Raw genomic sequence first — 108,571 nt, forward strand, 5'->3', positions numbered from 1 at the left:
GCCCTGGATTTCCCCGCCCAGCCGCCGCGGGAGGCGGGCAGCACGGTGGAGCTGGAACAGGCGCTGGGCCTGCCGGTGGTGGATGCCCTGAATACCCAGGCACACCTGCTGGTCCTGCTGGAGTCGGAGTACGCGGTACGCAGTTGCTCGCCCGACTTCGCGGCGCTGGCGCGCATGCCGTATCTGGGTGTGATCGTCACCGCGCGTGGCGAAGACCATGACTTCGTCTCGCGCTTCTTCGCCCCGGCCATCGGCCTCAACGAAGACCCGGTGACCGGCGCCGCCCATTGCAGCCTGATTCCCTACTGGTCGCAGCGTCTGAACAAGCGGCAGATGCACGCCTACCAGTGTTCGGCGCGTGGCGGCGAGCTGTGGTGCAGTCTTGAGGGGGATCGGGTGCGCATCGCCGGCCACTCGCGGCTTATTGCCAGCGGCCGGATCGTCATCTGATTATCAGCGTTGGCGGCTGAGGACCTGCTGCGCTTCCACGCTGCCCAGGGCAGGGAACAGCACCAGGTGCTCGGCGGCGACGCTGATGCCTACCTCGTCACCGGGCCGGTGATCGGCATGGCTGGGGAAGATCGATTCCAGCTGGGTGCCGGTGGGCAGCTGCAGGCGGTAGAGGGTAGCGGCGCCGAGGAATGACTTGCCGACGATCCGCGCCTTGAGCGCGCCGTCGGCGGCCGGCACCAGGTCGTCCGGGCGCAGCAGGACATCCACCGCGCTGCCATCGGGCAGGCTGTAGGCGCGGTTGCCGCGCAGCACGCCCAGTTCGGTCTGCACCGCGTCGGCCCCGTGCATCTGGCCGCGAATGAAGTAACCCTGGCCGATGAAGCTGGCCACGAAGGGCGTCTGCGGTTCGTGATAGAGATTGAACGGGGTATCCCACTGCTCCAGCCGGCCTTGGCGGAACACGCCCACATGGTCGCTGACGGCGAAGGCTTCCTCCTGGTCGTGGGTGACCAGGATGGCGCTGGTGCCGCGTGCCTTGAGGATGTCGCGCACCTCATGGCTGAGCTGGCGGCGCAGCTCCACGTCGAGGTTGGAGAAGGGTTCGTCGAGCAGCAGCAGTTGCGGTTGCGGAGCCAGCGCGCGGGCCAGGGCCACGCGTTGCTGCTGGCCGCCGGAGAGCTCGTGGGGGAAGCGCTGGCCGAGGCCGCCGAGTTTCACCAACTCCAACAGCTCGTCGACGATGCGCTCGCGCTCGGGGTGCTTGCGGATGCCAAAGGCGATGTTGTCCACCACTGACAGGTGCGGGAACAGCGCGTAGTCCTGGAACACCATGCCGATCCGGCGCTTCTCCGGCGACAGGGTGAAGCCGGGGCGGGAGATGACTTCGCCGGCCAGTTCGATGTGCCCGCCCTGCACCGGTTCGAAGCCGGCAATGGCGCGCAGCGTGGTGGTCTTGCCGCAGCCCGAGGGGCCGAGCAGGCAGCCGATGTCGCCGGCGTTCAGGTGCAGGCTGACCCCTTGCACCACGCGTTGCTGTTCATAGCCGCAGGAAAGGTTATCGAGGGTGAGCAGCAGCGGTTGGGACATCGGGCTTGGAACCTGTTCGGCATTTCGCCGAGCACAGTTCAGGCCGGGCGGAAGCAGGAAAAGTAGCGCAGTCTACGCCGGCTCCTGCTTCCAACGCTGCCCGGGCAAGCACGGGCAGAGGATGGACAGGTTCTCAGGCGTAGTGGGCGTGCTCGACCAGCAGTTCGAGCAGCGCTTTCTGGGCGTGGAGACGGTTTTCCGCCTGATCCCAGGCCACGGAGCGCGCGTCGTCCAGCAGGTCTTCGCTGATCTCTTCGCCACGGTGGGCCGGCAGGCAGTGCATGAATAGTACATCCGCCGCCGCGCCATCGAGCAGCGCACGTGTTACCTGATATGGCTGGAACAGGCGCAGGCGCGCGGCTGCTTCGTCTTCCTGGCCCATGGAGGCCCAGACGTCGGTGCTTACCAGGTGCGCGCCGGCCACCGCTTCGCGCGGGTCGCGGGTGATGGTCACGCGCTCGCCCGCCAGCTCCAGCAGGGCGGCGTTGGGCTCATAGCCTTCCGGGCAGGCCACGCGCAGCTGGAAGTCGAAGCGGATGGCCGCCTCGATGTAGCTGTTGCACATGTTGTTGCCGTCGCCGATCCAGGCCACGGTCTTGCCGGCGATGCTGCCGCGGTGCTCGTGGAAGGTCTGCATGTCGGCCAGCAGCTGGCAGGGGTGCAGGTCGTCCGACAGGCCGTTGATCACCGGTACGCGGGAGTTTTCCGAGAATTCGATCAGGTTGCTGTGGGCGAAGGTGCGGATCATCACCGCATCGACCATCCGCGACATCACCCGCGCGGCGTCGGCGATCGGCTCGCCACGGCCCAGCTGGGTATCACGCGGGGAGAGGAAGATGGCCTGGCCGCCGAGCTGGATCATGCCGGCTTCGAAGGAAATCCGCGTACGGGTCGAGGCTTTCTCGAAGATCATGCCCAGCACGCGGTTCTTCAGCGGTTCGTAGAGCACGCCTCGGTTACGCAGGTCCTTCAGCTCGGTGGCGCGGCGGATCAGACCGAGCAGTTCTTCGGTCGTGTAATCCAGCATCGAGAGGAAGTGACGTGCGCTCATGGTTCGTACCTACTACTTATTCTCAGAATCGGGCCGAGGAACCGACCGGATTTCGTGAGAAAAAACGGGCTGAACCTGCGGCGGGACCGCATGGAGCGGGAAATGGGGGAAGGCGCGATCCTATAAGGAAATGACGGATATACGCAAGTTTCGCCCGGAGGCCCCGGCGGCCGGGGCTTCTCCATGGTCGTTCCTGATGCCGGGGGATTCACCCGACAGAAGCTGGTGGTGCTTATCGGGAGCACGTTCCATAGTGCTCTGCGACCCCACGACCGGCGCCACGAGCGGCCGGCGACAACAACAATGAGGCGAGCCATGAGCAAGACCCTCCACCACCGTGCGTGCCACCTCTGCGAGGCCATCTGCGGCCTGACCATCGAGACCGAGGACGAGCGCATCCTCTCGATCAAGGGCGATGCGCAGGACAGCTTCAGCCGTGGCCATGTCTGCCCCAAGGCCGTGGCGCTGCAGGACATCCAGAATGATCCCGACCGCCTGCGCCAGCCGGTTCGGCGGGTCGGCAGCGAATGGCAGCCGATCGGCTGGGACGAGGCTTTCGAACTCGTCGCCTCACGGCTGGCGGATATCCGGGAGCGCCACGGCAACGACGCCGTCGCCGTGTACCAGGGCAATCCCAGCGTGCACAACTATGGGCTGATGACCCACAGCAACTACTTCCTCGGCCAGCTGAAAACCCGCAACCGCTACTCGGCCACGTCGGTGGACCAGCTGCCGCACCACCTGGTCAGCCAGCAGATGTTCGGCCACGGCCTGCTGATCCCGATTCCGGACATTGACCATACCGACTTCATGCTGATCCTCGGCGGCAACCCGCTGGCCTCCAACGGCAGCATCATGACCGTACCGGATGTGGAAAAACGCCTGAAAGCGCTGAAAGCGCGCGGCGGCAAGCTGGTGGTGGTTGACCCGCGCCGTACTGAAACGGCGGCTCTGGCGGACCAGCACCTGTTCGTCCGCCCCGGCGAGGACGCGGCGCTGCTGCTGGGCATCCTCGACACGCTGTTCAGCGAAGGGCTGACCCGTGAGACTCATCTGCCGGCGAACGGCCTGGATGCGGTGCGTGAAGCGCTGGCGCCGTTCAAGGTCGAAGCCATGGCCGCCCGTTGCGGAGTGCCGGCCGATGACATTCGCCAGCTGGCGCGGGACTTCGCCGCCGCCGACAAGGCTGTCTGCTACGGCCGTATGGGCGTTTCCACCCAGGTATTCGGCAGCCTCTGCCAGTGGCTGGTGCAACTGATCAACCTGCTCACCGGCAACCTCGACCGGGTCGGTGGCACGCTGTGCACCACGCCGGCGGTGGACCTGGTGGCGAGCACCTCCGGCGGCGCCTTCAACCGTTGGCAAAGCCGCGTGTCCGGCCTGCCGGAGTATGGCGGCGAGCTGCCGGTGGCGGCGCTGGCCGAGGAGATGCTCACCGAAGGCGACGGGCAGGTCCGCGCGCTGGTGACGGTGGCCGGCAACCCGGTGCTGTCCACGCCCAACGGCCGGCGCCTGGAGCAGGCGCTGGACGGCCTGGAGTTCATGCTCAGCATCGATCTCTACATCAACGAGACCACCCGCTACGCTGACCTGATCCTGCCACCCACCGCGCCGCTGGAGCACGATCACTACGACACCACCTTCAATATCTTCGCGGTGCGCAACGTCACGCGCTTCAACGAAGCGGTACTGCCCAGGCCGCAGGGTGCGCTGCACGACTGGGAGATCTTCGTCGGCCTCGCCAAGGCCTACGCCGCGCGCACGGGCAGCGAACTCAAACCGACCGTGGCGCCCGAGCAGATGATCGAGATGGGCCTACGCTTCGGCCCCTATGGCGATGCCTCCGAGCACAAGCTCAACCTCGCCCGGCTGCGCGAGCATCGCCACGGACTGGACCTCGGCCCACTGCGGCCCAACCTCGCGGCGCGCCTGAAGACCGCCAGCCGCCAGGTCGAAGCCGCGCCGGAGATCCTGCTGAACGACCTGCGCCGCTTCGCCGACACCCAGGCGCCGGCGGCGGACCAGTTGCTGCTGATTGGCCGCCGCCACGTGCGCAGCAACAACTCCTGGATGCACAACTACCACCGCCTGGTGAAGGGCAAGCCGCGCCACCAGTTGCTCATGCACCCTCAGGATCTGGCGTCGCGCGGGCTGGTGGACGGGCAGAAGGTGCGGGTGCGCTCGCGGGTCGGCAGCATCGAGATCGAGGTGGCGGCCAGCGACGAGGTGATGGCCGGCGTGGTCAGCCTGCCCCACGGCTGGGGGCATGGGCGCCCGGGCGTGCACCTGTCCATTGCCCGCGAGCAGGGCGGGGCCAGCGCCAATGACCTGACCGACGAGCGCCATCTGGATGCGCTCTCCGGCAACACCGCGCTGAACGGTGTGCCGGTCGAGGTCGAGGCGGCCTGACAGGCTGTCGCAGTGCCCCTGCAAAGCCGAGCGTAGTGCTCGGCTTTGCAGTACAATGCGCCCAACCGTGCCGGCCAAACGCCGCCTGTGGCGCTGCCGGGTCAGTATCAGATAGTTCAGCCGAGGAAGTTCATGGATATCATCGATACCATCAAAGAACAGATCGCCAACAACCCCGTCCTGCTGTACATGAAGGGCTCGCCGAACGCTCCGCAGTGCGGTTTCTCGGCCCGCGCCGCGCAGGTGCTGATGGCGTGTGGTGAGAAGTTTGCCTACGTCGACATCCTGCAGAACCCGGAAATCCGCGCCAACCTGCCCAAGTACGCCAACTGGCCGACCTTCCCGCAGCTGTGGGTCGGCGGTGAGCTGGTCGGCGGCAGCGACATCCTGGCCGAGATGTTCGAGAAGGGCGAGCTGCAACCGCTGATCAAGGACGCTGTAGACAAGGCCAACGCCTGAGTCTTTCGCGCTGTTGCACAAAGCCCCGCCTCGGCGGGGCTTTGTTTTTGGGAAGGAATAAATGACCGAACAAGCAAGGACGAACGCCGCACGCTGGGCCTGCGGCTACTGTTTCGCCATGGGCGGGATGGTGCACGGCAGCGTGATGGGACGCGTGCCGGCGCTCAAGAGCATGACCGGGGTGGACGAGCAGGAGCTCGGCCAGGCGCTGCTGGGCGCGGGCTTCGGCGCGCTGCTGGCGTTCGTCTTCGCCGGCGCCCTGGTGCGCCGCTACGGCAGCCGGGCGATCACTGTTGTCTCCGGCCTGGCGCTGATGGCGACGTTCCCGCTGCTGGGGCTTGCGCAGAATGTCTGGGAGCTGGCGGCGGGCTTCCTGATTGTCGGCCTGACCTTCGCCACCATGGATGTGGCGATGAACACCCAGGCGGTGGAGGTGGAGCGGCGCCTCGGTCGGCCGTGCATCGCCGGCCTGCATGGCATGTACAGCCTGGGCGGGCTGGTCGGCGCAGTGGGTGCGGCGGCCTTCGCTGATCTTGCGCCGATCTGGCACTTCACCCTGCTGGCGGGGATTGCGCTGGCAATCCTGCCGTTCTTCGCCCGCAACCTGTTCGAGGGGCGCCCGCAGCCCACGGAGGAGGAGGCGCCGGCCCAACGTGGCTGGCGCCTGCCGCCACCGGCCTTGATCGGTCTTGGATTGCTGACGGTGTGCGCGTTCGTTTCCGAAGGGGCGGTCGCGGACTGGGGCGCCTTGCTGCTGCATCAGGTGATGGGTGCGTCCGAGCGTCTGGCTGCCCTGGGATTCGCGGCGTTCTCCGCGACCATGGTGCTGGGACGGCTGTTCGGCGACCGCCTGCGCGTGCGTTTCGCCGACGAGGCGCTGGTGCGCAATCTGGCGCTGCTGGCCATCGCGGGGATGCTGCTGGCGCTGTTCACCCCCTGGGTGGCGGGTGCCATCGCCGGTTTCGCCCTGGTGGGCGTGGGGCTGTCGGTGGTGGTACCGATCCTGATCGGTGCGGCGGGCAATCGGCCGGGCGTCGAGCCGTCCAGAGGTGTGGCGGCAGTGGCATCGTTCGGCTATGGGGGCTTGCTGCTGGGGCCGCCGCTGATCGGCTTCCTCGCCGAGCACGTGGGGCTGCGTCTGGCGTTGCTGGTGGTGGTGGGGCTCTGCGCCGGGCTGGTGCTCAAGGCCTCACTGGTGCGCCGTCCGCCGAAGGCGAGCGCTTAGAAGGGAAGGGCACCGGCGTCCACAACCGCGCCGGTGCCTTTTGCCTGATCAGTCGTCTTCGTGCATGTGCGACTGCAGGTAGTTCTCCAGGCCGACCTTCTGGATCAGGCCCAGCTGGGTTTCCAGGTAGTCGATGTGCTCTTCCTCGGACTCGAGGATGTTCTTGAGCAGGTCGCGGCTCACGTAGTCATGCACGCTTTCGCAATGCACGATGGCGTCGCGCAGGTCCTTGCAGGCCTTGAGTTCCAGGTTCAGGTCGCATTGCAGCATTTCCTGGGTGTTCTCGCCGATCAGCAGCTTGCCCAGGTCCTGCAGGTTGGGCAGGCCTTCGAGGAACAGGATGCGTTCGATGAGCTTGTCAGCGTGCTTCATCTCATCGATGGACTCGTGGTACTCGTGCGCGCCGAGGCGCTTCAGGCCCCAGTCGTTCCACATGCGCGAGTGCAGGAAATACTGGTTGATGGCGATCAGCTCGTTACCGAGGACCTTGTTCAAGTGCTGGATGACTTTCTTGTCGCCTTTCATGCCGGTGTCCTGCCGTGTGGAGTGGGAGAGTCTGAAAGTGTGGTCCTCTTATAACTGAGTGTCAAACATAAGTGCTTGAATTTGCTATAAAAAGGAATATGAATGCGAATGTTTTCATTCCGCAATTCGGCGTTAAAACGCTGAATTTCAGGCATAAAAAAACCGGGCAAGGCCCGGTTTTCTTCGGAATCTCTGCTGAGTTGACCGTCAGTCGCGTCGATCAGTTGGCCGCATAGGCGAGGGAGTAGTTCATCGACTGGGCGCTCTGCAGTTCGCTCAGGGTCTCGCGGACGACCTGCTTGGCGAGGCAGGCGCACTTGCCGCACTGGGTGCCGACACCGGTGCTTTCACGCACTTCGCGGTAATTGCAGCAGCCTTCGTAGATCGCTTCGCGGATGTGGGTATCGGTGACACCTTGGCAGAGGCAGACGTACATGGTTGCACTACGCATCGCTGTGGGGTTGTTGGAGGCGATACTAATCTTAATGAGAATGATTGTCAAAGTTTGCTGGACGGGCTTTTCCGTGACCAGATAAATGGTCATTTCAGTCAATGGCTTAGCCTGTCGGGCGACCGGGGAAAGCGCTGGGCGCGTCGGAAATCGGCGGTGTATCATGGCCGCCCCACTGGAGTGGATGACCCGCCGATCCGGCTTTTCGAGCCGAGCAGGGCATCGTGCACTCCCTCACGTCCTCACCCCCGAAGGAGATATGGAATGGGCGTACTCGTAGGTAAGAAAGCTCCCGACTTCAACGTAGCCGCCGTCCTCGGCAGCGGCGAGATCGTCGACAGCTTCGTGCTGTCCGAAGCCATCAAGGGCAAGTACGGCCTGGTGTTCTTCTACCCGCTGGACTTCACCTTCGTCTGCCCGTCCGAGCTGATCGCCCTGGACCGCCGCATCCCCGAGTTCCAGGCGCGCAACGTCGAAGTGATCGGCGTGTCCATCGACTCCCACTTCACCCACAACGCCTGGCGTAACACCCCGGTGGACAAGGGCGGCATCGGCCCGGTCAAGTACACCCTGGCCGCCGACATCACCCACGAGATCGCCAAGGCCTATGACGTCGAGTCCGCCGACGGTGTCGCGTTCCGTGGCGCCTTCCTGATCGACCAGAACGGCGTGGTGCGTTCGCAGATCGTCAACGACCTGCCGCTGGGCCGTAACATGGACGAGCTGCTGCGTCTGGTCGACGCCCTGCAATTCACCGAAGAGCACGGCGAAGTCTGCCCGGCCAACTGGAAGAAAGGCGACAGCGGCATGACCGCATCGCCGGAAGGCGTTGCCGCCTACTTGGCCCAGCATGCCGGCAATCTGTAAGGCTGCCTGGTCATGAAAGAGCCCCGCTTCGGCGGGGCTTTTTTATGGGCGCGCGAGGGCCTGCTTTTCGTAGGAGCGAGCTTCCTCGTGAATAACGGAGCAGGTGGGCATAGCCGCCAGGATCAACCTCCGCGAGGACGGTGGTTCGCGAGCAAGCTCGCTCCTACAGAAAGCTCGCAAGCGCTGTGGGAGGGGAAAAGAAAAAGCCCCGCAGGTGCAGGGCTTTTTCATAGGGAGCGGAAGAGTATCAGTCCTCGTCTTCCATCCAGCCGCCGAACTCCTTCCAGCGGTTGACGATGCCGCAGAACAGCTCGGCAGTCTTCTCGGTGTCATAGCGCGCCGAGTGCGCCTCGCGGTTGTCGAACTCGATGCCCGCGGTCTGGCAGGCCTTGGCCAGTACGGTCTGACCGTAGGCGAGGCCGGCGAGGGTGGCGGTGTCGAAGCTGGAGAAGGGGTGGAACGGGTTGCGCTTCACGCCGCTGCGGTTCACCGCGGCATTGAGGAAGCCGAGGTCGAAGCTGCTGTTGTGGCCGACCAGGATCGCCCGCTTGCAGCCATTGGACTTCAGCGACTTGCGCACGCCACGGAAGATATCGGTCAGCGCCTGCTCTTCCGGCACGGCCATGCGCAGCGGGTGGTCCAGCTTGATGCCGGTGAACTCCAGCGCGGCCTGCTCGATGTTGGCGCCTTCGAAGGGCTCCACACGGAAGAAGTAGGTGTGCTCCGGGAACAGGTAGCCGCTCTCGTCCATGCCGATGGTGACGGCGGCGATTTCCAGCAGTGCGTCGGTACCGGCGTTGAAGCCGCCGGTCTCCACGTCCACGACCACCGGCAGGTAGCCGCGGAAGCGGCGCGCCATCGGGTGGCGCGGGCCGGGCGGGAAGGAACCGTCGAGTTCTTCTTCGAAGACTTCGTTCTCGTCACTCATGCCTCGGTCTCCAGCAGGCGCCAGCGCAGTTTCTCGCCGGCACGCAGCGGGACCACTTCGTAATCGCCGAACGGCAGCGTTGCCGGGGCATTCCAGTCTTCACGCACCAGGGTGATGCGGTCGCTGTTGCGCGGCAGGCCGTAGAAGTCCGGGCCATGGAAGCTGGCGAAGGCTTCCAGCTTGTCCAGCGCGTTGCGTTGCTCGAAGGCTTCGGCATACATCTCGATGGCGGCATAGGCGGTGTAGCAGCCGGCGCAACCGCAGGCGGCTTCCTTGGCGTGGCGAGCGTGGGGCGCGGAATCGGTGCCGAGGAAGAACTTCGGGCTGCCGCTGGTCGCCGCATCCAGCAGGGCTTCCTGGTGGGTGTTGCGCTTGAGGATCGGCAGGCAATAGAAGTGCGGGCGGATACCGCCGACCAGCATGTGGTTGCGGTTGTACAGCAGGTGATGCGCGGTGATGGTGGCGCCGACGTTGGCCGGGGCGGCGCTGACGAACTGCACGGCATCGCCGGTGGTGATGTGCTCCATGACCACCTTCAGGGTCGGGAAGCGCTCGACCACGCGGGTCAGGTGTTCGTCGATGAAGCGCTTCTCACGGTCGAACACGTCGACCTCGGCGCGGGTCACCTCGCCATGCACCAGCAGCGGCAGGCCGACTTCGGCCATGGCTTCCAGTACGTGGAAGATGTTGTCGATGCTGGTCACGCCGGAGTCGGAGTTGGTGGTGGCGCCGGCCGGGTACAGCTTGGCGGCATGCACAAAGCCCGAGGCCTTGGCGGCACGCACGTCTTCGGCGCTGGTGCGGTCGGTGAGGTAGAGCACCATCAGCGGCTCGAAACGGCTGCCGGCCGGGCGGGCGGCCAGGATGCGCTGGCGGTAGGCGTCGGCTTCGACGGCGTTGCGCACCGGCGGAACCAGGTTCGGCATGATGATGGCGCGGCCGAAGGTACGGGCGGCGTCGCCGACGGTTTGCGCGAGTGCGGCGCCGTCGCGCAGGTGGATGTGCCAGTCGTCGGGGCGCAGGAGTGTCAGGCGGTCGGACATGCGGATTCCAGGAAGGCGGTTGCAGCGGAAAGAGTAGGGAAATGCTACCGGAAAAGGCCGCCGCCGGCACTCGCTATCAAGTTTCGCCGCAGTCTACCGATAGATTCTGGGACGCCTTTTTATCTGTGTGGATGCCGCCGTGCGCCAGCCCTATCTTCTCCTGCTCACTCTTTGCGCGAGCCTTCCGGCCTGGGGGCTGACTTTCCAGCCGCGCCTGGAAAGCGCCGAATGGACGGTGGCGGGCGATCAGTTCGAGTGCCGGCTGTCGCAGAACGTGGCGGGCTTCGGCCTGGGCGAGTTCGTCTGGCGCGCCGGCGAGCAGCCGACTTTCCGTCTCAAGTCGCAGCAGGACTGGTTCGGTCGCGGTTCGGCGACGCTCCTTGCAGCGGCTCCACCGTGGCGGCCGGGGCAGGGCGACGTGAACCTGGGGGCGGTGCAGGTCGGTGGCGGCGAGGTACCGTTCAACAGCAGCCAGCAGCAGGCCGGGCGCTTGCTCAGTGGTCTGCTGGAGGGGCGCACGCCGGAAGTGCGGCACCGCACCCGGGACGGCGATCGTTTGCTGGTGCGTCTGCTGCCGACGCATTTTGCCGCCGGCTACGCGCAGTTCCAGGATTGTTCGGCGAAGATGCTGCCGGTCAATTTCGACCAGGTGCGGCAGAGCCAGATCGGCTTCCCCGGCGGCACCGAACTCGATGCGCTGGGCCGAGCCAAGCTGGACATCATCCTGCAATACCTGAAGGCCGACCCGAGCGTGAACCGCATCGAGATCGATGGTCATTCGGACAACAGCGGGAATCGCCTGGTCAATCGCGATACGTCGCGTCGTCGCGCCGTCGCGGTGATGGAATACCTCAAGGCCAATGGTGTGCCGGAATCGCAGATCATCGTGCGCTTCTATGGCGAGCGTTATCCGTTGGTGAAGAACAGCTCCGAAGCCAACCGGGCACGCAATCGCCGGGTAACGGTGAACCTGTCTCGCGGGCCGGCCCTCGACGAAGCCCCGGCCGAAGCTCCGGCGGCGCCTGCCGAGCCAGCGCCCAGCGCCAGTGCACCGGCCCACGCAGCTCCCGTGGCTCCCGCCGCCAACGCTGCCACACCGCCTGCGGCAACCCCGGCGGCGCCCAAGGGCTGAGCCTGCGGCAGCGAGTCGCACCGACGATAGAATTTGTCGCTTTGTCATCTAAAGCTGTCGCGCCTCTGTAAATTATGCTGGGCGGGCAGTAGAATCGATCCCTTTCGTGACAACCCCCGTGGAGTTGAGTGGCATGGCGGACGTGAAGAAGGTAGTCCTGGCGTATTCCGGTGGCCTGGATACCTCCGTAATTCTGAAGTGGCTGCAGGATACCTATAACTGTGAAGTGGTGACCTTCACCGCCGACCTGGGGCAGGGCGAGGAGGTCGAGCCGGCCCGCGCCAAGGCCAAGCAGCTGGGCGTGAAAGAGGTCTTCATCGAGGACCTGCGCGAAGAGTTCGTCCGCGACTTCGTCTACCCGATGTTCCGTGCCAACACCATCTATGAAGGCGAGTACCTGCTGGGTACTTCCATCGCCCGTCCGCTGATCGCCAAGCGCCTGATCGAGATCGCCAACGCCACCGGCGCCGACGCCATCTCCCACGGCGCCACCGGCAAGGGCAACGACCAGGTTCGCTTCGAGCTGGGCGCCTACGCGCTGAAGCCGGGCGTGAAGGTGATCGCTCCCTGGCGCGAGTGGGACCTGCTGTCCCGCGAGAAGCTGATGGACTACGCCGAAGCCCACAACATCCCGATCGAGCGCCACGGCAAGAAAAAATCGCCGTACTCCATGGATGCCAACCTGCTGCACATCTCCTATGAAGGCGGCGTGCTGGAAGACACCTGGACCGAGCACGAAGAAGACATGTGGAAGTGGACCGTCTCCCCGGAGAAGGCCCCGGACGCCCCGACCTACATCGAGCTGACCTACCGCAAGGGCGACATCGTCGCCATCGACGGCAAGGACATGACTCCGGCCCAGGTGCTGACCGAGCTGAACCGCATCGGCGGTGCCAACGGTATCGGCCGTCTCGACATCGTCGAGAACCGCTACGTCGGCATGAAGTCCCGCGGCTGCTACGAGACCCCCGGCGGCACCATCATGCTCAAGGCACACCGCGCCATCGAGTCGATCACCCTGGACCGCGAAGTCGCTCACCTGAAGGATGAGCTGATGCCGCGCTACGCCAAGCTGATCTACACCGGCTACTGGTGGAGCCCGGAGCGCGAGATGCTGCAGCAGATGATCGACGCCTCCCAGGAGTACGTGAACGGCGTCGTGCGCCTGAAGCTGTACAAGGGCAACGTCATCGTGGTCGGCCGCAAGTCCGACGACTCGCTGTTCGATGCCAACATCGCGACCTTCGAGGAAGACGGCGGCGCCTACAACCAGGCCGATGCTGCAGGCTTCATCAAGCTCAACGCGCTGCGCATGCGCATCGCTGCGAACAAGGGCCGCAAGCTGTTCTGATAAGCTTGTGATCCCGTGACAAGCGAACCCCGGCCACGAGCCGGGGTTTGCGTTTATAGGCCCCGCATCCGGGGCGCCTGATGAGGAAGAATCGATGAGACTGCTGCATACCATGCTGCGCGTCGGCGACCTGGACAAATCCATCGCCTTCTATACCGAAGTCCTGGGCATGACCCTGCTGCGCCGCAAGGATTATCCGGACGGCCAGTTCACCCTGGCCTTCGTCGGCTACGGCAGCGAAGACGAGAACAGCGTGATCGAGCTGACCTACAACTGGGGCGTGGACCAGTACGAGCTGGGCACCGGCTACGGCCACATCGCCCTGGAAGTGGCGGACGTCTACAAGGCCTGCGAGGACATCCGCTCCCGTGGCGGCAAGATCACCCGCGAGCCGGGGCCGATGAAGCACGGCACCAGCATCCTGGCCTTCGTCGAGGACCCGGACGGCTACAAGATCGAGCTGCTCTCGCCGCAGCGCAAGGACTGATCGCTCGCTCCTTGCCACGCGTCTCTGGAGAAACCCCGCCACCTAGGCGGGGTTTTTCTTTTGAAGCTGTCATCAGAACGACACCGGAGCGGTCATACTCAATCCTGCATCGACGTCGGATGCGTCGATTGCGGAAGCAGTTTTCGCCATTTGCTTGTCAGAGACAGAGGAGCATCGCGCGGGCCGGACAATCCCCGTCGCGCCGCTTTCGATAATGACGACCGATGGACGGCCGCACCGATTTTTCCGGGTGCCCGGCGCTCTGCGCCCGGCAGCCTAAGTCAAGGAATACAGCATGTCCCCAAGACCGGTAAACAACGCCTCGGTCAGCCCCAAGGGCAGCCTCGAAACCCTCTCCCAACGTGAAGTGCACCAGCTCAGCGAAGCGGGCTCGGGCAGTAGCTACAAACTCTTCCGCCAGTGTGCCCTGGCCATCCTCAATACCGGCACGCAGATCGACAACGCCAAGCACATCCTCGACGCCTACCGCGACTTCGAACTGGAAATCCACCAGCAGGACCGTGGCGTGCGCCTGGAGCTGTTCAACGCCCCCGCCGACGCCTTCGTCGATGGCGAGATGATCGCCAGTACCCGCGAGATGCTGTTCAGCGCCCTGCGCGACATCGTCTACACCCAGAACGAACTCAACAGCCGGCGCTTCGACCTGGAGAGCTCGGCCGGCATCACCGACTACGTCTTCCACCTGCTGCGCAACGCCCGCGCGCTGCGCCCCGGGGTGGAGCCGAAGATCGTCGTGTGCTGGGGCGGCCACTCCATCAGCACCAACGAGTACAAGTACACCAAGAAGGTCGGCCACGAGCTGGGCCTGCGCAGCCTCGATGTCTGCACCGGCTGCGGCCCGGGCGTGATGAAGGGGCCGATGAAGGGCGCCACCATCGGCCATGCCAAGCAGCGCAATATCGAAGGCCGCTACCTGGGCCTGACCGAGCCGGGGATCATCGCCGCCGAGGCGCCGAACCCCATCGTCAACGAACTGGTGATCCTGCCGGACATCGAGAAGCGCCTGGAGGCCTTCGTCCGCGTCGGCCACGGCATCATCGTGTTCCCCGGCGGCGTCGGCACGGCGGAGGAGTTCCTCTACCTGCTGGGGATCCTCATGCACCCGGACAACCAGGACATGCCGTTCCCCCTGGTGCTCACCGGGCCGCGCAGCGCGTCGGCCTACATCGAGCAGTTGCATGCCTTCGTCGGCGCGACCCTGGGCGAGGCGGCGCAGAAGCGCTACCGCATCATCATCGACGACCCGGCGGAAGTGGCGCGGGAGATGAGCGACGGCCTGAAGCGGGTCAAGAAATTCCGCCGCGAGCGCAACGACGCCTACCACTTCAACTGGCTGCTGAAGATCGACGAGGGTTTCCAGCGCCCGTTCGAACCGACCCACGAGAACATGGCGGGCCTGGATCTGGGTTGCGACGTGCCGGCCCATGAGCTGGCGGCGAACCTGCGCCGGGCGTTCTCCGGCATAGTCGCCGGCAACGTGAAGGACCGTGGCATCCGCATGATCGAGGAGTTCGGCCCGTACGAGATCAACGGCGATGCGGCCATCATGGAACCGCTGGATGCGCTGCTGCAGGCCTTCGTCGAGCAGCATCGGATGAAGCTGCCGGGTGGCGCGGCGTATGAGCCGTGCTATCGGGTGGTGCAGCGCAGTCCGGCCATGGCCGGCTGACTGAAAGCGGACGCTTGGCAGAGGACAGTCCCCTCTCCCTCTGGGAGAGGGAGCAGTTCGAGCGAACTGAGGCCGCGATTCAACCTGGCAGCACAAACAAAAAGCCCCGCGACGATGCGGGGCTTTTTCATACAGGCTTTACGTTCAGGGAGAGGGCTTACAGATCGAAATCGTAGTCGGACAGTTGGCGCTGCAGGCGACGCTCTTCCAGATAGTTGTCGATGATGCGGCGCTTGGTCAGGTTGGTCTTGGCGACCTCTGCCGAGGCCTCGGCGCCGTCGTCGCTGTCTTCTGTGCTGACATCGTCCTCGAGTTCGAGGTCTTCTTTGTCGTTAGCCATTCGGTGCACTCCACAACACGGGGTGTGTTGGCGCCCCTTATATCGACAAAGGACCGGGTGGTAAAAAAGATTTTTTCAATGGGTCCGACGGATTTTTCCGATAACGCTCAATCGTCCGAGGTCTTGTGCTTGTACTCGCACAGGTCCTCGATCCGGCAACTACCGCACTGCGGCTTGCGTGCCTTGCAAACGTAGCGACCGTGCAGGATCAGCCAGTGGTGCGCGTCCAGCAGGTATTCCTTGGGCACGAACTTCAGCAGCTTCTTCTCGACTTCCAGCACGTTCTTGCCCGGGGCTATCCCCGTGCGGTTGGCGACGCGGAAGATGTGGGTGTCCACGGCCATCGCCGGCTGTCGGAAGGCGGTGTTGAGCACCACGTTGGCGGTCTTGCGGCCGACGCCGGGCAGGGCTTCGAGGTCTTCGCGGTTGTCCGGCACCTGGCTGCCGTGCTTCTCGATGAGGATGCGGCAGGCCTCGATGACGTTCTTCGCCTTGCTGTTGTACAGGCCGATGGTCTTGATGTACTCCGACAGTCCCTCCACGCCCAGGGCGTAGATGGCTTCGGGGGTATTGGCCACCGGGTACAGCCTGGCCGTGGCCTTGTTCACCCCGACGTCGGTGGCCTGGGCGGAGAGCACCACCGCGATCAGCAGCTCGAAGGGCGTGCTGTAGGCCAGTTCGGTCTCGGGGTTGGGGTTGTCTTCTCGCAGTCGGCGGAAAATCTCCGCACGCTTGGCGGCGTTCATTCAATCACTCCGGTCACGCGGACGCGCTGGCGCTCGGTCGCGGGTACGTCGCCCGCCTGCGCCCTGGCGCGTTCCGCCAGGCTTTCATCGATTCGGTTCTTCAGTGCGATCAGCAGGCCCAGCACCAGGAAGGCGCCGGGCGGCAGGATGGCCAGCAGGAAGCCCTGGTAGTTCGTGAACAGTTGGACTTTCCAGGCGGCCGCCGCCGGGCCGAACAGCAGGTTCATGCCGGCCAGCAGTGTGCCGTGGCCGAGCAGTTCACGCACCGTGCCGACCACCAGCAGCACCAGGGCGAAACCGCTGCCCATCATCAGGCCGTCGAAGGCCGAGCGGGCCACGCTGTGGCGCGAGGCGAAGGCTTCGGCGCGACCGAGGATCACGCAGTTGGTGGTGATCAGCGGGATGAAGATGCCGAGGATCTGGTACAGCTCATAGGTCCAGGCCTGCATCAGCAGTTCGATGCAGGTGGTCAGCGCGGCGATGATCAGGACGAAGGCGGGCAGGCGCACGGCTTCGGTCACCGACCCACGGATCAGTGCCACCGCCGCGTTGGAGCACGCCAGCACGAAGATGGTCGCCAGGCCCAGGCCGAGGGCGTTGACCATGGAGTTGCTGGTGCCCAGCAGCGGGCACAGGCCGAGCAACTGCACCAGCCCTGGATTGTTCTTCCACAGCCCCTGCAGGGCCAGTTCGCGGTAGCCGGGATCACTCATGGCGGTCTCCTGCGGCCGGTTGCGCGTCGGGCGCGAGCAGCTCGGTCTTGTGCGCGTCGAAGTACTGCAGCGCCTTGTGCGTGGCCTTCACCACCGCGCGCGGGGTGACGGTGGCGCCGGCGAACTGGTCGAACTGGCCGCCGTCCTTCTTCACCCGCCAGCCGGCATCGCCCGGATCGGTCAGGGAGCGGCCGTCGAAGCCGTGCAGCCAGTTGCTCTTGCCCAGCTCGATCTTGTCGCCCAGCCCCGGGGTTTCCTTGTGCGCCACCACCCGCACGCCGAGCAGCCGGCCTTCGGCGGTGACACCCACCAGCAGCTGGATGGAGCCGCTGTAGCCGTCCGGCGCAATGGGCTGGAGGATCACCGCGGTGGCCTGGCCCTGGCGACGGGCGACGAAAGCCGGCACCGGCTCGTTGCGGCCGAGCAGCTTCGGATCGAAGGCTTCCACCTGGCTGTCCAGCGGATGGTTGTCATAGCTGCCCGCTGGCAGCAGCTCCAGCAGGGCGCGGCCGCGCGCCTCGCGCTGGGCGTTGTCGATGCGCTGCGCGGTGAACTGGTGGACCAGCGCCACCACGCCCACCGTGACCACGGCGAACAGGCCGAGCACCAGGGCGTTCTTGAGCATCGAGCGGTTGGCGTCGGACATGTCAGTCCCCCACCTTGAAGCCGCGCTCCGGCTTCTTGTGCCCGTAGGTGCGCGGGCGCGTGTAGTAGTCGATGGTCGGCGCGGCGAGGTTCATCAGCAGCACGGCGAAGGCCACGCCGTCCGGGTAGCCGCCCCAGGCGCGGATCACGTAGGTGAGCACGCCGACACCGATGCCGAACACCAGGCGCCCACGGTTGCTGGTGGCGCCGGAAACCGGGTCGGTGACGATGAAGAAGGCGCCGAGCATGGTTGCCCCGCTGAACAGATGCAGCAGCGGCGAGCCGTGGGAATCCGAGCCGGAGCCGTTCCAGAACAGCAGGCTCATGACGAACAGCGCGCCGAGCATGCCCACCGGCGCGTGCCAGGTGAACAGCTTGCGCCAGAGCAGGAACAGCCCACCGGCGAGGAAGGCCAGGTTGACCAGCTCCACGCCGCGCCCGCCGAAGTGGCCGAAGGCGCTGGACTGGGTCGCCATTTCGTCCATGGTCAGGCTGTGGTTGTTGCGCAGCACATCCAGCACGGTGGCGCCGACCCAGGCGTCCGGCGCCTGGCCAGCGAAGCCGAAGATCTGCCGCAGCCCGTCGCCGAAGCCCAGCGCGCTGTCCGGCGACGGCCATTGGCTCATCTGCAGCGGGAAGGACACCAGCACCACCACGTAGCCGACCATGGCCGGGTTGAACGGGTTCTGCCCCAGGCCGCCATACAGGTGCTTGCCGAACACCAGGGCAAATGCCGTGGCGATCAGGCTCAGCCACCAGGGCGCATAGGGCGGCAGGGCGAGGGCGAGCAGCACGGCAGTGACCAGCGCGCTGCCGTCGCTGAGGAAGAAGGCCAGTGGGCGGTTGCGCAGCCTGAGCATCGCCGCCTCGGTGGCCAGCGCAATCAGGCTGCACCAGAGCAGGTTGAACAGGGTTCCGACGCCGTACAGGCCGAGCAGCACCAGGGCGCCCGGCGCACAGGCGGCCAGCAGGGTCAGCATGACCTTCTGCGAGCGGTTGCTGCCGGTGGTGTGGGGCGAGGTTATTCGGGGCAGCTTCATCAGGAGTCCTCACCGCTGGCATCGGCCACGGCGCGTTCGGCGGCTTGCAGGCGGGCGCGGGCGCTGGCCCGGGCGTCGTCGCCGGCGTCTTCGCGTTCGAGTTTCTTCAGGTCGGCGCGGGCGTAGGCCAGTTCTGTCTTGGCGGCGCGCAGGGCAGGGCTGACCGGGCGTTTGTCGGTACGCACCAGCTCCGGAGGCGGCTTGCCGCTGGCGTCTTCGGCGGCGTGCAGGGCCTGTTCGGCATCGGCCAGCGTCTGGCGCACCGAGGTCAGCTCCTCGTCGGAGGCGCCGTCGCGCTCGGCCTGGCGCAGGGCGTCGCGCTGGGTCACGTAGTGTTGCTTGGCCTGGCGCAGGGCGAGTACGCCCTCAGTGGGTTCGCTGGCTTGCGGGGCCGGTGTGGCGGCGGATTGCAGCTCGTTCAGGCGCTGCTCGATGCGTGCCACATCCTCACGCAGGGCGGCGAGGGTGGTGCGCTGTTCGTCCGTGGGCGTCTCGCCGAAGGCCTTCTCGGATTTCTTCAGCTGGGCGCGGGCCATGGCGGCATCGATCTTGGCTTTTTTCAGTGCGGCGTCGTTGTCGGCCAGAGGCGCCGCGGGAGCTGGTGCGGTGTTTGCCTCCGACGCTTCGGCGGCGGCCAGCGCGGCCTTGGACTGCTCGGCAGCGCTGCGCAGTTCGGCGACCTGGGCGCGCAGTTGTTCGGTGTCGTGGGTGGCGAGCTGTTTCTCGGCTTTCTTCAGCGCGACCTGGGCCATGCTCGCCTCGATCTTCAGTCGCTTGAGCTGGTCCGGCGCATTGCCCACGGCCTTCTCGGCCTTCACCCGCTCGATCACCGATTGGGCCGCCGGAGCGGTCGGTTCCACTTCGGCCTCATTTACCTGTACCTGCGCGGCACGTTCCTGGCGGGCCAGGCGCTCGGCGGCGCGCTGTTCTTCCTCGCGGCGCAGGCGCTCCTGGCGCTGTTCGAAGCGCAGGCGCGACTGTTCGGCCTTCAGTTGGCGCTGCTGCAGCTCGCGGATATCGGCCTTGGCCACGCGGTAGTACTGCACCAGCGGAATGCTCGACGGGCAGACGTAGGCGCAGGCGCCGCACTCGATGCAGTCGAACAGGTTGTGCGCCTGCAATTGCTCGTGTTCCGCGCCGAGGGCGAAGTAGTGCAACTGCTGCGGCAACAGGCTGGCGGGGCAGACCTGGGCGCAGTCGCCGCAACGGATGCAGGGCATGGCCGGCGGCGCTGGCGGCAGTTCCGCGCGGCTGGCGGCCAGCAGGCAGTTGCTGGTCTTGATCAGTGGCACGTCCAGCGAGGGCAGGCTGACGCCCATCAGCGGGCCGCCGAGGATCAGGCGGTCCAGCTTCGAGCGGTCGAGGCCGGCGAAGTCCAGCAGCTCGCCCACTGGCGTGCCGAGCAGCGCCTCGACGTTGCAGGGGCGCTCCAGCGCCGCGCCGGTCAGGGTGGTGATGCGCGAGAACAGCGGCCGTCCGTGCAGCACGGCGTCGGCCACGGCCACGGCGGTGCCGACGTTCACGCAGAGCATGCCGATGTCCGCCGGCAGCCCGCCTGCGGGAACTTCGCGGCCGGTGAGAATCTGGATCAGCTGGCGTTCGCCACCCGAGGGATACTTGGTCGGGATCGCCCGCAGCGCGATGTTCCGCTCGCCGATGGCGGCCTGCACGGCGGCCAGCGCCTCGGGCTTGTTGTCCTCGATGCCGATCAGCACCTGTTCCGGCTGCAGGATGTGAACGAGGATGTCGATGCCTTGCACCAGCTCCACCGCGCGCTCGCGCATCAGCAGGTCGTCGGCGCTGATGTAGGGCTCGCACTCGGCGCCGTTGATGACCAGGGTGTGCAGGTCGTCCTGAGGGCGCGTGGCCAGCTTGGCGGCGGTGGGGAAGCCGGCGCCACCCAGCCCGGCGATGCCGGCGTAGCGGATGCGCTCCAGCAGCTCGATGGCCGAGAGAGACGCGTACTCGGAACAGGGTTCGAGCGCCGTCCATTCATCCTGGCCGTCGCTGTCGATGACGATGGCTGGCGCCGTCAGCCCGGAGGCGTGCGGGTAAGGCTGTTCGCCCAGCGCGACCACGGTGCCGGATGTCGGCGCATGCAGCGCGGCGCTGATGGCGCTGCCCGGCCTGGCAATCACCTGCCCCTTGAGCACGCGCTGGCCGATCTCCACGCAGGGCTGCGCTGGTTCGCCGATGTGCTGCTGCAACGGCAGCACCAGGCGGCGCGGCAGCGGCGGCCGTTGGATTGGCGTGGCCGTGGACTGCTGCTTGTTTTCCGGCGGATGGATGCCGCCGGGGAAGCTCCACACCTGCGCATTCATGCTGCCTGCTCCCGATCGCTGGCGATCAGCTGGGTATCCGGCAGCGGCCATTTCCAGTCGGCGACGCGCACCGGCAGCTCGCGCATCTCGATGCAGTCCACCGGGCAGGGCTCCAGGCACAGGTCGCAGCCGGTGCATTCGTCGATGATCACCGTGTGCATCAGCTTGGCCGCGCCGACGATGGCGTCCACCGGGCAGGCGCGGATGCACTTGGTACAGCCGATGCACTCGGCTTCGCGGATGTAGGCCACGCGCGGCGGGGTTTCCGCGGCAGCGTCCAGCGGTTGCGGCTCGACGTCCAGCAGGTCGGCGAGGGCGGCGATGGTGGCGGCGCCGCCGGGCGGGCACTTGTTGATCGCGTCGCCCGCGGCGATGGCCTGGGCGTAGGGCTTGCACCCGGCGTAGCCGCACTGGCCGCACTGGGTCTGCGGCAGCAGGGCGTTGATCTGTTCGGCCACCGGGTCGCCTTCTACCTTCAGGCGCACCGCCGCATAACCCAGCAGCGCACCGCTGGCGAGGCAGAGCAGGGCGACGATGGCGACGGCGAGCAGCACCGCGCTCATGGCTTGAGCAACCCGGTGAAGCCCATGAAGGCCAGGGACATCAGGCCGGCGGTGATCATGCCGATGGCGGCGCCCTGGAACGGCTTGGGCACGTCGGCGATGGCGATGCGCTCACGCATGGCGGCGAACAGCACCAGCACCAGGGAGAAGCCCAGCCCCGCGCCGAAGCCCTGGAAAGTGGACTGCAGGAAACCGTATTCGGGCTTGTTGGCATTGAGCAGCGCCACGCCGAGGACGATGCAGTTGGTGGTGATCAGCGGCAGGAAGATGCCCAGCACGCGGTACAGCAGCGGGCTGCTCTTCTTCACCAGCAGCTCGGTGAACTGCACCACTACGGCGATCACCAGGATGAAGCCGATGGTGCGCAGGAACTCCAGGTCCAGCGGCTGCAGCACGTAGCGCTGCAGGATGTAGCTGCACACCGAGGCGAGGGTGAGGACGAAGGTGGTGGCCAGGGACAGGCCGATGGCGGTCTCGATCTTGCGCGACACGCCCATGAATGGGCACAGGCCGAGGAACTGCACCAGCACGAAGTTATTGACCAGGATGGCGCTGACCAGGATCAGGGCGAGTTCGGTCATTGTCGGGCCCTCGTGGCTGGGCGCGAAGGGAGGCGATTCATGCTCGGATACCGGCGGTAAGCAGGTTTATGGCAGCGAGGGCGCATAGGTTATGTACAAGAAGCGAGGTGGACAATTGTAACTCCCGGAAAACGGTTGCGGGGCCGAGGCCGGCCGGAGGAGTATCTTTGCCCTTGGAATCAATCAGTTCCCTTCACGGAAGTTGCCATGCCTAGAAGCCTGCCCAGGAGTTTCATCGTCCTCGGTCTGCTGCTCGTCAGCGATCTGGCCGCCGCTACGCCCTTCACCACCTCCGACCTGGTCACCTGGCCACGCATGGGCGTGGCCGATTTCGCCTGCCTGCTGGAACAGCGCACCGGACAGGCCGATCCGCAGTTCAGCTGTGCCGCCAGCAAGCAGATGAGCAACTGGGGCGATGCCTGCCACGGCACGGACCTCAGCTATGCCGGCCCGCAGTTGCCGGCTGCGGTGGTTAGCCAACTGAATCCGCGAATTTCTGAAGTGCAGCTGGACTGGGAATACGGCCGCCTGCAATCGGTGACCGTCACCTTCGACAAGCTCATGACAGCGGAGGAGGTGGCGGACATCTTCCCGGAGGTGAACCTGGACGACGCCACCTCGCTGCCGAACCTGACCAATGCCTCGCTGCAGGACTGTGCCGCGGACAGCTCGTGCCTCTACCTGGAAGGCTTCGAGCACATGGGCGGCGGCGACGTGGACTGCGAAGTCGCTCAGTAAGTCATGCAGGCCGCGTTGAGCAGCCCCACGCAGAGCGACGCGCCGCCGAGCAGCACGCCGTGGGCGAGGGTGTTGTCAGCGATACCGCCTTTGAGTTCCGGCACCAGGCGCGACAGGCCGAGGAACACCAGCACCTGCACCAGCATGGCAATCACGCCCCAGACCAGCATGTCGATCAGGCTGACGCTGTGGGCGATGGTGCTGGACAGCGGCAGGGCGAAGCCGAGCAGGGTGCCGACCAGGGCCACGGCGGCGCTGATGTTGCCCTGGCGGATCAGCTGGATTTCCGCGTAGGGCGTCAGGCGCAGGTAGAGGCTGGTGAACAGGCCGAACAGTCCGACGGCCGAGGCGAAGTAGGCGAGGAAATTGGGCAGGGTCTGCAGCAGGTTCATGGCGGATCCTTAGACGAAATAGTGGGGAACGAAGCGGCTGCTGTCGCGGGTGATGGGGCTGGAGTCCTCGCGGATGCCCAGGCCTGCGGCCTGGCCGTCGATTACCCAGCAGCCGAGCACGGCATGGTTGCCGTCGTATTCGGCCAGCGGCGCGTAGCCCTGGTAGATGCAGGGCGCGTCGGCGTGGGGGCCGTCGCTTTCCAGTTGCAGGTCGCCGGCGACGATGCGGATGTTCTCGCCCTCGCGGGAATACAGCGGCTTGCGCACGTAGGCGCCGGGGATGTCCTGGCGATAGCTGGCCGGCAGCAGGTTGGGGTGCTTGGGGTTGAGCTTCCAGAGGATTGGCAGCATGGCCTTGCTCGACATCAGCAGCTTCCAGGCCGGTTCCAGGAAGCGGATGCCGCTGCGCTCCAGATGCTCGGCGAAGCTGTCCTGCAGCAGCCATTCCCAGGGGTAGAGCTTGAAGCAGTGGCGGATGTCCTGCTCGTACTGGTCAATGAAGGTGCCGCGCGCCGCGTGGTGGCCGATGAAATCCACCGGCAGGTAGCGTGTCGCCAACCCGGCCTGGTGCGCGGTGTCGAGCAGGTAGAGGACGTTACCGGTGTCTTCCTCGTGGCCGTCGATGGCGGTGAAGTGCAGCGTGTCGCCGGGGGCGATGGCCTTCCAGCGCTCGATCAGCTTCTCGTGCAGCGAGTTGAACTGGTCGGCGGCCGGGTTCACGTCGTGCAGCCACTGCCACTGCACCACGCTGGCTTCCAGCAGGCCGGTGGGGGTGTCGGCGTTGTATTCCAGCATCTTTGGCTGGCCCTGGCCGTTCCAGGCAAAGTCGAAGCGCCCGTACAGGCTCGGGTCCTGGCGCTGCCAGGAGCGGATGATTTCCTCGCGGGCGCCCGGTGGCAGGTGGAAGGGCTCGAAATGGCCGGTGCGGATCACCCATTCGACGCATTCCAGGTAGCGCTGGTGCAGGTCTTCGCTGGCGGCCTCCAGCGTCTCGATCTGTTCGAGGCTGAATTCGTAGGCCACCGACTCGTCCCAATACAGCCCGTCGATGCTGTGGAAGGTGAAACCCACCGCTTCGCAGCGCTCGCGCCAGTTGGCGCGGGGTTCGACTCGCAGACGGCGCATCAGCCGCCTCCGGAGAAGCGGGCGCCGGAATGGCCGAAGCCGCCGCGGGTGACCAGTTGGCGTGATTGTACCTGGTAGGACTGGGCGGTTTTCGGCCGCGAGCCTTCCTCGTAGCTCGGCCCCCGGTAGTGGCCAGAGCTGAAGCTGGAGCCACCGGAGCCGCCGCTGCTGCTGGACTCGGGCTCGCAGGCGTTGGGCGTGGCGCCCCAGTCCTTCAGGCAGTCCTCGCGGTTGGCGTAGAGGTCGCGGTACACCGGGTTGTGGTGCAGCACGCTGTACAGCACCCCGCCGGTGAGCAGGGTGGTGAAGACGAGATTGGATTTCTTCATGGTCGGGCGCCCAGGGCGCTGCGGGGAAGCAGCGTCGGCAGTTCCTTGCGCGTGCGTTGAGTCCTTGAGGGGGCGAGTCTAGCGATTATCCAGCGCAGGCCAGTGTGATGCCTGTCGCACACGAAAACGCCGGCGAATGGCCGGCGTTCTCGGGGCGGGTCGCGGAGTTACTTGACGCGCTGGCCGGGCTTGGCGCCGCTGTCCGGGCTCAGCAGGTAGATCTCTTCACCGCCGGGGCCGGCGGCCAGGACCATGCCTTCGGAGACGCCGAACTTCATCTTGCGCGGGGCCAGGTTGGCCACGTACAGGGTCAGGCGGCCTTCGAGCTGGCTCGGGTCCGGGTAGGCGCTCTTGATGCCGGAGAACACGTTGCGCTTCTCGTCGCCGATGTCCAGGGACAGGCGCAGCAGCTTGTCGGCGCCCTCGACGAACTCGCACTTCTCGATCAGCGCGATGCGCAGGTCGACGGCGGCGAAGGCGTCGAAGTTGATCTCCGCGGCCAGCGGGTCCTTGGTCAGTTCGCCATTGCCCTTGGGCTGGTTGGCGGCGGCGAGGTCTTCCTTGGATGCTTCGATCATGGCTTCGATTTTCGCGGGTTCGATACGGGTCATCAGCGGGTTGAACGGATTCAGTTGGTGGTTGGCCAGCAGCTGCTCGTGGTCGGCCCACTTGAGCGGGGCGACGTTGAGGAAGGCTTCGGCGGCTTCTGCCAGCTTCGGCAGTACGGGCTTGAGGAAGATCACCAGCTGGCGGAACAGGTTCACGCCCAGGGCGCAGATGGCCTGGACTTCATCCTGCTTGCCTTCCTGCTTGTTCAGCGACCAGGGCGCCTTGTCGGCGATCCAGGCGTTGGCCTGGTCGGCCAGAGCCATGATTTCGCGCATGGCACGGCCGAAGTCACGGGCTTCATAAGCGGCGGCGATGCTCGGCGCGGCGCTGCGGAAGGACTCGACCAGTTCCGGCGCAGGGCTTGCGTCCACCAGCAGGCCGTTGTTGCCCTTGTGGATGAAGCCGGCGCAACGGCTGGCGATGTTCACGACCTTGCCGACCAGGTCGGAGTTGACCTTCTGCACGAAGTCCTCGAGGTTCAGGTCGAGGTCGTCCACGCCACGGCCCAGCTTGGACGCGTAGTAGTAGCGCAGGTATTCCGGGTCCAGGTGGTCCAGGTAGGTACGGGCCTTGACGAAGGTACCGCGCGACTTGGACATCTTCTGGCCGTTGACGGTCAGGTAGCCGTGCACGTTCACCGCGGTCGGCTTGCGGTAGCCGGCGCCTTCGAGCATGGCCGGCCAGAACAGTGCGTGGAAGTTGACGATGTCCTTGCCGATGAAGTGGTACAGCTCGGCGTCGGAGCCCTGCTGCCAGTAGGCGTCGAAGTCCAGCTCCGGACGGCGTGCGCAGAGGTTCTTGAAGCTGGCCATGTAGCCGATCGGCGCGTCCAGCCAGACGTAGAAGTACTTGCCCGGCGCATCGGGGATCTCGAAGCCGAAGTAGGGTGCGTCACGGCTGATGTCCCATTCCTGCAGACCGGCGTCCAGCCATTCGGCGATCTTGTTGGCTACCGACTCCTGCAGGGTGCCGCTGCGGGTCCACTGCTGCAGCATGGCCTGGAAGTCAGGCAGCTTGAAGAAGTAGTGCAGCGATTCCTTGAGCACCGGGGTAGCGCCGGAGATCGCGGACTTCGGGTCCTTCAGCTCGGTGGGCGAATAGGTCGCGCCGCAGGCTTCGCAGTTGTCACCGTACTGGTCGGCGGTGCCGCACTTGGGGCAGGTACCCTTGATGAAGCGGTCGGCCAGGAACATCTGCTTTTCCGGGTCGAAGTACTGGGTCACCGGGCGGGTGGCGATGTGGCCGGCTTCGCGCAGCTTGACGTAGATGGCCGAGGACAGCTCGCGGTTCTCTTCCGAGTGGGTCGAGTGGTAGTTGTCGAAGTTCACCTGGAAGTCGGCGAAGTCGGCCATGTGCTCGGCGCGCACGCCGTCGATCAACTGTTCGGAGGTAATGCCTTCGCGCTCGGCGCGCAGCATGATGGCCGAACCGTGGGCGTCGTCCGCGCACACGTACACCGCCTGGTTGCCACGCATCTTCTGGAAACGCACCCAGATGTCGGTCTGGATGTACTCCAGCATGTGACCCAGGTGGATCGAACCGTTGGCGTAGGGCAGGGCGCTGGTGACGAGGATCTTGCGGGCTTCGGACATGATGATCGGCCGTGACGGAAAAACGAGGGAAGTCGGCAACTATATAGGGGCCTGATTAATTTTTCACCCGTGCGCCGCCTGGGAGTAAGCCTTGGCCGCTCCTGCGACCGATGATCACGAGCACGGGCGCCACGAGAGGCGTAATATGCCCGCCTATTCTGCTCAGTCTTTCATCGGGAGTACCCATGGGCGCCGCCAACCGAGCCACGGTGGAAAACCTTCTCCGCCAGATCAACGACCCTCACACCGGCCAGAACCTGATGGACGCCGGCTACCTGCGCGAGCTGGATATCCAGGGCGGGCGCATCTCGCTGACCCTTGAGCTGGGTTACGCGGCGGGCCTGTTCAAGAATGGCCTGGCGCAGACCGTGCAGATGGCCCTGGAAGCGCTGGACGGCGTCGACTCGGCCCAGGTGAAGGTGGAAATCCACATCGCCGCGCACAAGGCCCAGGCCCAGGTGCCGGGCATGAGCAACGTGAAGAACATCATCGCCGTGGCCTCTGGCAAGGGCGGCGTGGGCAAGTCCACCACCGCCGCGAACCTCGCGCTGGCGCTGGCCCGCGAAGGCGCCAAGGTCGGCATTCTCGACGCCGACATCTACGGCCCCAGCCAGGGCATCATGTTCGGTATCGCCGAAGGCACCCGGCCGAAGATCCGCGACCAGAAGTGGTTCATCCCGCTGGAAGCCCACGGCGTGGAGGTCATGTCCATGGCCTTCCTCACCGACGACAACACCCCGGTGGTCTGGCGCGGCCCGATGGTTTCCGGCGCGCTGATCCAGCTGATCACCCAGACCGCCTGGAACGACCTGGATTACCTGGTCATCGACATGCCGCCGGGTACCGGCGACATCCAGCTGACCCTGGCGCAGAAAGTGCCGGTGGCCGGCTCGGTGATCGTCACCACCCCGCAGGACCTGGCCCTGCTCGACGCCAAAAAGGGCGTGGAGATGTTCCGCAAGGTCAACATCCCGGTGCTGGGCGTGGTGGAGAACATGGCGGTGCACATCTGCTCCAACTGCGGCCATGCTGAGCACCTGTTCGGCGAAGGCGGCGGCGAGAAGCTGGCGGCGCAGTACGGCGTGGAGCTGCTGGCCTCGCTGCCGCTGTCCATGGCCATCCGCATGCAGGCCGACGGTGGCAAGCCCACGGTGGTCGCCGATCCGGAAAGCCAGCTGGCGATGATCTACCAGGAGATGGCCCGCTGCGTTGGCGCCCGCATCGCCCTGAGCGAGAAGGCAGCCCCGGCGATGCCGAACATTTCCATCAGCGACGACTGACGGTTCTAGGCTCCCGCCTTGCCGGGAGCGACAACCCACCGCCCGGCGCGCCCCTTTGCCGGGCGGCGCGCCTGTCGGTAAGATTCGCGCTTCTTTTTCCATCCGCCTTACAGGACGCTCGCCATGACCATCAAATCGGACAAGTGGATTCGCCGCATGGCTCTGGAGCACGGCATGATCGAGCCGTTCGTCGAGCGCCAGATCCGTGGTGCCGATGACAGCCGGGTGATCTCCTACGGTGTCTCCAGCTACGGCTACGACGTGCGTTGCGCCGCCGAATTCAAGGTGTTCACCAACATCCACTCGGCCGTGGTCGACCCGAAGAACTTCGACGAGAAGAGCTTCGTGGACATCAACAGCGACGTCTGCATCATCCCGCCGAACTCCTTCGCCCTGGCCCGCACCGTCGAGTACTTCCGCATCCCGCGCGACGTGCTGACCATCTGCCTGGGCAAGAGCACCTACGCGCGCTGCGGCATCATCGTCAACGTGACCCCGCTGGAGCCGGAGTGGGAAGGCCACGTGACCCTGGAGTTCTCCAACACCACCAACCTGCCGGCGAAGATCTACGCCCACGAAGGCGTGGCGCAGATGCTGTTCCTGCAGTCGGACGAAGCCTGCGAGGTTTCGTACAAGGATCGTGGTGGCAAGTACCAGGGCCAGATGGGTGTGACCCTGCCGAAGGCCTGATCCTTTCGCTACGAATGAAGAACCGGGCCTTGGCCCGGTTTTTTGTTGCCTGGGATTCGCTCCGCGTAAGCCAGATGGCTTCGTCTGTGAAGCGTATGCGCCAGGCCCAATAGGGTGATGCCCGTAGGGGCAACTGTCTTCTTCTGGGGGAGTCCGTGCCGATGCATCCCCCTCACCCCAGCCCTCTCCCTCAGGGAGAGGGAGCAGTCCGAGCCGACTGACGTCAAGGTTTCATCCTGCGCCGAACGGCCCCCTCTCCCTCTGGGAGAGGGTTAGGGTGAGGGCCAACCCGAGCGCAGATATATCTCGTAGGAGCCTATTTCAGGTTGCCGCTGAGGAACTGCCGCAGCCGTTCGCTCTTCGGCTTGCCCAGCACTTCCTGTGGCGGGCCCTGTTCCTCGACGCGGCCCTGGTGGAGGAACAGCACCTGGCTGGACACCTCGCGGGCGAAGGCCATTTCGTGGGTCACCAGGATCATGGTGCGGCCTTCCTCGGCCAGCGCCTTGATGACCTTGAGCACTTCGCCGACCAGCTCCGGGTCGAGCGCCGAGGTGGGTTCGTCGAACAGCATGATCTCCGGCTCCATCGCCAGCGCGCGGGCGATGGCCACGCGCTGCTGCTGGCCGCCGGAGAGGAAGGCCGGGTACTTGTCGACCACCTGTGCCGGCAGGCCGACCTTGCTCAGGTAGCTGCGCGCGCGGTCCTCGGCTTCCTTGCGTTCCACGCCCAGCACCCGGCGCGGCGCCAGGGTGACGTTCTCCAGAACGGTCAGGTGGCTCCACAGGTTGAAGTGTTGGAACACCATCGCCAGGCGCGTGCGGATGCGCTGCAACTGCGCCGGGTCCGCGACGCGCATGCCGCCGGGGCTGGGCAGCATCCGTATTTCTTCCCCGTCGAGGATCATTCGGCCCTGGTCGGGCTGTTCGAGGAAGTTGATGCAGCGCAGGAAGGTGCTTTTGCCCGAGCCGCTGGCGCCGATCATGCTCACCACGTCGCCGGTCTGGGTTTCCAGGGACACGCCCTTGAGCACTTCGTTGTCGCCGTAGCGCTTGTGCAGCGAGTCGATCTTCAGTGTGGTCATGCGGGCCTCGGGAATGCAGTACAGGGGCGGCGTTGGGCTTGATGTGGGGCGTCAGCCATGGCTGGGACCGAGGAAGGCCAGCCAGCGCCGTTCGGCGAGGCGGAACAGCCCGACCAGGGTGAAGGAGGTCACCAGGTAGAGCATCGCGGCGATGCCGAAGGACTGGAAGGACAGGAAGGTCGCGGCGTTGGCGTCGCGGGCGATCTTCATCAGGTCCGGCACGGTGGCGGTGAAGGCCACGGTGGTGGAGTGCAGCATGAGGATCACTTCGTTGCTGTAGTACGGCAGCGCGCGGCGCAGCGCCGAGGGCATGATCACGTAGCGGTACAGCCGCCAGCCGCTCAGGCCATAGGCATGCGCGGCCTCGACTTCGCCGTGGGCGATGTTGCGGATGGCGCCAGCGAAGATTTCCGTGGTGTAGGCGCAGGTGTTCAGGGCGAAGGCCAGCAGGGTGCAGTTGAGGCCGTTGCGGAAGAAGGCGTCGAGCACCGGCTGCTCGCGCACCGCCGCCAGGCTGTAGATGCCGGTGTAGCAGACCAGCAGCTGGATATACAGCGGCGTGCCGCGGAACACGTAGGTGTAGAACTGCACCGGCCAGCGCACCAGCGGGTTGCGCGAGACGCGGGCGATGGACAGGGGAATGGCGAAGGTGAAGCCAAAGGCGATGGACACCACCAGCAGCCAGAGCGTCATGGCCAGGCCGGTGATGTGGTAGCCGTCGGTCCACAGGAAGGCTTTGCCGTACTGCTGCAGCAATTCGATCATCGCAGGGCCTCGCGCACGCCGATGGCATAACGGCGCTCAAGGGCGTTGAGCACGAAATTGGACAGGGTGGTGAAGGCCAGGTAGATCAGCGCCGCCACCATCAGGAAGAAGAACAGTCGGTAGCTGCTCTTGCCGGCGTCCTGCGCGGCGCGGACCACGTCGGACAGGCCGATGATGGAGACCAGCGCGGTGGACTTGATCAGCACCATCCAGTTGTTGCCCAGCCCCGGCAGGGCGAAGCGCATCAGTTGCGGGAAGAGCACGAAGCGGAAGCGCTGCGCACGGCTCAGGCCGTAGGCGCTGGCCGCTTCCAGCTGGCCGCGCGGCACCGCGAGGATGGCGCCGCGGAAGGTTTCGGTGAAGTAGGCGCCGTAGATGAACCCCAGGGTGATCACGCCGGCGCTGAAGGGATCGATCTCGATGTACTCCCATTCCATGTAGTCGGTGAAATCGGCCAGCCAGGTCTGCAGGCTGTAGAAGATCAGCAGCATCAGCACCAGGTCCGGGACGCCGCGGATGAGCGTGGTGTAAAGGGTTGCCGGGAAACGCAGCAGTTTCGAACCGGAGAGCTTGGCGCTGGCGCCGATCAGGCCGAGCAGGACCGACAGCAGCAGTGAGCAGATCGACAGCTTGATGGTCATCCAGGTGCCGTCCAGCAGGATCGACCCGTAACCCTTGAGACTGATGCTTTCGAGAAATGCCTGGAGCATGCGCTGAGCGCTCCCGTGATGCGGCCGTTGCCGTAGCGGGCCCGCCCCGACCGCTGGGGCGGGCGCGCTCGGGGGTCAGTCGTTGTAGATGTCGAGGTCGCCGAAGTATTTCTTCTGCAACTTGTCGTAGGTGCCGTCGGCGTGGATGGCCTTGATGCCCTTGTTCAGCATGTCGCGCAGTTCGTCGTTACCCTTGCGGATGCCGATGGCGATGTCCGCCGGCATCAGCGGGTCGTGCACCGGCTTGCTGATTTCGTAGCCCTTGCCCTGGTCGGTGGTGAGGAAGCCCTGCTCGGCCTGCAGCATGTCCTGCAGAGAGGCGTCCAGGCGGCCGGACACCAGGTCGGAGTAGACCTGATCCTGGTTCTGGTAGCTCTTCACGTTGACCCCGGCCGGCTCCAGCTTGGTCTTGGCGAAAGTCTCCTGAATGGTGCCTTGCTCCACGCCCACGGTCTTGCCCTTGAGCGACTCGGCGGTGGCTTCCAGGCCCGAGCCTTTCTTGCTGATCATCGCCGACGGGCCGGTGAAGAGTTTCTCGGTGAAGTCGATTTCCTTCTTGCGCGCTTCAGTGACGGTCATCGAGGAAATCACGCCGTCGAACTTGCGCGCTTTCAGGCCGGGGATCATGCCGTCGAAGTCGTTGGGCATCCACACGCACTTGACCTTCAGGTGTTCGCAGATGGCGTTGCCCAGGTCGATGTCGAAGCCGACCAGGCTACCGTCCGGGGCCTTGGATTCGAAGGGCGCGTAGGAAGGGTCGGTGGCGAAGCGGATTTCTTTCCACTCCTTGGCTTGCAGGGCGCCGGCGCTGGCCATCAGGACCAGGGCGGAGAGGGTCAACCAGGCTTTTTTCATCGAATGGAATCCTTAGAGGTTGGTCAAGCAGGTGGAAATAACGGGAACACCTGTGCAACAGCGCAAGGAGAGCAATTTTCGAACCAGGCACGGAGCGGCGGACGCCAGCGATAGGAGAAGGCTGACGGACGCGTCCTGCAAAAAGGTATAGCAGCGGCAACCCAGGCGTGCGCACCTGGTTGGGGCGAGGGAGTGAGGCGTCGGGTAACGAGGTGGTGCGCGGCAGAAAAAAGAAAGGCACCCGAAGGTGCCTGAAAATGATCATGGAGTAAGTCGACTGTTTTGATTCCGGAGCGGGACACAAGTTCCCGGCCCCGGAGCATTTTTCAGTCGGTCATTTGCCTGGCACCAGTGTCAGACGCTTCGTGCCATAGACCCTGTCCAGGTTCTGCGACTGGAAGGGGAAGCTCATGTAGTTGCCTTTCAGCCAGGCATCGATGCCGTCGGCGTAGTGCGGGCTGGCCGGGTTGCCGGACTGGCCGCTGCTGTTGAGGCCCATCATCGGCTCGCTCTGGCCGAAGTCGACGACGATGCGCATGGCCGGGATCAGCCAGGTGTCGAAGTCCTGTCCCCAGTGGTAGGCCGAGACGTTCAGAGTGGTGTGGTCGCCGCCGGCCGGGTAGGGGCCGCGGTCCAGGTAGCCCTTGATCGCGCTCAGGCTGGCGCGCTCGCCGGCACTGAGGTTCGGCGCCATCTTGGTGCTGTCGCTGACCCACTCGTAGGTGTGCAGCTTGCCCCACTGCCAGGCGCGGCGGTCGCTGCCCAGCTTCTGTTCGCAGAAGGCGGTGGCGGCGGCCAGGCTGCGGGCGAGGATCGCCGGTTTGTCTTCCTTCTGCGGGGTGCGGGTGTCGTCCCAGAACGGGCTGTCGTCGCGTCCCAGCAGGTGGTCGGCCTGGGCCGAGTAGGACAGGTTGGCGTTCTCCACGAAGGCTTTCCAGGCCGGGCTGTCTTCGGGGCCCAGTTCATCGAGGAAGATCTGTTTGGTGCTTTCCTGCAGGAAGGCTTCGTACAGGGCCGCGTCGGAGGAGGTCGCAGCAAGCTTGCCGTCGAACGCCATGATCCGGTCCAGCGCCTCGCGGGCGCGGTCACGCTGGTCGGCGGGCAGCGCGTCGATGGCCTTCTTCAGCGGCTGCGCCATGCCCGGCGCGTCCAGCATCGACTGCAGCTTGCCGGCGAAGGGCGTGGTCTGGTCATACTGCATGGCGATCATGCTGCGGTAGTCGTGGCTCTTGCTGGCGCCGGCCAGCTGGGCGATGCGCTCGTAGCGCTCCGGGTAGTACCAGGAGCTGGACAGCTGGGCGCCATAGCCGGGCTGCACGCTGCGGTGGTTGGCGGTGCCGAGCCAGCCCTGTGCCGGGTCCTGGTCGGACGGGTGCAGGATCGGATCGGCATAGCCGTCCCAGTCGTAGCGGCCGTCCCAGCCGGGGGAGGGCAGCAGGCCGCGACCTTCCTTGCGGTTGGGGAAGCGCCCGGTGACCTGCCAGCCGATGTGCTTCTCATCGGCGAACAGGATGTTCAGCGCCATCGCGCGGACGTCGCGGGTGGCGTCGAAGGCCTGCTCGACGCTCTTGGCGCGGGACAGGTCGAAGAAGGCGTCGAGGGTACGGTCGGACTCGCCCTGGATGCTCTGGTAGGCGATGCCGTAGCCGCTGGACAGCGGCAGCGGTTGCAGGTCGTGCTTGCGCTCGCCCAGGGCGCTGTTGAGCAGCGGGCCGTGGCGGGTTTCGTAGATGACCTCGCGGACCGGGCTCTGGCCCTTGATGAAGAAGGTCTCGTTGCGCTCGATGGCGGGTTTCCACTGGCCGTCGGCGAGGTAGTAGAGCTTGCCGCCCTGGCGCTTCACCTGTTCGAGGAAGAGGTCCTGGTTGTCGCCCATGACCATGGTCATGCCCCAGGCCAGCTTGCCGTTGAAGCCGGCCACCACGCCCGGTACGCCGGCGATGGAGACGCCGGCGGCGTTGTACTTGGGTGAGCGAATCTGCACGTAGTTCCAAACCGAGGGCATGGACAGCGGCAGGTGGGTGTCGTTGGCCAGGATGCTCTTGCCGCTGCGGCTGCGCTGCGGGGCGATGGCCCAGTTGTTGGACGCGGCGACGCCCATCATCTGTAGGGCGGCGACCTGGCCGGCGGCGCGGTCCAGCGCGTCGAGGCCGGCGATCCTGCCGTCCAGGCGCAGGCCCTTGAGCTTCTCGGCTTCTTCGAACGGCAGCGGCTCGTCCGGGTAGATCGGCGTCAGCCAGGGCAATTTGTCGGCGCCGACTTTCTGCGCCAGTACCAGCGAGGCGATCTCTTCCTGCAGGTTCACCGCCAGGCCGAAGTTCAGCAGGCTGAAGACCAGCGCGGAGTCTTCCGGCTTCCAGTACTCGGGACGGTAGCCGGATTCGGCCAGGTCCATCGGCAGCTTGTCGCGGTAGCGGAACAGGTAGGCGTTGACGCCGCGCGCGTAGGTCTCGAAGAAGCGCTTGAGGCGCGGCGAGGCGCCGGCATAGAGGGCGTCCGCGGCCTTCTTCAGGTTCACCGTACGCATGAAACGGTCAGTTTCCAGTGCGCCGGGGCCGACCATTTCCGACAGGCGTCCCTGGGCCATCAGGCGCAGGCCGACCATCTGGCTGATGCGGTCGCTGGCGTGCACGTAGCCCAGGGTGAACAGCGCGTCGTGGAAGGTGCTGCTCTCGATCAGCGGCATCCCCAGGCTGTTGCGGCGAATCGATACGTTGTCCGCCAGGCCCTTGATCGGCTGCACACCGGTGGTCGGCGTCACGCTGTCGGCGTAGTGGTCGTTCAGCCAGTTCTGGCAGCCAGCGAGGCTGACGGCGGCGCTGAGGGTGGCGGCAAGGCCGAAGCTGGGAAGCCGGCGGAAGGCTCGCGGGGCCATGGGGGTGTGCTCCTGCACAAAAGGGTCGCGTGGAAAGGCGCTACGTTAGTGAGCCGACGATGGGCACGCAAGCCGCGCACGGCGGGATTTGCAGCGGCTGGCAATTAGTTGGGGCGGACAGCAGAAGGCCCGCGCTGGGCGGGCCTTCTACGGGAGCGTCAGGACCTGCTTCAGGCGCCGTGACACTTCTTGAATTTGCTACCGCTGCCGCACGGGCAAGGGTCGTTGCGACCTACGTCCTTGAGCGGGTTACGCACCGGCTCGTGGCTGTGGTTGCAGTGCGGGCCGTGCACGTGGCCATGGTCATGGTGGTGGTCATGATCATGGTCGTGATTGCAGTTCGGACCGTGTACGTGGGGTTCCTGGCTCATGGTGACGCTCACTCGGGGATGAAATCGGCGGGAATTATCTCGCCATTGCGCGCAATGTGCACGCTCCGTCCGAACAGCAGGCCGGTCTTCACTTCGCCGGTGAGGCTGTAGTGGATCGGCTTGTCGGGGTTCTCCAGCAGCTTGACGATGTACTTCATGTGCCGCCAGAGGTTGGTGGTCACCGGCACTTCGAAGGTTTCATAGCCATTGGCGGGGACTGTGAACCAGTTATTCGACTCGCCCTCGGCCAGGTCGACATCATTCAGTTTGACCTTGTAGGCCAGGCCGCGCACGGGGAGGCTGAAGTCATTGGGGTTGTCGATGCGGAAATGCAGGATGAACTCCTGCTCCAGCAAGCGAGCCTTCACGACGTCCACCTTTTGCAGCTTCACGTCGGGTTGCTCGAAATCACCTGCAATCCAGCTGCAACCTGACACGAGGCTGAACAACCAGAACAGGCTGAGAATTCTTATCATTTGCGCCTGATAATTCATGTCTGACCCCCAGGATGCCCCAGTGTACCAAGCACCTGCTCGGCTGCAAGTTGTTGTTACGTTAAAAGAAGCTGCACCATACTGGCGGAATGTAACCGGCGGGTTAACACAGGAGAGTGATGATGAGCCGCTATGAGATCGCCTTCTCGGGCCGGATCGTGCCCGGTGTCCAGCTCGACAGTGTGAAGGCCAACCTGGCCAGGCTGTTCCAGGCCGATGCGCAGCGTATCGAATTGCTGTTCTCCGGCCGGCGCATGGTGATCAAGAACAATCTGGATGCCGAGGCGGCGGAGAAGTACCGCAGTGTGATCGAGCGCGCCGGCGCCATCGTCGAGGTGGTGGACATGGATGCGCCGATCGAGGAGATCGAGCTGGCGCCGCCGCCGTCCGCCGATCCCCAGCAGCCTGCTGCGACGGCGCCGCCGGGGCGCCTGCAAGTCGCGCCGCGCGACGGATACATGGCGGCGTTCGCCGAGGTCGAGGCGCTGGATTTCGGCCTCGCACCGGTGGGCGCCGACCTGCAGGACGACAAGCCCGAAGCCCAGGCTCCGCGCGTGGACCTCAGCCAGTTCAGCCTGGCGCCGGTCGGCAGCGACATGGGCCAGGCCAAGGCGGCGCCGGCAGGCCCCGCACCGGACACCAGTCATCTCAAGCTGGCGGACTGATCAGTCGCCCTGCTGGGGATCGTCCTTGTAGACGAACTTGGGCATTTCCCAGCGGAAGCGGATCGCCAGCATGCGGAACAGGAAGCCGGCGAACAGGGTGATCAGCATGGCCTGTTCCTTGGGCAGGTCGATCTGCAGGCAGATCAGGTAGCACCAGGCGCTGGCGAAGGAGACGCTGGCGTACAGCTCGCGGCGGAAGATCAGCGGCACGTCGTTGCAGAAGATGTCCCGCAGGATGCCGCCGAAGACCCCGGTGATCACGCCACTGACCGCGGCGATCAGCAGGCTGTGGCCCATCTCCAGGCTGACCTGGCAGCCGATCAGGGTGAAGGCCACCAGGCCCACGGCGTCCAGCGCGAGGAACAGCGAGCGCAGGTGACGCATCAGTGGGGCGATGAACACGGTGACCAGGGCGGCGGCCGCGGTGAGTGCCAGGTACTCCGGATGGCGCACCCAGGTCAGCGGATAGTGCCCCAGCAGCATGTCGCGCACCGAACCGCCACCCAGGGCGGTGACGCAGGCCACCAGCACCACGCCGAACAGGTCCATGCTGCGGCGGCCGGCGGAGAGCGCGCCGGTCATGGCTTCGGCGGTGATGGCGATGATGTAGAGAACGGTCAGCAGCATGGCGAGGTCCGGCAGGGGTTATCGGTGCGGCGAACGGCCGCCGCCCCGAAAAAGGCGCGGATTCTAGCCGAGACGTCTGCCGGCCCCAAGTGGGGCGCCTTCACACCTTAGTCGGGGCCGAGGCATTGGACGCACGACCGCCAACGGCTCTACCCCCTGCACTCCATCATTCGATCCAGGGGCCGCAGCATTTCTTCAGCTTGCCGCCGGCGCCGCAGGGGCAGGGATCGTTGCGCCCCAGCTTCATCGGCACGGTCGGGTCGAGGAAGTACCAGCGGCCATCGCGCTGGACGAAGCCCGAGCATTCGCGGTGGCTGTGCTCGCCCTGGCTGTCGTGCCAGCGGGCGACGAAGGTGACCCGCGCATGTTCCGGCTGGCCGCCAAGCACCTCGTGGCTCTCCACCTCCAGGCCCAGCCAGGTGCTGCCCAGGCTCCAGGCGCGGATGGCGTCCAGGTCCAGGCCCTGCTGCTGGGCGGGCAGGGTGGTGTCCTTCAGATAGTCCACCAGGCCCAGGGCATAGGCGCTGTAGCGCGAGCGCATCAGGGCTTCGGCGGTGGGCGCCGCATCGCCTGCATGGAAGCGTCTGCAGCACTCGGTCAGTGGACGACCGCTGCCGCAGGGGCAGGTCGGTTCGGTCATGGTCACCGCCAGTACTTTCCGAAGTTTTCCGATTTGGCCCAGAGCTGGGACGTAGGTGGCTGCAGGCCAAGCGTAGCGGGCTTCATGGCGGTCCTCAAAGTGTTCTGGTGACACGAAGGTTACACCATTGGTGACGGTTCGCGAGGAGCTCAAGGGACCCGTAGGGCCGTCCGAGGGAGCTCAGCCCGTGTGAGCTTTCGAAATCGCTTTGGCGATCTTCGCGATGGGAGCGCTGTAACCAGAAGCGTCGATGGAACTAGTCCGGGAGGCATGACCGGAAGAATATGGTCAGAAGCAGTTGTATTGGTAAGGAGGCGGTTTTGTAAAGCTATTTACAATTCCGAAGAAACAGATCAAAGAGGATGCCCGCGATCAATTTTACTGCTGAGGATAATGGAGGTGGTGGTCTTTGCAACGCCTTCTAGACTTCCAATTTGATCTAAAATCTTATCAAGGCACTCAGGCGAGTTTGAACGTAACCAGGCGACATAGTCGAACTCGCCGCTAACAGCACACAGTTGTTCTACCTCTGACATTGCACTTAGTCGCTTTACGACATCCTTCCCTGACCGCGAGTGGACGGTGATTCCAACGTAAGCTTGCAAACCACCATCAAGCAGCTGCTGTCCTAGGCGAACTCCATATCCAGTGATGATTTTGGTACTTTCAAGTTTGGATAGTCGCGAGTTAACAGTTGTGCGGGCGATGCCTAAAGTTCGGGCAAGGACAGCCACGGTTTCACGGGCGTTTATCTTCAGGGCTGCAATGAGTTGAAGGTCAATCTCATCAAGGGTGGCCGGACGCAATTCGGACATAGGTGGTCAGTCTCATGTTTGAAAATACACAGGTATGTATTGTTTTTGCCGGTTACGTTTGATTATTGAATATATGAGAATATTTGTGGGCTGCGCCGCGGATGTTGAATTACTGTCTGGGCGCTGCTGTGATCACGTAACACAGCGCCCAGGTTTTCGTCAGTATTAGCGCTTGGCAGTCTAGCGATGGCTTAGTTGTAGATGTGCTTGTAAGGGTAGGGGTTCGTCTACCCGATTTCCCTCTACATCCATTTCATTATAATTTACCAGTCGAGTGCCGTGCTTGATTCGATAACCAATCCAGACTGCAAGGAATAGTGGTAGGCTAATATAGGTGGCTACGAGGCCGCTCCAGTCGATATGCTCGCCGATGAGTGCGCTATAGTTCTGGCCAAGAACAATTATCATGCAGAGGCTAAAGGCAAACAGCGGGCCAAATGGGAAGAGAGTGGCTCGATAAGGCAGTTCTTCCAAGCGTCCTCCTTGAGCAAGGAAGCCTTTTCGAAAGCGATAATGAGAGACGGCAATCCCCAGCCATGCAATGAATCCGCACATGCCCGAAGTGTTGAGTAGTGCATTGTATATGAATTTATCGCCAAATACGGACGTCAGGAAGCAAAGTGCGCCGATCAACGTGGTTGCATAAAGTGCATTGCGTGGCACCCCATTGCGCGAGATTTTAGAGAAAATCTTAGGCGCTTTACCCTGTTCGGCAAGACTATGGAGCATGCGGGTAGATGCATACATTCCTGAGTTACCTGCCGAGAGAATGGCGGTTAGGATGACGGCGTTCATTAGCGCAGCTGCTGATGCAAAACCGGCACGTTCGAAAAGCAAGGTGAATGGGGAAACGCTAATGTCCGTCGTTTCGTTGCGTAATAGACTTGGATCAGTGTATGGGATCAGTGCTCCAATCACGAAGATTGCAAGAATATAGAATAACGTGATGCGCCAGAATACTTGGCGGACAGCAATAGGTACGTTTTTACTGGGATTTTTGGATTCTGCTGCAGCAACGCCTACGATTTCCGTGCCTTGAAACGAGAAGCCGGCAATCATTACAACTCCAACCAGGGCTTGGAAGCCGCCTGCGAACGGTGCGTCGCCAGTTGTGAAGTTTTTAAATCCAGGTGATTCTATTCCGTGCATCAATCCAAAAATAGTGGCTAATCCTATAATGATGAATACGATTACCACTAAGACTTTAATCAGTGCGAACCAGAACTCGCTTTCACCAAAGCAGCGTACTGATACGAAATTTAGCAAGAATATTATTGCTAGGAAAGCGCCGCTCCAATAAATTCCAGGAGTGTCTGGGAACCAGAACTTCATAACTAGCTGAGCGGCTACAAGTTCGGCGGCGATAGTCACGGCCCAGTTAAACCAATAGTTCCAGCCTAGTGCAAATCCGAAGCCGCTCTCAACAAATTTGCTTCCGTAAGTGCTGAATGAGCCGGCGACAGGCATGTACGCGGCCATTTCGCCAAGACTGGTCATCAGGAAGTAAACCATTACCCCGATCAATGCGTACGCTAGGAGGGTTCCCCCGGGACCCGAACTGGCAATAGAAGCACCTGTTGCTACAAATAGCCCTGTGCCAATTGAGCCACCTATGGCGATCATATTTAGGTGGCGTGTTGATAGTGTTCGTTTCAGGGTGTTTTTTGGTTTGGTCATTTTCCCGTCTCCTGCTTCAGGTAGTCAGGATCGGGTTTTGGTTGGATACTTGAATTTGGTTTGGTCATTATTAAAAGTCATTATTGGATTTATTATAATTCCGCCTGCGCCGGGAGGGCGGCGGGTGCATGTAAGGCAGTGAGCTATTAGGCGGCCGCTGGCATGGAGTACGCCATCAAATTGGGCTCACCTAATGAATTCTAAAATTGGTAGGGTTCATAAAGAAGACGCAATATGCAGCGTTTTGATGCGATTTTCGTCATTTTGATGATGGTGTTGATCATAATGACGAGGTTTCCTTGGTCGCATAGCCATCTCTAAGCCCCATAATGAGGCCCATCACGAGGTGCCATGAGCAGTCAGTGTTACTCCGAAGATGACCTTGGAGAACGGCGCTGCGGTCGGCGTATCGGTGGAGCGGAGGGAGAGCGTGAAGCTACGCGAGGAGCAGCCCGAGGGCGGCCCTCAGGTAGTAGATTCCTGAGCGGCGGTAGTGCCAGACCGACAGTCTTTGCCGGGGCTGGTGACAGTGTTGGCTACAGGCAGGTGACGCTTGGCCCTGCTCGGGCATGGCGTTGAGGTCGGTCAATGTGAGGTAAGCCCTTGATGTTCATGGGTTTACCACCAGTACTTCCCGAAATTCTCTGGGTTGGCCCAGAACTTGGCGTTGAGCCAGTCCGGGACCTGCTTGTATTCGTGCAGATCGTAGGTGAACAGGGTGAGCACCTGCGAATCGCGCTGGAAGCGTTCGCTGGCCTGCATGGCCAGTGCATAGAAGTCGGTGTCCTGCGCCTGCGCGGCGTCGAGGTCGACTAGCACGGCAACCTTGCTGCTGTTGAGGTTGCGGATACCCCCCACCAGTTGCTGCGCCTCGCGCCGTGGCAGATGTTCCAGGCAGTCGGCGAGCAGTGCCAGGTCGTAGCGGTGCGCGGCGATGTCCGCCGGCAGCGTGCCGGCGGGGGCGTGGAACAGCTCGCAATCCGGATGCGCCGCGCAGAAGGCCTCCACCGCGGGAATCTGGCTGGCGCCCACCAGCAGCAGGCGCTGCGGTGCATAGCGGTCGAGCAGGGCGGCGAGAGCTTGTTGCGGTGTGCGTGATGAAATCATGGGGTTTCGTCGAAGGCGATGATGAATGGACGAAGACTAGCGTGTGACACCCCCGTGGCCTAGTGCTGGCGCATTCTTCCAGTGCCGTCTTTACTGCGTAAGTGTCGGTCAAGACCCGATCATTAGAGGAGAGATGAATTTATGAGTATCACAAGGACCGCTTTACCCCTGCTGCTGGTCAGCACGTTGCTCACCGGCTGCGCAGGGTTGCAGAAGTCCGATTGGCCGACGTGCGCCGTGGTTGGCGGTGTCGGCGGTGCTGGCCTGGGTTCCATCGAGAACAGCACCTGGGCCGGCTGGGGTGCCTTGATTGGTGGTGTGCTGGGGGCATCCTACTGCTGGGTGCATGGCGCAGGGGAACAAGTGGCTGAGGTTCCGCCGCCCGCTCCGGCTCCGGAACCCGCTCCGGCGCCGTTGCCCAAGGAAGAGACCATCGTCGTGCGCGATCTGCACTTCGCCTTCGACTCGTCGAAGGTCGATGCGCAGGACAAGGACAAGCTCAACGAAATCGCCTCCCGCCTGAAAGGCGAAGCGGCGACCACCGAGCTGAACATTGCGGGTCACACCGACAGCGTCGGCAAAGATGCCTACAACCAGAAACTGTCCGAGCGCCGCGCCCACGCGGTGGCGAACTATCTGGTGGATGCGGGCGTTCCGGCCAGCAGCATCAAGTCGGTGGAAGGCTACGGCGAGAGCCAGCCGGTCGCCGACAACAAGACCAAGGAAGGCCGCGCCGAGAACCGTCGCGTGGAAATCAAGATCAAGCGCCAATGATCCAGGCGTGACGAAGTACGCAAAGGGGGCCATCTGGCCCCCTTTGTCATAGTGGCCTGCCACTGGCATCGCTTTGGGCGGCAGGGTATGTTCCCGGCAAAGAAGAAACGGGGGCATTTCATGAAAGCGTTGTTGGGCCTGGGCAAGTTGATTGCCCTGTTGTTCTGGCTGGCGGTGCTGGCCAATCTGTTCCTGTCCTTTGCTCATCCCTTCGGCACCTTGCTCAATGTGGCGGGCGTGCTGATCCTGCTGGTCCACATCATTGAAGTCGTGGCGCTGCGCAAGCGCCTGAGCGGCCGTCCTCATCCGCGGATGGACCGTCTGCAGATACTGCTGTTCGGCGTGTTCCATTTCGCCACTTTGCCGCAGCCGGCATCCGCGAAAGTAGAAGGAGATACCCATGCGTAAGTCGTTGCTGGGCCTGGCGCTGTTCGCGCCGCTGGTGTGTTCGGCCGCCGGAAACGTCTCGGTCCAGCCCAATACCGTGCTGCGCCTGCCGGTGAAGGGCGACAGCCTGAGCCTGGATCGCATCAGCGTCGGCGCGGAGGGCGCGCTGTTGATTCCGTCGCAGGTGAAGGTGCTGAAGATCGGCGAACTGGACCTGGCGAAGAATGCGCGCCTGGGTGTGTTCCCCGGCGGCGATGCGCTGCAGATCGAAGTGCGGCACGGCAACCTGGCCGATGGCAGTGTTATCGCAGCGCAGGGCAGCTCCGGTAGCTTCGATAAGCCGGCCAGCGGCGGTCGTAACCTGGTACTGCGTCTGCAGGACGTGCAGGTGGAAAACCTGCTGATCGATGTTCGCGGCGGCGTTGGTGCGCCGGGCTATGACGGCCTGGATGGCGGCAGTGCACAGACTTCCGGTTGCCTGTGGGGCAGCGGCAAGCCCGCCGGTGACGGTCAGAATGGCGCCGATGGCCGTTCCGGTGCGGCCGGCGGCACGGTGCGCCTGGAGGTGCCGGAGCAGTTCGACGTCAAACGGGTGAAAGTGCGCCTGGAAGGCGGTGCCGGTGGGGCAGGTGGCAAGCCCGGCAAGGCTGGCCCGCGCAGTAGCGAGAAGGGTTGCTGGTTCTATTCGGTATCCGGCGAAGGGCCGGGCGCGGATGGCAAAGGCGGCGCTGAAGGCCCGAAGGGAAGCGAAGGCCGCCTGGAAGTGCAGCGCTTCTGAGCTGTCGTTCTTGAGTAAAGGCCCGCCCGGCAACCGGGCGGGCTCGTCGATTTACCAGTGCGGGCGCGCGGCCACGAAAGCCACCAGCGCCATGCCGATCAGCAGGTTCAGGCCCACGGTCTTGCGGATCTTGCCCAGCGCGGCACCGCCGGCCGGCCAGTCCTGCGCTTCCACCGCGCGGCGCAGCTCCGGCAGCTGCAAGGCCTGGATGCGCAGGAACAGCGCGAGCATCGCCACATACAGCCCCATCATCACCTGCACGTAGCGCGGCGCGCCGGCCATGCCGTTGAAGCTCAGGTGCAGCATGCCCACACCGGTCACCGGCAGCAGGATCACCGCCGCCCACACCCAGCGGAAGAAGCGCGGAAATACTTCCAGCCAAAGCTTCAGTCGGGCCGGTGGCTCCAGCGCGGCGACGGCGGCCGGGCGCAGCACCATCCAGGCGAAGAACATGCCGCCGACCCAGACCAGGGCGGCCAGGACGTGCAGGGCATAGACGGGGGCAAAGGGTGTCATTCGGACGATCTCCGCTGGCGGTTGTGGTCAGTCGCGCTATCATAGCCGCCCCATCGAACTACTGAAAATTTATCCAGCATCCGGATGTGTCCGCAAGGCGCGCTCCGGGGCCCGGGAAGTCCATGCTCAGCACCGAACTCAAGGCCACGATCCAGGGCGCCTACTCGCGCTTCCTCGAGGCCAAGGAACTCAAGCCGCGCTACGGCCAGCGCCTGATGATCGCCGAAGTGGCCAAGGTCCTGGGGACCATCGCCAGCGACGAGGAAGGCCATCGCCTGGGCGATGCCGCCGTGGTCGCCGTGGAAGCCGGCACCGGCACCGGCAAGACAGTCGCCTACAGCCTCGCCGCCATCGCCTGCGCCAAGGCCGCCGGCAAGCGCCTGGTGGTCGCCACCGCCACCGTCGCCCTGCAGGAGCAGATCGTCCACAAGGACCTGCCCGACCTGCTGCGCAACAGCGGCCTTTCCTTCAGCTTCGCCCTGGCCAAGGGACGCGGGCGCTACATGTGCCTGTCCAAGCTCGACCACCTGCTGCAGGAGGGCCAGGCGCAGAGCGCCACCGCCCAGCTGTTCGAGGAGGAAGGCTTCCGTCTCGACGTGGACGAGACATCGAGCAAGCTGTTCAACCAGATGATCGAGCGCCTGGCAGGCAACCGCTGGGACGGCGACCGCGACTCCTGGCCCGAGGCCATCGAGGACGCGCACTGGTCGCAGGTCACCACCGACCACAGCCAGTGCACCAACCGCCATTGCCCGAACTTCCAGCAGTGCGCGTTCTACAAGGCGCGCGAAGGCATGACCAAGGTCGACGTGATCGTCACCAACCATGACCTGGTGCTGGCGGACCTGGCCCTGGGCGGCGGCGCGATCCTGCCGGACCCGCGCGACACCATCTATGTGTTCGACGAGGGCCACCACCTGCCGGACAAGGCCATCGGCCACTTCGCCCACTTCACCCGCCTGCGCGCCACTGCAGACTGGTTGGCGCAGGTGGACAAGAACCTGACCAAGCTGCTGGCGCAGAATCCGTTGCCCGGCGACCTCGGCCGCCTGATCGAGCAGGTGCCGGAGTTGGCCCGCGAGCTGCGCACGCACCAGCAGTTCATGTTCACCGCCTGCGAGGAGATCGGCGATTTCCGCGCCGGCGAAGACATGGAAGGCCGCGAGCGGCCGCGCCATCGCTTCGAGGGCGGGGTGATCCCCGAGCACATCCGCGAGATGGGCATCGAACTGAAGAAGGGCTTCTCCAAGCTCACCGACCTCTTCACCCGCCTCACCGAATTGCTGAAGGAAGCGATGGACGGGGAGGGCAGCGTCGGCGTCGCCAGCTACCAGGCCGAAGAGTGGTACCCGCTGTTCGGCAGCCTGCTGTCCCGTGCCCAGGGCAACTGGGAACTGTGGACCGCCTTCACCTGCGAGGACCCGGAAGACAGCCCGCCCATGGCGCGCTGGCTGACCCTGGCCGAGAGCGGCACCTTCTACGACATCGAGGCCAACGCCAGCCCGATCCTCGCCGCCGAGACCCTGCGCCGAAATCTTTGGAACGTGGCCTACGGCGTGCTGGTGACCTCGGCAACCCTCACCGCGCTGGGCACCTTCGACCGCTATCGCATGCGCGCCGGCCTGCCGCGCTCGGCGGTCACCGCCGTGGTGCCAAGCCCCTTCCATCACGCCGATGCCGGTGTGCTGCGGGTGCCCGATCTCAAGGCCGACCCGCGTGACGCGGCCGCCCACACCGCCGCCATCATTCGCGAGCTGCCGGCGATGGTCGAGGGCTCGCGCGGCTCGCTGGTGCTGTTCGCCTCGCGCAAACAGATGCAGGAAGTGTTCGATGGCCTGGAGCGCGACTGGCGCAAGCGCGTGCTGATCCAGGGCAACCTGTCCAAGCAGGAGACCCTGAACAAGCACCGCTCCCGCGTCGACGACGGCGAGCCGAGCGTGCTGTTCGGCCTCGCCAGCTTCGCCGAGGGCGTGGACCTGCCGGGCGCTTACTGCGAACACGTGGTGATCGCCAAGATTCCCTTCGCCGTGCCGGACGATCCGGTGGAAGCGGCGTTGTCGGAATGGATCGAGGCGCGCGGCGGCAATCCCTTCATGGAGATCGCCGTGCCCGACGCCTCGCTGCGCCTGGTCCAGGCCTGCGGCCGCCTGCTGCGCACCGAGCAGGATCGCGGCACCATCACGCTGCTCGACCGCCGCGTGGTGACGCAGCGCTATGGCAAGGCCATTCTTAATGCGCTGCCGCCGTTCCGCCGCGAAATCGCTTGAGTCGTGTGCGGGATCGTAATCCCGCACTTGCTGTCAAACGAGCGCCCGCCGGCCGGCGGGCGAGTTTCAAGGACAAGTACACATGACATCGATGCGTTGGCACCTGCCATTGCTGCTCAGTCTGGCGATCGCCAGCGCCCCGGCCTGGGCGGCCGGCGGCAATGAAACCCTGTTCAACTTCGTCAAGCCCATGGCCGTCGTCACGGTCACCACGCAGAACACCGACCTGCCCAGCGCCACCGCCGAAGCCACGCCCGAGGGCGAGATCCTGCGCCGGGTGAACTTCAACCCGGCGCCGCAGCCGACCCTGAGCCTGGCGCCGTCCAGCGGCAGCTGGGACTGGTCACAGGCTGACAGCGTGAGCCTGCGCATCCAGAACGCCATGGACTGGGCCATCACCCTGGAAGTGGCGATCGAAGGTGTCGCCGGTGCGCCGGGCCTGCACGCCAGCATCGCGCTGCCGCCCGGTCCGGCGCAGACGCTGCTGATCCCGCTGCGCGCCACCTCGCCGGAAGACTTCGGCATGCGCGCCGGCGTACCCATGCCCGTCACCCAGGACGGCCAGCGCCTGCTGCTGGCCAGCAAGGTGACTGGCGAGTTGAACCGCAGCCAGGTCGGCGCGGTGAAGCTCTATCTGAACTCACCCAAGGCCGCGCAGGACATCCTGTTGGGCCGTTTCGGTACCTACGCCGACGGTGACCAGTGGCGCAAGGCCTATACGGGCATCGTCGATGGCTTCGGCCAGGCCAGCCGTGGCGACTGGCCGGAGAAGGTGAAAAGCGCCGAGCAGCTCGCCAGTGCCTGGAAGGCTGAAGGCGAGCAACTGAAGAAATGGCAGCCGGCGGCGGGGCGCGATGCCTTTGGTGGCCTGCTGGACGGCCCGGCCTTCGAAGGCACCGGGTTCTTCCGCACCGAAAAGCGCAACGGCCGCTGGTGGCTGGTGACGCCCGAGGGGCATTCCTTCTGGTCCCTGGGCGTCAACGCGGTGAACGCCGACAGCAGCCAGACCTACGTCGAAGGCCGTGAGTACATGTTCTCCAGCCTGCCCAAGGACGGTGACCCGCTGGCGGCCTTCTTCGGCCAGAGCGACGATCGCAGCGGTGTCGGCGCCCAGCAGGGCCGCGCCTTCGGCAATGGCCGCTGGTATGACTTCTATGCCGCCAACCGCTTCCGCGCCGACGGCGGGCTGACCGGCGATGCCGCCGCGGCCGCCTGGCGTGAACGCACCCTGCAGCGCCTCGGCGCCTGGGGCTTCAACTCCCTGGGCGACTGGAGCGATCCGGCCTTCGCCGCGGAACCGCGCATGCCGTACAGCGTGCCGCTGTCGGTCAGTGGCGATTACGCCACCGTCAGCACCGGCTACGACTGGTGGGGCGCCATGCCCGATCCCTTCGATCCGCGTTTTGCCATGGCCGCCGAGCGCGCCATCGCCATCGCCGCCCGCGACCATCGTGAAGATGCCTGGCTGCTCGGCTACTACGCCGACAACGAGCTGGCCTGGGCCGGTCGCGGCGACGATGCGCAGTCGCACTACGCGCTGGCCTTCGGCGCGCTGAAACTGTCCACCGACAGTCCGGCCAAGCGCGCCTTCATCAAGCAGTTGAAGGACAAGTACAAGGATCACGAAGCGCTCGCCGAAGCCTGGGGCGTTCCCATTGCCGCCTGGGAGGACCTCGACGCCCCCGGCTTCCAGGCGCCGCAGCCGAGCGAGGCGCACCTGGCCATCGCCCAGGACTACAGCGCCTTCCTGCGCCTGTATGCCGACCAGTACTTCAAGACCCTCAAGGATGCGCTTCAGTGGCACGCGCCGAACCACCTGCTGCTCGGTCCGCGTTTCGCCGTCAGCACCCCGGAAGCGCTGGCGTCCTGCGCGCAGTACTGCGACCTGCTCAGCTTCAACCTCTACGTGCCGCTGCCGCACCAGGGCTACGACGCGGCCTACCTGAACAGCCTGGACAAGCCGGTGCTGATCACCGAGTTCCACTTCGGCTCCCGCGATCGCGGGCCGTTCTGGGGCGGCGTGGCCGAGGTGTACAACGAGCAGCAGCGCGGCGAGGCGTACCAGCGCTTCCTCGCCGAAGCGGTGAAGGCGCCGAATGTGGTCGGCGCACACTGGTTCCAGTACCTGGACCAGCCGGTGGCTGGCCGCCTGCTCGACGGCGAAAACGGCCACATCGGTCTGGTCGGCATCACCGACCTGCCGTTCACCGGCTTCGTCGACGCGGTGCGCAAGGCCAACCAGCAGGCGCTCAAGGCCATCGACGAGCAGGCCCGTGCGGCGGCCAAAACCGCGCCGGAGCCCAAGCCCCTGCCGGTGAACGACAGCGGCGCCGAAGAGGAACAGGCCGACAGCCAATGACTCGGCATTCGTAGGACCGATACCCGCCTTTAGCGGGGTTCACAGGGGCGGAGGGCACTGGAAGAATGGTGTCTCCGCCCCTTCGTTCCTGCCCCGTCCACTGGAGATTCCGATGACCCTGCACGGCCATTGCGACCACCGTTTCACCCCCGTTGCCGATGCCTTCAGCGCCCTGTTCGAAGACCCGCAGGAGCGCGGTGCGGCGTTGTGCATTCAGGTTGGCGGCGAGACGCTGGTCGACCTGTGGGCTGGCAGCGCGGGCAAGGAGCCGGGGCAGGACTGGCAGTCCGACACCCTCCTGAACCTGTTTTCCTGTACCAAGACCTTCGCCGCCGTCGCCGCGTTGCAACTGGTTGGGGAGGGCAAGCTGGAACTCGACGCCCCGGTGTCGCGCTACTGGCCGGAGTTCGCCCAGGCCGGCAAACAGGCCATCACCGTACGCCAATTGCTTTGCCACCGTGCCGGCCTGCCGGCGATCCGCGAGCCGCTGTCGCCGGAGGCGCTCTATGACTGGTCGACCATGACCGCCGCGCTGGCTGCCGAGACGCCCTGGTGGACGCCGGGCGCCGAGCACGGTTATGCCCCCATCACCTACGGCTGGCTGGTGGGCGAGGTGATCCGCCGCGTGGACGGGCGCGAGCCGGGCACCGCCATCGTTGCGCGCACGGCCGAACCGCTGGGCCTCGATTTCCATATCGGCCTGGATGACGCCGAATTCCACCGTGTGGCGCACATCGCCCGTGGCAAGGGCAACCTGGGCGATGCCGCGGCCCAGCGCCTGCTCAAGACCATGATGACGGAGCCGACTGCGCTCTCCACCCGAGCCTTCACCAATCCGCCGTCGGTGCTGACCAGCACCAACAAGCCCGAGTGGCGGCGCATGCAGCAGCCGGCGGCAAATGGCCACGGCAATGCGCGCTCGCTGGCGGGGTTCTACAGCGGCCTGCTGCAGGGCAAGCTGCTGGACCAGGCGCTGCTGGCCGAACTGACCCGGGAGCATGCGCTGGGCGAGGATCGGACCCTGCTGACCAGCACGCGCTTCGGCCTGGGCACCATGCTTGACCAGCCGGACGTAGCGAACGCCACCTACGGCCTGGGCCCGCGTGCCTTCGGCCATCCGGGGGCCGGTGGCTCCATCGGCTTCGCCGACCCCGAGCGTGAGCTGGCGTTCGGTTTCGTCACCAACACCCTTGGCCCCTACGTCCTGATGGACCCGCGTGCGCAGCGCCTGGCGCGCATCGTCGGCGAATGCCTGTAGCGACGGACGGGAGGAACCTTCTTCCCGCCAGGGCTTCGAAAGGGCGTCTGTCTGCTTCAGTTTCCGTACAGCTTTCGTTCAGCTGCCGCTCGTCAGTTCGAGGTTAGAATCTCGTTCCAACTGAGTAAGTTATGCTCAATTTCTAAGCTGATTGTTGAAGTCAGGGCGCCGCCATTTGCCTGCCGTGCTCCTGTCTCCCTTCGTGCTCCAACCGATGGTATTGCTCCCATGAAAGTGCTGAAGTTCTCCACGCTCGCCCTTTGCATCGGCCTCTCGGCTTGCAGTCAGTTCCAGGCCAAGGACAAGGAGGGCAGTGCCGCCGCGCCCGCTGCCGGCAGCAGCCATTGGTGGTGGCCGTTCGGCGTCGAGGGCGAGGCGACTGCCGCGGCCCCGGCGGCGGAGAAAAAGCCTGTCGAGGCGCCCAAGGTTGCCGAAGCTGCCAGCCAGCAGCCTGGCGGCCACTGGTGGTGGCCGTTCGGCGCTGGCGATAGCCAGGCCGCCGCTGACAAAGGCGCGAAACCGCAGAGCCTGCAAGTCAGCAAGGAGTGGCTGGACCAGCATGAACAGGCCCTGCGTACCGCAGTGGCCGGCAGCAAATTCACCATTGAGCGTCGCGAAAATGCGCTGGTGCTGATCGCGCCGGTGGACAGCTCGTTCAACCCCAAGCGTCCCGAGCTGCTGCTGCCCATCACCCTAGGCCCGCTGGGCAATGTGGCGAAGATGCTGCAGAACGATCCGGAAAGCGGCGTGCTGGTGCTGGGCCACAGCGACAGCTCGGGCGACAAGGCGCTCAATGACAAGGTCAGCCTGCAGCGAGCCCAGGCGGTGTCGTCGATCTTCCGCTTGAGCGGCCTGGGCGCCGACCGCCTGCGCCTGAAGGGCGTCGGTTCGAGCCTGCCGCGCGCCGACAACGGCAGCGCCGAGGGGCGCGCGCTGAACCGCCGTGTCGAAGTGCTGCTGACCCAGCGCACCAGCCTGCTGGCGCTGGCGCAGAAGAACTGATCCCCTTCTCGCGAAAGCGGCATTCCGGGCGGAATGTCGCTTGTCGTGGATCAAGCGCAAAGGCGCAACTCTGGATAAGCTTAGGGCCTTCGTTCCGAGGAGACTTCCGATGGCCCAGACCCTGGCCGATATGCGCCGCGAATACACCCGTGACGGACTGAACGAGTCCCAGGCTCCCGATGAGCCGTTCAGTCTGTTCCACCAGTGGTTCGAGGACGCTGTGAAGACCGAGCAACTGCCGGTCGAACCCAACGCGATGATGCTCGCCACCGTGGACGCCCAGGGCCAGCCGCATTGCCGGGTGCTCCTGCTCAAGGGCCTGGATGAGCGCGGCTTCACCTTCTTCAGCAACTACGAGAGTGCCAAGGGGCAGCAGCTGGGTGAAAACCCGCGCGCGGCCATGACCTTCTTCTGGCCGGCCCTGGAACGCCAGGTGCGCATCGAGGGGCAGGTCGAGAAGGTGTCCAACGAAGAATCCGCCGCCTATTACCGGGTGCGCCCGCTGGGCAGTCGACTCGGCGCCTGGGCCTCGCCGCAGAGCCGGGTGATCGACGGTCGCGGCGAGTTGGAGCAGTTGCTCGCGGAAACCGAAAGGCGCTTCGCCGAATCGGCGCCGACCTGTCCTGAGTTCTGGGGTGGCTATCGCTTGCTGCCGAGCCGCATCGAGTTCTGGCAGGGCCGTCCGAGCCGCCTGCACGACCGCCTCAACTTCCGCGTCGAAAACGGCGCCTGGGTGCGCGAACGCCTCGCTCCCTGATCCGTAGGGCGTATAACCGTTCGCGGTTATACGCCGATACACCCATCCCGACGCCGACGCGGTGCCCGAGCCTGGCGCCCTGCGCCATCGCCATTTCCCTTTGTCCGCGATGCTCTTCGCAACGTGGCAATCGCGGACAGCGTCCGCTCCTGCAAGTCCCCGTGCAAGCTCGTCTTGCGGTGTAGGATGCCTACATCCACTGCACAACGGACCCGCGCCCATGAAAGTCGTCATCGCCCCGGACTCCTTCAAGGAAAGTCTTTCCGCCCCCGACGTTGCCCAGGCCATCGCCCGTGGTTGGCTGCGCGCGCGCCCGGCCGATGAGGTATTGCTGCGGCCGATGGCGGATGGCGGGGAGGGCACGGTGGACGCCGTGCTGGCTGCCAAACCGGGCGAGCGGCGCGAGTGCCGGGTCTGTGGCCCGCTCGGGCAGCCGGTGACGGCGCACTGGGGATGGCTGGAGGACGGCACTGCGGTGATCGAAATGGCTGCCGCCAGTGGCCTGCATTGGGTGCCGGAACGCAAGCGCGATGCGACCCGCACCACCAGTCGCGGCACTGGCGAGCTGGTGCGCGAGGCGCTCGCGGCCGGCGCGCGGAAGATCATTCTCGGGCTGGGCGGCAGCGCTACCAACGATGCCGGGCTCGGCATGCTGCAGGCGCTGGGCGCGCGCTTCCTGGATGCCCAGGGGGCCGAACTGGGCGCCGGCGGCGCTGCGCTGGGCACGCTGATGACGATCGACCTGTCCGGCCTCGATCCGCGTTTGCAGCAGGTGGAAATCGAAGTCGCCGCCGATGTGAACAATCCCCTGTGCGGGCCACAGGGTGCCTCGGCGGTATTCGGGCCGCAGAAGGGCGCAAGTCCGGCGCAGGTGGAACAACTGGATGCTGCCCTGCGGCACTTCGCCGAGGTGGCCGCGCGCACGCTGGGCGAGGATCACAGCCTGTTCCCCGGCGTCGGCGCGGCAGGGGGACTGGGGTTCGCCAGCCGGGCCTTCCTCAAGGCGCGGTTCCGTCCGGGGATCGAGCTGGTCGCCGAATTGTCCGGGCTGGAGCTGGCGCTGCAGGGCGCCGCGCTGGTGATCAGCGGGGAAGGCCGTCTGGATGGCCAGAGCCTGCACGGCAAGACGCCGGTCGGGGTGGCTCGCCTGGCGCGCCGCGCCGGGGTGCCGGTGGTTGCGCTGGCCGGCTGTCTGGGAGAGGGATTGGCCGAGTTGCGCGAGGAGGGGATCGAGGCGGCTTTCAGCCTGGTGCCGGGGCCAATGAGTCTGGCCCAGGCCTGTGCGCAGGCCGCAATGGAGCTGGAGAACCGCGCCGAGGCACTGGCTCGATTCTGGACGCTGGCTCAGGCGGCGCGGTAATCGTCGGCGGCTTGTTGCAGCCACTGCGGCAGGTCGCGACGTTTGACGCGCTGACGTTTGGCCTCTTCCAGGCGCTCCAGCAGGTAGCTGCGTTTGGCCGGATCGTCGCCGGCCAGCGACAGCGCCAGGTCGCGGTCCATCCAGCGGCGTATGCGCCAGTAGATCCACCAGTGGAAGTACAGGCCGGCAGCGGTGGTGACGACGATGATGAAGTAATCCATGGGCGCTCCTCGTGCGGGCGCCTACCCTAGCCGATCCGTCGGCCCACATAAAGCTGAGCTGAAACAGGCATTTTCGCTTTTGTTGGCTCAGACTGTACGAAAGCTGAACCGAACGAGTTTGTTGCAAGGCCTGGCGTGACAGCAGGGCTGTCGTCGGAGTCTAATATTCGTAGCCCTATTCGGAGGTTTCATACATGCGTAAATCTGCCCTGTTCGCCGTGACGTTCGCTGCACTGGCTCTTACCCTCGGCGGTTGCCAGTCCAGCCTGACTGGCGACACCTACACCCGCGAAGAGGCACGTACCGTGCAGAACGTTCGCATGGGTACCATCCAGGCCCTGCGTCCGGTGAAGATCGAGGGCACCAAGACCCCGATCGGCTCGGTTGCCGGCGCCGCCGTTGGCGGTATCGGCGGCAGCTCCATCGGTGGTGGCAAGGGTAGCTACGTCACCGCCATCATCGGCGCCGTGGCTGGCGGCCTGCTCGGTGCCGCTACCGAGGAAGGCCTGACCCGTACCCAGGGTGTGGAAATCACCGTTCGTGAAGACGACGGCAGCACCCGTGCTTACGTCCAGCAAGTCGATGAAGGCGCTGTGTTCCGTGTCGGCGAGCGCGTGCGCATCCTGACCGTCAACGGCACCAGCCGCGTTTCCCACTAAGCTCTCCCCCGGCTGCTCCTGGGTAGCCGGCTTCCAGCGCGCGACAGCCGTTTCGGCTGCCGCGCGCTATTGTTTTCGGGGGATGGATTTCCTCCGCGCGGGTTACTGCCGGCGCGGGCGGCCTGAATTTTAGTAATATTTCAATCCATGACACGTCATCGATAGATATGGATAATCGTGGCCTTCGCACGCCGGCGCACTTGGCGCGGGGTCGTTTGTATGGGGGCCGCCCGGCGGCGGATAGGAGTGGGTCATGATGCTGGCGCTGATCATTGCGCTGCCTTTCTTCGGGGTACTGCTGCCCCTCCTGAGCGAACGCTTCGGCCGTAGCGCCTGTGCGGCGGCCACCGGCCTGGTGCCGCTGACGGGCTTGATCCTGCTGTTGAGCCAGCGCGAAGTGCTGGGCCGTGAAGCCAGGGTCTTCAGCGCGCCGTGGCTGCCGGAGCTCGGCCTGAACCTCAGCCTGCGCCTGGACGGCCTGGGCTTCCTCTTTGCGCTTCTGATCCTCGGCATCGGCCTGCTGGTCATCCTCTACGCCCGCTATTACCTGTCGGAGAAGGAGCCCGCCGGGCGCTTCTTCGCCTTCCTGCTGTTGTTCATGGGCGCCATGCTCGGTGTGGTGCTGAGCGAGAACCTGCTGCTGATGCTGGTGTTCTGGGAGCTGACCAGCCTGTCGTCGTTCCTGCTCATCGGCTTCTGGGGGCATCGCTCCGATGCCCGCAAGGGCGCACGCATGTCGCTGGCGGTCACCGGTGGCGGGGGGCTTGCGCTGCTCGCCGGCATCCTGCTGATCGGCCATGTGGTCGGCAGTTTCGAACTCAGCACCGTGCTTGGCGCGCGCGAAGCGCTGCAGGCCAGCCCGCTGTTCCCGCTGGCGCTGTGCCTGGTGCTGCTGGGCGTGTTCACCAAGTCCGCGCAGTTCCCGTTCCACTTCTGGCTGCCCCACGCGATGGCCGCGCCGACGCCGGTCTCCGCCTACCTGCATTCGGCAACCATGGTGAAGGCCGGCGTATTCCTGCTGGCGCGACTCTACCCGGTGTTGTCGGGCAATGACCTGTGGTTCTACCTGGTCAGCCTCACCGGCCTTGCGACCCTGCTGATGGGCGCCTTCATGGCGCTGTTCCAGAACGACCTCAAGGGCCTGCTGGCCTACTCGACCATCAGTCACCTGGGCCTGATCACCCTGCTGTTCGGCCTGGATTCGCCCCTGGCCAACGTCGCGGCGATCTTCCACATCATCAACCACGCCACCTTCAAGGCCTCGCTGTTCATGGCCGCCGGGATCATCGACCACGAGACCGGCAGCCGCGACATGCGCCGCATCAACGGCATGTGGAAGTACATGCCGCACACCGCCGTGCTGGCGATGGTGGCCTCGGCGTCGATGGCCGGCGTGCCGCTGCTCAACGGCTTCCTCAGCAAGGAGATGTTCTTCGGCGAGACCCTGGCGCAGAACATGATGGGCAGCTTCAACTGGCTGATCCCGACCCTGGCGACGCTGGGCACGCTGTTCTCGGTGAGCTATTCGGTGCGCTTCATCCACGACGTGTTCTTCAACGGCGAGCCGGTCAACCTGCCCAATCCGCACCCCCACGAGCCGCCGCGCTACATGAAGGTGCCGGTGGAAATCCTGGTGCTGATCTGCCTGCTGGTGGGCGTGATGCCGTCGCTGATCGTCGGCCCGCTGCTGGCCGGCGCCGCCGCATCGAGCCTGAATGGCGCGCTGCCCGAATACAGCCTGGCGATCTGGCACGGCTTCAATGCGCCGCTGGCGATGAGCTTCGTCGCCACCGCTGGCGGCGTGCTCCTCTACGTGCTGCGCAAGCCGCTGTTCGACTGGTATGCCGGGTTGCCGGCGATGGACGCCAAGCTGGTGTTCGAGCAGCAGGTACAGCGCGTGGTGCGCTTCGCCGCACGCGTCACCGGGTTCCTCGAGAACGGCTCGCTGCAGCGTTACGCCATGCTGCTGGTGCTGGCGGCCGTGGTCGTGGTGTTCGCCGGTCTCGCGCCGCTGCCGGGCATCGAGGGCACGCGGGCGCAGGCGCCGCTGGATGGCATCACGGCGCTCGGGCTGGTCCTGCTCGCCCTGTGCGGACCGCTCACTGTGTGGTTCCACCGCCAGCGCCTGACCGCGCTGATCATCCTCAGCATCGCCGGTCTGCTGGTGGCGCTGGCCTTCGCCCGCTTCGCCGCTCCCGACCTGGCGCTGACCCAGCTGTCGGTGGAAGTGGTGACCATGGTCCTGCTGATGCTGGCGCTGTACTACCTGCCGGCGCGCACGCCTGCGTCTTCCAGCAGCCTGCGTCGCCTGCGTGACTTCGTGGTGGCGGTTGGCGCGGGGGTGATGGTGACCCTGCTGGCCTATGCCGTGCTCACTCGCCCCTACGACAGCATCGCCGGCTACTACCTGGAAAACAGCGTGTCCGGCGGTGGCGGGCATAACGTGGTGAACGTGATCCTGGTCGACTTCCGGGGCTTCGATACCCTCGGCGAGATCACCGTGCTGGCGATCGCTGCGGTTGGCATCTTCGCACTGCTCGACGGCCTGCGTCTGCTGCGCGCCGAGCGTGACGACGAGGGCCGCGCCTGGGCGGCGGACCGCTTTCCTCCGATCCTTGGCGTGCTGTCGCGGCTGATGCTGCCGCTGGCGCTGCTGGTCTCGGTGTTCATCTTCCTGCGCGGGCACAACCTGCCGGGCGGCGGCTTCATCGCCGGGTTGATCACTTCCGTGGCGCTGATCCTGCAGTACATCGCCTGCGGCAGCCGCTGGGTGAGCACGCGCCTGCCACTGGACTACGGACGCCTGGCCGGGCTCGGCGTGCTGATCGCCGGCCTCACCGGTCTGGGCAGCTGGTTCTTCGGCTTCCCGTTCCTGACCTCGTCCTTCGGCCATTTCAACATCCCGCTGGTGGGTGAGATCGAGCTGGCCACGGCCATGTCCTTCGACCTCGGCGTGTACTTCACGGTGGTCGGCGCGACCCTGCTGATCCTTTCGGGCCTCGGTTCGGTCAGCGCACCGCCGGAGGCTCCGATGCTGTCCAAGGAGGCGCATTGATGGAAGCGCTGTTCGCCGTCGCTCTCGGCCTGCTGACCGCCAGCGGCGTCTACCTGCTGTTGCGCGCGCGGACCTTCCCGGTGGTGCTGGGGCTGACCCTGTTGTCCTACGCGGTCAACCTGTTCCTCTTCGCCATGGGCCGGTTGGCCGGCGACCCGGCGGTGATCGGCAAGGTCGCCGATGCCGGTGACCCGATTCCCCAGGCGCTGGTACTGACCGCCATCGTCATCGGCTTCGCCATGACGGCCTTCGTCATCGTGCTGGCCCTGCGCGGGCTGGCCGAGACGGGTGGCGATCATGTCGACGGCGGCAATGGGGAGGGCGGTCAATGAACCACTGGCTGATTCTTCCGGTCCTGCTGCCGCTGTTCGCCGGCTGCGCGCTGCTGCTCGTGGGCGAGCGTCTGCAGCGAGGTCTGTCGCTGCTCGCGACCCTGGCGTTGCTGCCGCTTTGCGCCGTGCTGCTGCAACAGGCCGACAGCGGCGTAGTGCAGTTCTACGCGCTGGGCAACTGGCAGCCGCCGTTCGGCATCATCCTGGTGCTTGACCGTCTCAGTGCGCTGCTGCTCGCTGCCACCGCGCTGCTCGCCAGCCTGTCGCTGATCTACGCACTGCGCGGTGACGACCGGCGCGGCAAGCGCTTCCACGCGCTGTTCCAGTTCCAGTTGCTCGGTTTGAACGGGGCCTTCCTTACCGGCGACCTGTTCAATCTCTTCGTGTTCTTCGAGATCCTGCTGATCGCCTCCTACGCGCTGCTGTTGCACGGCGGCGGGGCCGGGCGGGTGCGCGCGGGCGTGCATTACGTGGTGCTCAACCTCGTCGGCTCGGCGTTCTTCCTGATTGCGGTAGGTGTGCTCTATGGCGTCACCGGCACCCTGAACATGGCGCACATGGCCGAGCGCGTTGCCCAGCTCAGTGCCGAACAGGCGCCGCTGGTGCGCGCTGCCGCACTGTTGCTGCTGGTGGTGTTCGGCCTCAAGGCGGCACTGCTGCCGCTGTATTTCTGGCTGCCCAAGGCCTACGCCGAGGCGAGCGCGCCGGTGGCCGCGCTGTTCTCGATCATGACCAAGGTGGGCATCTACTCGATCCTGCGGGTCTATACGCTGATCTTCGGCGAGCAGGCGGGTGAGCTGGCGAACCTGGCCCAGGCCTGGCTGTGGCCGCTGGCGCTGGCCGGCATCGTTGCCGGGGCGCTGGGTGCGCTGGCGGCGACCACGTTGCAAGGGCTGCTGTCGTACCTGGTGGTGGTCTCCGCCGGTACGCTGCTGGCGGCGATCGCCCTGGGCACGCCGGAGGCGTTGTCCGCCGCGTTCTACTACCTGCTGCACAGCATCTGGGTTGCTGGTGGCCTGTTCCTCCTGGCCGACCTGATCGCCCGCCAGCGCGGCGACAAGGCAGGCAGACTGGTGCAGGGCCCGGCGCTGCTGCAACCGCACCTGCTCGGTGGTGCCTTCTTCTTCGGCGCCATCGCCGTGGCCGGCCTGCCGCCGCTGTCGGGCTTCCTCGGCAAGCTGATGCTGCTGCGCTCGGTGAGCGGCGGCAGTGAAGCCATCGCCCTGTGGAGCGTGGTGCTGGTCAGCGGCCTGGTCACCATAGTCGCCTTGAGCCGCGCTGGCAGCACGCTGTTCTGGCGCACCGGCCGCACCGTGCTGGGCAGCGCCGAGCGCGAGCCGGTGAAGCTGCTGGCGACCTTCGGCCTGCTGGCCAGCGCGCCGCTGATGGTGGTCGCCGCGCGGCCGCTGCTGGCCTATGCCCAGGCGACCGCCGCGCAATTGCTGGACGTCGACCTGTACCGCCAGGCGATCCTGCTGGGAGGTGGCGCATGATCCGCCGCGCCCTCCCGCACCCGCTGCTCAGTGCCGTTCTGCTGTTCACCTGGCTGCTGCTGGTCAACGATTTCTCCCTCGGCCACTGGCTGCTCGGTGCGTCTCTCGGCCTGGCGCTGCCGCTGCTGTGCCGCAACCTGCTGCTGTCCGCGCCGCGCATTCGCCGGCCGGGGCTGCTGCTGCGTTTCATCGCGCTGGTGCTGTACGACATAGTCGTGGCCAACCTGCAGGTGGCCAGGCTGGTACTGGGGCCGAAGTCCAGGTTGCAACCGGGCTTCGTGGAGATTCCGCTGGAGCTCACCGACGACCTGGTCATCACCATTCTCGCCAGCGTGATCACCCTGACGCCGGGCACCGTGTCCGCCGACCTCAGCGACGACCGCCGCACGCTGCTGGTCCACGGCCTCGACGTGCCGGACCCGCAGGCCCTGGCGGCGGACATCAAGGCACGCTACGAAGCGCCGCTCAAGGAGGTGTTCGAATGCTCGGCTACGTGATTCCCCTGTGCCTGGCGATCCTCGGTCTCGCACTGTTGCTCACCGTGGCGCGGCTGATTCGCGGACCGGGTACGGCGGACCGCATCCTGGCGCTGGATACCTTGTCGATCGAGGCCATCGCGCTGATCGTGCTGTTCGGCATCTGGAAGGGAACCGGCCTGTACTTCGAGGCGGCGCTGCTGATCGCGGTGATGGGCTTCGTCAGCACCGTGGCGCTGTCCAAGTTCCTGCTGCGCGGAGACATCATCGAATGAGTGGAGAAGTCCTGATCGAAGCGCTTGTCTGCCTGCTGTTGCTGGCCGGCAGCCTGTTCGCCCTGTTCGGCGCCATCGGCCTGTACCGGTTGCCGGATTTCTATACCCGCCTGCACGCGCCGACCAAGGCTTCGACCCTGGGCGTTGGCGGGGTGATCCTGGCCTCCATGCTGTATTTCAGCACCCGAGGCGAGGGCGTCAGCCTGCACGAGTTGCTGATCACCGTGTTCCTGTTCATCACCGCGCCGATCAGCGCGCACCTGCTGGCCAAGGCGGCGATGCAGCAGCGCACGCCGGTGGAGCGGGGGACCAAGGGGAAGCCTTGGGAGTGACCCCGGCCTGACTTGCTCACCGGGCTTGGATTGGCCGGCACCGTCCCTGTATTTGGATAACGGCATTACTGACCCGAGAAACCTTCCATGAAAGCTGCCTTCACTCTCCTGTCCCTGGCCATTGCCACGACCGTTCAAATGACCCAGGCCGCCCCACAAGTCAGCTATCCGTCGGCCCTTCTCGGGGAGTGGCTGATTTCCGATCACCCCGAATCCTGCAAGGTCGCTCGCGAGAATCGCCCCGGACAGCTGATCAAAATTGAAGCCGGGCAGATCACGTCCTATGAGTCGACTTCCGTTCTGCAGGCGATTGCCGCTGGAGAGCGAGGACAGAGCTGGCGCGTCGATTCGCAGGTCAGCTCCTCCGACGGGGAGTTCTCGCTGCATCAGGTGTTCACCCTCGAACAGGGTCGGCTGACCGTGACCAAACTTGCCGACGAGCAAGGGCCGGAGTTCAGCCTGGTCCACTACCGGTGTCTGGACTGATCGCCGAGCTGCCGTAGGCCCATACAGTTTCCCCTGCGTTCTGTACCTGTCGGCCCGCACCGGGCGCCTCCTATACTCCGGGGACCTTTTGACTGGAGCGTCCCGTGCAGCAATCCCGGCCGTTCGCCCTGGCGTGTCTGGTGTTGGCCATGGCGCTCTGGGGCAGTTCCTTCATCGCCCTGAAATTCGCCTTCCAGGAATTGCCCGCGATGTGGGTGATCTTTGCCCGTATGGTGCTGGGCAGCCTGATCTTCCTCGCCGCCTGGCGCTGGCGCGGGCGCATCGACTACCGCGCCGGCGATTGGAAGTGGCTGCTCGGGCTCGCCGCCTGCGAGCCTTGCCTGTACTTCATCTTCGAGTCCCTGGCGCTGCAGCACACCAGCGCCGCCCAGGCCGGCATGATCACGGCGCTGCTGCCGTTGCTGGTGGCGGTGGGGGCCTTCTTCCTGCTGCACGAGAAAATCGCCCGTAACACCTGGTTCGGCTTCGCCCTGGCGGTGCTCGGCGCGCTCTGGCTGACCCTGGCCAGCGAATCGAACGGCCACGCGCCGAACCCACTGCTGGGCAACTTCTACGAACTGCTGGCGATGCTCTGCGCCACCGGCTACACCTTGCTGCTCAAGCACCTGTCGTCGCGCTATTCGCCCTTCATCCTGACCGCCATGCAAGCCTTCATCGGCTCGCTGTTCTTCCTGCCCCTGGCGCTGGCGACTTCGGGCCTGCCGCCGGCGCCCGGACCGACCGGCTGGTTCGCGCTGATCTACCTGGGCAGCGTGGTTACCGTCGGCGCCTACGGTCTGTACAACTTCGGTGTCAGCCGCCTGCCGGCGAGTCAGGCGACCGGCTTCATCAACCTGATCCCGGTGTTCACCCTGATCTTCGCCGCCCTGTTCCTGGGCGAGGTACTCAGTGGCCAGCAGGCGCTGGCTGCCGGGCTGGTGTTCATCGGGGTTGCCCTCAGCCAGTGGCGCAGCGCGCCGCCCACGCCGCCCGCCGGTGTGCTGGACTGACTTTCTGCCATTCGACGAGGTAACAGCATGTCCGCCCAAGACCGTAACTGGACCCGCGAGGCGATCCGCATCATCGAGGCGGATTTCCAGCGCAGTGCCGATACCCACCTGATCCCTCTCGAGATGCCCGGCCTGCCGGGGGTTGACCTGTACTTCAAGGACGAGTCCAGCCATCCCACCGGCAGCCTCAAGCATCGCCTGGCGCGTTCGTTGTTCCTCTACGCGCTGTGCAACGGCTGGCTGCGCCCTGGCGCGCCGGTGATCGAGGCGTCCAGCGGGTCCACGGCCATCTCCGAAGCCTATTTCGCCCGGTTGCTCGGCGTGCCCTTCATCGCCGTGGTGCCCTCCAGCACCTCCAAGGAAAAGATCGCGCAGATCGCCTTCTATGGCGGCCAGGCGCACCTGGTGGATGACCCGACGCAGATCTACGCCGAGTCCGAGCGCCTGGCGAAGGAAACCGGCGGGCACTTCATGGACCAGTTCACCTACGCCGAGCGCGCCACCGACTGGCGGGCGAACAACAACATCGCCGAGTCGATCTTCCAGCAGATGCGCCACGAGCGTTTCCCCGAGCCATCCTGGCTGGTGTCCAGCCCGGGCACTGGCGGCACCCTCGCCACTCTGGGCCGATTCGCCCGCTACCGTCGCCACGAGACCCGCGTGCTCTGCGCCGATGCCGAGCGCTCGGTGTTCTTCGAGTCCTACCGCACCGGCGATCGCGACCTGACCCTGAGCTACGGCTCGCGCATCGAGGGCATTGGCCGGCCGCGCGTCGAGGCGTCGTTCCTGCCTACGGTGATCGATGCCTGCTGCCAGGTGCCGGACGACCTGTCGCTGGCGGCCATGCATTACCTGGCCCGACGCCTCGGGCGGCATGTCGGCGGCTCCAGCGGCACCAACCTGATCGGTGCGCTGCTGGTGGCGCGGGAGATGGTGGAGCGCGGCGAAAGCGGTTCGGTGGTGGCGATCCTCTGCGACAGCGGCGAGCGCTACGAGACCACCTACTACAACCCGTTGTGGCTGCTCTCCCAGGGCTTCGACCTCGACCCGCTGATCGAGGGGGTACGCCAGTGCGTCGAGCACGGCGCGGCGCTACCGGGCAGCGTCCCCCACTGCGGGCTGGAGTGAACCCATGAAGACCATCGGCCTGATCGGCGGCATGAGCTGGGAATCCACCATTCCCTATTACCGGCAGATCAACCAGACCATCAAGGAGCGCCTGGGTGGCCTGCATTCGGCGAAGATCGTGCTGTACAGCGTGGACTTCCACGAGATCGAGCGCCTGCAGCACACCGGCGACTGGGACGCCGCCGGGGCGCTCCTGGCGGATGCTGCGCGTTCGCTACGGGCGGCCGGCGCGGAATTCCTGGTGCTCTGTACCAACACCATGCACAAGGTGGCGCCGGCCATCGAGGCGGCGGTGGATATCCCGCTGCTGCACATCGCCGACCCGACCGCCGAGGCGATCCGAGAGGCCGGGGTGACCAGGGTCGGCCTGCTGGGCACGCGCTTCACCATGGAGCAGGCGTTCTACAAGGACCGCTTGCAGGAGAAATTCGACCTGCAAGTGCTCACGCCTTCGGACGACGAACGCCAGGTGGTGCACCGGATCATCTACGAGGAGCTGTGCCTGGGGATGATTCGCGACGAGTCGCGCGAGGCCTACCGGCGCATCATCGCCTCGCTGGTGGAGCGCGGCGCGCAGGCGGTGATCCTCGGCTGCACCGAGATTTCCCTGCTGGTCGGCCCGCAGGACGCATCAGTGCCGCTGTTCGACACCACGGCCATCCACGCGCGGCGGGCCGCCGAGCGGGCGCTTTGAGCAGGGGGAACCGATGAGCTTCATCAATCTGAAGGTGCGTGCGGCTTTCATGGTCCACGGCTACGACGAGCAGAACCGTGAGGTGGTCGAGCAGATCAACGAGCCGGAGTTCGTCGAGAAGCTGGTGCGTCTGGAGCGCATCCAGTCGGTAAGCGAGAAGTATGTGCTGGTGACGTCCAGCCACGGCCGGGTGGCCTACTGGGAATACGAGGGCGGGCTCGTCGCACTCAAGGCGCGTTTGAGGGCGGCGGGGCTGCTGTTCTGAGCCCCGCCGCGCTGTCTCAGTCGTTGCTGGCGCCGCCCGGGTAGGCGCAGCCCTGCATGACCTGGCTGTCCACCCGCAGTTCGGCGGACAGGCTGGTCAGTGCGCCGCTCATGCCGTCCTGGCAGCGTGCCGGAGCGACCCAGAGTTCCAGCTTCTCGCCGTTGGCTTCGCTGGAGTAGCTGGTGCTGCCATTGGGCAGGCCCTCGGCGATGTAGGGCACCACCAGCGATTCCTTGCCGGGCCGCTCGAGCAGCAGCCCCTGGTTGTTGATCAGTACGCTCCAGCCCGGCTCGTTGCCGTGGGCGCGGACGATGCTGCGCTTGAAGTTCGGATCGTCGCAGCCGGGGCCTTCGTTCTGCAGGCGCAGTACCTTGGTCACTTCCAGCTTGCCGTCGGTACCGGCGGCGGAGCTGCCGCTGAAGTTGCCGCGCAGATCGACGAACAGCTTGCTGGCGCCGTCCTCGAACAGGCTTTTGGCATCGCGGGGCAGACCGGTATTGGCGCTATCGTCGACGCTGAAGCGGCGCTGTTCGGTGCAGCTGCGGAACATCAGCTTGCCGTCCTGCTGGCTGAGTTCGCCTTGCAGGCGGGTAGAGGCGTTAAGATCGGTCTTGTTTGGCGTCCACACCTGGCAGGCAGCGAACAGGGGCAGCAGGCTGAACAGAATGAAACGGCTGGATCGCATGGAACGGGCTCCCTCTAAAGTGGGCCCACGTTACCCAGCGAAGCCGGCTATCTCAAGGGCAATGCCGGGCCCGGGGAGGAAATCGGATGATTCGTTGCAAGCGTGCCTACGAACCGGCTGCGCAGGACGATGGTCACCGGGTGCTGGTGGACCGCCTGTGGCCACGGGGGATTCGCAAGGAAGACCTGCACATGGAGCAGTGGGCCAAGGACGCCTCGCCGTCCAACGAACTGCGCCAGCGTTTCCATCACGATCCGAGTCTGTTCGAGGACTTCCAGCAGGCCTACCACCGCGAGCTGAATGCTCATCCTGAGCATTGGATGGGGCTGCTCGACCTCGCGCGCAAGGGCACGCTGACATTGCTCTATGCGGCCAGGGACGAGGAGCGCAATAACGCACAGGTGCTGGCTGATTTCCTTGAGGATGAGCTGGAGAAGCAGGGGGACGGGAGTTCGCCCGTCTGCTATGCCGGCAAGACCGAGTAGATCGTACGGCGCCCGCGAGAACGTAGGGCGTATAACGTTCGACGTTATACGCCGTTTGACCTGGGCTCGAGGTACTCCGAGCTTGGCCCTGGCACTCGCTACGGATCACGGTGTATCGGCGTACAACCGCGAACGGTTGTACGCCCTACGCTTGGCGCCCTTGGCTTACCAGATCTTGTATACCTGCCCAGTCTGCGCACCTTCCACGCTGCGGGCGAAGCCCAGGGCCGCATCGGCGGCCGGCACCGGCTTGAAACCACGGAAGAACGGCGCGTAGCCCTCCATCGATTCCACCAGCACGTTCGGGCTGACCGCGTTGATCCGCTGGCCGCGCGGCAGCTCCAGGGCGGCGCTGCGCACGAAGCCTTCCACCGCGCCGTTGACCAGACTGGCCGAGCTGCCCAGCACGATGGGCTGCTCGCTGAGGATGCCGGTGGTGAGGGTGAAGGAGGCACCGTCGTTGGCGTACTGGCTGCCAATCAGCACCAGGTTCACCTGGCCCATCAGCTTGTCCTTCAGACCGATCGCCATTTCCTCTTCGCCCATTTCCGAAAGCTTGCCGAAATGCACCTTGCCGGCGGCGCTGATCAGGGCGTCGAAGCCACCGGTCTGCTCGAACAGCGCGCGGATCGAGGCGCTGTCGGTGATGTCCACGCGCAGGTCGCCGCTGCTGCGGCCAACGCGGATGATTTCATGGCGCCGGCCCAGTTCGTTGGCGACCGCCTGGCCGAGAGTGCCGCTGGCACCGATCAGGATGATTTTCATGAAGGCTCCGAAGGATTGGGTTGAACACGGCTTCAGAGTAGTGTGACATTCTGTTTTGATAATCATGCTAATCGACAACCTTTGGTTTTCATATGGAAACAATTGCCAGCGATCTGGAAGACCTCTCCGCCTTCGCCGTGCTGCTGGAGTGCGGCAGTTTCACCCGCGCGGCGGAGCGCCTGGGCTGCAGCAAGGGGCAGTTGTCCAAGCGCATCTCGGCGCTGGAACAGGCGCTGGGCGCGACCCTGCTGCACCGCACCACGCGGCGCCTGTCGCTGACCGCTGCCGGGGCGGCGCTGTTGCCCGAGGCCCAGGCGCTCAATGCCCAGGCGGCGCGGGCGCGGCAGGCGGTGCTGGCGTTGCAGGACGAGGCGCGGGGCACGGTGCGCTTGAGCCTGCCGGTGTCCCTGGGGGAGACTTTCTTCGATGCCTGGCTGATGGAATTTTCCCGCGAGTACCCGGAGATCCGCCTGGAGCTGGACCTGTCCAATACCCTGCGTGACCTGGTCGCGGACGGCTTCGACCTGGCGATCCGCTCCGGCAGTCTGGCGGCGGACGAGCGCGTGGTGGCCAGGCCGCTGTTCGCCTTGCAGGAGCTGACCTGCGCCACGCCGGACTACCTGGCGCGCCACGGGGTGCCGCAGGCGCCGGAGGAGCTGGCCGGGCACTCCTGCCTGCAGAACACCCATTACCAGGACAGTGGCACCTGGCTCTATCAGCGACATCATGAACTGTTCCGCGTGGCGGTCAGCGGCCTGCTGGCGAGCAACCACTACACCTTGCTGAAGAAGGCGGCCTTGGCCGGCGCGGGCATCAGCCGGCTGCCGTCCTACATGATTCAGCAGGAATTGGCTGAAGGACGACTGGTCTGGCTGCTGCGCGACTATCAGACGCGCAGCCAGCCGGTGTTCCTCATCCATCCGTACCAGGGCCGCCTGCCGCGCCGCACGCAGCTGCTGGCAGGCTACCTGCTGCGCTGGTTCGAGCAGAGCCGGCAGCAGCTGGTCGCGCTGGAAGGCTGAAGGAAACTTCGTTCAGCTTCGTTCAGCATTGGTTCAGAGAGGGTTCAGGGGGAGTTCAGCGAGGGGCCAGTAGGCTTTGCCCATCCTTTTCGAACGCTCCCGAGGTCCACACCATGAACCGTTCCACGCTGCTGCTGACCGCTCTGTTCACCAGTGCCACCCTGGCCCTGACCGGTTGCGCATCCAATCTGTCGGGCTCGTCCTACTCCCGCGACGACGCCCGGGCGGTGCAAAACGTGCGCACGGGCACCATCGAATCCCTGCGCCCGGTACAGATCGAAGGCACCAAGACGCCCATCGGTACCCTGGCCGGCGCCGCAGTCGGCGGTATTGCCGGCAGCTCCATCGGCGGCGGTCGCGGCAGCACCATCGCCACCATCCTCGGCGGTGTCGCGGGCGGTGCAGCGGGCTCGGCGGTGGAGGAGGGCATCACCCGCAGCCAGGGCGTGGAGATCGTGGTTCGCGAAGACAGCGGCGCTACCCGCGCCTACGTCCAGGCGGTGGACCCGGCCCAGCAGTTCCGTGTCGGTGATCGTGTGCGCATCCTGACCGTCAATGGCGCCAGCCGCGTCGCCATCTGAGCGGAGGAAGCCTCATGCATCGCCTGTTGATCGCGCTGCTGCTGACGCTCGGCTGCGTCGCTGCCCAGGCCGAGAGTGGCGATTTCTGGTACTTGCAGACCAGCGTCTACACCACCCACTGGAGCCACGACCCGGATCACAACAATCACCAGGACCTGATCGGCCTGGAGCGCAATCGCGCCGATGGCGTCGTGTTCGGTGGTGCGACTTTCCGTAACTCCTTCAGCCAGCGCTCCAACTACGTCTATGCCGGCAAGCGCTTCGATTGGGAAGGCACGCCGTTCTACGCCAAGGTCACCGGTGGCGCGCTGCAGGGCTATCACGGCAAGTACCGCGACAAGATCCCGCTGAACCACTACGGCGTGGCGCCGGCGATCATTCCTTCGTTTGGCGCTCGCCTGGGGGCGGTCGGCACCGAGCTGGTGGTGCTGGGTAATTCCGCGGCGATGGTCAACGTCGGCGTGGGTTTCTGATCGTCACTGAACTGAAAACGGGCGAGGCTGGCGGTGAGTAGACTCCGCAGGCCTCGCCCGTTCCTGCTGGCGCTGGCGAATCAGCCGGCCACTTCCGTCAGGGCCTGATCCAGGCAATCGATGAACAGCTCGGCGTGCTCCTGTTCGAAGGCCAGCAGCGGGCGAATCTTCAGGATGTTTTCCATCGGGCCGGCGGCGCTGATCAGCACGCCGCGCTCGCGCATGGCGTTGACCACGCGGCGGGTCTGGCTGGCGGCCGGGGTCTTTGCGGCACGTTCGGCCACCAGTTCGACACCGAGGAACAGGCCCGCGCCGCGCACGTCACCGATCAGCTCATGGCGGTCGGCCAGCCGGCGGATACCTTCCAGCATGAAATTGCCGATGCGCTGCGAGCGCTCCTGCAACCGCTCGTCGCGGATCACATCCAGCACCGCCTGGGCCGCTGCGCAGGACACCGGGTTGCCGCCGAAGGTGTTGAAGTAGCGCACGTTGCGCCCGAAGCTTTCGAGGATATCCGCACGGGCCACCACGCCGGCGATGGGCTGGCCGTTGCCCATGGGCTTGCCGAGGGTGACCAGGTCCGGTTGCACGTCGTGGCGCTGGAAGCCCCACATGGCGTCGCCCGTGCGGGCGAAGCCGCTTTGCACTTCGTCGGCGATGTAGAGCAGGCCTTCCGACTGGGCAACCTTGACCGCTTCGGCGAGGAAGCCGGCCGGCTCCGGCAGCACGCCGTCGCTGGCGAAGATGCCGTCGAGCAGCAGCGCGGCAGGCTTGATGCCGTGGGCGCGCAGGTCGGCGATGGCGGCGCGCACGTCGTCGGCCAGGATCTTGCCGACGTTCTCCGCGCCCAGCCGGTAGGCGTCCGGCGCACGCACGGTGCGCGCGTGGGCGGGCAGGGTGATGCCGGAGCCCAGGGCGGGCGAGAGTTCGGAGATGTCGCCGGTGACGCCGTGGTAGGCGAAGCGGGTGATGATCACCCCGGTGCCGCCGGTGTAGTGGCGGGCGATGCGCAGGGCGAGGTCGTTGGCCTCGCTGCCGGTGCAGGTGAACATGACCTGTTCGAGGCCGGCGGGGAAGGTCGAGAGCAGGTCTTCGGCGTAGTCGAGGATGCCTTCCTGCAGGTAGCGGGTGTGGGTGTTCAGCACCGCCGCCTGGCTGGCGATGGCCTGCACCACGCGGGGGTGGCAGTGGCCGATGGAGGCGACGTTGTTGTAGGCGTCGAGGTAGCGGTTGCCCTGCTTGTCGTAGAGCCAGACGCCCTCGCCGCGCACGGTGTGCAGCGGGCGCTCGTAGAACAGCCGGTAGGCCGGGCCGAGCAGGCGCTCGCGGCGCTCGATCAGGCGACGTTCCTCGTCGCTCAGGCGGTCGGCGTCGGCCGGGCTGAATCCGTTGGGCATGGTCATGGACGGGGCTCCTCTTTACCGGTGGAGATCTGGCAGGCGGCGAAAATCTGCTCCTGGGCCTGTTCCCGGCTCAGGCGGGCCAGGCCTTGCAGGCTCTGCCAGGCGTGATGGGTGTTGCGCAGGATGTAGTCACGGTTCTCGGGGTGCAGGCTGGCGCGCCAGGCGGTGATGCACAGGGTCATGATCAAGCGCGTGGCGATCAGGTCGGCGAGGATTTCCTGCTCGGCCGCAAGCAAGGGGCGGCGGCGATGGTAGGCGGCGATCATTTCGCAGGCGGTGGCCAACGGCGCGTCCGGCTCGCCCACCTGGTAGGCGGCGGCGACGCCGAGGTCGTTGATCAGTGGCGCGTGGACCATGTCGCCGAAGTCGAGGATGTTGCGCAGCCGATCGGGATGCGCGGCGTCGACTATCACGTTGTGCGGGTTCAGGTCGTTGTGGATCACCTGAGCGCGCAGGGTGGCCTGGCGGGGCAGGGCGTGGCGTTCGAAGTTGTCGAGGAAGCGTTCGACCAGTGCGCGCTGCTCGCGGTCCTCGATGTAGGTCAGCAGGCGGCGCAGGCGCGAGGCGTGCTTCAGGTCCCAGAGCAGCTCGTGGCCGGACGCCGGGTGCTCGAAGCCATCGAGGGCCAGGCCCAGGCGGGCCAGGGCGTCGCCGAGGTTCTCGCGCAGGGCGCGGCTGCGTTGCGGTACGCGGTGCAGCGGCAGTCCGTCGACGAAGGAGAACAGGCGGGCGAGCATCGGCTGGCCATCGACGACCACCGGAATCTGGTACTCACCGTTCAGCGAGGGGTAGACGCGCTGCACCGCCAGGGTCGGGTCGGCGGCCTCGACGCGCAGCAGGGCGCGAGTCTGGAAGTCCACTACCTGCGGGTCTTCCAGCGGGTGCGAGAGTTTCAGCAGGCGGTCGTCGCCGTGGCCGTGGCTGATGTGGAAGTTCAGATCGCGTTCGCCGGCGAGGCGGTGCAGGGTGCCGCGCTGGCCGAAATACTCCTCGGCGATGGCGGTGGCCTGGGCGTCGCTCACCTGGGCGGGGGCCGCTTCCAGGAGGTGGTCTTGAACGGGGGCGGTGTTGAGGGGCACGGGTACTTCTCCAGCGGGTCCAGCAGGTCAATCGTGCAGCGGCCTGGCGTATCGCGGGGCACCGCCCGACGCGAGGTCGGGCGGTGCCCCGGCGGTCACTTGCTCGCCCAGGCGTTGAAGCGTTGTTCCAGTTCCTCGCCGTGGTCGATCCAGAACTCGGTGTCCATGGCGCGCGCGTTTTCCAGGTTCTGCGGCGCGGTGGGCAGCTTGCCGGCGATGGCCGGGTCGATCAGCGGGATGGTGTTCTTGTTGGTCGGGCCGTAGGGGATGTTCTCGGCGAACACTTTCTGATGCTCGGGCTTGTTGGCCAGGGCGATGAACTGCTCGGAGAGCTCCTTCTTCGGGCTGCCCTTGACGATGGCCCAGTGGTCCAGGTCGTAGATGCTGCCGTTCCACTGGATGGCGAAGTCGCGGCCCTCCTTCTGCGCGGTGGCGACGCGGCCGTTGTAGGCGCTGGTCATCACCACGTCGCCGGCGGCCAGCCACTGCAGCGGTTGCGCGCCGGCTTCCCACCACTGGATGTAGGGCTTGAGTTCGTCGAGTTTCTTGAAAGCGCGATCAACGCCTTCCTTCGTACCCAGCACCTTGTACAGGTCGGCCTGTTTCACGCCGTCGGCTTCCAGGGCGAACTCCAGGGTGAACTTGGCGCCACGGCGCAGGCCGCGCTTGCCCGGGTATTTCTTCACGTCCCAGAAGTCGGCCCAGCTGGTCGGTGCGCTGGCGAGCTTCTTGGCGTCGTAGGTGAGCACGGTGGACCAGATGAAGATGCCCACGCCGCAGTCGCTCACGGCGGCGTCGAGGAAGTCCTCGCGCTTGCCCAGCTTCGACCAGTCGAGCTGCTCGAACAGGCCTTCGCTGCAGCCGCGCATCAGTTCCGGGGACTCCACTTCGACCACGTCCCAGCTGGTCTTGCCGGTGTCGGCCATGACTTTGATCTTGGCCATCTCGCCGTTGTACTCGGCGCCCTGGACGGTGACCTTGGCCTGTTGCTCGAAGGGTTTGTAGAAGGCCTTTTCCTGGGCCACCTTGTTATCGCCACCGAAGGACACCACGGTCAGTGTCTCGGCGTGGAGCTGGGCGGCGCCGCCGGCCAGCATCATCAGTGCTACGGCTTTCTTGAACATGCGAGTACTCCTGGTCGGGCCAATCCGGCCCATGAAAAAGAGGGCAGCTTCAAGAGAGGGGCTGGGACGGCCCGAGCTGGCAGGCCGACCGGTCGCCCGTTGGCTCAGGGTGAGGAGCGCGCGGAACAGGTACGGTCGAGCATGGGATGTCCTCCAGTTTCTTGTTGTTGTTCGGAATCGGATGACGCGGGGAGGGATTTAAACATCTTCCAAAACATGATGCATCATGTTTTTATTTGAGCCATCGCTCACCTCGGACGTTGCACTTCACAGGGGGATTCACCATGAACCAGAGCAAGACCTTGTTACTGACCGGCGCCAGCCGCGGCATCGGTCACGCCACGGTGAAACACTTCAACGCCGCCGGCTGGCGCGTATTCACCGCCTCGCGCCAGGACTGGAGCGCCGAATGCCCCTGGGCCGAGGGGCTGATCAACCATATCCACCTGGACCTGGAAGACATCGACAGCGTCCAGGCCAGCCTGCCGCAGATCCGCGAGAAGCTCGGCGGCCAGCTGCACGCGCTGGTGAACAATGCCGGTATCTCGCCCAAAGGTCCGGAAGGGGAGCGCCTGGGCGTGCTGGAGAGCGACTACGCCACCTGGCTGAAGGTGTTCAACGTCAACCTGTTCTCCACCGCCTTGCTGGCGCGCGGGCTGTTCGATGAGCTGAAGGCGGCCAAGGGCTCGGTGATCAACGTCACCTCCATCGCCGGTTCGCGGGTGCATCCCTTCGCCGGTGTCGCCTACGCCTGCTCCAAGGCGGCGCTGGCCGCGCTGACCCGCGAGATGGCCCACGACTTCGGCCCGCATGGCGTACGGGTCAACGCCATCGCGCCCGGGGAGATCGATACCGCGATCCTGTCCTCGGGGACCGAACTGATCGTCGAGCGCGACATTCCCATGCACCGCCTGGGCAAGCCGGAGGAGGTCGCCTCGCTGATCCACTTCCTCTGCACCAGCGGCGCGTCCTATGTGAATGGCGCGGAAATCCACGTCAACGGCGGCCAGCATGTCTGATCCCGCTGGCATCCCTGGCGCCCAATCCGCATCATGCGCGTCTGCATGCCGCGCCATGTGACGAGACTGCGATGAGAAAGCGATGAACTACCCGATCGAAGGGCTGAACCATTCCTACCTGGGCAGCGGCGTCTACGCGCTGCTGCGCGAGGCGCTGATCACCGGCCGCTTCAAGCCGGACGACCGCCTGCGCATCCGCGACCTGGCCCAGCAACTGGGGACCAGCGTGACCCCGGTGCGCGACGCGATCCTGCAGCTGGCCAAGGAACAGGCACTGGTGCTCAAGACGCCGCGCGACATCCGCGTGCCGCTGCTCACCCGCGAGCAATACCTGGAGATCCGCAGCATCCGCATCGCCCTCGAAGGGTTGGCGGCCGAGACGGCTGCCGCCAGGGCCAGCGTCGAGCAGCTGGATGAACTGGAGGCCAACATCCGCGACAACCTCGAGGCGATCCACGCCGATGACACGGTGTCGGCGCTCAAGCTCAACCAGGCTTTCCACTTCGCTCTGGCCGACATCGCCGGGATGCCACTGCTGCGCGCCTTCCTCGACAGCCTGTGGATGCGCACCGGCCCGCTGATCGCTCAGGCCTACGCCGACTTCAACGAGCGCATGGCCGTCGAGCACCACTGGGAAGTGCTGCGGGCGCTGCGCGAAGGCGACGGCGCCGCCGCCCGCGCGGCCATTCATACCGACCTGGTCGACGGTAGCGAGAAGATGCTGGAGTTCATTGCCCAGAGCGAGGCGGAGGACTGAGCTGCACGTTGCAGGGAGGCTATGCCGACACCCAGTCTTCCAGGCGCAGCCCCGGAACCCGTTCGAATTCCCGCAGGTTGTTGCTGACCAGGATCAGACCCAGCGATCGCGCATGCCCGGCAATCATCTGGCCGTAAGGGCCGATGGGAGTGCCGGCTTTGGCAAGCTCAGCTCGTAGCTGGCCAGTATGGGCGGCTGCGTTGGCATCGTAGGAAAGGACTTCGAGACGGGCTGCGAAACCCTCCACCACGGCGAGGTTTCGCTCCGGAGCGGCGGATTTTTCCGCGCCGTAGATCAACTCCATCAAGGTCACCGAGCTGATGCACAGTTGTCCGTGATGGCGGTTGAAGGCATCGCGCACGGCCTGCGGTTTGTTCTTGATGGTGAAGATGCAGATGTTGGTATCGAGCAGGTACTTGAGCATCAGAAACCTTCCCGTTCCTGCTCGGCGGGCTGTTCCCGGTCGGCCATGAAGTCATGGCTGACGTCTTCGCCATCAAACCAGCTGTCCCAGCTTTCACCGGCGGGGCTGATGATGCGAGTTCGTCCTACGGCCACCACGTCCACACGCTTGACGTCGTCGGGCAGGGCAACGGCCTTGGGCAGGCGCACGGCTTGGCTGCGATTGCTCTGGAAGACGGAGCCTTGGTCCATGATCGGTCTCCATGGGGGAAAAAGGTGCTTCCATGCTAGGTGGAATCAGGGATATGTCAATGGGATATACATCTCTGCTCCACAGGACGCCCAATAAAAAACGGCCCCGAAGGGCCGTTTTTCGTTGCAGCGCGGGACGTCAGCCGCCGAGGTACGCGTCGCGCACCTTGGGGTTCACCAGAAGGTTGGCGCCGGTGTCCTGCATGACGATGCGGCCGTTCTCCAGCACGTAGCCACGGTCGGCGAGCTTGAGCGCCTGGTTGGCGTTCTGCTCGACGAGGAAGACGGTTACGCCTTCCTGGCGCAGCTGTTCGACGATGTCGAAGATCTGCTGGATGATGATCGGCGCAAGACCCAGGGACGGCTCGTCGAGCAGCAGCAGCTTGGGCTTGCTCATCAGCGCACGGCCGATGGCAAGCATCTGCTGTTCACCACCGGACATGGTGCCGCCGCGCTGGTTGAAGCGTTCCTTCAGGCGCGGGAAAAGTGCCAGGACTTTGTCCATCTGCTCCTGGTAATCGCCCTTGCTGGTGAAGAAGCCGCCCATGGCCAGGTTCTCTTCCACGGTCAGGCGGGCGAACACGCGACGGCCTTCCGGCACGACGGCGATGCTCTTGCGCATGATCATGGAGGATTCCTGGCCGACCAGCTCCTCGCCCAAGTACTTGATGCTGCCCGAGGCGGCGCGTGGCGAGCCGCAGAGGGTCATCAGCAGGGTCGACTTGCCGGCGCCGTTGGCGCCGATCAGGGTGACGATCTCGCCCTGTTGGACTTCCATGCTGACGTCGTGCAGCGCCTGGATCTTGCCGTAGAAGGTGGAAACCTTGTCGAACTTCAGCATGACTCAGGCCTCCCCCAGATAGGCTTTGATCACATCCGGGTTGCCGCGGATCTGCTCCGGGGTGCCGTCGGCCAGGGGCGTGCCCTGGTTGATCACGTAGATATGGTCGGAAATGCTCATCACCAGCTTCATGTCGTGCTCGATGAGCAGCACGGTGACGCCGTGTTCGGCACGCAGCATGGCGATCAGCGCCTTCAGGTCCTCGGTTTCCCGCGGGTTCAGGCCGGCCGCCGGTTCGTCCAGCATCAGCAGCTGCGGACGGGTCATCATGCAGCGGGCGATCTCCAGGCGGCGCTGTTGGCCGTAGGCGAGGGTGCCCGCCGGACGGTTGGCGATGTCCTTGAGGTTGACGATTTCCAGCCACTGCGCGGCGTAGTCCAGCGCTTCCGCCTCACGACGGCGGAAGGCCGGCGTCTTGAACAGACCCGCGAGGAAGTTGGTGTTGAGGTGGCGGTGCTGGGCAACCAGCAGGTTCTCCACCGCGGTCATTTCCTTGAACAGACGAACGTTCTGGAAAGTCCGCACCACGCCCTTGTGGGCGATCTTGTGGCCGGGCAGGTCCTGCACGGCTTCGCCACGCAGGAGGATTTCACCGCCGGTGGGCTGGTAGAAGCCGGTCAGGCAGTTGAACACGGTGGTCTTGCCGGCGCCGTTGGGGCCGATCATCGAGACCACCTGCTTTTCCTTCACGTTCAGCGCCACGCCGTTGACGGCCAGCAGGCCGCCGAAGCGCATGGTCAGGCCGCTTACTTCAAGAATGGTCTGGCTCATTTGCGCAACTCCAGATGCGGACGCTGCATGGGCAGCAGGCCCTGCGGACGCCAGATCATCATCAGCACCATGATGGCGCCGAACATCAGCATGCGGTACTCGCTGAACTCACGCATGAGTTCGGGCAGCAGGATCATCACCACGGCAGCGAGGATCACGCCCAGCTGCGAACCCAGACCACCCAGCACGACGATGGCGAGGATGGTCGCCGACTCGATGAAGGTGAAGGATTCCGGCGTCACCAGACCCTGGCGCGCGGCGAAGAAGCTGCCGGCGAAACCGGCGAAGCAGGCGCCGAGGGTGAAGGCGGAGAGCTTGATGATGGTCGGGTTCAGACCCAGGGCGCGGCAGGCGATCTCGTCTTCGCGCAGGGCTTCCCAGGCACGGCCCAGGGGCATGCGCAGCAGACGGTTGATCACGAACAGCACCAGCAGCACCAGCAGCAGCGCGACCAGGTAGAGGAACACGACCTTGTAGTTCGAGTTGTAGGCGATGCCGAAGAACTCGTGGAAGGTCTGCATCCCCTCGGGGGCGCGGCGCTCGAAGGTTAGGCCGAACAGGCTCGGCTTCTCGATGTTGCTGATGCCGTTGGGGCCGCCGGTGAGCCAGGTGAGGTTACGCAGCAGGATACGGATGATCTCGCCGAAGCCCAGGGTCACGATCGCCAGGTAGTCGCCGCGCAAGCGCAGCACTGGGAAACCGAGGATGAAGCCGAAGAAGGCTGCCATCAGGCCGGCGATCGGCAGGCAGGTCCAGAAGCCCAGGCCGTAGTAGTGCGAGAGCAGCGCATAGCTGTAGGCGCCGACGGCGTAGAAGCCGACGTAACCCAGGTCGAGCAGGCCAGCCAGACCGACCACGATGTTCAGGCCCAGACCGAGCAGAACGTAGATCAGGATCAGCGTGGCGATGTCCACCGCGCCGCGCGAGCCGAAGAACGGCCAGGCGAGGGCGACGACGATCATGCCGAGGATGATCTTGCGCTGTACCGAGGAGTGGGTCAGACGTTCGGCGAGCTTGGTGTGCGGTCTGGACAGGAACTGGCGGGTGCTGGTCACGAAATGGAATTTGTCGCGTACCAGTTGCCAGACGAACATGGCTGCCGCGCACGCGGCGATGACCCACAGGGTGGTGTGGCTTACGCCTTCCAGCTGCAGGCCGATGCCGATCACGCTGAGCTTCACGCCGAGCACCGGGTAGGCGACGGCCATCACCAGCAGGGCGCTGAAGAATGCTGTCTTGAGTTTCTGGCTCATACCTTTTCCACCTCCGGGCGGCCGAGGATGCCGGTGGGGCGGAAGAGCAGGACGAGCACCAGCAGGGTGAACGCCACCACGTCCTTGTACTGGTCACCGAACACGTCGGCGCCGAAGGCTTCGGCAACGCCGAGCACCAGCCCGCCGAGCATGGCGCCCGGGATGCTGCCGATGCCACCCAGTACCGCGGCGGTGAACGCCTTGATGCCGGCCAGGAAGCCGATGTGCGGGTTGATCACGCCATACTGCATACCCAGCAGCACCGCAGCCACGGCGGCCAGGGTGGCGCCGATGACGAAGGTCAGGGCGATGATGTTGTTGGTGTTGATGCCCAGCAGGTTGGCCATCTTCAGGTCCTCGGCGCAGGCGCGGCAGGCGCGGCCCAGACGGGAACGGGAGATGAACATGGACAGCCCGTACATGGTCAGCAGGGTGATGATGAAGATCAGCACCTGCATGTACGAGATGGTCACGCCGGTCATTTCGTCGGCGCCGATCACGAAGTTGCCCGGCAGCAGGTTGGGTATGGCCTTGTCCTTGGAGTCCTGGGCGAGCAGGACCTCGTTCTGCAGGAAGATCGACATGCCGATCGCGGAGATCAGCGGAATCAGTCGGTTGCTTCCGCGCAGGGGGCGGTAGGCGATCCGTTCGATACCGTAGCCGTAGGCACTGGTGACGATGATGCTCGCGGCGAAGGTGCAGATGATGACGACAGGAAGACTCACGATTCCCATCATCGCCAGCCCCGTGATCACGATGAAGGCTACGTACGAGCCGATCATGTAGACCTCGCCATGGGCGAAGTTGATCATGCCGATGATGCCGTAGACCATGGTGTAGCCGATGGCGATCAGGGCATAGGTGCTGCCGACGGTGAGGCCGTTGATCAGCTGTTGCAGATAGTGATAGAGATCAGGCATTACCTAACTCCTCGGGCGTCGCGTGAAGCGGCGCTTGTGGCGCGACGGACCCCCGGAATACTCGGATAAACAAAGCCCACTGCAGGTGCAGTGGGCTTTGTGTGTCGGCGGGTGGCTTACTTGGCTTCGGTCTTGGTGCCGTCCTTGTGCCACTGGTAGACCACGAAGTTGAAGTTCTTCAGGTCGCCCTTCTCGTCGAAGGCCAGGTCGCCGGTGGGGGTAGCGAAGGTGTTCGCGCGCAGGGCCGCTGCCACCTTGTCGGTTTCCTCGCTGCCGGCTTTCTTGATGCCTTCGGCGATGACTTCGACAGCGGCGTAGGCCGGGAACACGAACGGACCGCTCGGGTCTTCGTTCTTGGCCTTGAAGGCGTCAACCAGACCCTTGTTCTTCGGATCCTGGTCGAAGGACTTCGGCAGGGTCACGTACAGGCCTTCGGAAGCCGGGCCGGCGATGGCGGAGATTTCCTTGTTGCCGACGCCTTCCGGACCCATGAAGCCGACCTTCAGGCCCTTCTCGCTGGCCTGGCGCAGGAGCAGGCCCAGTTCCGGGTGGTAGCCGCCGTAGTAGACGAAGTCCACCTTGGCTTGCTTGAGCTTGGCGATCATCGCGGAGAAGTCCTTGTCGCCGGCGTTGATGCCTTCGAACAGCGGAACCTTGATGCCGGCGCCTTCCAGGGTCTTCTTCACGGCAGTGGCGATGCCTTCGCCGTACTGCTGCTTGTCGTGGATCACGGCCACGGACTTGGGCTTGATGTGCTCGGCGATGAACTTGCCGGCGGTCGGGCCCTGCAGGCTGTCCAGGCCGATGGTGCGGAAGATCAGCTTGTAGCCGCGGGAGGTGATGTCCGGGCTGGTGGACGCCGGGGTGATCATGATCACGCCTTCGTCTTCGTAGATGTCGGATGCCGGTTGAGTGGAGCTGGAGCAGAGGTGGCCAACCACGAACTTGATGCCATCGTTGACGACTTTGTTGGCTACGGCCACGGCTTGTTTCGGATCGCAAGCGTCGTCGTAGACCACGCCTTCCAGTTGCTTGCCGTCTACGCCGCCAGCCTTGTTGATCTGCTCAATGGCCATTTTCGCGCCAACGAATTGCATCTCCCCGTACTGGGCGACGGCGCCGGTCACCGGGCCGGCCAGAGCGATCTTGATGGTGTCGGCGGCCATGGAGTAGCTGGCAACGCCGGCGAGTGCCATGGCGGTGAACAGCTGGGAAAGACGCTGAGTACCCTTTTTCATAGTGCTCCACTCTTCTTGTGTTATTCGTTTTTGTAGTCCTGGTCGCCTGGACGTCCGGACCGGGATTGCCCCGGACAGGCCCACCGGCAACTGTACCGGTACAGTGTAGAGTGCCGCTTTACCGCTTGAAAAGCGGGGGGCGGCGGGCTGGCCGAGCGCATGTCGCATGATTGACACAAACGTACAGAAAAACGGCGCCTGCCAGATTTGTCCCTTAGGGTTTTCCGTCATCCAGAAAGCAGCGTCCGAACCTTGCCTGGCGCGGCCTCGGCGCTATCATGGCGCCGATCGTTTACCAGGTGAGATCCATGACTGAACAAGCTAGCACCCTCTATGCCAAGTTGCTTGGCGAAACCGCAAAGATTTCCTGGCAGGAACTTGCGCCCTTCTTCGCCCGCGGCAACTTGCTCAAGGTCGGGGCTGGCGTCGACCTGGTAGAGGTTGCGGTGGGCGTGGCGGAGGATGACAAGGCCAAGGTCGCTGCCTGGCTGGCCAGTGGTGAGCTGAGCAAGGTCGACGTAATCCAGGCGGAGGATTTCCTCGCCCGTGATCCGGAACTCTGGGCCGTGGTGATCGCGCCCTGGGTGCTGGTTCAAGAAAGAGTTCGAAAAGACGTCCTGCACTGATACAGAACGATTTCCAATTCATAAAGGCGGGCTAGACTGTCTGGATTCCATCGAAGGAGATTCGCCATGTTCGAACCGGGCCATCTGCACCTCCAGGCCATGCCGGGGCTGGACCAGCAGGAAATTGACGCTCACATCTACTACGAAATTCGCAAGGATGCGGAGAAGGGCACCTACGTGCACTTCACCATGAAAGGCGAAATCGACCGCAATGCCTTCACCGAAGAGTGGGACATGCCCAAGGAGCAGGCCTTCAACTTTGCCAGCGATGCCACCCGCATTGCGCAGAAGCATGGCCTGCACCCGCGCTTCGGCGCCGTCGTGCGCAATCACAAGGAATACGATGCGATGTTCGAGGACATCCGTCAGAAGCTGGGCACGCACTATGGCGACCCGGTAGACCTCGACGAGGTAATTCGCTGAGGCGAAGCGGAAAGAGCGTAAAAAGCCCGGCCATGTGCCGGGCTTTTTGTTGCGCGCCGTTTCCGTTGGGGGAGCAGCGTAGGGCGTACAACCGTTCGAGGTTGTACGCCGATTCACCGGCGCCATCGTCCGCGTCATGGTTGGGTTTGGTCGAGTCAATCCCGCGCGGGGTGGGCCAAGGCTAATCGGCGTATAACGCGGAGCGTTATGCGCCCTACGTTTCTGTCGACCGGATGCGCGGTTGTAGGGGCCTCAGTTGCTCACCCAGCGCTGCCGCGCCCAGGCGCTCAGCGTATCGACGCCCAGCACCAGCAACAGCATGGCGAGAATCACCGTCGCCGCCTGGGCCTGCTGGAACAGGCTGAGGCTGAAGTAGAGCATCTGCCCCAGGCCGCCAGCGCCGACGAAGCCGAGCACGCTGGCCATGCGGATATTGTTCTCCCAGCGGTACAGGGTGTAAGCCACCAGCTGCGGCCAGACGCCGGGCAGGGTGCCGTAGGCGAATGCGGCGATGCGCCCGCCGCCGGCCAGGCGCACGGCTTCGGCCGGGGCGCTCGGGGTGTTTTCCAGTGCCTCGGCGAACAGCCGGCCGAGCACGCCGCCGGTGTGCAAGGCCAGGGCCAGGGTGCCGGCGTTCGGCCCCAGTCCAGCGGCCAGTACCATCAGTGCACCCCATACCAGCTCCGGCACAGCACGCAGGGCGTTGAGCAGCAGCCGCGCCAGGCTCTGGCTGATGCGGCCGAAACGGCCCGCGGCGGGCAGGGCGACCAGCAAGCCGATCAGCACCGCCAGCAAGGTGCCGATGGCCGACATGGCCAGGGTTTCCAGGGCGCCCTGGCCGACGGCGGCAAGGTGCGAGGCGGACAGGTCCGGGGAGAGGAAGTCCCGGGCGTAGTCGAGCATCTGGCCGGCCCCGCGTGCGCTGAACAGCCCGCCGGTGTCCATTTCCAGATAGGCGAACGAGGTGACCACGGCGATCACCACGACGAGCAGCCAGGCCAGGCCGCGCAGCAATCCGCTCATTCCAGCCTCCCGCGCAGGAAGCGGCTGAGCAGGTCGGCGCCCAGCACCAGCACCAGGAAGGTCAGGAGGATGCTCGCCACTTCACCACCGGCGAACATGCGCAGTGACAGGTCGATCTGCTGGCCGAGGCCGCCGGCGCCGACGAAGCCCATCACCACCGAGGCGCGGATCGCGCATTCCCAGCGGTAGACGGTGTAGGAAATCAGTTCCGGCGCCGCCGAGGGCAGCACGCCGTAGGCGAAGGCCTGCAGGCGCGAGCCACCGCCCAGCAGCACGGCACGGGTCGGGCGCGGGTCCACCGATTCGAAGATTTCCGCGTAGACCTTGCCGAGCATGCCGCCATAGGTAATGGCGATGGCCAGCACGCCTGCGGTGGGGCCCAGGCCCACAGCGCGGACGAACAGCAGCGCCCAGACGATTTCCGGCACGCTGCGCAGCAGGATCAGCAGGCCGCGCACCGGCCAGCGCAACGCGCGCGCCCACCAGGCCGGCAGGCCGCCACGGGGCAGGGCGGAGATCGACAGCGCGCGGGTGGCCAATAGCGAGGCGGGGAAAGCGATCAGCCAGGCCAGTGCCATGCCGGCGGTGGCGATGGCCAGGGTTTCCAGCGTTGCGCGGCCGAGCAGGCCGAGAAACTCACCGTCATGGGCCGGTGGCCAGAATCCGCCGAGGAAGTTGGCCATGGTGCGCGCGTTGTCGCCGCTGAACAGGCTGGCGATGTCCAGTTCGGAGAGGCGCAGGCCCGGCCACAGCAGCGCCAGGGCGAGCAGCGTAAGCAGCAGGCGCGGCAGCGCGGCGGGGTCGCGGGGTGGGCTCTTCGAGAACGCAGGGTTCAGCATCGCGGAATCTGCACCACCATCGGCTTGCCCACCGGCGAGGCGCTGTCCTGCCGACCGAGTTGTTCGTTGGCGTAGAGCGCCCGCAGGTCGTCCGGGGTGACTCTGTCCGCCGGCTTGTCGAAGGCGATGCGACCGTCGCGCACACCGACGATGCGCGGGAAATGCTCCATCGCCAGGTCCACCGCGTGCAGGCTGGCCAGTAGCGTGACGCCACGACTCTGTGCTTCGCGGGTGAGCACGCCGAGGGTGTGGCCGGCGAGGACCGGGTCCATGGCCGAGACGGGTTCATCCGCCAACAGCACTTCGGGCTGCTGGTACAGCGCGCGGGCGATACCGACCCGTTGCAGCTGGCCGCCGGAGAGCTGGTCGCAGCGTACGAACAGCTTGTCGCCCAGGTCCAGGCGCTGCAGTTCGGCGCGGGCACCGACGCTGTCGAGCGGGTAGAGCAGGCTGGCCAGGCTTTTGACCAGCGACCACTGGCCAAGGCGGCCGGCGAGCACGGCAGTGATCACCCGTTGGCGCGGTGGCAGCGGCGGCGCCTGGTGCACCAGCGCGACGCGGGCGCGCAGGCGCTGGCGTGCAGCACCACCCAGCGCCCAGGGTTGGACGCCAAGCAGTTCGAAGCTGCCCGCCGAGGGTTTCAGGGCGGTGGCCAGGATTCGCAGCAGGGTGGTTTTGCCGGCGCCCGAAGGGCCGATGATCGCCACCCGTTCGCCGGCCTCGACCACAAGGTCGAGGCCGGCGAGCGAACGCTGGCCGTTGGCGTGGATGTGCTCCACGCCGGTCAGTCGCAAGGTCACTTCAGGAGGCCGGCGGCGCGAGCCGACTCCTCGATACCCTTGTAGTTCTCAGGCTTGGTCTCGATGAAGCGGCTGGCCGCCTGCAGATCGAGGATTTCCTTGTCGCGCGGCTTGCTCGGGTCGAGGGCGAGGAAGGCTTTCTTGATCTTCTCGGCCAGCGCCGGGTCGAGGTTGCCGCGCACGGTCCAGTTGTAGTCGTAGTAGGTCGGGGTGGTGGCGAAGACCTTTACCTTGTTGGTGTCGACCTTGCCGGCGTCGACCAGCTTCTGCCACACGGAGGCGTTCAGCACGCCAGCGTCGACCTTGCCGGCCTGGACCCAGGCGACGGTGGCGTCGTGGGCGCCGGAGTAGGCCACGCGAGAGAAGAACTGCTCGGGCACCACGCCGTCCTTCTGCATGAAGTAGCGCGGCATCAGGCTGCCGGAGGTGGACGACACGGAACCGAAGGCGAAGGTCTTGCCCTTCAGGTCCTGGATCGACTTCACGTTCGGGTCGGCGGTGATGAATTTGCTGGTGAACTGCTGGTCCTGCTCACGCTGTACCAGCGGGATGGCGTTGCCGGTCTTCAGGCGCGCCTGGACGAAGGTGAAGCCGCCCAGCCAGGCCATGTCCAGGCGATCGGAAGCCAGGGCTTCGACCACGCCGGCATAGTCGGATACCGGGATGAACTTCACGGGCATGCCCAGTTGTTCTTCCAGGTAGGCGCCCAGCGGCTTGAATTTGCGCAGCAGCTCGGTAGGGGCTTCGTCAGGGATGGCCGAGACCTTCAGTTCCTTCAGGGCTTCGGCGTGAGTCACGGATGCAGCAAAGGACAGCGCAAAGCAGGCGGCGAGCGCCAGGGTGCGTTTCAGCATGGAGCAGTCTCCGGTTCAATAGCGGAAAAAGCCTGGGAAGTTTAGCGGCGGTCTGCCCGCGTATTCCCCGACCTAGGGTATACGCACTGCCGGCAGGCTCGGCCTTGGGCCTCGCGGGGGTTAAGATGGCCGCCCCCGTGCCCGCTATTTTGCCTCACAGGAGTTACACATGTCTGCCCTGCCTTCCATTGCTTTCGCCGGCCTCGGTCTGATGGGCGTGCCTATGTCCCGCCGCCTGCTCGCCGCCGGCTACCCGCTGAGCGTGTGGAACCGTTCCGCCGGCAAGCGCGAGCTGCTTGCCGGGGAGGGCGCCCGGGCCGTGGAGACGCCGGCGCAGCTGTGCGCAGACGCCGAGGTGGTGATGCTCTGCCTGGCCGATACCGCCGCGGTGCGCGAAGTGGTGTTCGGCGCGGGCGGCATTGTCGAGAGCGCACGCGCCGGCCAGGTGCTGGTGGACTTCTCCAGCCTGGAACCGGCCGCCACCCGCGAGATGGCCGCCGAACTGGAAGCCCGCACCGGCATGCGCTGGGTCGACGCGCCGGTGTCTGGTGGCACGCCGGGCGCGGAAGCTGGCACCCTGGCGATCATGGCCGGCGGTCGGGTCGAGGACATCGAACGCGTTCGACCGATCCTGGCCAACCTCGGCCAACGCCTGACGCGCATGGGGGATGTCGGCGCCGGGCAGGTGACCAAGGTGTGCAACCAGATGATTGTCGCCTGCAACGCGCTGGTGATCGCCGAGGTGGTGGCGCTGGCGGAGAAGTCCGGGGTCGATGCCTGCCTGATCGCCCCGGCGCTTGCCGGCGGCTTCGCCGATTCCAAACCCCTGCAGATTCTTGCGCCGCAGATGGCCGAAAGCCGGTTCGAGCCGGTGAAGTGGCACGTTCGCACGCTGCTCAAGGACCTCGATACCGCCGTGAAGCTTTCCCGCGAGGAAGGCTCGGCCACGCCCATGAGCGGCCTTGCCGCGCAACTGATGCGCCTGCACGGCAGCCAGGGCAATCTCGAACGCGACCCGGCTACCCTGGTCGAGCAATACCGTCAGTCGAAGGAATTCCAAGCATGAAACTCTGCGCCAACCTGTCCCTGTTGTTCACCGAAGTCCCGCTGTTGCAGCGTATCGACGCTGCCGCGAAAGCCGGCTTCGATGGCGTGGAAATCCAGTTCCCCTATGACATCCCGGCCGAGCAGTTGAAGGCCGCGCTGGATGACGCCGGCCTGCCGCTGGTGCTGATCAACCTGCCTGCCGGCGACCTGATGCAGGGCGGCCCGGGCCTGGCCGCCGTGCCGGAGCGCGCGGCGGAGTTCGAGGCGGCGCTGGCCCAGGCGCTGGAGTACGCCCGCATCGTCAAGCCGCAGCACGTGAACGTGCTGGCGGGCCGTCTGGTCGAGGGGCAGGAGCGCGAGGTGGCGCTGCAGACCCTGGCTGAACGCCTGCGCGCCACCTGCGATGCCTTCGCTGGCACCGGCACCGACGTGCTGATGGAAGCCATCAACTGCCACGACATGAAGGACTTCCTGATCAATACCCCCGAGCACCTGCAGGACATGCTCGAACGCGTGGCGCGGGAGAACCTGCGCGCGCAACTGGACCTCTACCACATGGCGCGCATGGGCCTGGAACTGGTGGATTGCATCTACGCGCTGATGGGGCAGATCGGCCACGTGCAGTTCGCCGACTATCCCGAGCGTGGTGAGCCGGGCTCCGGCGAGATGGATTTCGAGGTGCCGCTGCAAGTGCTCGGCGATGTCGGCTACGACGGCTGGCTGGGCGCGGAGTACCGCCCCACCGGCACCACCGCCGACTCGCTGCGCTGGCTGCCGCGCTGGCGTTCAGGCCTGATTGCGTAGCAGGGCCGAATCGCTGTCCTCGTGGTAGGCGTCGAGGAAATCCACCAGCGCGGCGAAGGGCAGGGGGCGGCTGAACAGGTAGCCCTGCGCCAGTTCGCAGTGGTTGTCGCGCAGGAAGGCCAACTGCTGCGGATGCTCGACGCCCTCGGCGATCACCTTCAGGTGCAGCTTCTGCGCCATGGCAATGATCGCCTGGGCTATCTCGCTGTCCCGCTGGGACTGGGGAACGTCGCAGATGAAGGAACGGTCCACCTTCAAGGCATCCAGCGGTAGCTGGCGCAGGTACGACAGCGATGAATAGCCGGTGCCGAAGTCGTCGATCGACAGGCTCACGCCCAGTTCGCGCAGGCGATTGAGCAGCGGGATGGCCTGGTCGATGTTGGCCATCACCGCATTCTCGGTGACCTCCAGCTCCAGGTAGCGGGCCGGCAGGCCGGCGTCGTCCAGGGTGCGCTGCACTTCTTCCACCAGGCTGTCGCGGCCCAGGTTGCTGGCGCAGCAGTTCACCGCCACCCGTAGTTCGCCGAAGCCCAGGTCATGCAGGCGGCGCAGGTCCTTGCAGGCATGGCGGAGCACCCAGCTGTCCAGCGCGCCGATCAGGCCGTTGGCCACCGCCAGGTTGATGAAGCGGTCCGGCGACAGCAGGCCGTGGACCGGGTGCTTCCAGCGCACCAGCGCCTCCAGTTGTTCCACCCCGCCGCGGTCGATGCGCAGGATCGGCTGGTAATAGAGCACCAGCTCGTCGTCCCACAGCGCCTTGCGCAGTTCCTCTTCCAGTTGCAGTTCCTGGGTGGCCTTGGTCTTGAGGTGCGGGCTGAAGAAATGGGTGACGTTGCGCCCGTTGCCCTTGGACTGGTACAGCGCGAGGTCGGCGTGCTTGAGCAGTTCCTCGGCCTGCTCCCCGTCGTTGGGGAACAGGCTGATGCCAACGCTCAGGGTCATCACCAGGCTGCGCCCGGCGGTGGTGATGGGCTCCTTCATGCGCTGCATCAGGCGCTGGGAGAGGATGCGCGCTTCGTGATCCTCACCCAGGTCCGCGAGGATGCAGAACTCGTCGCCGCCGAAGCGGGCCAGCAGGTCGGAGCCGCGCAGGGCGCTGCGAATGCGCCCGGAGACGATGCACAGCAGCTCGTCACCGGCGGCGTGGCCGAGGGAGTCGTTGACCCGCTTGAAGTGGTCCAGGTCCAGCAGGATCACCGCCATGCCCTGGCCTTTCTTGCGGTTGCGCTCCAGGCGCAGGGCGAATTCTTCGTTCAGTGCTGTGCGATTGTGCAGCCCGGTCAGTCCGTCGAAGCGCGCCAGCTGCTGCAACGAGGCATTGGCGTGGTCAAGCTGGCTGAGCAGGGTGTTGACCCGGTTCAGCTCGCTTTCCTTACTGGCCAGGCTCTCGTCGATCCAGGCCGCCCAGAGCCCGGCGAGCACCACCGCCAGGGCCAGCAGGCCGACCATCAGGCCGAGCTGGATGGCGTTGCCCTGGGCGGCATCGGCAACCGGTACGACCCAGCTGGGCAGTGTCAGGGTCAGCGCCGCCATGCCGGTGAAGTGCATGCCGGCGATGGCGCCGCCAAGCATCAGGCTGGCGATGATCTGGTAGACCCACTGGTGCTCGGCGGGCTGTCGGTTAAGGACGGGAGTGAGAACCAGTGCGGCATAGGCCACCAGGATCGCCAGAAGGACCGAAAGCCCCACCAGGGTGGGATCGTAATGCTGCATGGGCGGCGCCTGGATGGCCGCCATTCCGGTGTAGTGCATGCCGGCGATGCTCGCGCCGATGCAGCAGGCGGCCAGCAGGTGTTGCACGGGGCTGAGCCCGGCTCGGACGAGCAGGCGCATTGCGATCACCGAGGTGCCGATGGCGATGAGCAGCGACAGCAGGGTCAGGCCGGTGCTGAAGTGCACCGGCACCGCGGGGCGGAAGGCGAGCATGGCGACGAAGTGCATCGACCAGATGCCGCTACCCAGGCAGATGCCACCCACCCACTGCCAGCGCCGGGCTTGTTGGGGCATGCGCAGCATCAGGCTGGCGATGCTCAGGGCGACGTAGCTGGCGGCACAGGCGATCAGGATGGACAGCAGCACCAGACCGGGATTGTGGGTGCACTCCAACAGCACAGCGTCGGGTACGGCGTCCTTCTGCCATTCCATAGCCGGGAGCTCCAGATGTCGGGAGGTGATCGGGGCGCGGTAGATATCACTTTGATGTCAGTCTAGGGGGTGGTCATTGCCCTGCAAGCCATGACCGGCGTTTCCGACGGAGTGGAGGAGCGCTGCCGACGTACGGTCGTGCTGATTCGCGACGACCTCTCAAAGCGCCTTCAAGTGCCAGCTGATGTGGCTGAATTGACACCTTTTTGACTAACTTGCCGCTAAAGTGTCGCCGCTGGCCGGCAGGCCTTCTCATCCAAGGTTTCCAATCCGACTTTTGCAGTTCAAGGAGTGCACTCGATGGCCGAGGGCAAACGTTGCTTCTTCCCGCAGATCAGTTCGACACGGCTGGTCCTGCTGTTTTCCCTGGCCCTGGTGCTGTTCTACAACGTTGCGACCTGGAAGGCCCTGAACAACCTGGTGCCGCTGGAAGGCGTGAAGGGCGCCGGATTCTTCCTCTCCTTCGCCTTCTTCCTCTGGGCGGCCTTCACCCTGCTGCTGACGCTGGTGTCGTTCCGGCCGCTGCTCAAGCCGGCGCTCACCCTGGTGGCACTGGTGTCCGCCGGTGCGGCCTACTTCATGAACACCTATGGCGTGGTCATCGACACGGTGATGGTGCAGAACGTGTTCGAGACCAACCCCGGCGAAGCCGCGGCCCTGTTCAGTGCGCGGATGGTCGGTTACCTGCTGGTGCTGGGCGTCCTGCCGGCGGCGATCATCTGGCTGACTCCGGTGAGCTATCGTCCGTTCTTCCGCGGCCTGCTCAACAAGGTGCTGGTGATAGTCGCTTGCGTGGTTGTGGTGGCGGTCTCCGTGGGCAGCTTCTATTCCACCTACGCGCCGGTATTCCGCCAGGAAGACAAGCTGACCCACTTCATCAACCCGACCAACTACATCTATGCGGTGGGCAAGTACGCCAAGCAGCGCCTGGGCATCAAGGAAAACCTGGTGGTGCAGCCGATCGGCGAGGATGCCGTGCTGACCCAGCGCGTGCGCGCCGACGGCAAGAAGTCGCTGATGGTCTTCGTGGTCGGTGAAACCGCCCGTGCCGATCATTTCTCCCTCAATGGCTACGCCCGCGACACCAACCCGGAACTGGCCAAGCTGGACATCATCAACTTCGCCAACGTCAGCTCCTGCGGCACCTCCACCGCCGTATCGGTGCCCTGCATGTTCTCCAAGTTCCCCCGCGAGGACTACAGCGACAAGAAGGGCAAGACCTACCAGGGGCTGCTGGACATTCTCCAGCGCGTTGGCGTGTCGGTGCTCTGGCTGGACAACAACAGCGACTGCAAGGGCACCTGCCTGCGTGTGCCGAACCGCGACATTCCCAAGACCCAGCCCGGCCCGTTCTGCGATGGCAAGAACTGCCTGGACGAAGCCCTGCTGCAGGACCTGCAGGCCTACATCGACGGCCTGAAGGACAACGCGATCATCGTCCTGCACGCCGACGGCAGCCACGGTCCGGAGTACTACGACCGCTATCCGAAGTCCCTGGAACGCTTCAAGCCGGTGTGCCACACCAACCAGCTGGGTAGCTGCAGCAGCGAGGAACTGGTGAACGTCTACGACAACACCATCCTCTACACCGACTTCTTCCTGTCCAAGGTGGTGGACCTGCTCAAGCGCAACGAAAGCCGTTTCGACACCTCGATGCTCTATGTCTCCGACCACGGCGAGTCGCTGGGGGAGAACGGCGTCTACCTGCACGCCGCGCCCTATGCCATCGCGCCGAAGGCGCAGACCCATGTGCCGATGGTGATGTGGTTCGGCAACGGCGCGTTGGGCGACCTGGGTATCGATCGCGGCTGCCTGGAGACCAAGGCCAAGGCCGACGAGCTGAGCCACGACAACCTGTTCCACTCGGTGCTTGGCCTGTATGAAGTGCGCACCAACCTCTACCAGCCGGACCTGGACATCTTCCACTCCTGCCGGCGCAACATGACCGCCGCCCAGTAAGCGGGAGCGGAGCAAAAAGAAAGGCCCTGCGGTGTTTGCCGCAGGGCCTTTGCGTTTTCCGGGGCTGGAATTACTTGTCGCGCACCAGCAGCACCGGACGGTTGCTGACGCGGATCAGGCCTTCGGCCACGCTGCCCAGCATCAGGCGGCGCACGCCACGGCGGCCGTGGGTGCCCATGACGATCACATCGGCCTTGGAGGCTTCGGCCTCAGTCTCGATGCGCTCGGCGATCTCCTCGCTGGCGCGCTCCTGGCAGACCCGCTCGAACACGGCCTTGACCGGGAAATCGGCGACCTGCTCCCTGGCCTTGGCCAGGATGTCATCGGCGGCCTTCAGTGCGGCTTCGCGCAGCGGCTCGGGATTGTAGTACACGGCGTAGTCGGGCAGGTGCCGTAGCGGGCTGTCGACGATGGTGATGACGCGCAGCTCGCCTCCGCTCAGCTTGGCCAGCTTGGCCGCTTCGACCAGGGCTCGGTCGGAAACCGGACTGCCGTCCACCGCTACCAGAATGCGCTCGTACATGATGTGTTCCTCAATGAGTGGCTTGGTAAGAAAACTCTATCCCTCCGAGGGCGAGATTCCCTTGCGCAGCGTCAATGGTAGACGGTGTGTCCGAAAGTGCCGGGAATAGAGCGGTGTAACGGGGTGTTTCCGTAGGAAGTGGTTGTACGTCCTACGGTGCATGGGCGGGTTCGCGAGCAAGCTCGCTCCTACAGGTGTTGTCGGCGCCGTCGGTGGAAATCGGGCGAGGCGCAGGCAGACTCTTCGTAGGAGCGAGCTTGCTCGCGAACACAATCCATTCCATGAAAAAAGCCGCCACAGGTTTCCCCGTGGCGGCTTCTTCGTTGCGCGGTATCCGGATCAGCCAGCGACCAGCACGCGGATCGCTTCCAGGCGCAGGGATGCCTTTTCCAGCAACGCCAGGCTGTCGTCGCGCTGCTTGCGCAGGGCTTCCAGTTCGCTGTCGCGCACGCTCGGGTTGACGGCCTTGAGCGCGGTCAGGCGGGCCAGTTCCTCGTCCAGCGTGGCGGTCAGCTGCTGGCGAGCCTGCTCCACGCGCTCGGCATGGCGCGGGGTGATCTTGGTCTCGGCCAGGGCGAACTGCTTGGCCAGCACGTCGCGCTGGGCCTGCACGAACTTGTTGGCGCTGGCGCGCGGCACGCTTTCCAGCTGGTCGTTGAGGGTTTCGAAGGACACGCGGGCGGACAGGTCGTTGCCGTTGGCGTCCATCAGGCAGCGCAGCGCCACCGGCGGCAGGAAGCGGCCGAGCTGCAGCTTGCGCGGCGCCACGGCTTCGCTGACGAACAGCAGCTCCAGCAGAACGGTGCCCGGCTTGAGCGCCTTGTTCTTGATCAGCGCCACCGAGGTATTGCCCAGCGAGCCGGACAGCACCAGGTCCATACCGCCCTGCACCATGGGGTGCTCCCAGGTGAGGAACTGCATGTCCTCGCGGGCCAGGGCCTGGGCGCGGTCGTAGGTGATGGTCACGCCTTCGTCGTCGCCCAGCGGGAAGCTGGCGTCGAGCATCTTCTCACTCGGACGCAGGATCAGCGCGTTCTCGGAGTGGTCCTCGCTGTGGATGCCGTAGGTGTCGAACAGGCGCTCCATGTAGATCGGCAGGGCGAACTGGTCGTCCTGCTCCTCGATCTCCTCCACCAGCGCCTCGCCTTCACCGGCACCACCGGAGTTCAGCTCCAGCAGGCGGTCACGACCGCTGTGCATCTCGGCTTCCAGCGCTTCGCGGGCGCCCATGCCTTCGGCAAGCAGGGCGGCGAAGGCCTCGTCGTCGCCGCCGTCCAGCAGTTCCACCAGGCGCGGGCCGAAGCGGTGCTGCAGGGCGTTGCCGGTGGGGCAGGTGTTGAGGAAGGCGTTCAGCGCCTGGTGGTACCACTGGAACAGGCGTTCCTGCGGGCTGTTCTCCAGGTGCGGCACGTGGATCTGGATGGTGTGCTTCTGGCCGATACGGTCCAGGCGGCCGATGCGCTGTTCCAGCTGGTCCGGGTGGGCCGGCAGGTCGAACAGCACCAGGTGATGGGCGAACTGGAAGTTGCGGCCTTCACTGCCGATCTCCGAGCAGATCAGCACCTGCGCGCCAAACTCTTCATCGGCGAAGTAGGCGGCGGCGCGGTCGCGCTCGAGGATGCTCATGCCCTCGTGGAACACGGTGGCCGGAATGCCGGACTTCAGGCGCAGGGCGTCTTCCAGGTCCAGCGCGGTCTCGGCGTGGGCGCAGATCACCAGCACCTTGTACTGCTTGAGCATCTTCAGGGTGTCGATCAGCCAGTCGACGCGCGGGTCGAAGCGCCACCAGCGGGCGTTCTCGTCGCCGTCCTCGGCCTGGGCCTGGAAGCTGACTTCCGGGTACAGGTCCGGGTGCTCGCCGATCGGCAGCTCCATGTATTCCACCGGGTTGGCCAGGGCATAGGGGTGCAGCTGGCGCTCGGGGAAACCCTGCACGGCGGCGCGAGTGTTGCGGAACAGCACGCGGCCGGTGCCGTGGCGGTCGAGCAGTTCGCGCACCAGGCGGGCGCGGGCGTCTTCATTGCCGTCCTCGACGCTGGCCAGCAGTACGTCGCCTTCGCTGCCGAGGAAGCCGTGGATGGCCTCGCGGGCGGCGGGGGAAAGACGGCCGTGGTCGATCAGTTCCTGCACCGCCTCGGCGACCGGGCGGTACTGGCCGCTTTCGGCTCGGAAGGCTTCCAGGTCGTGGAAGCGGTCCGGGTCGAGCAGGCGCAGACGGGCGAAGTGGCTGTCCAGGCCAAGTTGTTCCGGGGTCGCGGTGAGCAGCAGCACGCCAGGGATGACCTGCGACAGGTGCTCGACCAGCTGGTATTCACGGCTGGCCTGTTCCGGGTGCCAGACCAGGTGGTGGGCTTCGTCGACCACCAGCAGATCCCATTCGGCGGCGAACAGCGCGTCCTGGGCCTTCTCGTCTTCGCGCAGCCACTCCAATGCGACCAGGGCCAGCTGGGTGTCCTCGAAGGGGTTGCTGGCGTCGCTTTCGAGGAAACGCTCGCGGTCGAACAGGGCGACTTCCAGGTTGAAGCGCCGGCGCATTTCCACCAGCCACTGGTGCTGGAGGTTTTCCGGCACCAGGATCAGCACGCGGCTGGCGCGGCCGGAGAGCAGCTGGCGGTGGATCACCAGACCCGCTTCGATGGTCTTGCCCAGGCCCACTTCGTCGGCCAGCAGAACGCGCGGCGCCATGCGGTCGGCGACTTCGCGGGCGATGTGCAGCTGGTGCGCGATGGGTTGCGCGCGGGCGCCGCCCAGGCCCCAGAGCGAGGACTGCAGCAGGCGGGTGCGGTGTTCCAGGGTGTGGTAGCGCAGGCCGAACCAGGACATCGGGTCGATCTGCCCGGCGAACAGGCGGTCGCTGGCCAGGCGGAACTGGATGAAGTTCGACAGCTGGGTTTCCGGCACGGTGCGCTGGTCGTTCTGCGCGGTGATGCCGTGGTAGATCAGCAGGCCGTCGATCTCGTCCACTTCGCGGACGGTCATCTTCCAGCCTTCGAAATGGGTGATCTCGTCGCCCGGGGCGAAGCGCACGCGGGTCAGCGGCGCGTTGCGTTCGGCGTACTGGCGGGTATCACCGGTGGCCGGATAGAGCACCGTGAGCAGGCGGCCGTCCAGCGCCAGGATGGTCCCCAGCCCAAGTTCCGCTTCACTGTCGCTGATCCAGCGTTGACCGGGTTGATACTGCGCCATGGACACCTCCCAAAAAAAGCCGGCTATGGTACCGGAACGCGCGGCATTCAGCGATGGCCGATGACGGTTCCGGTCGTCCGGACGGTCAGGCCTGCCGGGAGGAGGGCGCTAGGCGTCGAAGGCTCCCGCTGGAGTTGCCGCAAATGACGAAAGTGTAGCGAGCCGGACTCAAGTCTGTAGTGGGCCCGCCGATAGCCTGACCAGAGGAGTTCCGACAGGACCTTTCCAGATGCTGCTGCCCATTCCCCACAGCGTGACACCAGTCACCGCCCAGCAGGACGTGCCCAAGCCGCGACCGGATGTCGCCCCGGTGAGCCCGCCCGCGCCCAGCGCGGGCAACGCCGGCGTGGGCCTGGAGCGTCGCCCGGACGAAGAGGCGCTGGAAGAGGAATACCAGCGCCGCCGCAAGCGTCGCCCGGCGAGCGATGGCACCCCGGAGGGCGAGGCCCTGGAAGAGCTGGAGCAGGTCGAGGAACTGGGCGACGCGCAGGATGCCCAGCGCAAGGGCCGCTGGATCGATATCGAGATCTGATGGCCAGGCTCGGAGTAAGCTGGGCGAACACCTGATTGCGCCGAGTCCCGCATGCTGTTCGACGATGCCCCGATCCGATTGCCCGATGCCGAGCTGCGCCTGCTGCCCGACTGGTGTCCGCCGTCGCTGGCGGCGCACTGGTTCGAGCGACTGGTCGCCGAGACGCCCTGGGAACAGCCCAGCGTGCACCTGCACGGGCGTAACTATCCGGTGCCGCGGCTGGTCACCTGGTACGGCGACCCCGAGGCTTTCTATACCTACTCCGGCCTGATCCACGCGCCGTTGCCGTGGACGCCGCTGCTGGCGGAGATTCGTACGCGGGTCGAAGCGGCGGCCGGGCAGCGCTTCAATGGCGTATTGCTCAACTATTACCGCGACGGCCAGGACTCCATGGGGTGGCACAGCGACGACGAGCCCGAGCTGGGGCGCAACCCGGTGGTGGCCTCGCTGAACCTTGGTGGCGCGCGGCGCTTCGACCTGCGCCGCAAGGGACGCAACACAATCGAACACTCCATCGAGTTGTCCGGCGGTTCGCTGCTGGTCATGTCCGGCGCAACGCAGCATTATTGGCAACATCAGGTCGCCAAGACGCGCCGTCCGGTCGCACCGCGCCTGAATCTGACTTTCCGCCTGGTGCATGCCCAGCCATGAGCAACGACGACAAACTGATCGACTTCGCCTCCGAGCGCGACAAGCGCATCCACGACGTGCATGAAAAACGCCTGCAGGACGTGCGCCAGGCCTTCGAGAACGCGCTGCCGCTGGGCAAGACGCGCAAGAAGGGCAAACCGAAGAAGCGCTGATTTTTCCTGCTGCTGACTGCCCCCTTTCCCGCAAAAGTGCCGCTCTGCGCGGCTTCCCGCCGCACCCGACCCCCTCCGTAAGTTGACCTGCGTCAGTGCTCCGGCCCTCGCCGGAAAGCGCTCTGTCGACCATTGATCCAGGTCAATTTGTCCCGCCCGGCCGCCGGTAATCTGCACACATCCCCAGACGATGTAGGCAAACAGGAGGCCAGCATCATGTTCATCGACGAAGTGGTTCTCGCAGGCATCGTTACCGTCGGACTGATGGTCGTTTTCTTCGGTGGGATCGGAATTTTCATCTGGAAGGACAGCCACAAGAAGAGCTGATCCTTACAGATATACAGAGCACGCAAGGCACTTCGGGCGACTTAGGTCGCCCGTTTTTTTTGCCTGCTCGAAAGTTGGGATGATATTTTGTTAGCTTGCTAATAATGTATCTGGCAACGATGTTGCCATCCCCGTGGCCGACTATCTTTAGCCGATAGACCCGGAGCCTTTCGAGAGACCGCGTGCGACCTACGCTACAGGCATTCCTCGCGCCGGATACGCTGGCGCTGAAGTTCGCGATCAAGACCCTCCTGGCCGGCGGTCTGGCGCTCTGGTGCGCCTTCCGTTTCGACCTCGAACAGCCGCAATGGGCGCTGATGACGGTGTTCATCGTGTCCCAGCCGCTGTCGGGCATGGTGGTGGCCAAGGGGTTGTTCCGCCTGATCGGCACCCTGGCCGGCACCGCCATGTCCGTGGTGATCATGGCACTGTTCGCCCAGACACCCTGGCTGTTCCTGCTGGCCGTGTCGGTATGGCTCGGTCTGTGTACCGCCGCTTCGACCACGCTGCGCAATCACGTGTCGTATGCCTTCGTGCTTTCGGGCTACACGGTGGCGATCATCGGTCTGCCGGCGATCAGCCATCCGCTGGGGGTGTTCGATCAGGCCGTGGCGCGCTCCACGGAAATCTGCCTGGGCATCCTTTGCGCTTCGGCGGTCAGCGCCATCCTCTGGCCGCGTCGGGTCGAGGCCAACCTGGACAAGCAGGCGCGGGCCACCTGGCTCACCGGGATGCAGGCCGCGCGCAGCGAGATAGAGGCCGATGCGCGGGAGATCAAGGGTCTGCTGCTGGCGTTGGGCAAGATCGTCGAAGTGGACGTGCAGCGTGATCACGCCTGGTTCGAGGGCTATCGCGGGCGCATGCGTTCGCGGGCGCTGCGCATCCTCTCCCGCGACCTGCTCAGCCTGTTGCGCACCGCGCGCGGCGTGGCCCGCCAGCGCAGCGTGCTGGACGACCGCGACCAGGCGCGGCTGCAACCCTGGATCGACGAGTTGCAGGCGGTGCTGCAGGACCCGCAGGTCGAGTCGATGAAAGCGCTGGGCGAGCGCTTGGAGCAGGCGGGCACCGACGACACCCGGTCCAACGACCTGCGCTACTGCCTGACCCGCTGTGCGCTGTTGCTTCGCAAGGCCGTGGAGGCCGAGCACACCATGCGTTCGGTGGCTTCGGGGGCGGTGGACGAGCGGGCGACCGGCACGCTGTCCTGGCACCGCGACTGGTTGATGGCGCTGTTCTATGGTCTGCGCAGCGCCGTGGCGCTGCTGGGCATGTCGGCCTTCTGGATGGCCACCGCGTGGCCCGCCGCCACCGGGGGGATGCTGCTGGCGGCGGTGATCTGCAGCCTGTTCGCCAACCGCGACAATGCCGTCGCCATCGGCCTGGGTTTCCTGCGCGGCATTCTCTACGCGATACCCGCCGCCGCGGTGGTCACCCAGTGGCTGCTGCCGCAGTGGAATGGTTTCCCCTTGCTCTGCATGGCCCTCGGCGTGCCATTGTTCTTCGCCTTGCTGGGCATGGCCACGCCGGTGCTGGCCGGTACCGCCACGTCCTTCGCGATCCACTTCATCACCCTGGTGGCGCCGAGCAACGTGATGCGTTACGACCTGGCGTCCCTGCTCAATTCCGCACAGGGCGTGGTCATCGGCGTGGGCTTCGCGGTCGTGGTGTTCCGCCTGTTGACCCTGCCGGCGGACTGGCTCAACCGCCGCCTGATCCAGGCCACCTGCGTCGATCTCGGGCGCCTGACCCGGCGGCCGATCGAAGAGGCGGAGAACTGGTTCGGCGGGCGCATGGCCGACCGCCTGATCCGCCTGGCGCGGCACTACACCCTGTTGCCCAAGGAGGAGCAGCGGCGCTGGCAGGACGGCCTGCTGGCGTTGGACCTGGGCAACGAACTGATCCACATGCGCGCCTGCCTCAATAATGCCCACGGTCTGTTGCGCAAGGCCCGCGACCAGTTCCTCGCCTCGCTCGCCAGCGTGCTGGAACAGGGGCCTGGCAGCGGCCGCGAGCAGCGCCTGGAATCGCTCTGCGAACCACTGGAGGAGGCCTTGGCGCGTGATCTCCACGGTGAAAACGAACCCAATCGCCTGGCCCGCGCCGCCCTGGCGCAATTGCGCCACACTTGGCGGCAGTGGTGCCGACTGGAGGATCAGCATGGGACTGCATGAAGTCGGCTGGGGCGGCGTCTACCTCAGTCCGTTGTTCATCTACGCGGTGTTGGCCCTGGGCCTTACCGTGGTGCTGCGCCTGCTGCTGCAGGCCACGCCCTTCGGCCGCTGGATCTGGCACGAGGCGTTGTTCGATTGCTCGTTGTTCGTGCTGATTCTCTGTGGTGTCACCTGGGCGCTGAGCGCAGCCCCTTGAGAGGAGAAGTTGAATGCGCGGATTCCTTCGCGTAGCCATCACCCTGATTCTGGTTGCCTGCGCCGTGCTCGCCGGCACCTGGCTCTGGCGTTACTACATGTTGTCGCCCTGGACCCGCGATGCGCGGGTGCGCGCCGACGTGGTGGTGATCGCCCCGGACGTGTCCGGCTGGGTCACCGATCTGGCGGTGCAGGACAACCAGCAGGTGAAGGCCGGTGACCTGATCATGCGCATCGACCGCGAGCGCTACGCCGCCAACCTGGAACAGGCCAAGGCGCTGGCCGAAACCCGCCACCAGCAGTACCTGCTGCGCCAGAGCGAGGCGTCACGGCGCAATCGCCTTGGGATTGCGGCGATCAGCGCCGAAGACAAGGAGACCGCGCAGATCAACGCCGCCATAGCCAAGAGCGAATACGACGAGGCGCTGGCCCAGGTGCGTCTGGCCGAACTGAACCTCAGCCGCAGCGAAATGCGCGCCCCGCGCGACGGCCAGGTGACCAACCTGCGCCTGGCCCAGGGCAACTACGCCCAGGCCGGCCAGCCGGCGATGGCGCTGGTGGACCAGAAGTCCTTCTACGTCACCGCCTACTTCGAGGAAACCAAGCTCCCCGGCATTCGCGTCGGCCAGTCGGCGAGGATCGTGCTGATGAGCGGCGACACGGCCATCGACGGCACCGTGGAAAGCATCAGCAGCGGTATCACCGACCGCAACGCGATCCCCGACAGCCAGTTGCTGGCCAACGTCGAACCGACCTTCAACTGGGTGCGTCTGGCCCAGCGCATCCCGGTGCGCATCCGCCTGGAGAAGGTGCCCGAGGGTGTGCATCTGAGTGCGGGGATGACCGCCAGCGTCACCGTGAAGGAACACTGAGGGGCGTGTCGTCCCGCTCGCGCTGCAGCCAGCAGGACAGCGCCGCGCAAAGCACCGATGCCGTCACCAGGCTGAGGCCGACCCAGGGCGTCCAGGCGATGCCGGCCAGGCTGATCACCGCGCCACCCAGCGCCGCGCCGAGGGCCACGCCCAGGTGCATGGCCGAGGTGTTCAACGCCACTCCCGCGCTGCCGCTGGCCGGGTCGCTGGCCAGCAGGTAGCTCTGCACCGCCGGCGAAATCATCCAGCTGATGGTGCTCCAGACCATCAGCGCCATCAGCAACAGCCAGGGATGCCCGAGGCTCAGCGGGATCGCCAGCATCGCCAGGGCGAACAGCACCGGCACCACGACCAGGGCGCGGCGATAGCCGAGGCGGTCGCTCAACCAGCCGCCCAGGTAACCGCCACCAATGGCCGCCAGGCCGATCAGCAGCAGGGTCAGGGCGATGCGCTGGCTGTCGTCGATGCCGGCGACCTGCTGGAACCACGGCGTGATGTAGGCGAACAGGGTGAAGTGCCCGCCCAGCAGCAGGATCGACACCAGTTGCGCCAGGTTCAGCGCGGGGCTGCGCAACTGGCGCTTGTACGCCGCGCCGTTGGCCGGGCTGCCGAGCGTGCGGCGGGGCAGGGCGAGGCGCAGCAGGGCGGCCAGCGGCAGGGAGTAGAGGGCGATGGCGGCGAAGATCCAGCGCCAGCCGACCCATTCGTTCACCAGTACGCCGGCCGGCACGCCGAACACCAGCGATCCGCTGATGCCCATGAAGATCAGGCCGATGGCGCGCCCGCGCTGGGCCGGCGGCGCCAGTTCCACCGCCAGCAGGCTGGCCTGCATGATCAGCAACCCGCAACAGGCGGCCATGCCGATGCGCATCAGCAGCAGAGCCGCGTAGCCGGGGCTCAGCGCCGCGCCGGCGTTGAAGGCGGAGAACACCAGCAGGGTGATCACCAGCAGGCGACGGCAATCGACGCCCCGGGCCACCCAGCCGAGCAGTGGCGCGGCAATGGCGAAGCTCAGGGAGAACAGGCTGGTGAGCTGGCCGGCGAGGCTGAGGGATACCCCCAGGTCATCGGCGAGCGAGGGCAGGATGCCGGTGAGGATGGCCTCGGCGAGGCCGGCGGCGAAGGTGCAGAGGGACAGCAAAAGCAGTCGAAGGTCCATGGCGGCTCCGATTCCCGGTAATGGGGTTTCGGGCGGAAGGCCTTCGGTTATCCCAGTTGATTGAACTGACGAAGGGGGAGGGTAGTTGAGAGGGAAACTGTATACAAGTTTCCGGGGCCGGATAACCGGCCCCGGAATGCGTATCAGCCGATGGTGATCGGCGGCAGGGCAGGCAGTTCGATGTTGAGTTTCTCAGCGGGCGCCAGCACTTCGGCCTCGCCTTTCACCACGGCCTTGCCGTCCTGATTGAGCACCACGGTGCCGATGCGCACGCGGTTCTTCGGCAGCTTTTCCAGCACTTCCAGTTCCACCGTCAGTTCGTCACCCAGCTTCACCGGACGGGTGAACGTCAGGTTCTGGCCGAGGTAGATGGTGCCCGGGCCGGGCAGGGTGGTGGCGATCGCCGCGCTGATCAGTGCACCGGTGAGCATGCCGTGGGCGATGCGCTCCTTGAACTGGGTGGTGGCGGCGTATTCGGCGTCCAGGTGAACCGGGTTGCGGTCGCCGGAGACCTCGGCGAAGAGCTGGATGTCTCGCTCGCCGACGCTGCGCTTGAAGTTGGCCTTCTGGCCGACTTCGAGTTCTTCATAGGGGACGTTTTGCACGGAAGTCATAGGGGCTCCTCGAGAGTCTCGGGCTGGCGGACGGGACAATGCGCGCCCAGCCAGTCGATCAGGTTGCGGGTGACTTCGTCGCGGTTGCTCTCGTTGAACAACTCATGACGGGCGTCGGGATAAATCTTCAGTTGGACGTCGCGTACCCCCGCCCGGGTCATCGCCTGGGCGAGATCGTTCAGGCGCTTGCCCTGGCTGACCGGGTCGCGTTCGCCGCCGATCACCAGCACCGGCAGGTCGCTGCGGATGCGCGCAAGGTGTTCAGTCGGGGTGATGTCGGCCAGGCCGCCGAGCAGGTCCAGCCACAGCTGGTTGCTGCAGCGGAAGCCGCAGAGTGGGTCGTTGACGTACTTGTCGACTTCGGCGGGATCGCGGCTGAGCCAGTCGAAGGCAGTGCGGTTCGGCTTGAAGGCCTTGTTGAAGGAGCCGAAGGAGAGGAAGTCGATCAGTGCGCTGCGCCCCAGCGGACCTTGCCGCCAGCGTTCGAAGCGGGCGATGGAGCGGGCGCTCTTGTAGAGCGCCACCGGCTGGTAGTTGGAGCCGGAGAGTACCGCTGCCTTCAGGCTGGCGCTGTGCTGCATCAGGTAGGCGCTGGCGATGTAGCTGCCCATGCTGTGGCCGAGCAGGACGATGGGCAGGTCCGGCTGCTCCTCGCGGATGTGCCGGTTCAGCGTATGCAGGTCGCCGATCACCTTGCCCCAGCCACCGCGGTCGGCGTAGTGGCCCAGTTCGCCGTGTTCGGCGGTACGGCCGTGGCCGCGCTGGTCGATTGCGTAGAGGTGGTAGCCGGCGGCGTTCAGCGCAAGGCCCAGGCGCTCGTAGCGGCCGGCGTGCTCGGCCATGCCGTGGGACAGCATGAGGGCCCCGCGGGACGGGCCTTCCGGTGCCCAGTGGCGGGTGTACAACGGCGTCTCGTCGCTGGCGGTCAGCCAGTAGGCAGCGTAGGGCATGGGTCCTTCCCGATTGTTGTACGAATTATCGATCGCAGGTGAGACACGGCGATCGTCGCCGACGCTGCGCAGTGTACAGCGCTGCGCGAGTCTGCCCAGGCGATTTTTGCTCAGGCCGGCGCCCGGACATTTCCTGTATGGATTGCCACGGCTGGCCTAGGCTTCCCGCGACGCCAGGCACTGGGGCCGATCCCGCCTGGCCGGGGGTGGTGGGGCAAGATTCACGCAGTCAATGACGCTTGCGGGAGTCTTTGCGCTGACCGGGGGAACTGCTAGCTTCCGTCAAATGACCGCAATGGCGGTTTGGTTTCGCTCAGGTACGAGGATAAGAAAAACATGCAACCTGATTTCTGGAACGACAAACGCCCGGCCGGCGTGCCCAGCGACATCGACCTGGGCGCCTACAAGTCCGTGGTGGAAGTCTTCGAGCGCTCTTGCAAGAAGTTCGCCGACCGTCCGGCGTTCAGCAACCTGGGTGTGACCCTGACTTACGCCGAGCTGGACCGCCTGTCCGCCGCCTTCGGCGCGTACCTGCAGAAGAATACCGATCTCAAGCCCGGCGACCGCATCGCCGTGCAGATGCCGAACGTCCTGCAATACCCGATTGCCGTGTTCGGCGCCCTGCGTGCCGGCCTCATCGTCGTCAACACCAACCCGCTCTACACCGCCCGCGAGATGCGCCATCAGTTCAAGGATTCCGGCGCTCGCGCGCTGGTCTACGTGAACCTGTTCGGCAAGCTGGTGCAGGAAGTGCTGCCCGACACCGGCATCGAATACCTGATCGAGGCCCGCATGGGCGACCTGCTGCCCGCGCTCAAGGGCCTGTTGGTCAACACCGTGGTCAAGCACGTGAAGAAGATGGTGCCGGAGTACAGCCTGCCCCAGGCCGTCTCCTTCAAGGACGCCCTGCGCCAGGGGCGTGGCCATGGCCTGCAGCCGGTCAAGGTTGGCCTGGAAGACATCGCGGTGTTGCAGTACACCGGCGGCACCACCGGCGTGGCCAAGGGCGCCATGCTCACTCACGGCAACCTGGTTGCGAACATGCAGCAGGTGCACGCCTGCCTGCAGCAACACGGCCCGGACGGCAAGCCGCTGATGCAGGTGGGCAACGAGGTGATGATCGCGCCGCTGCCGCTGTACCACATCTATGCCTTCACCGCGAATTGCATGTGCATGATGGTCAACGGCAACCACAACGTGCTGATCACCAACCCGCGCGACATTCCTGGTTTCATCAAGGAGCTGAAGCAGTGGCGTTTCTCTGCGCTACTGGGCCTGAACACCCTGTTCGTCGCCCTGATGGATCGCCCGGAATTCAAGGAGATCGACTTCTCCAACCTGAAGGTCACCAACTCCGGCGGCACCGCGCTGGTCACCGCCACCGCCGAGCGTTGGAAGGCCATGACCGGTTGCTCTGTGGTCGAAGGCTACGGTCTCACCGAAACCTCGCCTGTGGTGACCACCAATCCCTACGGCGACAAGGCGCGCCTGGGTACTGTCGGCATCCCGGTGGCGGGCACCGCGCTGAAGGTGATCGATGACGACGGCCGCGACCTCGGCCTGGGCGAGCGCGGCGAGCTGTGCGTGAAGGGCCCGCAGGTGATGAAGGGCTACTGGCAGCGCCCGGAAGCCACCGCCGAGGTGCTGGACGCCGAAGGCTGGCTGCGTACCGGCGACATCGCGGTGATCGACCCGGACGGCTTCGTGCGCATCGTCGACCGCAAGAAGGACCTGATCATCGTTTCCGGCTTCAACGTCTACCCCAACGAGATCGAAGACGTGGTCATGGCCCACCCGAAAGTCGCCAACTGCGCGGCGGTGGGTGTGCCGGACGAGAAATCCGGCGAGGCGGTGAAGCTGTTCGTCGTGCCGCGCGAGGGTGGGGTGACGGTGGAAGAGCTCAAGGCCTACTGCAAGGAGAATTTCACCGGCTACAAGGTGCCCAAGCACATCGTCATCAAGGACGCACTGCCAATGACGCCGGTGGGCAAGATTTTGCGACGGGAGCTGCGCGAAACCGCGTGAGGTGAGCGTGGACGAAAAAGGGGGCTGATCCAGGATCAGCCCCCTTTTTTATGGCGGGTTGTCGGCCAGAGCCGGTCAGCCACCACAGCCGCCACAGCAGCCGTCCTTCTTGCGCAGGATCTCGTAGAGATCGTCCTTGAGCTGCAGCTTCTGCTTCTTCAGCGCCTCGATGGCGTCGTGCGATGCAGGGGTGATACCGGCTTCCATGTTCTTGATCTGCTGGTCGAGATCGTTGTGGCTATGGAAGAGCTTTGCAAAGTGCGGATCCTCGGCTTTGAGGCGGGTAATCTTTTCACGGAATTCGGGAAACATGAGGGTTCTCCAGGAGAGTGCAAAAGCACTTTGCGGGATCCGGATCTGGCGAGTGTTGAGGTAGATCACTGAAGACTCCGCGACGATGGGACATCGAGTGGGGCTGCGCGAAATCGCCTGATCGAACTCCGGCGATTGACTCCCGTGGCGGAGACCGGCCTGACCTCCAGTCCCCGTCCTTTTTTCCGGTTTCATTTCCCTGAAATCGTCTTTGTCAGACAATCCAACAAGGCTGCGGCCCTTCTGGGACGGGCTTTTCCGACGAGTGGGAGGTGGGTGACCGAAACAGCTGTTTCTGGTCATTTTTCTGACTGACAAGGCTGTGTTTGGTGCTGGTCGCTGTTTCTCAAAGCTGCTAATCTCGGCCCGCTTTTCGCTCCCTGCCTCCAGGGAAAGCGACATAAACACAACAACGAACCGCACTGCGGTAAAGATGAGCTGTTGCTTAGGAGTGGGCTTCCATGACCGACAATTTCTGGAAGGACAAATACCCAGTGGGGATCGCTGCCGAGATCAACGCTGACCAGTACCCGAACATCCTCGCGGTACTCAAAGAGTCCTGCCAACGCTTTGCAAACAAGCCTGCCTTCAGCAACCTGGGCAAGACCCTGACCTACGGCGAGATGTACAAGCTCTCCGGGGACTTCGCGGCCTATCTGCAACAACACACCGATCTCAAGCCCGGCGATCGCATCGCCGTGCAGCTGCCCAACGTGCTCCAGTACCCGGTCGTGGTCTTCGGCGCCATGCGCGCCGGCCTCATCGTGGTCAACACCAACCCGCTGTACACCGCGCGGGAAATGGAGCACCAGTTCAACGACTCCGGCGCCAAGGCGCTGGTGTGCCTGGCGAACATGGCCCACCTGGCCGAGGAAGTGCTACCCAAGACCGGCATCCGCAACGTCATCGTCACCGAAGTGGGTGACATGCTGCCGCCGCTCAAGCGCTTCATCGTCAACTTCGCGGTCAAGCACATCAAGAAGATGGTGCCGGCCTACAACCTGCCGCAGGCGCAGAAGCTGACCGACGTCCTGGCCAAGGGCCGTGGCAAGGCGGTGAAGGAAGTTTCGCCCAAGAGCGACGACGTGGCCGTGCTGCAGTACACCGGCGGCACCACCGGCGTGGCCAAGGGCGCGATGCTGACCCACCGCAACCTGGTCGCCAACATGCTGCAGTGCAAGGCTCTGATGGGCGCCAATCTCAACGAAGGTTGCGAGATCCTCATCGCGCCGCTGCCGCTGTACCACATCTACGCCTTCACCTTCCATTGCATGGCGATGATGCTCACCGGCAACCACAACATCCTGGTGACCAACCCGCGCGACCTGTCGAGCATGGTCAAGGAACTGTCGCAGTGGAAGTTCACCGGCTTCGTCGGCCTGAACACCCTGTTCGTCGGCCTGTGCAACAACGACGGCTTCCGCAAGCTGGACTTCTCCGCGCTGAAGCTGACCCTCTCCGGCGGCATGGCCCTGCAGCAGGCCGCTGCTGAGCGTTGGAAGGACGTCACCGGCTGCGCCATCTGCGAAGGCTACGGCATGACCGAAACCAGCCCGGTGGTGTCGGTGAACCCGTTCCAGAACATCCAGATCGGCACCATCGGCATTCCGGTTCCGTCGACCCTGTGCAAGGTCATCAGCGATGACGGCCAGGACCTGCCGCTGGGCGAGCGTGGCGAGCTGTGCGTGAAGGGCCCGCAGGTGATGAAGGGCTACTGGCAGCGCCAGGAAGCCACCGACGAGATCCTCGACAAGGACGGCTGGCTGCGTACCGGCGACATCGCGATCATCCAGGACGACGGCTACATGCGCATCGTCGACCGCAAGAAGGACATGATCCTGGTGTCGGGCTTCAACGTGTACCCCAACGAGCTGGAAGACGTGCTCGCCACCCTGCCGGGCGTGTTGCAGTGCGCCGCCATCGGCATCCCGGACGAGAAGTCCGGCGAGTCGATCAAGGTCTTCGTGGTGTCCAAGCCGGGTGTCACCCTGACCAAGGAGCAAGTCATGCAGCACATGCACGACAACCTCACCGGTTACAAGCGTCCCAAGTCCGTTGAGTTCCGCGACAGCCTGCCGACCACCAACGTCGGCAAGATCCTGCGCCGCGAATTGCGCGACCAGGAGCTCAAGAAGGCCAAGGCCTGAGCCGAAGGACAGAGAACCCGCCGCAAGGCGGGTTTTTTATGCCTGCCTGCATCAGGGGCGTTCGGCCTGGCAGGGTAGTCCGCCAAGCGATCGACGTGGCGGCCCGTGCCGGTCTTTTGCGACAATTCGCGGATTGTCGCCATGACAGCCCATTCCAGGGACCGGCTCCGCACCCGCTCGCGCCGCTCCCGCCCAGATGCCCGCGAAGCCCATGACTGCCGAAAGCACGCCTACTCCCGAACAGCTCCTGCAACGCATGGATCACGCGCTGATCCGCGATCGCCATCGCCTGCGCCGGCAGCTCCACGAACTGCGCAAGCACCCGGACGACGCCAAGCTGGCCCAGTGGGCCGAGCGCTTCCAGGCCTCCTGCGCCAAGGTCGAGGCGCGCCGCGCGAGCATCCCGGCGATCCGCTACGACGACAGCCTGCCGATCGCCGCCAAGCGCGACGAGATCAAGGCCGCGCTGCAGAAGAGCCAGGTGGTGGTGATCGCTGGCGAAACCGGTTCGGGCAAGACCACCCAGCTGCCGAAGATCTGCCTGGAGCTGGGCCGTGGCACCCACGGCCTGATCGGTCACACCCAGCCGCGCCGCCTCGCCGCGCGCAGCGTGGCGACCCGTGTCGCCGAGGAAATCGGTACGCCGCTGGGCTCGCTGGTCGGCTATCAGGTGCGTTTCGAGGACCAGAGCGACGAGAGCACGCTGATCAAGCTGATGACCGACGGCATCCTGCTCGCCGAGACCCAGCACGACCGCTACCTCGAGCGTTACGACACGATCATCGTCGACGAAGCCCACGAACGCAGCCTGAACATCGACTTCCTGCTCGGCTTCCTCAAGACGCTGCTGCCGCGCCGCCCGGACCTCAAGCTGATCATCACCTCGGCGACCATCGATCTTGCGCGCTTCTCCAAGCACTTCGGCGATGCGCCCATCGTCGAGGTCTCCGGCCGCACCTATCCGGTGGAAACCTGGTACCGCCCGCTGGCGGCGGAAGTGGACGAGGACGGTGAAGCGCTGTTCGATGATCTTTCCGTGGACCAGGGCATCCTCCGCGCGCTGGACGAGATCGCCGCCCATGAGCGCGAGATCGGCAAGCGCCCCGGCGACGTGCTGGTGTTCCTCCCCGGCGAGCGCGAGATCCGCGACGCCGCCGACATGCTGCGCAAGGCCAACCTGCGCCACACCGAAGTGCTGCCGCTCTATGCGCGCCTGACGCCAGCCGAGCAGCAGAAAATCTTCGCGCCCATGCCGGGGCGCAAGATCGTGCTTGCCACCAACGTCGCGGAAACCTCGCTGACCGTGCCGGGCATCCGCTACGTGATCGACAGCGGCACCGCGCGCATCAGCCGCTACAGCTACCGCGCCAAGGTCCAGCGCCTGCCCATCGAAGCCGTGTCCCAGGCCAGTGCCAACCAGCGAAAGGGCCGTTGCGGCCGGGTCGAGCCGGGCATTTGCGTGCGCCTGTACAGCGAGGAAGACTTCAACGGCCGCCCGGCCTTCACCGATCCGGAGATCCTGCGCACCAACCTCGCGGCGGTGATCCTGCAGATGCTGCATCTGCGCCTGGGCGACATCGAGGCTTTCCCCTTCATCGAACCGCCGGACGGCAAGGCGATCAACGACGGCTTCACCCTGCTGCAGGAACTCTCGGCGGTGAACCGCGAGGGCCAGCTGACGCCGCTGGGTCGCCAGCTCGCGCGCCTGCCCATCGACCCGCGCCTGGGCCGCATGCTGCTGGAAGCGGCGCAACTGGGCAGCCTGCCGGAAGTGCTCACCGTGGCCAGCGCGCTGTCGGTGCAGGACCCGCGCGAGCGGCCGATGGATCGCCAGCAGGCCGCCGACCAGGCCCACGCCCAGTGGAAGGACCCGGATTCGGACTTCGCCGCGCTGATCAACCTCTGGCGCGGCTTCGAGGAGCAGCGCCAGGCGCTGGGCTCTAACCCGCTGCGCAACTGGTGCCGGAAGAACTTCCTGAATTACCTGCGCCTGCGCGAGTGGCGCGATGCGCATCGCCAGCTGACGCTGATCTGCCGCGAACTGCAGTTGCCCTTTGGCGCCAAGGCAGAAGGTGCCCAGCGCAAGGCCGAGCCCGCTCGCGAGCAGGCCAAGCTGCACGACAATCGCGGTCGCCAGCCGGTGGCCAAGGCGGATGAGCCGAAGACGCGCGACATCGACTACGCCGCGGTGCACAAGGCGATCCTTTCCGGCCTGCTCAGCCAGATCGGCCAGAAGGCGGAGGAGGGCGACTACCTCGGCGCGCGCCAGCGGCGCTTCTGGATTCACCCCTCCAGCGTGATCGGCCGCAAGAAGCCGCAGTGGATCATGGCCGCCGAACTGGTGGAGACCACCAAGCTGTTCGCCCGCATGGTCGCCAAGATCGAGCCGGACTGGCTGGAGCCGCTGGCCGGGCACCTGGTGAAGAAGAACTACCTGGAACCGCACTGGGAGAAACGCCGTGGCCAGGTGGTGGCCTACGAGCAGGTCACCCTGTACGGCCTGATCGTCGTCGGCCGCCGCGCCGTGCATTACGGCCCGATCGATGCGCCGGTATCCCGCGAGATGTTTATCCGCGAGGCTCTGGTTCGTGGCGAGATCAACAGCCGCGCCAAGTGCCTGTCGGCCAACCGCCAGTTGCTGGAAAAGCTCGACGAGCTGGAAGCCAAGGCACGCCGGCGCGACATCCTGGCCGACGAGGAAACCCTGTACGCCTACTACGACGCGCGCCTGCCGGCGGATATCTACCAGTCCGCCAGCTTCGAGAAGTGGTACGAGCGCGAGCACAAGCAGCAGCCGAACCTGCTGATCATGCGCGAGGAAGATGTCCTCGCCCGTGATGCCAGCGAAGTCACCGCCGGCCTCTACCCGGACCGCCTGCGCCTGGGCGAATTGCAGCTGCCATTGACCTACCACTTCGAACCCGGTCACGCACGCGATGGCGTGACCTTGCGGGTGCCGGCGCCGCTGCTGCCGCAACTGCCCGCCGAACGCCTGGAATGGCTGGTGCCGGGCCTGCTGGAAGCCAAGTGCGTGGCCCTGGTGCGCAACCTGCCCAAGGCCATCCGCAAGAACTTCGTGCCGGTGCCGGACTTCGTCAAGGCGGCGCTGGGCAAGATGGTCTTCGCCGAGGGCGCTCTGTCCGAATCCCTCGGTCGCGAGCTGCAGCGCATGACCGGCAGCCGCGTCGCGGAGGAAGCCTGGGCGGAAGCCGAAACCCAGGTGGAAAGCCACCTGCGGATGAACATCGAAGTGGTCGATGCCCGCGGCAAGTTCCTCGGCGAAGGCCGCGATCTGGCCGAACTCACAGCGCGTTTCGCTGAGGCCAGCCAGGCCGCGCTGGCGATTCCGCAAGCCGACAAGCCGCAGAAACCGGTGGAGGCCAAAGGCTTCGCCGAGGTCGCGGAGAAGACCCAGCAGAAGGTCGCCGGGCTGTCGATGACGGTCTACCCGGCGCTGGTGGAAGAGGCCGGCGTGGTGAAGGAAAACCGCTTCCCGACCCAGGCCGAAGCCGACTACCAGCACCGCCGCGCGCTGCAACGCCTGCTCCTGCAACAGCTGGCCGAGCCGGCCAAATTCCTGCGTGGCAAGCTGCCCGGGCAGACCGATATGGGCCTGCTCTACCGCGAGCTGGGCCGCGTCGAGGCGCTGGTGGAAGACATCCTGCTGGCCAGCCTGGACAGCGCCATTCTCGACGGTGAAAGCAGCCTGCCGCGCGATGGCGCCGGGCTCGCCTCGCT

At 65.3% G+C, this 108,571-nt stretch carries 110 protein-coding genes (2 of these 110 running past the window's edge); 55 read left to right on the forward strand and 55 right to left on the reverse strand.

Annotated elements, in window-relative coordinates; translation table 11 throughout:
- Positions 1 to 450 carry the 3' portion of a PhzF family phenazine biosynthesis protein gene (locus ACNFBT_RS09040; RefSeq protein ID WP_416748515.1) on the forward strand. It extends 333 nt beyond the left edge of the window, so only the last 450 of its 783 coding nucleotides appear in the window; its start codon lies beyond the left edge, outside the window; its stop codon occupies positions 448 to 450.
- A 3-nt stretch (positions 451 to 453) separates the two neighbouring features.
- Here the strand turns inward: ACNFBT_RS09040 and ACNFBT_RS09045 are convergent, their stop codons facing one another.
- Both ACNFBT_RS09045 and argF read right to left on the reverse strand, forming a co-directional pair.
- Complete coding sequence (locus ACNFBT_RS09045) at positions 454 to 1,539, reverse strand: ABC transporter ATP-binding protein (protein ID WP_416748517.1); 1,086 nt, start codon at positions 1,537 to 1,539, stop codon at positions 454 to 456.
- A gap of 133 nt (positions 1,540 to 1,672) precedes the next feature.
- Positions 1,673 to 2,590, reverse strand: coding sequence for an ornithine carbamoyltransferase (argF, locus tag ACNFBT_RS09050; RefSeq protein ID WP_416748519.1), 918 nt, complete (start codon positions 2,588 to 2,590; stop codon positions 1,673 to 1,675).
- A gap of 315 nt (positions 2,591 to 2,905) precedes the next feature.
- Between argF and ACNFBT_RS09055 the strand changes: the two genes are divergently transcribed.
- The 3 genes from ACNFBT_RS09055 to ACNFBT_RS09065 all read left to right on the forward strand — a co-directional run bounded on the left by ACNFBT_RS09055 (position 2,906) and on the right by ACNFBT_RS09065 (position 6,683).
- Positions 2,906 to 4,999 (forward strand): molybdopterin oxidoreductase family protein, encoded by a 2,094-nt coding sequence (locus tag ACNFBT_RS09055; RefSeq protein WP_416748521.1) that lies wholly within the window; start codon positions 2,906 to 2,908, stop codon positions 4,997 to 4,999.
- Positions 5,000 to 5,131: 132 nt separating this feature from the next.
- Positions 5,132 to 5,458 (forward strand): Grx4 family monothiol glutaredoxin, encoded by a 327-nt coding sequence (gene grxD, locus ACNFBT_RS09060; protein WP_416748523.1) that lies wholly within the window; start codon positions 5,132 to 5,134, stop codon positions 5,456 to 5,458.
- Between the two features lie 61 nt (positions 5,459 to 5,519).
- Positions 5,520 to 6,683, forward strand: a complete 1,164-nt coding sequence (locus ACNFBT_RS09065) for an MFS transporter (RefSeq protein ID WP_416748525.1) — start codon at positions 5,520 to 5,522, stop codon at positions 6,681 to 6,683.
- A gap of 48 nt (positions 6,684 to 6,731) precedes the next feature.
- On the opposite strand, the gene bfrB is transcribed toward ACNFBT_RS09065, so the two are convergent.
- A complete protein-coding gene (gene bfrB / locus ACNFBT_RS09070; RefSeq protein ID WP_275610613.1) occupies positions 6,732 to 7,208 on the reverse strand; it encodes a bacterioferritin BfrB in 477 nt (158 codons plus the stop codon).
- A gap of 220 nt (positions 7,209 to 7,428) precedes the next feature.
- Positions 7,429 to 7,644, reverse strand: coding sequence for a bacterioferritin-associated ferredoxin (locus ACNFBT_RS09075; protein WP_416748528.1), 216 nt, complete (start codon positions 7,642 to 7,644; stop codon positions 7,429 to 7,431).
- Positions 7,645 to 7,923: 279 nt separating this feature from the next.
- On the opposite strand from ACNFBT_RS09075, the gene ACNFBT_RS09080 reads away from it, so the two are divergent.
- A complete protein-coding gene (locus ACNFBT_RS09080; RefSeq protein WP_416748530.1) occupies positions 7,924 to 8,526 on the forward strand; it encodes a peroxiredoxin in 603 nt (200 codons plus the stop codon).
- 247 nt (positions 8,527 to 8,773) lie between these two features.
- Here the strand turns inward: ACNFBT_RS09080 and rnt are convergent, their stop codons facing one another.
- Together rnt and pyrC are read right to left on the reverse strand one after the other, a co-directional pair.
- Positions 8,774 to 9,454, reverse strand: coding sequence for a ribonuclease T (gene rnt, locus ACNFBT_RS09085; protein WP_416748532.1), 681 nt, complete (start codon positions 9,452 to 9,454; stop codon positions 8,774 to 8,776).
- Positions 9,451 to 10,497: a dihydroorotase gene (pyrC, locus tag ACNFBT_RS09090; RefSeq protein ID WP_416748534.1), complete on the reverse strand. Its 1,047-nt coding sequence runs from the start codon at positions 10,495 to 10,497 to the stop codon at positions 9,451 to 9,453. Before pyrC ends, rnt begins: the two co-directional genes overlap by 4 nt.
- A 139-nt stretch (positions 10,498 to 10,636) precedes the next feature.
- Between pyrC and ACNFBT_RS09095 the strand changes: the two genes are divergently transcribed.
- The 4 genes from ACNFBT_RS09095 (at position 10,637) to ppnN (ending at position 15,157) form a co-directional block, all read left to right on the forward strand.
- The gene (locus ACNFBT_RS09095; RefSeq protein WP_416748536.1) at positions 10,637 to 11,629 is read left to right on the forward strand and encodes a flagellar protein MotY; all 993 of its coding nucleotides are present in this window, start codon (positions 10,637 to 10,639) and stop codon (positions 11,627 to 11,629) included.
- A 133-nt stretch (positions 11,630 to 11,762) separates the two neighbouring features.
- Complete coding sequence (locus ACNFBT_RS09100) at positions 11,763 to 12,980, forward strand: argininosuccinate synthase (protein ID WP_243806139.1); 1,218 nt, start codon at positions 11,763 to 11,765, stop codon at positions 12,978 to 12,980.
- Between the two features lie 94 nt (positions 12,981 to 13,074).
- On the forward strand, positions 13,075 to 13,467 hold the full coding sequence (gloA, locus tag ACNFBT_RS09105; RefSeq protein ID WP_275610619.1) for a lactoylglutathione lyase: 393 nt from the start codon (positions 13,075 to 13,077) through the stop codon (positions 13,465 to 13,467).
- Positions 13,468 to 13,762: 295 nt separating this feature from the next.
- Positions 13,763 to 15,157, forward strand: a complete 1,395-nt coding sequence (gene ppnN, locus ACNFBT_RS09110; RefSeq protein ID WP_416748538.1) for a nucleotide 5'-monophosphate nucleosidase PpnN — start codon at positions 13,763 to 13,765, stop codon at positions 15,155 to 15,157.
- 157 nt (positions 15,158 to 15,314) lie between these two features.
- Here ppnN and ACNFBT_RS09115 read toward each other — a convergent pair whose 3' ends face one another.
- From ACNFBT_RS09115 to rsxA, 8 genes are all read right to left on the reverse strand, one after another.
- On the reverse strand, positions 15,315 to 15,497 hold the full coding sequence (locus tag ACNFBT_RS09115) for a PA3496 family putative envelope integrity protein (RefSeq protein WP_416748540.1): 183 nt from the start codon (positions 15,495 to 15,497) through the stop codon (positions 15,315 to 15,317).
- A 107-nt stretch (positions 15,498 to 15,604) separates the two neighbouring features.
- On the reverse strand, positions 15,605 to 16,243 hold the full coding sequence (gene nth / locus ACNFBT_RS09120; RefSeq protein WP_416748542.1) for an endonuclease III: 639 nt from the start codon (positions 16,241 to 16,243) through the stop codon (positions 15,605 to 15,607).
- Entirely contained in the window at positions 16,240 to 16,956 is a 717-nt protein-coding gene (locus ACNFBT_RS09125; RefSeq protein ID WP_416748544.1) for an electron transport complex subunit E, read from the reverse strand. Before ACNFBT_RS09125 ends, nth begins: the two co-directional genes overlap by 4 nt.
- Positions 16,949 to 17,602: an electron transport complex subunit RsxG gene (gene rsxG, locus ACNFBT_RS09130; protein WP_416748546.1), complete on the reverse strand. Its 654-nt coding sequence runs from the start codon at positions 17,600 to 17,602 to the stop codon at positions 16,949 to 16,951. The genes ACNFBT_RS09125 and rsxG overlap by 8 nt, the downstream gene beginning before the upstream one ends.
- Before the next feature lies 1 nt (position 17,603).
- Positions 17,604 to 18,641, reverse strand: a complete 1,038-nt coding sequence (locus ACNFBT_RS09135; RefSeq protein ID WP_416748548.1) for an RnfABCDGE type electron transport complex subunit D — start codon at positions 18,639 to 18,641, stop codon at positions 17,604 to 17,606.
- The gene (rsxC, locus tag ACNFBT_RS09140) at positions 18,641 to 20,962 is read right to left on the reverse strand and encodes an electron transport complex subunit RsxC (RefSeq protein ID WP_416748550.1); all 2,322 of its coding nucleotides are present in this window, start codon (positions 20,960 to 20,962) and stop codon (positions 18,641 to 18,643) included. The genes ACNFBT_RS09135 and rsxC overlap by 1 nt, the downstream gene beginning before the upstream one ends.
- Positions 20,959 to 21,525, reverse strand: a complete 567-nt coding sequence (rsxB, locus tag ACNFBT_RS09145; RefSeq protein ID WP_416748552.1) for an electron transport complex subunit RsxB — start codon at positions 21,523 to 21,525, stop codon at positions 20,959 to 20,961. The genes rsxC and rsxB overlap by 4 nt, the downstream gene beginning before the upstream one ends.
- On the reverse strand, positions 21,522 to 22,106 hold the full coding sequence (rsxA, locus tag ACNFBT_RS09150) for an electron transport complex subunit RsxA (protein ID WP_416748554.1): 585 nt from the start codon (positions 22,104 to 22,106) through the stop codon (positions 21,522 to 21,524). Before rsxA ends, rsxB begins: the two co-directional genes overlap by 4 nt.
- Positions 22,107 to 22,313: 207 nt before the next feature.
- Between rsxA and ACNFBT_RS09155 the strand changes: the two genes are divergently transcribed.
- Positions 22,314 to 22,844 carry a hypothetical protein gene (locus ACNFBT_RS09155; protein WP_416748555.1) on the forward strand — a complete coding sequence of 177 codons (531 nt, stop codon included), beginning with the start codon at positions 22,314 to 22,316 and terminating at the stop codon, positions 22,842 to 22,844.
- On the opposite strand, the gene ACNFBT_RS09160 is transcribed toward ACNFBT_RS09155, so the two are convergent.
- The 4 genes from ACNFBT_RS09160 to metG form a co-directional block, all read right to left on the reverse strand.
- On the reverse strand, positions 22,838 to 23,236 hold the full coding sequence (locus ACNFBT_RS09160; RefSeq protein ID WP_416748557.1) for a DUF350 domain-containing protein: 399 nt from the start codon (positions 23,234 to 23,236) through the stop codon (positions 22,838 to 22,840). The two genes, ACNFBT_RS09155 and ACNFBT_RS09160, sit on opposite strands and share 7 nt — an antisense overlap.
- A 9-nt stretch (positions 23,237 to 23,245) precedes the next feature.
- On the reverse strand, positions 23,246 to 24,361 hold the full coding sequence (locus ACNFBT_RS09165; RefSeq protein ID WP_416748559.1) for a glutathionylspermidine synthase family protein: 1,116 nt from the start codon (positions 24,359 to 24,361) through the stop codon (positions 23,246 to 23,248).
- Positions 24,361 to 24,690 (reverse strand): hypothetical protein, encoded by a 330-nt coding sequence (locus ACNFBT_RS09170; protein ID WP_416748561.1) that lies wholly within the window; start codon positions 24,688 to 24,690, stop codon positions 24,361 to 24,363. The genes ACNFBT_RS09165 and ACNFBT_RS09170 overlap by 1 nt, the downstream gene beginning before the upstream one ends.
- 167 nt (positions 24,691 to 24,857) lie before the next feature.
- Complete coding sequence (gene metG / locus ACNFBT_RS09175; protein WP_416748563.1) at positions 24,858 to 26,891, reverse strand: methionine--tRNA ligase; 2,034 nt, start codon at positions 26,889 to 26,891, stop codon at positions 24,858 to 24,860.
- A gap of 185 nt (positions 26,892 to 27,076) precedes the next feature.
- Between metG and apbC the strand changes: the two genes are divergently transcribed.
- Positions 27,077 to 28,171, forward strand: coding sequence for an iron-sulfur cluster carrier protein ApbC (gene apbC, locus ACNFBT_RS09180; protein WP_416748565.1), 1,095 nt, complete (start codon positions 27,077 to 27,079; stop codon positions 28,169 to 28,171).
- A gap of 123 nt (positions 28,172 to 28,294) precedes the next feature.
- Positions 28,295 to 28,861 carry a dCTP deaminase gene (gene dcd, locus ACNFBT_RS09185; RefSeq protein ID WP_416748567.1) on the forward strand — a complete coding sequence of 189 codons (567 nt, stop codon included), beginning with the start codon at positions 28,295 to 28,297 and terminating at the stop codon, positions 28,859 to 28,861.
- A 316-nt stretch (positions 28,862 to 29,177) separates the two neighbouring features.
- On the opposite strand, the gene ACNFBT_RS09190 is transcribed toward dcd, so the two are convergent.
- From ACNFBT_RS09190 to ACNFBT_RS09220, 7 genes are all read right to left on the reverse strand, one after another.
- Positions 29,178 to 29,942: an ABC transporter ATP-binding protein gene (locus ACNFBT_RS09190; RefSeq protein WP_416748569.1), complete on the reverse strand. Its 765-nt coding sequence runs from the start codon at positions 29,940 to 29,942 to the stop codon at positions 29,178 to 29,180.
- A gap of 51 nt (positions 29,943 to 29,993) precedes the next feature.
- Positions 29,994 to 30,707 (reverse strand): ABC transporter permease, encoded by a 714-nt coding sequence (locus ACNFBT_RS09195; protein WP_275610633.1) that lies wholly within the window; start codon positions 30,705 to 30,707, stop codon positions 29,994 to 29,996.
- Positions 30,704 to 31,417 carry an ABC transporter permease gene (locus ACNFBT_RS09200; protein ID WP_416748572.1) on the reverse strand — a complete coding sequence of 238 codons (714 nt, stop codon included), beginning with the start codon at positions 31,415 to 31,417 and terminating at the stop codon, positions 30,704 to 30,706. Before ACNFBT_RS09200 ends, ACNFBT_RS09195 begins: the two co-directional genes overlap by 4 nt.
- Positions 31,418 to 31,492: 75 nt before the next feature.
- Positions 31,493 to 32,272 carry an ABC transporter substrate-binding protein gene (locus tag ACNFBT_RS09205; protein ID WP_416748574.1) on the reverse strand — a complete coding sequence of 260 codons (780 nt, stop codon included), beginning with the start codon at positions 32,270 to 32,272 and terminating at the stop codon, positions 31,493 to 31,495.
- A gap of 334 nt (positions 32,273 to 32,606) precedes the next feature.
- Positions 32,607 to 35,147, reverse strand: a complete 2,541-nt coding sequence (locus tag ACNFBT_RS09210) for a penicillin acylase family protein (RefSeq protein ID WP_416748575.1) — start codon at positions 35,145 to 35,147, stop codon at positions 32,607 to 32,609.
- A 170-nt stretch (positions 35,148 to 35,317) separates the two neighbouring features.
- Positions 35,318 to 35,518 (reverse strand): SEC-C metal-binding domain-containing protein, encoded by a 201-nt coding sequence (locus tag ACNFBT_RS09215; RefSeq protein ID WP_416748577.1) that lies wholly within the window; start codon positions 35,516 to 35,518, stop codon positions 35,318 to 35,320.
- Positions 35,519 to 35,526: 8 nt separating this feature from the next.
- A complete protein-coding gene (locus ACNFBT_RS09220) occupies positions 35,527 to 36,012 on the reverse strand; it encodes an LEA type 2 family protein (RefSeq protein WP_416748579.1) in 486 nt (161 codons plus the stop codon).
- A 122-nt stretch (positions 36,013 to 36,134) separates the two neighbouring features.
- Here ACNFBT_RS09220 and ACNFBT_RS09225 point away from each other — a divergent pair, with 122 nt between their 5' ends.
- Positions 36,135 to 36,677, forward strand: a complete 543-nt coding sequence (locus ACNFBT_RS09225; protein WP_416748581.1) for a hypothetical protein — start codon at positions 36,135 to 36,137, stop codon at positions 36,675 to 36,677.
- Here ACNFBT_RS09225 and ACNFBT_RS09230 read toward each other — a convergent pair whose 3' ends face one another.
- From ACNFBT_RS09230 to ACNFBT_RS09250, 5 genes are all read right to left on the reverse strand, one after another.
- The gene (locus ACNFBT_RS09230) at positions 36,678 to 37,304 is read right to left on the reverse strand and encodes a trimeric intracellular cation channel family protein (protein ID WP_152221280.1); all 627 of its coding nucleotides are present in this window, start codon (positions 37,302 to 37,304) and stop codon (positions 36,678 to 36,680) included.
- A gap of 166 nt (positions 37,305 to 37,470) precedes the next feature.
- Positions 37,471 to 37,944, reverse strand: a complete 474-nt coding sequence (locus tag ACNFBT_RS09235) for a YchJ family protein (RefSeq protein WP_416748583.1) — start codon at positions 37,942 to 37,944, stop codon at positions 37,471 to 37,473.
- Positions 37,945 to 38,297: 353 nt separating this feature from the next.
- Positions 38,298 to 38,759, reverse strand: coding sequence for an Lrp/AsnC family transcriptional regulator (locus ACNFBT_RS09240; protein ID WP_416748585.1), 462 nt, complete (start codon positions 38,757 to 38,759; stop codon positions 38,298 to 38,300).
- 180 nt (positions 38,760 to 38,939) lie between these two features.
- Complete coding sequence (locus tag ACNFBT_RS09245) at positions 38,940 to 40,436, reverse strand: amino acid permease (protein ID WP_416748587.1); 1,497 nt, start codon at positions 40,434 to 40,436, stop codon at positions 38,940 to 38,942.
- Between the two features lie 618 nt (positions 40,437 to 41,054).
- Positions 41,055 to 41,543: a DUF6231 family protein gene (locus ACNFBT_RS09250; protein ID WP_416748588.1), complete on the reverse strand. Its 489-nt coding sequence runs from the start codon at positions 41,541 to 41,543 to the stop codon at positions 41,055 to 41,057.
- 141 nt (positions 41,544 to 41,684) lie between these two features.
- Here ACNFBT_RS09250 and ACNFBT_RS09255 point away from each other — a divergent pair, with 141 nt between their 5' ends.
- The 3 genes from ACNFBT_RS09255 (at position 41,685) to ACNFBT_RS09265 (ending at position 43,482) form a co-directional block, all read left to right on the forward strand.
- Entirely contained in the window at positions 41,685 to 42,317 is a 633-nt protein-coding gene (locus ACNFBT_RS09255; protein ID WP_416748590.1) for an OmpA family protein, read from the forward strand.
- A gap of 120 nt (positions 42,318 to 42,437) precedes the next feature.
- Positions 42,438 to 42,725, forward strand: coding sequence for a DUF1145 domain-containing protein (locus tag ACNFBT_RS09260; protein WP_416748592.1), 288 nt, complete (start codon positions 42,438 to 42,440; stop codon positions 42,723 to 42,725).
- Positions 42,718 to 43,482: a collagen-like protein gene (locus ACNFBT_RS09265; protein ID WP_416748594.1), complete on the forward strand. Its 765-nt coding sequence runs from the start codon at positions 42,718 to 42,720 to the stop codon at positions 43,480 to 43,482. The genes ACNFBT_RS09260 and ACNFBT_RS09265 overlap by 8 nt, the downstream gene beginning before the upstream one ends.
- 51 nt (positions 43,483 to 43,533) lie before the next feature.
- On the opposite strand, the gene ACNFBT_RS09270 is transcribed toward ACNFBT_RS09265, so the two are convergent.
- Positions 43,534 to 43,998: a CopD family protein gene (locus ACNFBT_RS09270; RefSeq protein WP_331316378.1), complete on the reverse strand. Its 465-nt coding sequence runs from the start codon at positions 43,996 to 43,998 to the stop codon at positions 43,534 to 43,536.
- A gap of 122 nt (positions 43,999 to 44,120) precedes the next feature.
- Here ACNFBT_RS09270 and dinG point away from each other — a divergent pair, with 122 nt between their 5' ends.
- From dinG to ACNFBT_RS09300, 6 genes are all read left to right on the forward strand, one after another.
- Entirely contained in the window at positions 44,121 to 46,265 is a 2,145-nt protein-coding gene (dinG, locus tag ACNFBT_RS09275; RefSeq protein WP_416748596.1) for an ATP-dependent DNA helicase DinG, read from the forward strand.
- 82 nt (positions 46,266 to 46,347) lie between these two features.
- Positions 46,348 to 48,624, forward strand: a complete 2,277-nt coding sequence (locus ACNFBT_RS09280) for a beta-galactosidase (protein ID WP_416748598.1) — start codon at positions 46,348 to 46,350, stop codon at positions 48,622 to 48,624.
- Positions 48,625 to 48,736: 112 nt separating this feature from the next.
- The gene (locus tag ACNFBT_RS09285; RefSeq protein ID WP_416748600.1) at positions 48,737 to 49,882 is read left to right on the forward strand and encodes a serine hydrolase domain-containing protein; all 1,146 of its coding nucleotides are present in this window, start codon (positions 48,737 to 48,739) and stop codon (positions 49,880 to 49,882) included.
- Positions 49,883 to 50,110: 228 nt separating this feature from the next.
- Positions 50,111 to 50,884, forward strand: a complete 774-nt coding sequence (locus ACNFBT_RS09290) for an OmpA family protein (protein WP_416748602.1) — start codon at positions 50,111 to 50,113, stop codon at positions 50,882 to 50,884.
- 109 nt (positions 50,885 to 50,993) lie between these two features.
- Complete coding sequence (pdxH, locus tag ACNFBT_RS09295) at positions 50,994 to 51,641, forward strand: pyridoxamine 5'-phosphate oxidase (protein WP_416748604.1); 648 nt, start codon at positions 50,994 to 50,996, stop codon at positions 51,639 to 51,641.
- A 220-nt stretch (positions 51,642 to 51,861) separates the two neighbouring features.
- Complete coding sequence (locus ACNFBT_RS09300; RefSeq protein ID WP_416748606.1) at positions 51,862 to 53,001, forward strand: glycerate kinase; 1,140 nt, start codon at positions 51,862 to 51,864, stop codon at positions 52,999 to 53,001.
- Here the strand turns inward: ACNFBT_RS09300 and ACNFBT_RS09305 are convergent.
- Complete coding sequence (locus ACNFBT_RS09305) at positions 52,986 to 53,222, reverse strand: hypothetical protein (protein ID WP_416748608.1); 237 nt, start codon at positions 53,220 to 53,222, stop codon at positions 52,986 to 52,988. The two genes, ACNFBT_RS09300 and ACNFBT_RS09305, sit on opposite strands and share 16 nt — an antisense overlap.
- A gap of 194 nt (positions 53,223 to 53,416) precedes the next feature.
- Here ACNFBT_RS09305 and ACNFBT_RS09310 point away from each other — a divergent pair, with 194 nt between their 5' ends.
- From ACNFBT_RS09310 to ACNFBT_RS09365, 12 genes are all read left to right on the forward strand, one after another.
- Positions 53,417 to 53,881: a glycine zipper 2TM domain-containing protein gene (locus ACNFBT_RS09310; RefSeq protein WP_416748610.1), complete on the forward strand. Its 465-nt coding sequence runs from the start codon at positions 53,417 to 53,419 to the stop codon at positions 53,879 to 53,881.
- Positions 53,882 to 54,134: 253 nt separating this feature from the next.
- Complete coding sequence (locus tag ACNFBT_RS09315; RefSeq protein WP_416748612.1) at positions 54,135 to 56,936, forward strand: monovalent cation/H+ antiporter subunit A; 2,802 nt, start codon at positions 54,135 to 54,137, stop codon at positions 56,934 to 56,936.
- A complete protein-coding gene (locus ACNFBT_RS09320; RefSeq protein WP_416748614.1) occupies positions 56,936 to 57,268 on the forward strand; it encodes a Na+/H+ antiporter subunit C in 333 nt (110 codons plus the stop codon). Before ACNFBT_RS09315 ends, ACNFBT_RS09320 begins: the two co-directional genes overlap by 1 nt.
- The gene (locus ACNFBT_RS09325) at positions 57,265 to 58,761 is read left to right on the forward strand and encodes a monovalent cation/H+ antiporter subunit D (protein ID WP_416748616.1); all 1,497 of its coding nucleotides are present in this window, start codon (positions 57,265 to 57,267) and stop codon (positions 58,759 to 58,761) included. The genes ACNFBT_RS09320 and ACNFBT_RS09325 overlap by 4 nt, the downstream gene beginning before the upstream one ends.
- On the forward strand, positions 58,758 to 59,258 hold the full coding sequence (locus ACNFBT_RS09330) for a Na+/H+ antiporter subunit E (RefSeq protein ID WP_416748618.1): 501 nt from the start codon (positions 58,758 to 58,760) through the stop codon (positions 59,256 to 59,258). Before ACNFBT_RS09325 ends, ACNFBT_RS09330 begins: the two co-directional genes overlap by 4 nt.
- Positions 59,243 to 59,512: a K+/H+ antiporter subunit F gene (locus ACNFBT_RS09335; protein WP_275610656.1), complete on the forward strand. Its 270-nt coding sequence runs from the start codon at positions 59,243 to 59,245 to the stop codon at positions 59,510 to 59,512. The genes ACNFBT_RS09330 and ACNFBT_RS09335 overlap by 16 nt, the downstream gene beginning before the upstream one ends.
- Complete coding sequence (locus ACNFBT_RS09340; protein ID WP_416748620.1) at positions 59,509 to 59,844, forward strand: Na+/H+ antiporter subunit G; 336 nt, start codon at positions 59,509 to 59,511, stop codon at positions 59,842 to 59,844. The genes ACNFBT_RS09335 and ACNFBT_RS09340 overlap by 4 nt, the downstream gene beginning before the upstream one ends.
- Positions 59,845 to 59,931: 87 nt before the next feature.
- Entirely contained in the window at positions 59,932 to 60,330 is a 399-nt protein-coding gene (locus ACNFBT_RS09345; RefSeq protein WP_416748622.1) for a hypothetical protein, read from the forward strand.
- A 104-nt stretch (positions 60,331 to 60,434) separates the two neighbouring features.
- The gene (locus ACNFBT_RS09350; protein ID WP_416748624.1) at positions 60,435 to 61,340 is read left to right on the forward strand and encodes a DMT family transporter; all 906 of its coding nucleotides are present in this window, start codon (positions 60,435 to 60,437) and stop codon (positions 61,338 to 61,340) included.
- Between the two features lie 27 nt (positions 61,341 to 61,367).
- A complete protein-coding gene (locus tag ACNFBT_RS09355) occupies positions 61,368 to 62,468 on the forward strand; it encodes a PLP-dependent cysteine synthase family protein (protein WP_416748626.1) in 1,101 nt (366 codons plus the stop codon).
- Positions 62,469 to 62,472: 4 nt separating this feature from the next.
- On the forward strand, positions 62,473 to 63,162 hold the full coding sequence (locus ACNFBT_RS09360) for an aspartate/glutamate racemase family protein (RefSeq protein WP_416748628.1): 690 nt from the start codon (positions 62,473 to 62,475) through the stop codon (positions 63,160 to 63,162).
- A gap of 13 nt (positions 63,163 to 63,175) precedes the next feature.
- A complete protein-coding gene (locus ACNFBT_RS09365; protein WP_416748630.1) occupies positions 63,176 to 63,427 on the forward strand; it encodes a hypothetical protein in 252 nt (83 codons plus the stop codon).
- A 16-nt stretch (positions 63,428 to 63,443) separates the two neighbouring features.
- Here the strand turns inward: ACNFBT_RS09365 and ACNFBT_RS09370 are convergent, their stop codons facing one another.
- The gene (locus ACNFBT_RS09370) at positions 63,444 to 64,112 is read right to left on the reverse strand and encodes a COG3650 family protein (protein ID WP_416748631.1); all 669 of its coding nucleotides are present in this window, start codon (positions 64,110 to 64,112) and stop codon (positions 63,444 to 63,446) included.
- Positions 64,113 to 64,198: 86 nt separating this feature from the next.
- On the opposite strand from ACNFBT_RS09370, the gene ACNFBT_RS09375 reads away from it, so the two are divergent.
- Positions 64,199 to 64,597: a DUF488 domain-containing protein gene (locus ACNFBT_RS09375; RefSeq protein ID WP_416748634.1), complete on the forward strand. Its 399-nt coding sequence runs from the start codon at positions 64,199 to 64,201 to the stop codon at positions 64,595 to 64,597.
- Between the two features lie 165 nt (positions 64,598 to 64,762).
- Here the strand turns inward: ACNFBT_RS09375 and ACNFBT_RS09380 are convergent, their stop codons facing one another.
- Complete coding sequence (locus ACNFBT_RS09380; protein ID WP_416748636.1) at positions 64,763 to 65,362, reverse strand: short chain dehydrogenase; 600 nt, start codon at positions 65,360 to 65,362, stop codon at positions 64,763 to 64,765.
- A 92-nt stretch (positions 65,363 to 65,454) separates the two neighbouring features.
- Between ACNFBT_RS09380 and ACNFBT_RS09385 the strand changes: the two genes are divergently transcribed.
- From ACNFBT_RS09385 to ACNFBT_RS09395, 3 genes are all read left to right on the forward strand, one after another.
- On the forward strand, positions 65,455 to 66,384 hold the full coding sequence (locus ACNFBT_RS09385; RefSeq protein WP_416748638.1) for a LysR family transcriptional regulator: 930 nt from the start codon (positions 65,455 to 65,457) through the stop codon (positions 66,382 to 66,384).
- Positions 66,385 to 66,497: 113 nt separating this feature from the next.
- Entirely contained in the window at positions 66,498 to 66,965 is a 468-nt protein-coding gene (locus tag ACNFBT_RS09390) for a glycine zipper 2TM domain-containing protein (RefSeq protein ID WP_416748640.1), read from the forward strand.
- Positions 66,966 to 66,979: 14 nt separating this feature from the next.
- Positions 66,980 to 67,438, forward strand: coding sequence for a sn-glycerol-3-phosphate transporter (locus ACNFBT_RS09395; protein WP_416748642.1), 459 nt, complete (start codon positions 66,980 to 66,982; stop codon positions 67,436 to 67,438).
- A gap of 80 nt (positions 67,439 to 67,518) precedes the next feature.
- Here ACNFBT_RS09395 and ACNFBT_RS09400 read toward each other — a convergent pair whose 3' ends face one another.
- The 3 genes from ACNFBT_RS09400 to ACNFBT_RS09410 form a co-directional block, all read right to left on the reverse strand.
- Positions 67,519 to 68,841 (reverse strand): aspartate aminotransferase family protein, encoded by a 1,323-nt coding sequence (locus ACNFBT_RS09400; RefSeq protein WP_416748643.1) that lies wholly within the window; start codon positions 68,839 to 68,841, stop codon positions 67,519 to 67,521.
- Entirely contained in the window at positions 68,838 to 69,920 is a 1,083-nt protein-coding gene (locus ACNFBT_RS09405; RefSeq protein ID WP_416748645.1) for a phosphotransferase, read from the reverse strand. Before ACNFBT_RS09405 ends, ACNFBT_RS09400 begins: the two co-directional genes overlap by 4 nt.
- A 95-nt stretch (positions 69,921 to 70,015) precedes the next feature.
- Entirely contained in the window at positions 70,016 to 71,044 is a 1,029-nt protein-coding gene (locus ACNFBT_RS09410; RefSeq protein WP_416748647.1) for an ABC transporter substrate-binding protein, read from the reverse strand.
- 284 nt (positions 71,045 to 71,328) lie between these two features.
- Here ACNFBT_RS09410 and ACNFBT_RS09415 point away from each other — a divergent pair, with 284 nt between their 5' ends.
- Both ACNFBT_RS09415 and ACNFBT_RS09420 read left to right on the forward strand, forming a co-directional pair.
- Entirely contained in the window at positions 71,329 to 72,063 is a 735-nt protein-coding gene (locus tag ACNFBT_RS09415; RefSeq protein WP_416748649.1) for an SDR family NAD(P)-dependent oxidoreductase, read from the forward strand.
- Between the two features lie 82 nt (positions 72,064 to 72,145).
- The gene (locus ACNFBT_RS09420; protein WP_416748651.1) at positions 72,146 to 72,820 is read left to right on the forward strand and encodes a GntR family transcriptional regulator; all 675 of its coding nucleotides are present in this window, start codon (positions 72,146 to 72,148) and stop codon (positions 72,818 to 72,820) included.
- A 19-nt stretch (positions 72,821 to 72,839) separates the two neighbouring features.
- Here the strand turns inward: ACNFBT_RS09420 and vapC are convergent, their stop codons facing one another.
- The 7 genes from vapC to ACNFBT_RS09455 form a co-directional block, all read right to left on the reverse strand.
- Entirely contained in the window at positions 72,840 to 73,244 is a 405-nt protein-coding gene (gene vapC / locus ACNFBT_RS09425; protein WP_416748653.1) for a type II toxin-antitoxin system tRNA(fMet)-specific endonuclease VapC, read from the reverse strand.
- The gene (gene vapB / locus ACNFBT_RS09430) at positions 73,244 to 73,474 is read right to left on the reverse strand and encodes a type II toxin-antitoxin system VapB family antitoxin (protein ID WP_416748655.1); all 231 of its coding nucleotides are present in this window, start codon (positions 73,472 to 73,474) and stop codon (positions 73,244 to 73,246) included. Before vapB ends, vapC begins: the two co-directional genes overlap by 1 nt.
- Positions 73,475 to 73,613: 139 nt before the next feature.
- Complete coding sequence (locus ACNFBT_RS09435) at positions 73,614 to 74,315, reverse strand: ABC transporter ATP-binding protein (protein WP_416748657.1); 702 nt, start codon at positions 74,313 to 74,315, stop codon at positions 73,614 to 73,616.
- A 3-nt stretch (positions 74,316 to 74,318) separates the two neighbouring features.
- Positions 74,319 to 75,086, reverse strand: coding sequence for a high-affinity branched-chain amino acid ABC transporter ATP-binding protein LivG (livG, locus tag ACNFBT_RS09440; RefSeq protein ID WP_416748659.1), 768 nt, complete (start codon positions 75,084 to 75,086; stop codon positions 74,319 to 74,321).
- Positions 75,083 to 76,339, reverse strand: coding sequence for a high-affinity branched-chain amino acid ABC transporter permease LivM (locus tag ACNFBT_RS09445; RefSeq protein WP_416748661.1), 1,257 nt, complete (start codon positions 76,337 to 76,339; stop codon positions 75,083 to 75,085). Before ACNFBT_RS09445 ends, livG begins: the two co-directional genes overlap by 4 nt.
- Positions 76,336 to 77,259, reverse strand: coding sequence for a high-affinity branched-chain amino acid ABC transporter permease LivH (gene livH, locus ACNFBT_RS09450; protein WP_416748663.1), 924 nt, complete (start codon positions 77,257 to 77,259; stop codon positions 76,336 to 76,338). The genes ACNFBT_RS09445 and livH overlap by 4 nt, the downstream gene beginning before the upstream one ends.
- A gap of 116 nt (positions 77,260 to 77,375) precedes the next feature.
- Positions 77,376 to 78,497, reverse strand: a complete 1,122-nt coding sequence (locus ACNFBT_RS09455; RefSeq protein WP_416748665.1) for a branched-chain amino acid ABC transporter substrate-binding protein — start codon at positions 78,495 to 78,497, stop codon at positions 77,376 to 77,378.
- A 308-nt stretch (positions 78,498 to 78,805) separates the two neighbouring features.
- Between ACNFBT_RS09455 and ACNFBT_RS09460 the strand changes: the two genes are divergently transcribed.
- Complete coding sequence (locus tag ACNFBT_RS09460) at positions 78,806 to 79,123, forward strand: DUF2288 domain-containing protein (protein ID WP_416748667.1); 318 nt, start codon at positions 78,806 to 78,808, stop codon at positions 79,121 to 79,123.
- 66 nt (positions 79,124 to 79,189) lie between these two features.
- Positions 79,190 to 79,546, forward strand: a complete 357-nt coding sequence (locus ACNFBT_RS09465) for a DUF5064 family protein (protein ID WP_416748669.1) — start codon at positions 79,190 to 79,192, stop codon at positions 79,544 to 79,546.
- A gap of 252 nt (positions 79,547 to 79,798) precedes the next feature.
- Here the strand turns inward: ACNFBT_RS09465 and phnE are convergent, their stop codons facing one another.
- Genes phnE through ACNFBT_RS09485 form a run of 4 tightly spaced genes read right to left on the reverse strand, consistent with a single transcriptional unit; the run spans position 79,799 to position 83,062 of the window.
- Positions 79,799 to 80,569, reverse strand: a complete 771-nt coding sequence (phnE, locus tag ACNFBT_RS09470; protein ID WP_416748671.1) for a phosphonate ABC transporter, permease protein PhnE — start codon at positions 80,567 to 80,569, stop codon at positions 79,799 to 79,801.
- A complete protein-coding gene (locus ACNFBT_RS09475; RefSeq protein ID WP_416748673.1) occupies positions 80,566 to 81,408 on the reverse strand; it encodes a PhnE/PtxC family ABC transporter permease in 843 nt (280 codons plus the stop codon). The genes phnE and ACNFBT_RS09475 overlap by 4 nt, the downstream gene beginning before the upstream one ends.
- A complete protein-coding gene (locus tag ACNFBT_RS09480; protein ID WP_416748675.1) occupies positions 81,402 to 82,208 on the reverse strand; it encodes a phosphonate ABC transporter ATP-binding protein in 807 nt (268 codons plus the stop codon). Before ACNFBT_RS09480 ends, ACNFBT_RS09475 begins: the two co-directional genes overlap by 7 nt.
- Complete coding sequence (locus ACNFBT_RS09485) at positions 82,205 to 83,062, reverse strand: putative selenate ABC transporter substrate-binding protein (RefSeq protein WP_416748677.1); 858 nt, start codon at positions 83,060 to 83,062, stop codon at positions 82,205 to 82,207. Before ACNFBT_RS09485 ends, ACNFBT_RS09480 begins: the two co-directional genes overlap by 4 nt.
- 169 nt (positions 83,063 to 83,231) lie before the next feature.
- Between ACNFBT_RS09485 and ACNFBT_RS09490 the strand changes: the two genes are divergently transcribed.
- Both ACNFBT_RS09490 and ACNFBT_RS09495 read left to right on the forward strand, forming a co-directional pair.
- Complete coding sequence (locus tag ACNFBT_RS09490; RefSeq protein WP_416748679.1) at positions 83,232 to 84,128, forward strand: NAD(P)-dependent oxidoreductase; 897 nt, start codon at positions 83,232 to 83,234, stop codon at positions 84,126 to 84,128.
- Positions 84,125 to 84,913, forward strand: a complete 789-nt coding sequence (locus tag ACNFBT_RS09495; RefSeq protein ID WP_416748681.1) for a hydroxypyruvate isomerase family protein — start codon at positions 84,125 to 84,127, stop codon at positions 84,911 to 84,913. Before ACNFBT_RS09490 ends, ACNFBT_RS09495 begins: the two co-directional genes overlap by 4 nt.
- Here the strand turns inward: ACNFBT_RS09495 and ACNFBT_RS09500 are convergent.
- Positions 84,896 to 87,058: a putative bifunctional diguanylate cyclase/phosphodiesterase gene (locus tag ACNFBT_RS09500; RefSeq protein WP_416748683.1), complete on the reverse strand. Its 2,163-nt coding sequence runs from the start codon at positions 87,056 to 87,058 to the stop codon at positions 84,896 to 84,898. The two genes, ACNFBT_RS09495 and ACNFBT_RS09500, sit on opposite strands and share 18 nt — an antisense overlap.
- Positions 87,059 to 87,358: 300 nt before the next feature.
- On the opposite strand from ACNFBT_RS09500, the gene ACNFBT_RS09505 reads away from it, so the two are divergent.
- Positions 87,359 to 89,017: a phosphoethanolamine transferase gene (locus tag ACNFBT_RS09505; protein WP_416748684.1), complete on the forward strand. Its 1,659-nt coding sequence runs from the start codon at positions 87,359 to 87,361 to the stop codon at positions 89,015 to 89,017.
- A gap of 70 nt (positions 89,018 to 89,087) precedes the next feature.
- Here the strand turns inward: ACNFBT_RS09505 and ACNFBT_RS09510 are convergent, their stop codons facing one another.
- Positions 89,088 to 89,540, reverse strand: coding sequence for a universal stress protein (locus ACNFBT_RS09510; RefSeq protein WP_416748685.1), 453 nt, complete (start codon positions 89,538 to 89,540; stop codon positions 89,088 to 89,090).
- 339 nt (positions 89,541 to 89,879) lie between these two features.
- The gene (gene rapA, locus ACNFBT_RS09515; RefSeq protein WP_416748687.1) at positions 89,880 to 92,732 is read right to left on the reverse strand and encodes an RNA polymerase-associated protein RapA; all 2,853 of its coding nucleotides are present in this window, start codon (positions 92,730 to 92,732) and stop codon (positions 89,880 to 89,882) included.
- Between the two features lie 223 nt (positions 92,733 to 92,955).
- Here rapA and ACNFBT_RS09520 point away from each other — a divergent pair, with 223 nt between their 5' ends.
- The 7 genes from ACNFBT_RS09520 (at position 92,956) to ACNFBT_RS09550 (ending at position 97,626) form a co-directional block, all read left to right on the forward strand.
- On the forward strand, positions 92,956 to 93,258 hold the full coding sequence (locus tag ACNFBT_RS09520; protein ID WP_416748688.1) for an aspartate-semialdehyde dehydrogenase: 303 nt from the start codon (positions 92,956 to 92,958) through the stop codon (positions 93,256 to 93,258).
- A gap of 51 nt (positions 93,259 to 93,309) precedes the next feature.
- A complete protein-coding gene (locus tag ACNFBT_RS09525; protein WP_416748690.1) occupies positions 93,310 to 93,909 on the forward strand; it encodes an alpha-ketoglutarate-dependent dioxygenase AlkB family protein in 600 nt (199 codons plus the stop codon).
- The gene (locus tag ACNFBT_RS09530) at positions 93,906 to 94,061 is read left to right on the forward strand and encodes a hypothetical protein (protein WP_416748692.1); all 156 of its coding nucleotides are present in this window, start codon (positions 93,906 to 93,908) and stop codon (positions 94,059 to 94,061) included. The genes ACNFBT_RS09525 and ACNFBT_RS09530 overlap by 4 nt, the downstream gene beginning before the upstream one ends.
- A 216-nt stretch (positions 94,062 to 94,277) precedes the next feature.
- Positions 94,278 to 94,388: a cytochrome c oxidase subunit CcoM gene (ccoM, locus tag ACNFBT_RS09535; protein WP_279381559.1), complete on the forward strand. Its 111-nt coding sequence runs from the start codon at positions 94,278 to 94,280 to the stop codon at positions 94,386 to 94,388.
- A gap of 182 nt (positions 94,389 to 94,570) precedes the next feature.
- Positions 94,571 to 96,559, forward strand: coding sequence for an FUSC family protein (locus ACNFBT_RS09540; protein WP_416748694.1), 1,989 nt, complete (start codon positions 94,571 to 94,573; stop codon positions 96,557 to 96,559).
- A complete protein-coding gene (locus ACNFBT_RS09545; RefSeq protein ID WP_275610691.1) occupies positions 96,546 to 96,755 on the forward strand; it encodes a DUF1656 domain-containing protein in 210 nt (69 codons plus the stop codon). Before ACNFBT_RS09540 ends, ACNFBT_RS09545 begins: the two co-directional genes overlap by 14 nt.
- A gap of 13 nt (positions 96,756 to 96,768) precedes the next feature.
- On the forward strand, positions 96,769 to 97,626 hold the full coding sequence (locus tag ACNFBT_RS09550; protein ID WP_416748696.1) for an efflux RND transporter periplasmic adaptor subunit: 858 nt from the start codon (positions 96,769 to 96,771) through the stop codon (positions 97,624 to 97,626).
- Here the strand turns inward: ACNFBT_RS09550 and ACNFBT_RS09555 are convergent.
- The 3 genes from ACNFBT_RS09555 to ACNFBT_RS09565 all read right to left on the reverse strand — a co-directional run bounded on the left by ACNFBT_RS09555 (position 97,607) and on the right by ACNFBT_RS09565 (position 100,349).
- Complete coding sequence (locus ACNFBT_RS09555) at positions 97,607 to 98,785, reverse strand: MFS transporter (RefSeq protein WP_416748698.1); 1,179 nt, start codon at positions 98,783 to 98,785, stop codon at positions 97,607 to 97,609. The genes ACNFBT_RS09550 and ACNFBT_RS09555 overlap by 20 nt on opposite strands.
- Positions 98,786 to 98,928: 143 nt before the next feature.
- Positions 98,929 to 99,399 carry a MaoC family dehydratase gene (locus ACNFBT_RS09560; protein WP_416748700.1) on the reverse strand — a complete coding sequence of 157 codons (471 nt, stop codon included), beginning with the start codon at positions 99,397 to 99,399 and terminating at the stop codon, positions 98,929 to 98,931.
- Positions 99,396 to 100,349 (reverse strand): lysophospholipase, encoded by a 954-nt coding sequence (locus ACNFBT_RS09565; RefSeq protein ID WP_416748702.1) that lies wholly within the window; start codon positions 100,347 to 100,349, stop codon positions 99,396 to 99,398. The genes ACNFBT_RS09560 and ACNFBT_RS09565 overlap by 4 nt, the downstream gene beginning before the upstream one ends.
- 336 nt (positions 100,350 to 100,685) lie before the next feature.
- On the opposite strand from ACNFBT_RS09565, the gene fadD2 reads away from it, so the two are divergent.
- A complete protein-coding gene (gene fadD2 / locus ACNFBT_RS09570) occupies positions 100,686 to 102,374 on the forward strand; it encodes a long-chain-fatty-acid--CoA ligase FadD2 (RefSeq protein WP_416748703.1) in 1,689 nt (562 codons plus the stop codon).
- A gap of 75 nt (positions 102,375 to 102,449) precedes the next feature.
- Here the strand turns inward: fadD2 and ACNFBT_RS09575 are convergent, their stop codons facing one another.
- Entirely contained in the window at positions 102,450 to 102,686 is a 237-nt protein-coding gene (locus ACNFBT_RS09575; RefSeq protein WP_416749443.1) for a YdcH family protein, read from the reverse strand.
- A gap of 461 nt (positions 102,687 to 103,147) precedes the next feature.
- Between ACNFBT_RS09575 and fadD1 the strand changes: the two genes are divergently transcribed.
- On the forward strand, positions 103,148 to 104,833 hold the full coding sequence (fadD1, locus tag ACNFBT_RS09580) for a long-chain-fatty-acid--CoA ligase FadD1 (protein ID WP_416748706.1): 1,686 nt from the start codon (positions 103,148 to 103,150) through the stop codon (positions 104,831 to 104,833).
- 211 nt (positions 104,834 to 105,044) lie between these two features.
- On the forward strand, positions 105,045 to 108,571 hold the 5' portion of the coding sequence (gene hrpA, locus ACNFBT_RS09585) for an ATP-dependent RNA helicase HrpA (RefSeq protein ID WP_416748708.1). 493 nt of this gene lie beyond the right edge of the window; only the first 3,527 of its 4,020 coding nucleotides appear in the window; its start codon is at positions 105,045 to 105,047; its stop codon lies beyond the right edge, outside the window.

The organism is Pseudomonas sp. NY15181 (assembly GCF_048068055.1).
Lineage (GTDB): Bacteria > Pseudomonadota > Gammaproteobacteria > Pseudomonadales > Pseudomonadaceae > Pseudomonas.

Bases quoted from the DNA above. Each gene is read 5' to 3' on its own strand.
- ACNFBT_RS09410 (WP_416748647.1), bottom strand. From the start codon at position 71,044: ATGTTCAAGAAAGCCGTAGCACTGATGATGCTGGCCGGCGGCGCCGCC.
- ACNFBT_RS09315 (WP_416748612.1), top strand. From the start codon at position 54,135: ATGATGCTGGCGCTGATCATTGCGCTGCCTTTCTTCGGGGTACTGCTG.
- ACNFBT_RS09055 (WP_416748521.1), top strand. From the start codon at position 2,906: ATGAGCAAGACCCTCCACCACCGTGCGTGCCACCTCTGCGAGGCCATC.
- ACNFBT_RS09190 (WP_416748569.1), bottom strand. From the start codon at position 29,942: ATGACCACACTGAAGATCGACTCGCTGCACAAGCGCTACGGCGACAAC.
- ACNFBT_RS09215 (WP_416748577.1), bottom strand. From the start codon at position 35,518: ATGAGCCAGGAACCCCACGTACACGGTCCGAACTGCAATCACGACCAT.
- ACNFBT_RS09220 (WP_416748579.1), bottom strand. From the start codon at position 36,012: ATGAATTATCAGGCGCAAATGATAAGAATTCTCAGCCTGTTCTGGTTG.
- ACNFBT_RS09250 (WP_416748588.1), bottom strand. From the start codon at position 41,543: ATGATTTCATCACGCACACCGCAACAAGCTCTCGCCGCCCTGCTCGAC.
- ACNFBT_RS09230 (WP_152221280.1), bottom strand. From the start codon at position 37,304: ATGCTGCTGACCGTTCTCTACATCATCGCCATCACCGCCGAAGCCATG.
- metG (WP_416748563.1), bottom strand. From the start codon at position 26,891: ATGTCCGAAGCCCGCAAGATCCTCGTCACCAGCGCCCTGCCCTACGCC.
- ACNFBT_RS09390 (WP_416748640.1), top strand. From the start codon at position 66,498: ATGAACCGTTCCACGCTGCTGCTGACCGCTCTGTTCACCAGTGCCACC.
- ACNFBT_RS09065 (WP_416748525.1), top strand. From the start codon at position 5,520: ATGACCGAACAAGCAAGGACGAACGCCGCACGCTGGGCCTGCGGCTAC.
- ACNFBT_RS09225 (WP_416748581.1), top strand. From the start codon at position 36,135: ATGAGCCGCTATGAGATCGCCTTCTCGGGCCGGATCGTGCCCGGTGTC.
- ACNFBT_RS09170 (WP_416748561.1), bottom strand. From the start codon at position 24,690: ATGAAGAAATCCAATCTCGTCTTCACCACCCTGCTCACCGGCGGGGTG.
- ACNFBT_RS09135 (WP_416748548.1), bottom strand. From the start codon at position 18,641: ATGAAGCTGCCCCGAATAACCTCGCCCCACACCACCGGCAGCAACCGC.
- ACNFBT_RS09380 (WP_416748636.1), bottom strand. From the start codon at position 65,362: ATGAAAATCATCCTGATCGGTGCCAGCGGCACTCTCGGCCAGGCGGTC.
- ACNFBT_RS09420 (WP_416748651.1), top strand. From the start codon at position 72,146: ATGAACTACCCGATCGAAGGGCTGAACCATTCCTACCTGGGCAGCGGC.
- ACNFBT_RS09360 (WP_416748628.1), top strand. From the start codon at position 62,473: ATGAAGACCATCGGCCTGATCGGCGGCATGAGCTGGGAATCCACCATT.
- fadD2 (WP_416748703.1), top strand. From the start codon at position 100,686: ATGCAACCTGATTTCTGGAACGACAAACGCCCGGCCGGCGTGCCCAGC.
- ACNFBT_RS09075 (WP_416748528.1), bottom strand. From the start codon at position 7,644: ATGTACGTCTGCCTCTGCCAAGGTGTCACCGATACCCACATCCGCGAA.
- pdxH (WP_416748604.1), top strand. From the start codon at position 50,994: ATGGCCCAGACCCTGGCCGATATGCGCCGCGAATACACCCGTGACGGA.
- ACNFBT_RS09330 (WP_416748618.1), top strand. From the start codon at position 58,758: ATGATCCGCCGCGCCCTCCCGCACCCGCTGCTCAGTGCCGTTCTGCTG.
- ACNFBT_RS09375 (WP_416748634.1), top strand. From the start codon at position 64,199: ATGATTCGTTGCAAGCGTGCCTACGAACCGGCTGCGCAGGACGATGGT.
- ACNFBT_RS09265 (WP_416748594.1), top strand. From the start codon at position 42,718: ATGCGTAAGTCGTTGCTGGGCCTGGCGCTGTTCGCGCCGCTGGTGTGT.
- rsxC (WP_416748550.1), bottom strand. From the start codon at position 20,962: ATGAATGCGCAGGTGTGGAGCTTCCCCGGCGGCATCCATCCGCCGGAA.
- dinG (WP_416748596.1), top strand. From the start codon at position 44,121: ATGCTCAGCACCGAACTCAAGGCCACGATCCAGGGCGCCTACTCGCGC.
- ACNFBT_RS09320 (WP_416748614.1), top strand. From the start codon at position 56,936: ATGGAAGCGCTGTTCGCCGTCGCTCTCGGCCTGCTGACCGCCAGCGGC.
- ACNFBT_RS09235 (WP_416748583.1), bottom strand. From the start codon at position 37,944: ATGACCGAACCGACCTGCCCCTGCGGCAGCGGTCGTCCACTGACCGAG.
- ACNFBT_RS09260 (WP_416748592.1), top strand. From the start codon at position 42,438: ATGAAAGCGTTGTTGGGCCTGGGCAAGTTGATTGCCCTGTTGTTCTGG.
- ACNFBT_RS09245 (WP_416748587.1), bottom strand. From the start codon at position 40,436: ATGACCAAACCAAAAAACACCCTGAAACGAACACTATCAACACGCCAC.
- dcd (WP_416748567.1), top strand. From the start codon at position 28,295: ATGACCATCAAATCGGACAAGTGGATTCGCCGCATGGCTCTGGAGCAC.
- ACNFBT_RS09575 (WP_416749443.1), bottom strand. From the start codon at position 102,686: ATGTTTCCCGAATTCCGTGAAAAGATTACCCGCCTCAAAGCCGAGGAT.
- ACNFBT_RS09500 (WP_416748683.1), bottom strand. From the start codon at position 87,058: ATGGAATGGCAGAAGGACGCCGTACCCGACGCTGTGCTGTTGGAGTGC.
- ACNFBT_RS09270 (WP_331316378.1), bottom strand. From the start codon at position 43,998: ATGACACCCTTTGCCCCCGTCTATGCCCTGCACGTCCTGGCCGCCCTG.
- ACNFBT_RS09490 (WP_416748679.1), top strand. From the start codon at position 83,232: ATGTCTGCCCTGCCTTCCATTGCTTTCGCCGGCCTCGGTCTGATGGGC.
- gloA (WP_275610619.1), top strand. From the start codon at position 13,075: ATGAGACTGCTGCATACCATGCTGCGCGTCGGCGACCTGGACAAATCC.
- ACNFBT_RS09280 (WP_416748598.1), top strand. From the start codon at position 46,348: ATGACATCGATGCGTTGGCACCTGCCATTGCTGCTCAGTCTGGCGATC.
- livH (WP_416748663.1), bottom strand. From the start codon at position 77,259: ATGCCTGATCTCTATCACTATCTGCAACAGCTGATCAACGGCCTCACC.
- ACNFBT_RS09255 (WP_416748590.1), top strand. From the start codon at position 41,685: ATGAGTATCACAAGGACCGCTTTACCCCTGCTGCTGGTCAGCACGTTG.
- apbC (WP_416748565.1), top strand. From the start codon at position 27,077: ATGGGCGCCGCCAACCGAGCCACGGTGGAAAACCTTCTCCGCCAGATC.
- fadD1 (WP_416748706.1), top strand. From the start codon at position 103,148: ATGACCGACAATTTCTGGAAGGACAAATACCCAGTGGGGATCGCTGCC.
- ACNFBT_RS09155 (WP_416748555.1), top strand. From the start codon at position 22,314: ATGCCTAGAAGCCTGCCCAGGAGTTTCATCGTCCTCGGTCTGCTGCTC.
- ACNFBT_RS09365 (WP_416748630.1), top strand. From the start codon at position 63,176: ATGAGCTTCATCAATCTGAAGGTGCGTGCGGCTTTCATGGTCCACGGC.
- phnE (WP_416748671.1), bottom strand. From the start codon at position 80,569: ATGAGCGGATTGCTGCGCGGCCTGGCCTGGCTGCTCGTCGTGGTGATC.
- ACNFBT_RS09115 (WP_416748540.1), bottom strand. From the start codon at position 15,497: ATGGCTAACGACAAAGAAGACCTCGAACTCGAGGACGATGTCAGCACA.
- ppnN (WP_416748538.1), top strand. From the start codon at position 13,763: ATGTCCCCAAGACCGGTAAACAACGCCTCGGTCAGCCCCAAGGGCAGC.
- ACNFBT_RS09100 (WP_243806139.1), top strand. From the start codon at position 11,763: ATGGCGGACGTGAAGAAGGTAGTCCTGGCGTATTCCGGTGGCCTGGAT.
- ACNFBT_RS09395 (WP_416748642.1), top strand. From the start codon at position 66,980: ATGCATCGCCTGTTGATCGCGCTGCTGCTGACGCTCGGCTGCGTCGCT.
- rnt (WP_416748532.1), bottom strand. From the start codon at position 9,454: ATGAGTGACGAGAACGAAGTCTTCGAAGAAGAACTCGACGGTTCCTTC.
- ACNFBT_RS09525 (WP_416748690.1), top strand. From the start codon at position 93,310: ATGCTGTTCGACGATGCCCCGATCCGATTGCCCGATGCCGAGCTGCGC.
- ACNFBT_RS09455 (WP_416748665.1), bottom strand. From the start codon at position 78,497: ATGAAAAAGGGTACTCAGCGTCTTTCCCAGCTGTTCACCGCCATGGCA.
- ACNFBT_RS09335 (WP_275610656.1), top strand. From the start codon at position 59,243: ATGCTCGGCTACGTGATTCCCCTGTGCCTGGCGATCCTCGGTCTCGCA.
- pyrC (WP_416748534.1), bottom strand. From the start codon at position 10,497: ATGTCCGACCGCCTGACACTCCTGCGCCCCGACGACTGGCACATCCAC.
- ACNFBT_RS09305 (WP_416748608.1), bottom strand. From the start codon at position 53,222: ATGGATTACTTCATCATCGTCGTCACCACCGCTGCCGGCCTGTACTTC.
- grxD (WP_416748523.1), top strand. From the start codon at position 5,132: ATGGATATCATCGATACCATCAAAGAACAGATCGCCAACAACCCCGTC.
- ACNFBT_RS09355 (WP_416748626.1), top strand. From the start codon at position 61,368: ATGTCCGCCCAAGACCGTAACTGGACCCGCGAGGCGATCCGCATCATC.
- ACNFBT_RS09325 (WP_416748616.1), top strand. From the start codon at position 57,265: ATGAACCACTGGCTGATTCTTCCGGTCCTGCTGCCGCTGTTCGCCGGC.
- vapC (WP_416748653.1), bottom strand. From the start codon at position 73,244: ATGCTCAAGTACCTGCTCGATACCAACATCTGCATCTTCACCATCAAG.
- ACNFBT_RS09565 (WP_416748702.1), bottom strand. From the start codon at position 100,349: ATGCCCTACGCTGCCTACTGGCTGACCGCCAGCGACGAGACGCCGTTG.
- ACNFBT_RS09285 (WP_416748600.1), top strand. From the start codon at position 48,737: ATGACCCTGCACGGCCATTGCGACCACCGTTTCACCCCCGTTGCCGAT.
- ACNFBT_RS09510 (WP_416748685.1), bottom strand. From the start codon at position 89,540: ATGTACGAGCGCATTCTGGTAGCGGTGGACGGCAGTCCGGTTTCCGAC.
- ACNFBT_RS09300 (WP_416748606.1), top strand. From the start codon at position 51,862: ATGAAAGTCGTCATCGCCCCGGACTCCTTCAAGGAAAGTCTTTCCGCC.
- ACNFBT_RS09385 (WP_416748638.1), top strand. From the start codon at position 65,455: ATGGAAACAATTGCCAGCGATCTGGAAGACCTCTCCGCCTTCGCCGTG.
- ACNFBT_RS09435 (WP_416748657.1), bottom strand. From the start codon at position 74,315: ATGCTGAAGTTCGACAAGGTTTCCACCTTCTACGGCAAGATCCAGGCG.
- ACNFBT_RS09205 (WP_416748574.1), bottom strand. From the start codon at position 32,272: ATGAAAAAAGCCTGGTTGACCCTCTCCGCCCTGGTCCTGATGGCCAGC.
- ACNFBT_RS09370 (WP_416748631.1), bottom strand. From the start codon at position 64,112: ATGCGATCCAGCCGTTTCATTCTGTTCAGCCTGCTGCCCCTGTTCGCT.
- ACNFBT_RS09560 (WP_416748700.1), bottom strand. From the start codon at position 99,399: ATGACTTCCGTGCAAAACGTCCCCTATGAAGAACTCGAAGTCGGCCAG.
- ACNFBT_RS09080 (WP_416748530.1), top strand. From the start codon at position 7,924: ATGGGCGTACTCGTAGGTAAGAAAGCTCCCGACTTCAACGTAGCCGCC.
- ACNFBT_RS09475 (WP_416748673.1), bottom strand. From the start codon at position 81,408: ATGCTGAACCCTGCGTTCTCGAAGAGCCCACCCCGCGACCCCGCCGCG.
- livG (WP_416748659.1), bottom strand. From the start codon at position 75,086: ATGAGCCAGACCATTCTTGAAGTAAGCGGCCTGACCATGCGCTTCGGC.
- ACNFBT_RS09240 (WP_416748585.1), bottom strand. From the start codon at position 38,759: ATGTCCGAATTGCGTCCGGCCACCCTTGATGAGATTGACCTTCAACTC.
- ACNFBT_RS09400 (WP_416748643.1), bottom strand. From the start codon at position 68,841: ATGACCATGCCCAACGGATTCAGCCCGGCCGACGCCGACCGCCTGAGC.
- ACNFBT_RS09195 (WP_275610633.1), bottom strand. From the start codon at position 30,707: ATGATCGAATTGCTGCAGCAGTACGGCAAAGCCTTCCTGTGGACCGAC.
- ACNFBT_RS09530 (WP_416748692.1), top strand. From the start codon at position 93,906: ATGAGCAACGACGACAAACTGATCGACTTCGCCTCCGAGCGCGACAAG.
- ACNFBT_RS09445 (WP_416748661.1), bottom strand. From the start codon at position 76,339: ATGAGCCAGAAACTCAAGACAGCATTCTTCAGCGCCCTGCTGGTGATG.
- ACNFBT_RS09345 (WP_416748622.1), top strand. From the start codon at position 59,932: ATGAAAGCTGCCTTCACTCTCCTGTCCCTGGCCATTGCCACGACCGTT.
- argF (WP_416748519.1), bottom strand. From the start codon at position 2,590: ATGAGCGCACGTCACTTCCTCTCGATGCTGGATTACACGACCGAAGAA.
- ACNFBT_RS09555 (WP_416748698.1), bottom strand. From the start codon at position 98,785: ATGGACCTTCGACTGCTTTTGCTGTCCCTCTGCACCTTCGCCGCCGGC.
- bfrB (WP_275610613.1), bottom strand. From the start codon at position 7,208: ATGAAAGGCGACAAGAAAGTCATCCAGCACTTGAACAAGGTCCTCGGT.
- ACNFBT_RS09520 (WP_416748688.1), top strand. From the start codon at position 92,956: ATGCTGCTGCCCATTCCCCACAGCGTGACACCAGTCACCGCCCAGCAG.
- ACNFBT_RS09495 (WP_416748681.1), top strand. From the start codon at position 84,125: ATGAAACTCTGCGCCAACCTGTCCCTGTTGTTCACCGAAGTCCCGCTG.
- ACNFBT_RS09485 (WP_416748677.1), bottom strand. From the start codon at position 83,062: ATGCTGAAACGCACCCTGGCGCTCGCCGCCTGCTTTGCGCTGTCCTTT.
- ACNFBT_RS09310 (WP_416748610.1), top strand. From the start codon at position 53,417: ATGCGTAAATCTGCCCTGTTCGCCGTGACGTTCGCTGCACTGGCTCTT.
- rsxA (WP_416748554.1), bottom strand. From the start codon at position 22,106: ATGACCGAACTCGCCCTGATCCTGGTCAGCGCCATCCTGGTCAATAAC.
- ACNFBT_RS09160 (WP_416748557.1), bottom strand. From the start codon at position 23,236: ATGAACCTGCTGCAGACCCTGCCCAATTTCCTCGCCTACTTCGCCTCG.
- ACNFBT_RS09125 (WP_416748544.1), bottom strand. From the start codon at position 16,956: ATGAGTGATCCCGGCTACCGCGAACTGGCCCTGCAGGGGCTGTGGAAG.
- ACNFBT_RS09045 (WP_416748517.1), bottom strand. From the start codon at position 1,539: ATGTCCCAACCGCTGCTGCTCACCCTCGATAACCTTTCCTGCGGCTAT.
- ACNFBT_RS09200 (WP_416748572.1), bottom strand. From the start codon at position 31,417: ATGCTCCAGGCATTTCTCGAAAGCATCAGTCTCAAGGGTTACGGGTCG.
- ACNFBT_RS09210 (WP_416748575.1), bottom strand. From the start codon at position 35,147: ATGGCCCCGCGAGCCTTCCGCCGGCTTCCCAGCTTCGGCCTTGCCGCC.
- ACNFBT_RS09545 (WP_275610691.1), top strand. From the start codon at position 96,546: ATGGGACTGCATGAAGTCGGCTGGGGCGGCGTCTACCTCAGTCCGTTG.
- ACNFBT_RS09165 (WP_416748559.1), bottom strand. From the start codon at position 24,361: ATGCGCCGTCTGCGAGTCGAACCCCGCGCCAACTGGCGCGAGCGCTGC.
- vapB (WP_416748655.1), bottom strand. From the start codon at position 73,474: ATGGACCAAGGCTCCGTCTTCCAGAGCAATCGCAGCCAAGCCGTGCGC.
- ACNFBT_RS09550 (WP_416748696.1), top strand. From the start codon at position 96,769: ATGCGCGGATTCCTTCGCGTAGCCATCACCCTGATTCTGGTTGCCTGC.
- ACNFBT_RS09415 (WP_416748649.1), top strand. From the start codon at position 71,329: ATGAACCAGAGCAAGACCTTGTTACTGACCGGCGCCAGCCGCGGCATC.
- rsxG (WP_416748546.1), bottom strand. From the start codon at position 17,602: ATGTCCGACGCCAACCGCTCGATGCTCAAGAACGCCCTGGTGCTCGGC.
- ACNFBT_RS09505 (WP_416748684.1), top strand. From the start codon at position 87,359: ATGGCCGAGGGCAAACGTTGCTTCTTCCCGCAGATCAGTTCGACACGG.
- ACNFBT_RS09465 (WP_416748669.1), top strand. From the start codon at position 79,190: ATGTTCGAACCGGGCCATCTGCACCTCCAGGCCATGCCGGGGCTGGAC.
- rsxB (WP_416748552.1), bottom strand. From the start codon at position 21,525: ATGAGCGCGGTGCTGCTCGCCGTCGCCATCGTCGCCCTGCTCTGCCTC.
- ACNFBT_RS09290 (WP_416748602.1), top strand. From the start codon at position 50,111: ATGAAAGTGCTGAAGTTCTCCACGCTCGCCCTTTGCATCGGCCTCTCG.
- ACNFBT_RS09340 (WP_416748620.1), top strand. From the start codon at position 59,509: ATGAGTGGAGAAGTCCTGATCGAAGCGCTTGTCTGCCTGCTGTTGCTG.
- nth (WP_416748542.1), bottom strand. From the start codon at position 16,243: ATGAACGCCGCCAAGCGTGCGGAGATTTTCCGCCGACTGCGAGAAGAC.
- ACNFBT_RS09460 (WP_416748667.1), top strand. From the start codon at position 78,806: ATGACTGAACAAGCTAGCACCCTCTATGCCAAGTTGCTTGGCGAAACC.
- ccoM (WP_279381559.1), top strand. From the start codon at position 94,278: ATGTTCATCGACGAAGTGGTTCTCGCAGGCATCGTTACCGTCGGACTG.